This window comes from Candidatus Thiodictyon syntrophicum (genome assembly GCF_002813775.1).
Lineage (GTDB): Bacteria > Pseudomonadota > Gammaproteobacteria > Chromatiales > Chromatiaceae > Thiodictyon > Thiodictyon syntrophicum.
The window spans coordinates 1,127,099-1,241,406 of the sequence record NZ_CP020370.1; the positions used below are offsets into that span (position 1 = coordinate 1,127,099).

The window sequence follows — 114,308 nt, forward strand, 5'->3', positions numbered from 1 at the left end:
ACCGCGTCAGGATCTCGATGCTACCGGCCTGCGCAAGCTGGTAGGCCGCCTTCCCCTGCGGCGTGTTCGCCCAGGCCGCCGCCGCCGTCTCGTCCCGGGCCGCCGCGTACCCTCCACCAAGCCCGAGGCCCGGCCGACGCTCTCCATGTAGATCCCGAACCCCAGCGCGCACGCGATCAGCACCGCCATCGCCAGGGACAGACCCACCCCCCAGCGCAGTTCACGGGTGCCGGCCACCTGATCCGCGACCCGGTGAGCCGCCGTCGCGACCGCTGCGGCAAGGTCTGCCTTGGCCGCTTGCGCCACCGCCTTCGCCGTGGCTTCCGCGGTCGCCTTGAACCCCGTCAAGGTGTCCTTGGCCGCCTGTGCGATCTTCGCCGGGAACGGCTCTTGCTGCCCGGTGTTCCAGGGCCATCAAGACCTTCCACCGACTCGCGCAACTGCGAGGCGTTGTAAAGCCGGGAGTATGACCGAGGCTCAGGTCCGACTCAACCTCAACAACCCCAATTTTCAGGAAAGTTCCAGCCAAGAACCTGTGCGACTACATTAACCTGGGATCGACGCGACTCCGTCAGTGTCGCAATTGGTGCGCCACCAATTCCCCGAGGGCCTTGGCGCCCGTGAACTCCACGGTCTTGTCGGTGTAATAGTTGGCCCGGGTGTACTGGTTGATGCCGACGGCGCGGGCGTCTTCCACCGTTGCCAGGACATAGGCGGGTTCCTGGCGCCGGGCGGCGTCGAGCCAGATGATCTCGGCCTCCATCAGGCGTTGCGCCGAGGTGGCGGCAATGACGATCAGCGGGACCCGGGAGAGAAGATAGACATCCGCTCGCAGGCTTTGACTCTCGTCAACCGGTACATCGAACCGCGCCTCGACACCGAGCGACGCCGCGGCGGCTTGGACGACCTGGACCACACGTTCGCGGAAATCGGACATCGTCCGCGCCCGTCGCAGGCAGGCGAGTGCCATGACTTGGGACGAGGCCTCTGCGACCGCGAACGCCGCCTGCTCAAGGTGGGCGGCGCGCGTGGTCAGGGTCTCGCCGTCTTTCTCGACCTGGACCCCGAGGAGGATAGGGAAGGCGTCGAGCCGAGCCACTACGGCTGGCGACTCGGGGTCAACGCCGGCGGCTGCAAGGCGGAACAGGGCTTCCCCGTTGTCATCGGCGCGCCACTGCATTCCCTCGCGGTGCGCAAAGATGACCACTTGGTCGCCGTCGTCATAGCGCCATGGGGTAACGAGGCGCCCGTTGTCGTTGGTGCCGATCCAGTCGAAGCGCTTGCAGAGGTCGTTAGTATTCATAGGAGTTGCTCGTCGTCTGGGGCGATGCACGTCCCGCAACGGACGCAAAGGTCGTTGACCAGGTGCGGCCTTGATCATCGTACGGGCCAGCGGCCAGCTTCTGGAGTTTAAGGCTTCAGCCTTGGTCCCGTACATCCAAGGCTGAAGCCTTGGACTCCGGCCCGGGGCGGCCGGAGCGATGATCAAGGCCGCGATCTGTAACGCCCTTTCAGGGCTAAGACGATCTCTGCGGACGACCCAGGGCGTTGCCCTGGGCTGGTATGTGTGACCCCGTTGGGGTCAATGCTCCCGCCCGGACGCCTTGATCCCGCGCGGGGTGCCTGCGGCCGCCGCGACCCTTAAGCCCCGAAGGGGCGCGACATACCAGCCCTGGGCAACGCCCTGGGTGGTCGGTTGTAAAGGAGCCCAGCCCTGAAAGGGCGTGACATCCCCAGGCCGCAACGGGTTGCCGCTGAAGCCTTGGACTCCAGTCGCGGGTGCCGCGATGCCTCGCACGGTCGCGGAGCTTGGTGACGGGCGAACCGGGGGTCGGATGTCGGCGATCAAGCCGACACCGTCAGGAATCGAGGAGGCGGTTCAGCCTAAATCCGGGAATTGCTCACACAAAGACACAAAGAACACAAAGAAAAACAGATCATTGGAGGGGTTGGGCCGATCACCGTGCGGGTGACCTCCTCGACCCACATATCGCGTTGAAAATCTTTGTGATCTTTGTGTCTCTGTGTGAGAACTGCTCTTTCTGGGTTCAGAGGCTTAAACGGGATTTTCCCTCACGCGGGGCTTGCTTGCAGGCCGCCAGGTGCAGTGCTACCGTAAAGTCTTGACCCGGGAGGGCACTGTATGGCATACGACCTCATCGGTGATATCCACGGCCAGGCGGACAAGCTCGAGGCATTGCTCGCCCGCCTGGGGTACCGGCAATCGCACGGCCTCTGGCGCCACCCGTCACGCACCGTCATCTTCCTGGGCGACTTCATCGACCGCGGCCCTGATCAGGTGCGCACCGTCACCATCGCCCGCCGGATGGTCGAGTCCGGCGCGGCCCTGGCCGTGATGGGCAACCACGAACTCAATGCCATCGCCTGGGCCACGCCCGACCCGCGGGGCAACGGCGACTTCCTGCGGCCCCATTTCCACCCCCTGCGGGGCCTCAAGAACCGCCGCCAGCACGCCCGCTTCCTGGACGAACTCGAACCGCGCCCGACCCTCTACCGTGAACTGATCCAGTGGTTCATGACGCTCCCGCTCTGGCTCGACCTGCCCGGTCTGCGGGCGGTACACGCCTGCTGGCATCCGCCGTTCATGGCCTGGCTGGAGCCCCACCTGACCGCGGATCGGCAACTGCGCCCGGAGATCCTGGCCGCCGCCACCACCGAGCCGACGGACGAGCATGAGCGGGACAGCGCCCACCCCTCGCTCTTCAAGGCCGTCGAGGCACTCACCAAGGGCCTGGAGATCCCGCTGCCCCCGCGGCATTTCTTCGCGGATAAAGACCAATTCAAGCGCTATCGCGTCCGCGTGCGGTGGTGGGACCCCCAGGCCGACGATTATGCCAGCGCGGCGATGGTGGACGAGGCCACTCGGGAGCACCTGCCCCGCGACCCGCTCCCGGACCATGCGCGCATCGCCCCGCCAACCGATAAGCCGATCTTTTTCGGGCATTACTGGCTGACCGGTACGCCGCGGGTGCTGGCGCCGCACGCCGCCTGTCTGGACTACAGCGCCGGGACGGACGGGGCGCTGGTGGCCTATCGGTGGGATGGGGAGGAGCGGCTGACGGATGCGGGGTTTGTCAGCGTGCCGTAGCGCTAACGATGGGTTTCGCTGCGCTCTACCCATCCTACCCGTCGCTGACGCAGGCACCGCGGCGGTTATACTGCGCAGTCCCGCACCGAGCGGGTGCCCTGTCAAGAACCCAAGGCGGAATCCCCCATGCCAGCCCAGACCCAGTCCACCCTCGCCGACCTCCTGCGCGAACGTATCCTGATCCTCGACGGCGCCATGGGCACCATGATCCAGCGCTACCAACTCGGCGAGGCGGACTACCGCGGCGAGCGCTTCAAGGACTGGCCATCGGATCTGAAGGGCAACAATGACCTGCTGGTGCTGACCAAGCCCGCGGTCATCCGCGAGATCCATGAGCAATACCTGGAGGCCGGGGCCGATATCCTGGAGACCAACACCTTCAACGGCAACCGGCTGTCCCAGGCGGACTACGGCCTGCAGGACTATGCCGCGGAGATCGACACCGCCGCCGCCCTGCTCGCCCGCGACTGCGCGGACCGCTACACGGCGCTCACCCCGGATAAGCCGCGCTTCGTCGCCGGGGTCCTGGGCCCCACCAGCAAGACCGCGAGCATCTCCCCGGACGTGAATGACGCCGGTGCCCGCAACACCCACTTCGATGAACTGGTGACCATCTATGCCGAGGCGACCCGCGCCCTGATCGCCGGGCGGGTGGACGCCATCCTGATCGAGACCATCTTCGATACACTCAACGCCAAGGCGGCCGCCTTTGCCGTCGATCAGGTCTTCGAGGAGGACGCGGTGGTACTGCCGGTGATGATCTCCGGCACCATTACGGACGCCTCCGGGCGTACCCTCTCGGGCCAGACGGTGGAGGCCTTCTACAACAGCCTGCGCCACGTCCGCCCGCTCTCCATCGGGCTCAACTGCGCGCTCGGCCCCGATGCGCTGCGGCCCCATGTGGAGGACCTGGCGGGGGTCAGCGAGTTCTATACGTCATTCCACCCCAACGCCGGCTTGCCAAATGAGATGGGTGAATACGACATGAACCCGGAGCAGATGGCCGAGCACGTCGCCGAGTGGGCCCAGGCGGGCTTCGTCAACATTGTCGGCGGCTGCTGCGGCAGCACCCCGGCGCACATCCGCGCCATCGCCGCCGCGGTCGCCGGCCAGGCGCCGCGCCAACCCCGGGAGAACGACCACCGGCTGCGGCTGTCGGGGCTGGAGGCATTCAACGCGTAGGGTCCGCTGCGCGGACCAGCAACCTCGCAGGTCGCGGAATGGCTGAGATGATGATCAAAGCCGATGCGGTGCGAACCCACGCACCGCGAGTGCCAGTCGCCGGAGCGATGATCAACGCCTTAGACACACAGTGGAGTTGACTTGAATCCATGGCGGAACATAGCCCTTTGGCAAAAAGCGAACGAGACGAGGCATTATCCGCCTTGGAGCGAGTCTTGCCCCAAATCTCCAAGGCATACCGGGAATGCTATTTGACCCAAGGACGAGGGGCGCTTCTTTTTCATGCGCATTCAGCAATAGTTGGATGCATACCAACGGCACATGATTACAGGAGCAGGAAGGACCTTCTTGAAATATTTGACGACATAGACTCCATCGCCAATCTGACCGCGCTTGTGGACGAGTACGACCCGAGAAGAGAGGGGATATTGGTCCTGATGACCAGCGTCAACAATGAAACGTCATTTTTGACGGCGAAGCTGAAATCGCCCGTAAAGCACGCGTAGGGCGACGCTTTCGGGACCGCATTCCCAAGCGGAGCTTGGGTGCGAGTCAGGAATCCGGAGGACTCAGGTCCGCAGTGAATGCCCCGTGAGTTTGAGAAAGACATCCTCCAGGTTAGGCACGTCCACCCGCAGTCCGGTCAGGTCGGCGCCGCTGCGCCCCAAGTCCAGCAGGGCGGTAGCGACGTCCTCCACCGGCAGTTCGATCTTGGCCCCGCGGGTCTCGGCCGTCTCCGGCAGTGACACGCCGTCCGGCCAGGCCTCCACCGGCAGCCGGATGATGGCGGCAGGGAAGTGTTCCCGGATCAGTGCGAGCGGCGCGCCCTGGGCGACGATGCGTCCGTGGTCGACGATGGCGACCTGGTCGCACAGGCGTTGCGCCTCCTCCATGTAGTGGGTGGTCAGCACCACCGTCTTGCCCTGGCGGCGCACCGTTTCGATCAGATCCCAGAAGTTGCGCCGCGCCTGGGGGTCCAGGCCGGTGGTCGGCTCGTCGAGAAAGATCAGTTCCGGATCGCTGACCAGGGCGAGCGCAAGCAGCAGGCGCTGGCGCTGGCCGCCGGAGAGCACGCGCGTGTCGCGGTTCAGGATCTCGTCCAGGTTGCACAGGGCGATCAGCGCCGCCCGGTCCGCGTGGCGGCCGTAGAGGCTCGCGAAGGTCTGGAGACATTCCCCCACGGTCTGGAAGTCCTGGAGCGCGGTGGACTGGAACTGGACCCCGATCAGTTCCCGATACCCCTTGTCCAGGGGTCGGCCGCGAAACAGCACAAGGCCCGAGGTCGGCTGGTCGATCCCCTCCAGGATCTGGAGCGTCGTGGTCTTGCCGGCCCCGTTGGGACCGAGCAGGCCGAAACATTGGCCGGTCAAGACCTGGAAACTCAGGCCATCGACGGCCCGCACCCCGGGGAAGCTGCGCACCAGGGACTGGACGTCCAGGATTACGTTCAGATCAGGCGGCGTCGGCACCGAAACGGCGGAACCACTATCGCGTTCCGCCTGACCGTCCGGGGTTAACTTGTTGCGCATCGAATGAAAGCCTCAGAAGCGGCGCGCAAGCGCCCGATAGCGTAGATAGCACGTAGTCACGAGCAGGCCCAGGTAGCCCGCGGAGACGGCGAGCGCCAGCCCGGCGAGCGGCGCCAGACCGCGGCCGGGGGCCAGGGTGGCGGCGACCAGCAGGCCGAGCGCAATGAGGTGCAGGCCCCAGTGGATGCGGGCGCGGCGCTCCGGGATGAAGGCGTGCATGTGCGGGATGCGCAGGTCGAAGCGGCGGGCCGCGAGCTGGCGCTGTTGCAGGTGGAACCAGGACAGAAAGGGCATGATCTTGAACAACATGCCGCTCGGCAACCCGACGCCGACCCCGACCAGCAGCAGGACGCCGATGGTCTCGGCCCGGCCGCCGGTGAACCACAGCAGGACCGCCGCGAGCACACAGGCCATGGCCAGGCGCCAGTGGAGCAGGGTGGCGTCCAGGATGGGGCGCTCGCGGCGGCGCTGCCGGTCGAGCGTCGTGAGGGCAAAGACCGCGAAGCAGGCCGCGACCAGGCCCAGGCCCCAGGTCGCCCGCTCCGCCTGGCCGGCCAGGGTCAGGACCGTGGCCGCGACCAGGCCCCCGGCCGCCAGCGGGGCCGACCAGGACCGCAGCCAGCCGGGATAGGCCGGCGTGACATGGAACATGGGCACTACCTGATAGCCCACCCCCATCAGGATCAGCCCGGCCCAGCCCAGCAGCCCCCAGCCGAGGTGCAGGTCCACCCAGCCCGGGAGCCCGGGCAGGCGCAACCAGCCGAGCAGTGCCGCCGACAACATCAACCCCAGCACGACGGTAACGGCGAGGGCGCCCAGGCCGAGCCCCATGGCCCGGCGCGTGTCCACGCTGCCCCGGCCGCGGCTGAGCGCGACGGCGACCGCCCCGGCGAGCAGGGTGAGCCCGGCGGCGGCGCCCAGCGCGCCGACCCCCAATGCCAGACCCCAACCCAGCGCGAGCCCGGCGCACAGCAGCGCGGTGCCCGTCGCCAGCAGGGCCTGGGCGGCACGCCCCACCGGGACCACCCGCGGCACCGGCGCCCCGGCCAGGACCGGCGGCAGTTGCAGCAGGGCGCCGCACAGGATTTGGCTCAGAAAGCCCAGCGCGATCAGGTGGGCCAGGGCCAGGGCCGCCGGTGTCCAGCGCGCGGCGAGCGCGCCTTCCCCCTGCCAGGCAAGCAGGAGCCCAGCGGCCACCGCGAAGGGCGGGGCACCGAGGAAGAAGGCGAAGGGTACGGTCAGCGGCGGGGCCTGATCCAGACGCAGGCCCGCGGTATTCAGCATGGGGGGTTCCAGGACAGCTCGGCGCGGGTCGGCGGCGCCCCGCTGTCCCAGATCAGGATCTCGAAATGACCCTCCCGGCCCCGCACGCGCCAGGAATAGCCCATGGTCTGGAGCATGTCATAGAGTGGAAAGGGCTCCCGGCGGTGCAGGACCCAGAGCCGCCCGCCGTTCGGCAGGGCCGTCAGGGCGTCCAGGACCCGCTCCAGGGGTTCCGGCGGGGGCAGGGTGCGGACATCCAGGACCTGGGCCATGACGCGCTCAGTCCCCGGCCAGCAGGGCGGCAATGGCCGCACCGCGTTCGGGCAGCGCCCCGTCGGCCATGGGGTAGAGCACGCCCTCTTCCTTGTAGTTGTGCTGTTGCACCAGAAGGTGCAGCGTCTCCAGGACGCCGAGGGCGTCGGCCTGGGCGCGCTCCGCGGCCGCCTGGTGCAGGTCCGTCAGCAGTGCCCGCAGTTGGGCGTGCTCGGCGACCATGATCTCGATGGGGTTCTCGGCTACCCGGAAGACCTGCGCCAGTTCCGGAAACAGGATGCCCTCTTCCAGGGCGAAGTGGTGCTCCATGGCGGCCCCCAGGTCCGCGACCGCCGTCGCCGCGGCCGGCCAGTCGCCCGCGGCGACCCGGCGCTCGGCCTGCGCCAACAGGCGGTCGCAGCGGTGGTGGTCCTGCGTGAAGGAATCGGTGATGGCAGTTGTCATGGCTAAGCAGATTTGGGGTGGCTCGCGTCGGTTTCAATTGTGTGTGGCCCGGCCCGACGGCGCCTTGATCTGGATGACTGCGCTTTCTTGGATCGATGATCGGCCCGCCGTGGCTGGACCTCGGGCGCTGGACGGTCCGCGCAGCGGACCCTACGGGCGCAGCAGATGCTCGCGATAATGCCGCAGTTCCGCGATGGACTCACGGATGTCGTCGAGTGCCTGGTGCTTGGACGCCTTCTTGAAGCTCGCCGCCACCGTCGGCGCCCACCGCAGGGCCAGGATCTTGAGCGTGCTCACGTCGAGGTTGCGATAGTGGCAGTAGGCGTCCAACTCGGGCATGAAGCGGGCGAGGAAACGCCGGTCCTGGCAGATGCTGTTGCCGCACAGGGGCGAGGCCCCGGCCGGCACCCAGTCGGCCAGGAAGGCCAGGGTCGCGGCCTGCGCGGCGGCGGCGTCCGTCACCGAGGCACGCACCCGCGCGCTGAGACCCGAGTCGCCGTGGTGGGTGCGGTTCCACTCGTCCATCCCGGCCAGGACCGCGTCCGGCTGGTGGACGGCGAGCACCGGGCCCTCCGCCAGAATGGTCAGGTCCTGGTCGGTCACCACGGTGGCGATCTCCAGGATGTGGTCGGTGAAGGGGTCGAGGCCGGTCATTTCGAGATCCAGCCAGATCAGGTTCTGTTCGCTCTTGGGCATGTCGCGAGTCCATATCAGTCGCCGCGGTCGGCGGCAAATCGTCATCAGCCGCGCAGTCTAGCAGCCCAGCGCCGTGCAGCGCGCCCGGGCAGTCTCTACAATGCAGTGACACACCCACGGAATCCGACTCATGATCCAACCCCCGCTGCGCCTCGCCCTGTCCTTCGCGCCGGCCGGCACCCACGCCGCCCCCCTGGCCGCGGCGCCACCCGCCAGGGAGACACCGGACGCCCAGTCCCTCTGCCGCCATATCAAGCCCTGAGCGCCGATGACTAGGCGGCGCCTGTCCGAACGTCAGCTCGAGCGGATCCAGACCATCCAGGAGCGCCGCCGCCAACGCCTGGCGGACCGGGCGGAGAATGCGCTCGCGGCGCTCGATGAGGAGGAACCGGATGCACTCGGGCCCCAGGCCGGGCGGGTGGTGGTCCGCCACGGGGCCAACCTGGCGGTGGAGGACCCGCGCGGCCAGGTCCACCACTGCCTGGCGCGCCGACATATCGGGCACCCGGTGTGCGGTGACCAGGTGGTGTGGCAGGCCACGGCCGATGGGCAGGGGGTGGTCACCGCCATCCAACCCAGGGGGATGGTCCTGAGCCGCCCGGATTACAGCGGGCGCGACAAGCCGCTCGCGGCCAACCTCACCCGCCTGGTGGTCCTGATCGCCCCGGAACCGGACCCGAGCGGCTATCTGGTGGACCAATACCTGGCGGCGGCGGAGCTGATCGGGGTCCAGGCACTGATCGTCGCCAACAAGATGGACCTACTGGATACCGCGGGGGAGGCGGCCTTCCGGGCCCGGTTCGCCCACTACCCGGCGATCGGCTACGAAACTCTCTGGACCAGCCTGCGCCGCCCCGCGACCCTGGTCACCCTGATCGCCGCCCTGGCCGGTGAGACCAGCATCCTGGTCGGCCAGTCCGGGGTCGGCAAGTCGTCGCTGGTCAACACCCTGCTGCCGGACCTGGAGGTCCAGATCGGGCGCCTGTCCCGCGCCACCGGGCTGGGCCGTCACACCACCTCCACCGCCACCTGCTACCGCCTGATCGGCGGCGGCTCGCTGATCGACTCACCGGGGGTGCGCAGCTTCCGCCTGGGCGCCATCGACCGGGAGACGCTGCAACGCGGCTTCCGCGAATTCGGCCCCCACCTGGGTCACTGCCGCTTCGGCGACTGTCGGCACGACCGGGAGCCCGGCTGTGCCATTCGCGCGGCGGTCGACGCGGGGCAGATCGCGCCGGAGCGGCTTGCCAATTTTCATCATCTGGCGGCGGGGCTGGGGCCGACCTGGGGCTGAGTCATACCTGACGCTATAATAATGAAGAGTTCTCTCACGGGGACACGGAGAAAGAATTTCTCTCACGGAGACACAAAGACACGGAGAAAGAAGCAGGCCGTAGGGTCCGCTGTGCGGACCAGTGACCTCGCCGTTGGCTGATAGGTCGCGACTATGCTCAAGGCCAACGCCCGCTTTGACCGCGCCGTTGCAGAGGGCGTATCCGACCTGTTACCGGCATTGGTTCGCGCCTCTGACCTATGACCTGAAACGCAGTTGTCAGATGCCTTTTTTTCCGGTCTCCGTGCCTCCGCGTCGCCGTGAGAGGATTCAAGACTCGACTTTGGCCATTTTAGGCGCATCCGCTCATCGTGCCAGCCGCGACCGGCAATCGCGGGGCCAGGGTCCGCACGGCGGACCCTGGGGGACCACGGAGCCAACCCGTCAGGCCCGCTCCGCGGCCCCGGCGCGGCGGCGCGGCACGCCGCGCGACGCGGCTCAGGCGGTCGCGGCCAGTTGCGCGAGCACGCGCTCCCAGGCGGGGCGGGAAATTACCACCTGATCCTGATCCGCAAGCGAGTTGACGTAATTCCCCTCGGCCCAGATGGTGCGGCGCACCAGCGCCAGGCAATCGGAAAAGGTGGCCTGCGGCTTGAAGTACCAAGCGGTCGAGCGCGGCAAGGACGCCCAGTGCTCACGCAGCCGATGCACCATCAAGCAGACGATGGAAAACAGCGCCAGCAATGCCGGCGTGGTGCGGGCGATGGCCTTGGCGGCCCATTGGCGCTGGGTCTCGACGCCCAGGTGGCGACGGACCTCGGCGAAGGTGACTTCGATCGACCAGCGCAAGACGAACCATTCGATGACGCGTACCGACGGCACGGTCAGGTCAGTGGTGAAGAACGCCTCGGCGGCCAGCGGGTCGGCCGGATCGACGACCAATACCCAGCGGATCGGCAGGGGCGGCCACCCCGGGGTATGCCAGAGACAGACCCCGCTGAGCAGACGCAGCGTCTTGGTCTCGCCGCGATACCACTGAACCGTGGTCTCGGTGCCGTGCGTACGCGCCTCCTCCAGGCGTGTGGCCAACTTGGCCAGGGGTGGGCCTTTCTTCGGCTTGGGGCCACGCCGTCCCGGCGGCACCGGTGCGGGCGGCCCGAACAAGCGTGCATCCAGGCGCAGGCGCGAAATCAGGGCCGCCTGCGCGCTGAGGCACTCCCAGCCCAGGCGCACACAGGAGTAGCTGCCGTCCCCAACGAGGACCCAGCGGCGGCGCGTGAGCCCGCGCGCCACCAGCCGGACCATGACGAGGGTCCAGTCGATCACGGTCCGATGGGCCTTGCCAGCCGCGACGTTGGCCCGTTGCGAGGGCGCCAGCAACGTCAGGAACGGCAATGCCCAGGGCCGCCGACTCCACGGCAAGGGGACGATCAACGCCATGCAGATCCATTGCAGGCCCAGACAGGTCACCACGCGACTTTTGCTCGAGCGCACGGCATCGCGGTACATCCCCTTGGCAGCAATGCGCGCGCCCTTGCGCCGCTCCAGGGTCTCGTCCACGACGATCAGCAACGGCCAGCCGGGCGGCAGCAGCGCGATCAGCAGCCCCAGCAGGATCTGCGACCCCTGCACCCCCGACCAGCGCCCGCGACTCAGCACCCGGTGGTAACGCTCGAACCGGGGCGCGTGCCCCAGCCCCATGACCCGCAGGGCCGCGGCCACCGTGCGCGGGCCTTGGGCCAGCAACGTGCCGGTCAACAAGACCTGCACATGGCGCCAGGTCGGCGCGGTGAACAGCGGCGCAAAGGGCAGCAAAGTCGGTACAATCGAGGCGGGCAGGTGGGGCATCAGGAGGTACGTCCGGTGTCTTGGTCGACCTCGGAACATACACTGTTGGTGCCCCGCCTGCCTTCCCCCTGCGTGTCCCCGCGTGCCACGGCCACGGGCGGATGCTGGCTGGCCGCGACGATCGGCCGCCGCAGCCCCCGCTCAGCACACGCTTCGCCACCACCGCGGCGTCACGCGCGGGGCCGTCGCCCAACTGCAAAAATGGCCAAAGTCGAGTCAAGAGGCTCACACGGCAATACTCATCCAACCATCCGGGGCAACCATGGCCTACTGGCTCTTCAAGTCCGAACCGGACGCCTTCAGCATCGAGGATCTCAAGGCCAAAGGGGCCGCGGGTGAGCCCTGGGACGGGGTGCGCAACTATCAGGCGCGCAATATGATACGCGATCAGATGCGCATCGGTGACGGGGTGCTGTTCTATCACTCCAACTGTGCCGAGCCCGGGGTGGTGGGCTTGGCCGAAGTCGCAAGCCAGGCCTACCCGGACGCCACCGCCTTCGACCCGCAGGCGAAATACTGTGACCCCAAGAGCGACCCGGAACGGCCGCGCTGGTACCTGGTCGAGTTGCGCTATGTCCGTCACCTCAGGGGCCCCATCCCGCTGCGCGAGATCAAGCTACACGCGGACGGACCGCTCGCCGACATGCCCCTGGTGCGCCGGGGCAACCGGCTCTCGGTGATGCCGGTGACGCCGGCCCAGTGGGATTTTATCCTGGGGCTGGAGGCGGCTCAGTAATTGGGGTACGCGGCACAGAGGTCGGGAACCCTGCGTGAACGCCTGGAGGTGCTGGACTGCGCCGTCGCGCTGAACGACTGCAACCTGGGTCCGGTCCCCCTGTTCCGCCTCGATCCCGGGGGTGGACGCCACCGTCGCCTGCGAACGGGAAACCAACGACCGGCTACCGCACGGAACTGGACCGGCACAATGCCTACACTTGTCGCAGGAGTTGGAGGCCCGCCGACAGATCGCGGCCGACCAGTTGAATTCAGACACTTTGCCGTTCAGGATGGCCGATCATATGACTTACAGCATCGAGATTTTTCTGGCCGCCCATCAGGCCATGACCACGGGGGTGGACATGATCCCGCGCAGCGCCAACGACAAGGAGTATTTCGCGCAAGACTGGTTCGCCGCCCGCGTCGCCGCGCTCGGGTTGCCGCTGCACCCGCAGGGCCGCGTCGGCGATCCGGACCTCTGGGTCGGTGACGACACCCAGGCACCCGTCGAGGGCTACGAGATCAAGTCGATGGCCTTGAGGAATGGCCGACCCGCCCGCAAGGACTACGACTCCAGGAGCATCAACCCGGCGGAGCCCAAGGACGACCGGGACTGTTTCCTGGTCTTCCTCCTCTATACCGGCAGCGGCGGAAAACCGCGGCCGATCCATTCACTCTGCATCGCCCACCGGGACCTGATCAATACCGATCAGGGGGGCGCCGCCTCCCATATCGAAGAAAAAATCGAGGGCTTCGGCTCTTACGGGGACGGCGCCATTCGCAGCCGCAAGCAGCACCGTTTCCCTTCCCCCTTCACCCTGGACCCGACCGGCCTCGGGCGCTGCCGCCTCATTCTGCCGGCCGAATGGGCGCCGGCCGACGCCCGCCTGGTCCAGGTGGGAACCCTGGAGCGCAGCATCGCCTACACCAGGCTCGACGCCTACTCCATCGACCTGGGCGGCAATACCCGGCCGACGCCGCACGCCGCCCCCCGGCTCGATGCGGGCCAGGTGCGCCGGTTTCAGGTATTTGAACAGCCCTGAGGAACGGTTCACTAACAAGTAAAATAAGCTCCTTAGGGAATGCTCGTCGCGTCGTTGTCGTCGTTGTTGTCGTGATCGAGGTTATCGTAGCGCCCCGGATTCGCGTCTCGTTCCCACGCTCCTGCGTGGGAATGCCGGGCGGGCGCTCCGCGTCCGGTCTTGGCACTGAACGCGGAGCGCCCGCCCTTGCTCCCACGCAGGAGCGCGGGAGCCAGCGTGGCCTAACTCAACGGCATTGGGCTGGAGCCCTCACCGGCAATATTCAAGCAGCAGCGCATTGACCTCGTCGACCTCGAACGCCTGGGGGTCGAATTCGCCCCCGATCCATTCCTTGTACTCTTCGTGCTCCGGGTGTGTCGGATCGCCCAGTGCCGCAATGAATCCATAGTAACCGGGAATGCCCCCGACGTCTTCCGGCGGACAGGCGCCCTTGCCCTTGATGCAGCACGGCAGGGTTGCGGCCGGGTCGCCGGGCAGGATCTTCTCCAGCGATATTTTATGCTCCCAACTATCGCCGAAATCGTATTCGTAGATGATCGACTCTTTCTCGTTCCTGAGAAGCTGGTTAAGCTTATAGCGTCGCTCATCCAGGATTTCCATGAAATCAGAATGAGGGTCCGGCGTGCCATAGTAAACCCGGCCGACACGGAACTGATGTAAATGGGAGTCGGTCCACCCCATGACGATCTGGATGACCTGATGGAACTTCGGCAGCGGCACCGCGCCGTCGATGAGCACGCGGCGCCAGATCGGCGGCTTTGCGCCATCAAGGCCGATCTTGATCTGATAGATTGCTTGAGCGCTTTTTGCCATGTTTCTTGCTCCCGATGATGACTGAGTTGCGACCAATGTCAAACCGTTCTCTGGCTGCCGGGTTGGTAAGTCGCCGCGAACACGCTTTCCGACAGCCAGTCCCGGAATTGATCATCGTCCTGAAACCTCTTGAACAGATCCTGGTGGTCGGTGAACATCCCCAGGATCACCTGACGCAGGGCGGAATCGTGTTCGATCCGGGCCTTATCCCGGTTCGCGTGATGCATGGCGTTGCGGTAAGCGCTATTGCCTGCAACGTAGGCGGGTATTTCTTCCGCAATCACCTTTGCGATCCGGTCGCGGTCCACCCAGGCGATGTTACCCCAGCGCTCGTTGAACTCGCGCAGGATCCTGCTCAGCCGCTCTAATTCAGGCTCCGGCTTGCGGCCGCCGCCCCGCTCGTTATAGGGGTCCAGGGTCCCGTCGATGTCTTCAAGCCGCAGCGATAAGGTGGCCTGCTTTTCGGAGCGATAACTGTCCATGTCCACCGCCGCCAGGATCTCTGTCCCTTGGTCGTCATCACGCGGAGCCGGCAGCCGCGGCACCAGCAGGTGCAGGAAGATGGAGAGCTTCTCCCAAGAGGCGCGACTGAAGGGCAGGATGGCCGAGAGGAAGCCGTAGGTCCGCAGAAACGCCTTGGCCTTGCCCTTGAAGTCGATTTGGGCATCGGCGTCCAGGTCCACTTGGTAGCGCGCGCGACAGCGATCCAGGATGGGGTCCAGCCGGTCGCGCCGGGCATTCGCCAGATAGCGTGTCACCAGTTCATCGATCTCATCCTGGGTGTAGACCTGATGGCGGTCCAGGTCCGCCTGGAGGTCGTGCAGCCGATTCGGGTCCGTGCCCCCACTCAGGATGGTGGTGCGGTAATAGGGCTGGAAGGCGGCCTGGATGGTATCGGCGTCGTTGTAGAAGTCCAGGACACCGGTGTTGAGCTTGCCCGGGCAGGCGCGATTGAGGCGCGAGAGTGTCTGCACCGCCTTGATACCCGCCAGTTCCTTGTCGACATACATGGTGTGCAGCAGCGGCTCATCGTAGCCGGTCTGGAACTTCTCGGCGACGATCAGAAACCGATAGGGATGCTCCCGTACCTTGAAGCGTATCTGGTTGGACGGAAAACCGTTGATACCTGACTCCGTGACCTTTTTTTCCTGGTATTGGGGCTCCCCGGAAAAGGCCAGGATCGCCTTATAGGGGCTCCTGCGGTCGATCAGATAGGCGCTCACGGCATAGTAATAGTCGATGGCCCGGGCGATCCCGGCCGTGACGATCATGGCCCGCGCCTTCCCGCCGAGTTTGCGTCGCGCAATGACCTGATCGAGGAAGTGATCGACCATGATCTCCGCCTTGATGCGGATGGCGTGGTCATGGCCTTCCACATAGCGCCGGAGCTTCTTCAGTGCCTCCTTCTTGTCGAAGAGCGGGTCTTCCTCCAGGGTGGCGGCCAGCCGGTAGAAGCTCGGCACCGGGGTATAGTTCGCCAGCACGTCCATGATAAAGCGCTCCTCAATGGCCTGCTTCATCGTGTAGCTGTGGAAGGGCTCGAAGCATTCCTTGCCGTCCCTCATCACGCGCTTACCGAAGACCTGGGCGGTCTTGGGTTTGGGCGTGGCGGTGAATGCGAAATAGCTCGCATTCGCCAGCATCTTGCCCGACTCCATCAGGCGGTTGATGGCGTCCTCCATGGTCTCGCCCGCGACCTCCTCCCCGTCGGGGGACAGCGCCATGTTCATCTGTGTCGCCGCCCGCCCACCCTGACTGGAATGGGCCTCGTCGATCAGGATGGCGAAGCGTCGGCCGCGGTGTTCGGCGCCGAGCTCGGCCACGATGACCGGAAACTTCTGCACCGTGCTGACGATGATCCGCTTGCCGCTCGCGATGAAGCGCCGCAGGTCCCCGCCGTGCCGCGCGTGTCCGAGGATCGACGACACCTGAGTGAATTGCCGGAGCGTATCCCGGATCTGCCGGTCCAAGAGGGTCCGGTCCGTCACCACCACCACCGAATCGAACAGCGGCGCGCCCTCGACCTCCAACTCGCTGAGCTGGTGGGCCGCCCAGGCGATGGAGTTGGACTTGCCGCTGCCGCGCGAGTGCTGGACCAGATAGCGATGCCCCACCCCCCGGGTGCGCACATCCGCGAGCAGTGCGCGGACCACGGTAAGCTGTTGATAGCGTGGGAATATCTGCTTGCGGTGCCACTTGCCCGTCCGTTCGTCCTCCTCCTCCACGATCTGGGCATAGTGTTCCAGGATGTCGGTCAGGCTGGCCCGGGTCAGCACGTTCCGCCACAGATAGTCGGTCTTGATCCCCAGGGGATTGGGCGGGTTGCCCGCACCGTCCTGCCAACCCTTGTTGAAGGGCAGGAACCAGGAGTCCTTGCCCTTCAGTTCGGTGCAGAATTGCACGTCTTGGTCGTCCACCGCCAGGTGCACCAGGCAGCGGCCGAACTGGAACAGCCGCTCCGCCGGGTCCCGCCGGGTCTGGTATTGCTCGACCGCGTCCGCCGTGTTCTGTTTGGTGAGGCTGTTCTTCAACTCGAAGGTCACCAACGGCAGGCCGTTGATGAAGAGCACCAGATCCAGGGCCAGACGGATGGCATTGGTGCTGTAGCGCAGTTGCCGGGTGACGGTGAAGCGGTTGGCCGCGAACCGGGCGACCGCCTGCGTGTTGTCCGGCGATGGCGTCACGAAGTAAAGCTCCACCTTCTGGGATTTGTGATGGATGCCCCGGCGCAGGATATCCACGACGCCACGCTTGGCGATCTCCCCGGTGAGCCACGCAAGAAATTGGACCCGCTCCGGACCCGGGGCGGCGATACCCAGTTGCGCGAGCACCTTGGGTTGGGTCTCGGACAGGAAGGCCAGCAGTTGCCTGAGGTCGAGTGCGTGCTCGCGGTCGAAGTCAGCGGCATCGCCCAGCAGGTAGCCGCCTCCGCCGTAGGTGCCGCGGACATCCTGGGCGTCCCGGGAACTGGGTTGCTGCCCGGTCAGGAACTCGACGATGAGCGACTCGAGACCTCGTTCAGTGGTGTCCGTCGCCATGGTGCCCCCTCCGGTCTACCCGTGATTATGTACACATCAAATGCCGATCGGCCTGGCGTTCAGGCATAACAGCTTATGTCAGTTGATTTTTTCCCCGACGGAAAATCAGTTTTCGGCGGCCCGGGAGCGTTGCGTCAAATACCCGTCAAATGTGGATGCGCTGCCCCTGCCGCGTCGAAACGGGGCGCCAGCCACTGATAATACTCGGTTGCTCGTTCCCAAACTCTGAGGCTGGTCAAGTAGTCCCGGATCTGAAAACCCTGGGTTGGACCGACTGGCTGACAGCACACAAGCGTGTCTACAATAGGGTACCTAAATTTACCCCGGAGTAGGCCATGGACTTTGTAACCGTACGCGAGTTGCGGTCCGCGTCCGCCAAGGTGTGGGAACGGCTCGAGGCGGGCCAGGACCTGATCGTGACCCGTAACGGCCGGCCCTTTGCCCTCTTGGTGCATACGGCACCCGCGGAAATCGACGCAAAGCTCGCGGCTTTGCGGCCAGTCGGTCAGGCTGATGGGGCACGCTGCCGCGGCAGTTTTTCGCTGGCACTGCTGGCCCCGGACCTGGAGTGTGACGATGCGCTGTTCGCTCGCGACTGACCATGCGGATCGTTCTGGACACCTCGGTCTTGGTCGCTGCGGCGCGCTCGCGGCAGGGTGCGAGCTATGCCCTCGTGTCGTCCATTCCCAGTCCGCGTTTCGAGATTTGCCTGTCGGTGAGCCTTTACCTGGAATGGCAAGCCGTGCTGACGCGACCGCAACACCTGCCTCCCGGAATGACATCAGGTGACGCCATGGGACTGCTCCGTTATCTGGCCGCTCAAGCCCACCTGCAGGACATTCATTTCCTCTGGCGGCCCTGTTTGCGTGACCCGGACGACGACATGGTTCTCGAACTCGCCGTCGCGGCCCGTTGTCCCTATATTGTCACCCATAACATCGCTGACTTTCGCAACGCTGCCAACTTCGGGGTTGCGCCAATCAGGCCCGGCGATTTCCTCCACCTGCTAAGGAGCGCATCATGACCTCCCTCACGATCAGCATCCCTGACTCCTTGCACAAGAGCATACAAGCAATGGCCCTCAAGGAGGGGATTTCAGTCAATCAATTCATTGCCAGCGCGGCCGGTGAGAAAATGGCATCGCTGTTGACGCTCGATTATCTGCGTCAAGAGGCGGCAGTCGGCCGGCGCGATGACTTCGAGCGTTTTCTTGCGGCGGTTCCGGACCGAGCAGCGGACCCTGGTGATGAACTCGGAACGGCATTGCCCAAGAGTGTTGGGGCCACGCCCGACTAGGCCCTGATCATCGTTTCGGCCGCCCCGGGCCGGAGTCCAAGGCTTCAGCCTTGGATGTATAGAACCAAGGCTGAAGCCTTGGACTCCAGAAGGTGGCCGCGCCGGAACGATGATCAAAGCCTCCGAGTAGCCGCTCCGCCGGTATGAAGGGCGGTTTCACGGTCTGCTCCCGGACGATGGGTCTTGCGTCCCGACCCCAACGGGGTCACACATACCAGCCCAGGGCCGCGCCCTGGGTATAGGCGTAACGGCGGCTAGCCCTGAAAGGGCGTGACATCAGGACATCCGCCGTTATGTCACGCCCTTTCAGGGCTAGGCCGATTAAAAAGCGCGGTCCCAGGGTGTTGCGCATTAAGCTGGTATGTCACGCCCCTTCGGGGCTTGGGCGGGTCACACCAAGAAAGCTTGGCACCTTCGCGTGACAACTGCGCTTTCTAGGCTAATCGTGCAAGAAAAACTCATTTCACGCAAAGACGCAAAGACGCAAAGATATCCAATGCTATATGTCTGACGAACGGCCTACCTGCCGGGTTGCGGGATCATCGCTTTCAACGTTCTTTCTTCTTTGCGTTCTTTGCGTTCTTGGCGTCTTTGCGTGACCAATAGCCGGATTCAGGTCAATCCTGGCCGTCATCGTCCAGGGACTCGGCGGCCTCCAGCAGATCGGCGTCGTCGGCATCGTCCAGCCCCGCCTCCGGGTCCTCGGCATCCGCGTCCGGCAGGGGCGGGAGCGAGACGCCGCGCACGTCGAGTTGACCGGTGACCACGTCCGCGACCAGGCGGGTGCGGTATTCGCGCAGGAGGGAGATTTCCCTGTCGGCACGGGCCTTTGCTTCGTCGAGTGGCGCAACTGCATCGGTAATGGCGGAAACGATCGCCAACTGTTCGTCACGCGGGGGAAGGGCAAGGACATAGTTCTTGATGGTCGAGACGTTCACATGAGGCGCCGTGGCACCGATCATGTCCGCTGCCGCTTGAGAATAGACCTCCGGACAGTTGAGTAGCCACATGACATAGCCGCTCGAATGCTCCGGTACGATGCGAAAGACCATCATTCGTTGCGATATACAAAGCTCCACGTCTTCGGGAACCAGCGCGGCAATACCGTAGCGTTCACCTTCGCGACTATACAGGATATCGCCGGCTCTCGGCACCAGCCGGGCTGTCCAAAGTCGATATTGGGCTTCCGAGATGCGCCGCGCTGATGCCATTCTTACGCGCCCCGGCTCGATATCCGCCGTGCGAATCGCGGCATAGGGCGCGCCGTCCACATACACAGGGGTTGCATGAAGGCAGTCAACGATATCCGAAGCCACGAACTTGAGCCGCGATAACTGCCAATGCCTTGGCACCTCCCCAAGCCAATGGAATCCCGATGGCTTGAGACGGACGCCTGGGTCGAGACCGCGGGTCACGGTGCGGTGGATGATGGCCTGTTTCTGCTCTTCCATCAGCCCAATAAGCCGCCGCTTGCTGCGAATAGCACGATTGATCCTGCGGTCGAAATCAGTTAGGAACGCGCCGATTTGCCGCTGCTCGGCGACCGGCGGGATAAGCGCCGGTATACGCTTCATTCCTGAAATGGAAAGATCCCATTGACCTATTCTAACGCCATCTGAAGCGCGCCCAAAGAAAGACACATAGGGCCTACTTCGCAGTAGCCGACTGGAAAAATCTCGCTCCTGTATGTCGAGTGTAAAAACAAAATACGCGGGACTAACGATACCGTGCCATTGGGAAATTCCCATCGACCCCTGCCACGCTTTCATCTTGTTTATTACCAGATCACCGGGTTGGACAACTTTGTAACTGGAAAGGTCTTCGGGAATGAAGTTGTGGTTTTCATGCTCGCGCAATTGTGAGCGAAGCACGACGCCTTTTTCACGCAAGACAGACAGCAACGGTAACCCTGGCTGATTGCGTTCTGCCCGTACTCTCGTAATAGAGCCAAGGCTTCGGACATCCCAATGAGCAGGAACCCGGCCAAGCCGGACTACACTAGCGTATCGGGGATAGCGCCCCAGCCGAGCCCTCATTGCTGAGACTCCCAGTCATCCTCATCCACCAGGATTTCGTCGAGCAACCCCACCGTCCGCCGCTCCTCCGCCTCAATATCCGCCCGAATCTCAGCCAGCGTCCGCAACGCCTTCGGCCGATAAAAATACCGGGTAAAACTGATCTCATAGCCGATCCGCGTCGCGGGCCCGTCCAGCCAGGCGTCCGGGCAGTGGGGCAGGACCTCGCGCTGGAAGAAGGTCTTGATGCTGCACTCGGCCCAGTCGCCCGGGGCAGTCTCTTCGAGAAAAGGCACCTGCTCGGTGTCGCGCAGGTCCGGGTCCGGCTCGTATTCGACGATCGCCGGCCGGGCGGCGCCGGGTGCGCCGGTCTCGACCACGTAGAGCCCGTGCAGCGGATCGGCGACCGCCCGACCCGGCTTGTAGATGGTCTTGATGACCGGCGGGGCCTCCTCGTCGCGCCAGCTCAGGGCGGCGATGAGGCGCTTCTTGTCGGCGGCGCCGAGCTTGATGCCCAGCCGGGCGATGGCAGTGTCCAAGCGGTCCCGAAAGAGGTTGTGGTCCGGGTACAGGTCGTCGCCCATGGCCTCGTGGAGCTTGCGCACGGTCCGCAGCAGTTCCCGGTCCCGCGCCCAGGTCTTGGGATCCAGAAGCCGCTTGCGGCGTGGCTCGGGGACGGCGGGCCGGCGGTTGGTGCCGGGCGACTCGGCGTCCTCGTCGGCGTCGGCGCCGTCCGCGGTCTCACCGATCAGCGCGGCTTCCACCTGATCCCGAACCTTCGGCCAGTCGTCGTAGAGGTCGGCACCGAAGCGGGCGTAAAGGGTCCGGCGCCACTCCTCGTCGCCGCCGGCATAGCGCAGGGCCTCGACCGCGGCGCGGGTGAAACGGCTGCGCAGGCGTAGCGGGCGCTCGACCCGGACCTTCCAGTAGCCGAAGGCGCGGTTTGGGAAGACCTTGCTCTCGGCGGCGTTGGTGAAGGCTTGGTAGGTTTCGATGACGCGGGCGATGTCCTGCGGCCCCAGTTCGCACCCCTTCTTGCCCAGGTTCTTGCGCAGCGGGCGGTACCAGCCGGTGGCGTCGATGAGTTGGACCCGGCCGCGGCGGTGCTCGGCCTTGCGGTTGGACAGGACCCAGATGTAGGTGGCGATGCCGGTGTTGTAGAAGAGGCTCAGCGGCAGGGCGACGATGGCCTCCAGCCAGTCGTTCTCGATCGCCCAGCGGCGGATGTTGCTCTCGCCGGAGCCGGCGTCGCCGGTGAAGAGGCTGGAGCCGTTGTGGACCTCGGCGATGCGGCTGCCGAGCGGGGTGTCGTCGACCATCTTGGCGAGCTTGTTGGCGAGGAACATCAACTGGCCGTCGCTGGAGCGGGTGACCAGGCTGTAGTCGGGCTCGCCCGCGTGTTCGATGATGAAGCGCGGGTCCTGCAACTCGGCCTTGCCGCCGAGCCGCTCCAGGTCGGTCTTCCAGCTCTTACCATAGGGCGGGTTGGCGAGCATGAAGTCGAAGCGCTTGCCGCGGAAGGCGTCGCTGGACAAGGTGGAGCCCAAGACGATCTGGTCGGCCTGCTCGCCCTCGCCCTTGAGCAGCAGGTCGGCGGTGGTGATGGCGTAGGTCTCGGGGTTGACCTCCTGGCCGTAGAGCCGGATCGAGACCTGCTTGCCCTGGGCGCGGGCGAGCCCCAGCAGCCGGTCTTCCGCGACGGTCAACATGCCGCCGGTGCCGCAGGCATCGTCCAGGACCAGGTAGGTGCTGGACTCGATCCGGTCGGCGATCGGCGCGAAGATCAACTCGGACATCAGGCCGACCACGTCGCGCGGGGTGAAGTGCTCGCCGGCCTCCTCGTTGTTCTCCTCGTTGAAGCGGCGCAGCAGTTCCTCGAACACCGTGCTCATGCCGTGGTTGTCGAGCGCGGGGAGGCGTTCACGCCCGTCGGCGTCCAGCACCGGGCTGGAACTCAGGTTGATGTCCGGGTCCAGGAATTTATCGATCAGGGCGCCCAGGATGCCGGCCTCGACCAGGGTGGGGATCTGGTTGCGGAATTTGAAATATTTTAGTATTTGCTGGACGTTGGGCGAGAAACCGTCCAGATAGCGCTCGAAATCCGCCTTGAGTCGCTGCGGACTGTCGCGTCGCGGGATGTCGTCGAGGCGGAAGGGGGAGGCGTTATAGAAGGCCTGGCCCGCGACCTCCCTGAGTTTGGCCGACTGATTGGCGACGCCGGCCTCGTCCAGTTGCCGATGCATCGCGAGCACCGCCGCCTTGGTCGGGCCGAGCACGACGTCGAGCCGCCGGATGACGACCATCGGCAGGATGCAGTCGCGGTACTTGCCGCGCTGGTAGACATCGCGCAGGACGTCGTCGGCGATGCCCCAGATGAAGCTGACGAGTCGATTGTGTTGGGCGTGGTCCATGAACCGAGGTTTCCTGCGATGGCATAGGGAGTATTCGGCGTATCGGCGGCGGCGAGTCTCTCGCGGATGGCGTCGCGCACGAACTCGGACAGGGGCACGCCGCGGTTCAGGACTTGTCGGCGCAGGGCCGCCTCGGTTGCGGGGTCCAGGCGAACGGAGATGGTCACACCAGGAGACTCGTGTTATAGGATCGTTCTACAGTTTACCGTGAATGTCCGGCCGGAACCCTGTGGGAGCGGCTTGCAGCCGCGATGCGGGGCCGCGGTAAGCCGCGACGCCCCGGCAGTCTGCGACGCCCCGTCGCGGCTGAAGCCGCTCCCACAGCGTCGCTGCGCGACTTTCACGGTAAAGCCTCGACCTCCAGTCGCCGGAACGGCGATCAAGGTCGGCGGGGGCGTCCCGCCCCCGCCGGCGAAGGTTTCGGGGCGGGACGCCCCGACTCCCGTCACTTGGGATTATAGATCTGGTCAAACAGCCCGCCATCGGCAAAGTGCTTCTTCTGCGCCGCGGCCCAGCCGCCCAGGTCGCCGATGTTCACGAGCTTGATCTGGGGGAAGCGGTCCTTGAACTGGGCGGCGACGGCCGGATCGGTCGGGCGGTAGAAGTTCTCGGCGGCGACTAGCTGGCCCTCGGGGGTGTAGAGAAACTCCAGATAGGCGGTCGCGGCCTTGCGGGTGCCCTTGCGGTCGACGTTCTTGTCGACCACGGCGACCGGGGGCTCGGCGAGGATGGAGAGGGAGGGCGCAACGATCTCGAACTTGTCGGCGTCGAACTCTTTCAGGGCCAGGAAGGCCTCGTTCTCCCAGGACAGCAGCACGTCACCCAGACCGCGCTGGACGAAGGTGGTGGTGGAGCCGCGGGCGCCGGAGTCGAGGACCGGCACGTTCTGGTAGAGGCTCACGATGTAGTCCTTGACCTTGGCCTCGTCACCACCGAAGTGCTTTTCCGCCCAGGCCCAGGCCGCCAGGTAGTTCCAGCGCGCCCCGCCGGAGGTCTTGGGGTTGGGGGTGATGACGCTCACCCCGGCCTTGGTCAGGTCGCCCCAGTCCTTGATTCCTTTGGGATTGCCCTTGCGCACCAGGAAGACGATGGTGGAGGTGTAGGGTGAGCTGTTGTGGGGCAGGCGCCGCTGCCAGTCCTTGTCCAGCAGGCCCTTCCCGGCGATGGCGTCGATGTCGTAGGCCAGGGCCAGGGTCACGACGTCCGCGTCCAGCCCGTCGATGACTGCCCGCGCCTGCTTGCCGGAGCCGCCATGGGATTGCCGGATGGTCAGTGCCTCGCCCGCCTTGGCCTGCCACGCCTCGATGAAGGCCGGGTTGACGGCCTGGTAGAGTTCCCGGGTCGGGTCGTAGGAGACGTTCAGCAGCGTGGCCCCGGCCGCCGCGCCGCACAGGGGGGCGAGCCCCAGGACGGTGCCGAGGATCAGGGACCGCAGTTGGATGGGGCCGATCATGTGGATAGTGCTCCGGGGTTGATGGACCTGCATTGGAAGGCGCCGCGACGCGGAGCTGAACCAACAAATGATGCGAACTTTAGCGGATTTCTGCGGTTCCAGTTGGTTTCGCGCTTCGCTAAGCTAGGCTTAGACTGACCGCCCCTCATCCAGCCCGAGGCCCTCTGCATGATTCCCTCAAGACCCCTGTCGGTGCTGCACCGATGAGCGCCGCCGTCAGCTTTTTCAACCCGACCGGCCAGACCCGGGTCCTGCCGGGCTTCGGCCTGTCGCTGGGTTACACCCTGATCTATCTGTCCCTGATGGTCCTGCTGCCGCTGGCGGCGGTCTTCATCCAGACCGCCTCGCTCACCTGGGCCGAGTTCTGGGCCATCGTCACGGCCCCGCGGGTGGTGGCCACTTACAAACTCTCGTTCGGCGCGGCGCTGCTGGCCGCGGGGATCAATGTCGTCTTCGGGCTGATGCTGGCCTGGTCGCTCGTGCGCTACAGCTTCCCCGGCAAGAAACTGGTGGATGCCCTGATCGATTTGCCCTTTGCGCTGCCCACCGCCGTGGCGGGGATCTCGCTCAGCGCGCTCTGGGCCGGCAACGGCTGGCTCGGCGGGCTCGTCGCACCCTTCGGGATCAAGGTCGCCTTCACGCCGCTCGGGGTGCTGGTGGCCCTGATCTTCATCGGGGTGCCCTTCGTGGTGCGCACGGTGCAGCCCGTGCTGGAGGACCTGGAGACCGAACTGGAGGAGGCGGCGGCGAGCCTGGGGGCACAGCGGCGCCAGACCTTTACCCGGGTGCTGCTGCCGGTGTTGACACCGGCGCTGCTGACCGGCTTCGCGCTCGCCTTCGCCCGCGGCGTGGGCGAGTACGGGTCGGTGATCTTCATCGCCGGCAACATCCCGATGGTCTCGGAGATCACGCCGCTGATCATCATCACCAAGCTGGAGCAGTACGACACCTCGGGGGCCACCGCGGTCGCCGTGGTGATGCTGCTGTTTTCCTTCATGATGCTGCTGGCCATCAATCTGTTGCAGGCCTGGAGCGGCAAGCGCACCGGGAGGAACCGCTGATGGCCGTCGCCGCGACCCTGCACGGCGCCAGTGCGGTCGGGATCGGCGCCCACCGCTACGAGGACAATGCCGCCACCCGGGAGCAACCCTGGGTGCGGCGGCTGATCCTGGGCGTCTCTTTAACCTTTTTCATCCTGTTCGTCTTCATGCCGCTGGTGGTGGTCTTCCATCAGGCCTTAAGCAAGGGCTGGGGGACCGCGCTGCGTGCCGTGACCGACCCCGATGCCCTGGCCGCGGTGCGCCTAACCCTGCTGGCGGCGGGCATCGCGGTGCCGCTCAATCTGGTCTTCGGGGTGGCTGCGGCCTGGGCGATTGCCCGCTTCGAGTTCCGCGGCAAGGAGCTCCTGGGCACCCTGATCGACCTGCCGTTCTCGGTCTCGCCGGTGATTGCGGGGCTGATCTGGGTGCTGATCTTCGGCGCCCAGGGGTGGTTCGGCCACTGGTTCATTGAACACGACATCAAGATCGTCTTTGCGGTGCCGGGCATCGTGCTGGCGACGGTCTTCGTCACCTTCCCCTTCGTCGCCCGGGAGTTGATCCCGCTGATGCAGGCGCAGGGCCGCGACGACGAGGAGGCGGCCACGGTGCTGGGCGCAAGCGGACTGCAGACCTTCTGGCGGGTGACCCTGCCCAACATCAAGTGGGGCCTGCTCTACGGGACCATCCTGTGCAATGCCCGGGCCATGGGCGAGTTCGGGGCGGTGAGCGTGGTCTCGGGGCACATCCGCGGTCAGACCAATACCATGCCGCTGCATGTGGAGATCCTCTACAACGAATACAACTTCGCTGCCGCCTTCGCCGTCGCCTCGCTGCTGGCCATGCTGGCCCTGGTGACGCTGGCGCTCAAGTCCTGGGTGGAATGGCAGGCCAATCGCCCGGCCCCGGCACCACTTGGTAACGTGTCAAGAAGAAGTTAAACACAATCGTTGTCGTTGTCGTTGTCGTTGTCGAAATCGGATAAGCGATAAAATCCGGCGTGCGAGAGCATCCGGGGCGCTACGATAACCTCGATTTCGATTTCGATTTCGATTACGACAACGACAACGACAACGTCTCCGCGCGAAATCGTTCAACAGTTGGGTGAGGATCGACCCTCGTCCACTCCCGCGCCGCGGCGTGAGTCATTTCAGGAATATCCTAATGAGCATCCAGGTCGAAGAGATCACCAAGACCTTCGCCGGCGTCACCGTGCTGGACCGGGTGTCGCTCGACTTTCCCACCGGTCAACTGGTGGCCCTGCTGGGCCCCTCCGGCTGCGGCAAGACCACCCTGTTGCGGGTCATCGCGGGGCTGGAGACGGCCGACGCGGGCCGCGTCATCCTGGAAGGGGAGGACGCCTCCGGCACCCATGTGCGTCAGCGCCAGGTGGGCTTCGTTTTCCAGCACTATGCGCTGTTCCGCCACATGACGGTCTTTGAAAACGTCGCCTTCGGCCTGCGGGTGCAGCCGCGCCGCAGCCGCCCCAAGGAGCCGGAGATTCGCCGCCGCGTCCTGCGCCTGCTCGATCTGGTGCAGATGGAATGGCTCGCCGACCGCTTCCCGTCGCAACTCTCCGGCGGTCAGCGCCAGCGCATCGCGCTCGCCCGGGCGCTCGCGGTCGAGCCCCGGGTGCTGCTGCTCGACGAGCCCTTCGGCGCCCTGGATGCCCAGGTGCGCAAGGAACTGCGGCGCTGGCTGCGCGACCTGCACGACGACCTGCACGTCACCTCCATCTTCGTCACCCATGACCAGGAGGAGGCCCTGGAGGTCGCCGACCGGGTGGTGCTGATGAACCGCGGGCGGGTCGAGCAGGTCGGCAGCCCCGACCAGGTCTACGAGCACCCGGCCAGCCCCTTTGTTTACGGCTTCTTGGGCACGGCCAACGTCTTCCACGGCCGGGTGGACGGTGCCCACGTCCGGGTCGGCGAATCGAGCCTGACCCACGATGGGAGCAACGCCGTCCAGGGGACGGACGTGGTCGGTTTCGCCCGCCCCCACGAACTGGACATCGTCACCGATCTCGACACCCCCAATGGGCTGGATGCCCTGGTGCGGCGGGTCCTGGCTTTCGGCGGCAGTGCCCGGGTGGAACTGGACGGGGTCGAGGAGGCCGCGGCGGGGACCGAGCCGCGACACTATGAAGTCCTCCTGCCGCGCGAACGGGCGAGCGGCCTGACCCAGGGTCAGCGGGTGCGCCTGGTGCCCGCACCGCTGCGGGTGTTCCGTCACGAGTCGGCCTGAGATGAACTTCCAAATGTGGAACTCGGCCTGGGGGTCGGCATCATCGCCGCCATGGCCTTCCATCCGGCGCGCGATGCCGGCCTGCGGCTGCTCCCCGCCGGCGGGCTCTTTGCCGCCAATACCACCCGCATTGCCCTGCGCCGCGGCCACTATCTGCGTGACTATGCCATCCGCTTCGTCACCTGCTGCGCCCCGTCACTGACCGCGGAACAGGTCCGGGAGGCGGTGTTTCCCAAGACCGTCGGCGAATAAACACGATGCCATTGTCCGGTCGGCGCGATCAGGTCGTGGCGCCGTGGGCGGCATATTTCGGCAACCGCCGCCGTCGCGGCCTGGGGGCCGCTCCTACGGCGTAGGAGCGGCCCCCAGGCCGCGACGGGTTGTCGCAAGGGCGCGTGGCCGGAGTTATGATCAAGGCCACCCGGGCCCGGCGAGTATGCCGCGCCGCCACTCAACCATCCGGAGAAACGAGAGTATGACTGACGAGAACTCGCTGGTGCTGCGCCAAGACGACGCCGGTGTCACGACCCTGACGCTGAACCGGCCTCAGGCGCGCAACGCCCTGTCGCGCGCCATGCTGAAGGCCCTGCACCGAGCCTTCGACGACATCGCCACCGATCAGGCCGTGCGCGTCGTGATCCTGGCCGGAGCCGGCCCGGGCTTCTGCGCCGGTCATGACCTGAAGGAGGTCCGTGCCAACCAGGAGGATCAGACCTATGCCGAAGCGCTGTTCGCGGAGTGCGCCGAGCTGATGTTGGCCATCGTGCGGTTGCCCAAACCGGTGATCGCCCGGGTGCATGGCATTGCCACCGCGGCCGGTTGCCAGTTGGTGGCGACCTGCGACCTGGCGATCACCGCGGACGACGCCCGTTTTGCCACGCCGGGGGTGAATATCGGGCTTTTCTGTTCGACACCCATGGTCGCCCTGTCGCGCAACGTCACCCCCAAGCAGGCGATGCAGATGCTGCTGACGGGCGACCCGATCGACGCCGCGACGGCGTTGCGCTTCGGCCTGGTCAACGAGATCGTGCCGGCGGCCGGGCTCGAGGCCCGGACCGCAGCCCTGGCCAGCCAGTTGGCGGGCAAGTCACCACTGACGCTCGCGATCGGCAAGGCGGCCTTCTATCACCAGCTTGAATTACCCCTGGCCGAGGCCTACGACTACAGTCGCCAAGCCATGGTACGCAATCTGCAAACGCTGGATGCGCAGGAGGGCATTGCCGCGTTTATCGATAAGCGCCCGCCGCGGTGGTGTGGACACTAGCCCTTGGTCGCTGATGTCTTGAACACCAGCCGCGGCGCTCGCCGCCGGGCCACTGGTCCAGCCGGCAAGCCCCACCCGAAGCAGAAGATTTGCGTATCTGCCGCGGGCGTTGAGGTCGGCCGGATCGCTGGGTAGACTGTCGATGTGCGGCCCCCGCCGCCCGCCCCCCGTGCCAGGCTTTCACCCAGGCAATTCCCCCCAAGCAAGGCCCATCGCTATGTGCCCAACCGCCGCGACCCTTCGCACACCGGCGCACCAGCCCCCGCCCCCCGCCATCGCCCGCCCGCCCGGGTTCTCGCCCGAGGTCGCCGGCGAGCCCCGCTGCGCGGACGGCCTGCTGGTCTCGGAGGAGACCTACTGGACGGAGTATTACCTGGAATCGGACATCCATTACGAGTGGAACAACGGTCGTCTGGAGGAAAAGCCGGTGTCCGACTACGGGACCTTTCTGGTTTACGCCTGGTTCATCAGGCTTTTGCAATACTTTCTCGACACCCGCCCGATCGCCCGGATGGTGGCCCTGGAGATGGGCTTCCGCCTGAAGCTGCCGACCGGGACCGTGATCCGCAAGCCCGATTTCGGGGTCGTGTGCAACACCAACCCCCAGCCGCTGCTGCCCTTGGATGCCTCTTACCACGGTGTCTTCGACCTGTGCATCGAGGCCCTGTCGGACCTGGAGCGCCGCGGCAGCGAGCGCGATACGGTCACCAAGAAGGCCGAATATGCCGCCGGGGGGGTGCCCGAGTACTACATCCTGCACCGGGAGCCCGAGCGTCAGGCATTCTTCACCCGCACGGCCGCGGGTCTCTATATCCCCATCGCACCGGACGACGGCATCATCCGCTCGCGCGTCCTGCCGGGGCTGCAATTCCGGTTGACCGACCTGCTCACAAAGCCCGAGCCCAAGGCGATGGTCCACGACCCGGTCTATGCCGATTTCGTGCTCCCCGAGTGGCGGGAGGCCGAGCAGCACGCCGCGGCGCAAACGCGGGCCAGACAGGAAGCCGAGGCGCGCGCCGAGACGCAGGCACAGCGCGCCGAGACGCAGGCACAGCGCGCCGAGGCCGAAGCGGGCGCCAGACGCGAGGCCGAGCGACGCGCCGAAACCGAGGCGCAGGCGCGCCGACAGGCCGAACAGGAATTGGCGCAACTGCGGGCGCAGTTGGCGGAGCGACGGCCGCCGCCCTGACGCGGATCCCTCGCGCAGGCGCCGGGCTGCTTGCGCGGTCGCGTCGCGGCTGAAGCCGCTCCCACCGGGTCCCGGCCTGACTTTCACGGTAAGTAACGAGTCTGGAATAAGTTAAACACAAACACGTTCGTTGTCGTTGTCGTTGTCGTAATCGTAATCGAAGAAGCGACGCAATTTGGCGTGCGAGAGAATCCGGGGCGCTACGATAGCCTCGATTACGACAACGACAACGACAACGACGCGGCAAGCATTCCCTAATGAACTTGTTTAACTTATCAGTGAACCGTTCCTACGGGCGCCGTGGTCTGAGGTTCAGACGGGCTCCAGGTCCACCTTGTCATAGATCTCCGCCAGGGTCAGGGTGCAGCCGACGCTGGCCAGGGTCACGGTTGCATCGAGGGCAGTGAACTCACTGAGGGTCCAGCGGTCGTCCGCCCCCCGGCTGAACAGTTCCACCGCGACCCGGTACTGGGAGACCAGCAGATATTCCGTGAGGCTCGGAATCCGGCGATAGATCGCAAACTTGCCCCCTCGGTCATAGGCCTCGGTGGAGTTGGACAGGACTTCGACGATCAGGGACGGGTTGAGCAGCAGGTCACGCCGCTCGTCGAGGAACTCGTGCTCGCCACACAGGGCGACCAGGTCCGGATAGGTGCCGGCATTGGCGGTGCGGATGCGGACCTTCATGTCATTGGCATAGATACGGCAGGGACGGCCCTTCATCTGCGGGTGCAACTCGCCGATCAGATTGGTCACGATCAGGTTGTGCTGTTCCCGTGCCCCGGTCATGGCGAAGACCTCGCCGTCGATGTACTCGCTGCGCTCCTCGATCGCCGCGCGCTCGGTCGCCAGCCAATCGTCGAAGGTCAGGATGGGTTTTGGTTGCGGTAACATGGGGCTACTCCAGGGTAAGGAATGGTTAACTGATAAGTTAGCCAAGCGCATTAGCGTATACTCTTGGCGTCGTTGTCGTTGTCGTTGTCGTTGTCGTTTTCGTAATCCAGGTTATCGTAGTGCCCCGGATTTTCTCGCACCCCGAATCGCATCGCTTCTCCGATTACGACCACGATTACGACAACGACAACGATTGTATTTGACTTGTTCGTGACTCGTCACTCAGGCGGTCAAGCTGGAAAAAGCAGTCCTCACGCCATCCCGCGACATCAGTCGCGATAGCGCTCCAGCCAATGTGCATAGGGTGCCGGGAGCACCCAGGCCGGGCGATCGATCCCGAGTGTGCGGGCGGCATAATAGGGCCAATGCGGATCGGCCAGGTGCGCCCGGCCCACCATTACCAGATCGAGCTGGCCATCCCGCACCACACCCTCGGCCAGTTCCGGCGTATCGATCCCCCAGGCCGACGCCACCGGCAGTCCCGCCTCGCGGCGCACGCGCTGCGCAATCGGCGCCAGGAAGGCGGGCGCCCAGGGGATGTTCGCGGTCGGCGTCGAGAAGCCCACGCTGACGCTCAGCAGGTCCAGCCCTTCAGCCTTGAACCCTCTTGCCAGCTCGATGGCCTCGGCCAGCGTCTCCTCATCGCGCCCGTCATACTCGATGACGCCGAAGGCGATCGCCGAGGGGGCGATGGTCGGCCAGCCGCGCGGGTCCCCCGCGGCGAGATGGTCGTCACCCTCCCAGGGCCGGTTCGCGCTCGCCTTGCGCCCGGCATGGGCGATCTGGATGCCCGGCACCGCGCCCGCCGCCTTGATCGACGCGACCACGGGTGCGAAGGCCTGCGCCAGCGTATCGTTCCAGATCCCGGCGCACCCCGGGGTGATCCGGCCCTTCGGGGACACCGCCGTCGCCTCCGTGATGACCAGCCCGGCACCGCCGCGCGCCAGCCCCGCCAGATGGACCCGGTGCCATTCGTTGATCAGTCCGTCGACCGCCATGTACTGGCACATCGGCGGCACGGCGATACGGTTGCGCAGGGTCACGCCCTTGAGCGTGAAGGGTTCGAATAATGCGGACATCGGAAGGCTCCGTTGCAAAGGCCGGTGCGCCGGATTCTATACCATCGGGTCCGCAATCCGCCGCGCGCCCTGGTCATGCTTTCGACCACGCGGCAGCGTCGGGTGGACAAGCGCAGCGCAGCCCACCAGCGGCAGCGCGTGCTGCGGTGGACTGCGCCGCAGCCCGCCCGCATTGCGTTGCCCGCCGCCGCCCGGTAGCCTTGCGCGCGCGACCTCGGTATCTGAGCAACGACGACGGATCATCAGCATGTGCGAGCCGGTGCGACTCCTCCACCTCTCCGATCTGCACTTTCGCGGCCGGACCCACTGGGACTCGGACCCGGTCCTGCGGGCACTGACCGGTTACATCGCCGCGGAGGTGCGCGGCGGACTGGCACCGGACCTGGTGGTCATCACCGGGGACCTGGCCTTCGCCGGCGGCAAGGATGAGTACGCGGCGGCGCGCATCTGGCTGGAACGGGAGCTATGGCCCGCCCTCACCCGGGACCCGGCCGCGCCGCTGGACCGCGACCGGCTGCTGCTGGTCCCCGGCAATCACGACGCGGATCGGGGCCTGGTCGGCAAGGGCGTGCGCTTCATGCAGGACGGCTTGCTCGAGGAGCGATCACAGGAGGCAGTCGCCGACCTGCTGCGCGACGACCACGGGCGTGCGGGTCTACTGCGGCGCCACGACGCCTATCTCGTCTTCTACTCGGAGTGGCTGGGCGCCGATCAGCCCCTGCCCTGGTGGCAAAGTACCTTCCAGATCCGCGGCCAGCGCCTACACGCGGCCGGGCTCGGCTCCGCCTGGATGGCCTGCGGCGATACCGACCGCGGACGCCTGCTCCTTGGCCGCTACCAGATCAACCAGACCGTTTTGCACCCGGACGGCGAAGGGGCGCACTGGCGCCTGGCCCTGCTGCACCACCCCTGGGACTACCTGGCCGAGTTCGACACCCACGAGGCGCGCCAGTTGATCCACCTGCATCGGGATCTCGTGCTGCGCGGGCACCTGCACGAGGGCGAGGCGGCCCTGGTCCGCCCCGCGGACCCGGCCCGCGCCTATCTGGAACTGGCCGCCGGCTGCGTCTACGACGGCAGCCGGTACCCCAATGCCTTCCAGTGGATCGAACTCTCGCCGCAACCCCGGCGGGTGCGGGTGAAGTTCCGCACCTGGAACAAGGGCGCCTGGCAGGTCGACCGCAACCAGCCCGGTTGCCCCGACGGCCAGGCCGATTTCCCCCCGGACCCCACACCGCCCCCAAGCCTGGCCACCCCCGCCGACGCTCTCATCCTTCATCCCTCATCCCTCATCCCTCATCCTTCCCCCTTCACCCCCCGCCGCCTATCTCCACTGGTTGCGCCGCCAGTACGAAGCAGTCGAACTCCTGGGTCTGGAGGCCCAGACGCAACACCCCACCCAGCTCAGCCAGGTCTATGTCCCCGCCATCACGCCCGCCCGGCACGCCGCGGCGGCGCCGAACCCGAGCGCGCCGGACGGGCGGCCGGATGACCGGCCGCAACACGAACTGCTGCTGCACCGCCTGGGCGAGGAGTCGCTCTATTGCCCCGGTGACCCCGGCGCCGGCAAGTCCACCTTCTGCCGCTGGCTCGCCCTGGTCACGGCCGGCGGCGCCTTGCCCGCCCACCCCATCGCCGAGCCGGACGCCTACCGCGAGACCTTCCCCGCCCCACTGCGCGAGCGCCTGCCGGTCCTGGTCCCGCTGCGGGACTTCTGGCCCGCGCTGCCCCTCACGCCCGGCGGCCACCACCTGAGCCCGGCCGCCTTGAGCGCCGCGCTGGGTCAGTGGCTTGCCGAATGGTCCGGCGGGCGCCTGGACGCGGCGACCTTCACCACGCTGCTCGGCGCCGGCCGCTGCCTGCTCATCCTGGACGGGATCGACGAGGTCCCGATCGTCCACGGCGAGGGCGAGCGGCGGACCTGCCCGCGCGCCTGTCTGCTCGCCGCGCTCGCGCACGGGCTGGACGATTGGATGCGGGCCGGCAACCGTCTGCTGCTCACCAGCCGCCCCTACGGCCTGACGCCGGCGGACCTGCACCGTCTGCACCTGCCCGAGGCACCGCTGGCCGCGCTGGACCAAGACCTCCAGGCGCTCTTCATCCGCCGCTGGTACGCCGCCGCCGACCCGCCGCAGGGCGAGGCCAAGGCCCGCGGCCTGATCGACCACCTGGCCGACCGCCCGGACCTGCAAGACTTGAAGCGCAACCCCATGCTCCTGACCGCCCTGTGCGTGCGCTACGGCGAGGGCCGCCGACTGCCCCAGGACCGTCACGACCTCTACGACAAGCTGGTCAACAACGTACTCTTCAACCGCTACCGGGACGCGGACAACGAGCGTGCCGCCGTGCGCGGGCGCCTGGGCGCCATCGCGCTCGGGATGCACACCGGGGCCGCGATCCAGTTGCAGCGCGTGACGCCGGAGGCGGCCGTGAGCCTGGAGGAGGTGGAGCGCATCCTGACCGACTATGCCGGCGTCAACCCGGCCACCGAGGCGGGCACCACCGCCGCCTTTGAGCGCCGCGACGAACTGCTCGCCCGCTCCGGCCTGTTGCTCGATCGCGGGACCGGCAAGGCCGGCTTCTATCACCTGAGCTTCCAGGAGTTCCTGGCCGCCGAGCACCTGGCGCGCACCCGCCGTGAGCCCGACTGGTTCACGGCCGTCGTCGCCGCGCGCGCCCCGGTCCCCGAGTGGCGGCCCACGCTGAGCTTCCTGTTCGGCCGGATGCTGGAGCGCAACGGCGAGCAATGGGCACTGGAGGCCGCCGCCGCACTGCTGGCCACCCAGGAGCGCGCCGCGGTCCGCGCCAACCCCGCCCCTGCGGTGGTCTGCGCCGACTGGATCGAGATGCTGAAGCGCAAGGGCCTCAACCTGCTGGGTCTCCAAGACCGCTATGCGGACCTGGCACTCGGGGTCATCGCCGATGAGATTGCAGTCAAGGACCGGTTCCGGCTGGGGATGGTCCTGGGACTGGTCGGCGACCCGCGTCTTGGCGACCCGCGCGACCCGGCCTGGCAGGGGCAGGGTTTCGTCCTGGTCCCGGCCGGCCGCTATGCCTGGCAGGAAGGTCAGCGGGAGATCAAAGAGCCCTTCCGGATCGGCCGTTACCCGGTGACCAACGGCCAGTATGGGATCTTCATCGCGGACGGCGGCTACCGGGAGGCGCGCTGGTGGTCCACGGACGGATGGGCCTGGCGTGAGGCCGGGTCCGTGGACCTGCCCCCGTATTGGCAGGACAGTCGCTTCAACACCGCCAACCAGCCGGTGGTGGGTGTCTCCTTCTGGGAGGCCGACGCCTTCTGCCGCTGGGCCGGCGGGCGGCTGCCCCGCGAGCGGGAATGGGAGGCCGCTGCCCGTGGACCGCAGGGTTATGAATACCCCTGGGGCGGCAAGTGGGAGGACGGGATCTGCAACAGCGACGCGGCGGGTCTTGGGGTGACCTCCCCGGTCGGGCTCTTCCCTCGGTCGGCGCAGGTACCGCTTGGTCTGGAGGACCTGGCCGGCAACTGCTGGGAGTGGTGCGACGATTTCTATGCTGAGGGCAAACGGGAAGTCGGGTCGTCGCGCGTGCTGCGCGGCGGTGCTTTCGTCTTCAGGGCCAGGTTCCTGCGCTCCTCGGACCGGAACTGGGTCGTGCCCAGGGTCCGGGTCCGGACCATCGGGTTCCGCTGCGTCCTGGCCGCGCCCCGCCAGCCTTGACCCTTCGATCCTTCGACCCTTTCTTCTTCTTCCAACGGACCGCGGAGCGGTCCGTTTGCGTTTGACACTGACTGACATTTTGTCAGTGTCAGTGTGAATGACACTGACAACGCCTCCCGCCGCTGTGCACCCGGCGTAGGGTCCGCTGTGCGGACCGGGGACCCGCGCGACCAACCGGAGCCGCGGAATCCGCCGTGGCGCCGTGGCGCCGTGGCGCTGGGGCGCTGCGGGCGGCGGGCCGCGCAGCGGACCCTACGGTCAGCCGCCCAAGGCGCCCCACATGCCGCGAAACGCCAACAGGCTGCGCGCCAAGTGCGCGGGGTCCAGGCCGTCGGCCTGGCGTAACCGGCGCCGCAGTCGGCGTACGGCCTTGGGCCCAGGACCCATGCCGGCCCGGCTGATGCGAAAGCCCAGGAAGACCGCGGGCAGCCGGTTGTCCAGCGGCTCCGCCCCCGGGTCCTTGAGCCTCAGCCCCCGTTCGCACTCCAGCCAGTCGGCGATCAGGTCCCGCATCCGCACGAGTTCTTCGGCGCGGTCGCCGAACAGCCCGCGTAGGGCGGAACGCCGCAGGCGGTTCCGGCGTTTTGGCGGACGACGTCAGGTCAAACCCGCGTAGGCCCAACCGCCAGTGGCGGAACCGCCTGCGGCGTTCCGCCCTACCGTCCTACGCTCCTGCGGCCCTAAGACGCGGCGCGTAACATGAAATCCACATGCACCGCATCGAAGGGAAACTCGATCGCCCCCGCGGCGGTCTTCTCCAGCAGCCCGGCGTTCAGCAATACCTGCACATCGGCATGGACCGCCTTCACCTCACGGCCGACCCGGTGCGCGGCCTCGCGCACGCTGACCGGCCCGGCGCCGGCCAGCGCCGACAGGAGCGCCCAGCGTTTCGGCGTCAGGGTCCGCCACAGATCGGCGACGCTCGCGAAGGTACGCCAGGCGCCTTGCGGCTCGCCGGCCATGGCGCGCAGGAAGCGGGCGTTGGTCTCGTCACGGCTGGACACGCCAATGGTGACCGCGTTCATCTCAGTTCCCGCTCGTTCAGCAGTTCTTGCGCCTTCATGGGGGGTAAGGATCAACAGCGCCGCGGGCCTTGTCAAGGAATGCCGCCGGAACTCCGAGGATTGGACCTAAGGCTCAACCGGATTCCTCGTCGCCCGGCATCCGGTTTGCCGGCCCCGCCGCCGCATAGATCGTCAACAGCAATTCCATATCCTCCAGGTTCTCGTACACCGGCCGCCGGCCGGATAGTGCCTCGCTGCGCTCCAGGATCATACGCACGCCGGAGCCGCGTCGGTCCATCAACTGGTGTTTGCCGAACAGAGGCTCCTCCACCGGGTAATAGCGGGCGAACAGGCTGGCAATCACCTCGTTCCTGGGTGCCGAGATGGCGCTCATGGAGGCGATGGTCATGGAGTTGGGGAGCGCGCCCGGGGTATAGATCTCCAGCCGGTCAGCGAACAGGAAGAGCCGGATGCGCTGCGCGTGGCGCGAGTAGTCGCGGTGGGCGACGGCGTTGACGATGGCCTCGAAGACCGCGGCCAGGTCGTACTGGGGGTAGTCGATGCGGCCCAGCGGCTTGCGGGCGGGGGTGCGCATGTTGCGGCGCACGAAGTGAATGGCGTCCCAGATTTGCCGATCGAGCGGCCCCTGGATCTCCTGGGCGTCCACCTGCTCATTGGGGTCGTTGACGAGGCCGGCATGGGCCACTGCGATAATCTCGGCATTGCGCAGCCGGCGCTGCGGGTCCAGGGTGCAGAGCAGCACGCCGGCGACGGTGGGGCGCGGCCCCTCGTCGGACTCCTTCACCAGGTGCAATCGCTGAAGCTGAAGCGCGGCGTCTCCTTGGCCGTCGATCATGAAGCGATTGACCAACAACGGATCGAGGTCCTTAAAGTCGATGGCCGGCACCTCCTGCTCCTCGAAACGGATCAGGCGCGCCTGGCTGCGTTGTTGGAACAATCGCGCCAATACATCCGGGGTGAGCTTGCGCTTGGCGTGGCCGACGCGCCGGAAATAGCCGTTGGCGCTCTCGTGTACCCAGAGGCTGCGCGGCACCTCGGCGACGATCACCGCCCGCGGCTGCCCGGCAGGGCCGGGCAGTTCCAGGTGATGGGTGACGACCTCCAGCGGCGGCCTGATGCGGTCGGTGCAGATGGCCGTCAGCCAGGCCTCGACCCCGTCCAGATGCTCCAGCGGGATGCCGCTGACCTCTTTGGTCTGGTCATCGACCCCGAGGACCAGGGTGCCGCCATGCGCATTGCCCAGGGCGGCCAGTTCATCGGAGAGGCCATCGGCATGGGGCTCGATCGTCTTGCCGCCGGCCCGCAGCCTGACCTGTTTCAACTCCAGGGTGGAGTCCTCACCCAGACGAATACGCTGCAACAGACGCTCGATGTTCATGCGATGGCCTGCGTTGTGCGAGATGGGTTTCGCTGCGCTCTACCCATCCTACGCGCCTACCCGCCGCGGACCATCTCTACCGCCATGGCAATCGCCGCCCGCAGGCTCCCCAGGTCGGCCCGGTCGGTCCCGGCGAGGTCGAGCGCGGTGCCGTGGTCCACGGAGGTGCGGATGATCGGCAGCCCGAGGGTGACGTTGACGGCCTGGCCGAAGCCCAGGTGTTTGAGTACCGGCAGGCCCTGGTCGTGGTACATGGCGAGCACCGCGTCCGCGCCGGTCAGGCGCTCCGGGACGAAGGCGGTGTCGGCGGGCAGCGGGCCTTGCAGGTCCCAGCCGCGCCCGCGCAGGGTCTCGAGCACTGGGGTGATGACCTCGATCTCTTCGTGCCCCAGGTGTCCGCCCTCGCCCGCGTGGGGGTTGAGTCCGCAGACCAGGATGCGCGGCGCGGGGATACCGAAACGCGCGACCAGGTCACGGTGGAGGATCTCGATGACCTGGGTCAGCAGGGGGGCGGTGATCGCCGCGGCGACCTGACTCAGGGGCAGATGGGTGGTGACCAGGGCGACGCGCAGACCGGGCGTGGCGAGCAACATCACCGGTTGCGCCGCGCACTGCTGCGCCAGGAACTCGGTGTGGCCGGTGAAGGGGATGCCGGCGTCGTTGATGATGCCCTTGTGGACGGGCCCGGTGACCAGGGCGTCCAGGGCGCCGGTGAGACAGAGGTCACAGGCGACCCGGAGCGTCGCGAGCACATAGGGGGCGTTGGCGGGATCGAGTCGGCCAGGTTTCACGGCCGCGGCCAGCGGGACCGGGCGCACCCACAGGGTCCCCGGCGGGCTGGGTTCGCGGGGGCTGTCGGGCTCATACTCCAGACAGGTGAGCGGCAGCCCGAGCGCCCGGGCGCGCCCGGTGAGCAGCGCCGGGTCGGCGACCGCGACCAACTGGGCGGGCTGGGGCGTCTGGATCAGGCGGACCAGGAGATCCGGGCCGATCCCGGCTGGCTCCCCCGGGGTCAGCGCGAGCCGCGGCAGGACCGGTGCCGTGCGCCCGGGCGGGCGCCGTTCAGGGCTTGACGCGGGCGCCATCTTGACGCACCTCCACATAGGCCTCGTCGCGCAGCCGTTTCAGCCAGGCATCCGTCGCCTCATCCCCCTTGCGCCGCTGGATCGCCTCCCGCGCCTTGATCCGCAGCAACTCCTCGGTGGTGTCCTGGGTGCGGCGTTCCTGCACCTGCATCAGGTGCCAACCGAAGGGGCTCTTGAACGGCTCACTCACCTCACCGATGGCCAGGGCGCTCATGGCCTTCTCGAATTCCGGCACCGTGTCACCCGGGCTGACCCAGCCCAGCTCGCCGCCCTTGAGCGCGGAGCCCGTGTCATCGGAGTGGGCACGGGCGAGGTTCGCGAAGTCGTCGCCGCCGACGATGCGGCTGCGCAACTGCCCGAGGCGGGTCTTGGCGTCCGCATCGGAGACCATCTCGCTGGTGCGCACCAGGATGTGGCGCGCCTTGGACTGGGTGACGTTGCCCGGGAGCCCGCCCTTGATGTCCGCCATGCGGATGATGTTGAAGCCGGTGGGGGTGCGGATCGGGTCGGTGATGTCGCCCTTGGCCATGGTCTGGGCGCGATCGGCCACCAGGCTCGGGACGGCCGCCATCTCGAACCACCCGAGATCCCCGCCCTCCAGGGCGGTGCGTCCCTCGGAACTGGCCGCCGCCACCGCGGCGAAGTCGGCCCCGCCGCGCAGTTTGGCCACCAGTTGTTTGGCCTTGGTCTGGGCCGCTTCGACCTGGGCGGGGCTGGGCTGATCCGGCAGGGCGATCAGGATGTGCTGGAGCCGCACCTGCTCGCGCGGCATCAGTTTACCCTTCTCCTTTTCCAGGAAGCGCGCGATCTCCTGGTCGGTGACCTGGATACTGCTCATGACCTCCTGGCTTTGCAGCCGGGCGGTGATGATCTGCATCCGTGTGTCCTCACGGAAGTCCTCGAAGCGGACCTGGCCGCTCTCCAGCGTCGCCTTGAGCTCCTCGATGGTGAGTCCGTTACGGCTCGCGATCCCCTGGATGGCCGTGGTCAGGGCGGCATCGTCCACCTTGATGCCGAGTTGCCTGGCGCGCTGCTGCTGGAGCCGCTTGAGGATCAGTCGCTCCAGGACCTGCTTGCGCAATTGCTCCGGCGGCGGCACCGGGGTCCCCTGCTGCTGGAGTTGGGGCACCGTCACGCTGATCTCATGGGTCAGCTCGCTCTGCACCACCACGTCGTTGTTGACGACGGCGACGATCGAGTCCAGCGGCTCGCCCGCCGTCGCGCGCGACCCGGCAGCGCCCAAGCCCAGGCCGAGCAGTCCGGCGACCACCCACGTCAGCACCGTCGCGGCGCCGGGAAGCGGTCCCGGCCGGGCACTGTGTTCAGTCCGAGTCATAGCCATAGCCATAGATTCTTTGTTCCAGGAGTTTATCGATCTTGTCGCCGAAGGAGCCCAAACCTGCAAGCTCCAGTTCCAACATGACGCTGGTATTGCCGACGCTGGTCGCGCTGGTCTTTAAGTGACGCCCGAGGAGCCGTACCCGCCAGCAACAACGACCGAACTCGATGCCGGCGAAGGCCTCCACGGTATCGTCCTGCAGCAGCGAATAGAGCCAGCGCCCGACCACCCCGACCCGCGGGGTCAGCGGCAGGCGGAAGGAGAGGTCGGCATTCTCGTAGCGCTCGGGCTCGCTCGCGCCCAGGCTGTAGCGATAGGACAGGTTGACCACGCGATCATCGCCCGGGGCATAGCGCAACTGCAACACGCGCTGCTCCCACTGGTTCTGCGCGAGGTGCGGGTCCCACTGAAAGCTGGCGCGGGCGAGCCAGCCCGCGGCCGGATTCACCGACAGTTCACCGGCCACCGAGGAACTGGAGTTCTCCTGCGCCGTCACCCCGGTGAGTTGCACCCGGCGCGGGGCAAAATAAAGGATCTGACCCAGGCTGGCCCGGAACCACTCGCGGCCGTCCTCCCCGCCCAGGGTCCGGGAGGTCAGGCCGATGGTGAGTCGGTTTTCATCGCCGATACGATCATACCCGGTGAAGCGATTGGGCCGGAACAGGCTGGCGTAACTGAAGGTCAGCAAGGTGGTGTCGAACAGCGGGGTGTCGGACTGATCGGCGTAGGGCGTCAGGACATAGTACAGGCGCGGCTCCAGTGTCTGCAGCACCGACTTGCCGAACCAGTTGGTGTCGCGCTCGAAGATCAGCCCGGTATCCAGGTTCAGGCTCGGGATCACGAAGGATTGCTGGGCCGGCGTCCCCGGCGCCTCGTTGTCCAAGGCGTAGCCGGTGGCGTAGAGACGCAACTGCGGGATCACGTAACCGAAGCTGCGGCGCAGGGGCAGGCGCAATGAGGACAGCAGCACATTGCGGCTTCCATAGACCTTGGCGGGGTTGTAAAAGTAGTCGTATTGGTCTTGAAAGGTAAACTCCGCAGGCCCCCAACGCAGCGGCGTCAAGTCCAACTGGACATGGGGGCGTTGCTCATAGGGGCGGTTGATGGGCAGGACCCCCGGGGCGACCGTCTGGAAGTTCTGGACCCAGCCGGATACGCTGTAACCCTTGGCGGCATAAGTGATAGAGCCGCGCTGCACCAGGTTGACCAGGCTCGTGATGTCCAGATTGTTGCCGAAGTCCGTGAGAAATTCGTCGTCGGACACCGCGCTGTAATCGATATTGGTCGACCAGCGACCGCCGAACACGGCGGACTCGGTCAGCCGCTGGCCCCAGCGCACGCCGGCCTGTGGGTTCTCGTCATCGTGGGGCAACACCTCGCCGGTGTACTCGGCGCTCCCGAACTTCGTCAGGCCCCGTATCTGGGCGCCGAGCATCAGGCCCCGGGTGCTCATGTACCGCGGGTAGAGGGTCGCGTCCAGATTGGGGGCGATGTTCCAGTAATAAGGCAGGATGATATCAGTGCCGGTGTTGTTGCCGGACCCGACTTGGGGGATCAGGAAGCCGCTGCGCCGCCGGTTATCGATCGGGAAGCGCAGGTAAGGGGTGTAGATCAATGGCAGGTCACCGAGCTGCAGCCGGGCGTGACGGGCGGTACCCATACCCTCCACCTGATTGAGTTCCAGGTCGCGGGCACGGATAGACCAATCGGAATACCCTGGGGGACAGGTGGTGTAGACCACATCCCGATAGCGACTGATCTCCCCGGGCAGGAGGTTCGCCGTGGCGGCGGTGCCGCGCACGTTGATGGCACCCGAGAGGCGGTAATGGACGTCGTCGAGCTGACCCTGCTTGGTTTGCAGGTTGTAGTTGGCGGTGTCGGCCTGCAGGCGCGCCCCCGGGTAGTCGAGATAGACCTTGCCGGCCGCGTTCGCCACGCCGCTCTTGCGGTCATAGCTGGAGTGGTCCGCCTCCAGGCGTTGGTCGCCCTGGATGATCACGACCCCGCCCTGCAGTTGGACGACCTCGCGGTCGCGGTCATAGTCGGCCCGGTCGGCGACGACCTCGACCGGGACCTGGGCGTCGGCCGCCGGTTTGGCGCCCTTGCCGACGCCCAGGCCCCACTTGCCGCCGGGGCGCTTGCCGGCGACGCGCAGCCCGCACTGATCCCAGGGCAGCCCGGCATAGAGCCGCTCGTAGTCGTCGCGCGGGGCCGCCACCGGCAAGGCACCGAGCGCCGCGTCCACCCGCGGCGTATCAGCCGCCGGCGGGCTGGCCCGGTCCAACGGCGGCAACACCCAGGGCGAGGGGCCGCTATAGTCCTGCCGCGCCGGGTCCACGACCACGGGGATGGGCAGGGTCAGGTGCGTGGACTCCGGCTCCTCGCCCGGGGGCCAGGCGGGCGGGCGGGGCGGCTCCACCGGCGGCGGGGGCGTCGGCGGCTGGGCGGGGATCGGGTCGGCCGCGACCGCGGGGGTGCCGCCGGGGGGCGTCCCGCCGAGCGCACCGGCGGGTGGGGGCACCTCGGTATCCGGGCGCGGCAGGGGCTCGTCACCCGGGACTGTATCGGGCTCGGTATTGGGTTCAGTCTTGCTTTGCGGGGCGGCTGGTACCGGGCCGGGGACCGCGGCGGCGCCGTCCGGGTTCCCGTCCGCGCCGTCCGCGGGTCCCGCGCCGGGTAGCGCCGCTGACCCCGCGGCGGGCGGCCCGGCGGCGGCCACCCCCACGAGGGTCTCCGCGGCCCGGCAATCCCAGGTCTTGCCCCCGCCCGCGACGATCCCGGCCGCGCCGACGGGTCCGGCGCAGTCCCACGGGCTGTCCGGGGGACCCGCGGCACGGGACCCGCTGAACGCGGCAAGGAGGAGGGTGAGCGCGACGGCTAGGGGACGCACGATAATAGGGTTGTCGGCGCGGATCGGTTCCCGCGGGGCTACCATGGTACCCGGTTCCGCGGCGCCGTCGTCACACAAAGCGCCGACCGGCTCCTTGGGGGTTGGGATTTAGCCGCAACCGTGTCACATTGCGCCGGGATCGGCAATCGGGGGGTCTGATCAGAACTGATGTGTTAACTTACATATCGTAGGGTACGCATCGCGTACCCTACAACTACCGGACGTTCTCACGGACCGGGCGTCGTTGTCGTTGTCGTAATCGAATAATCCGACCACGATTACGACAACGACAACGACAACGACAACGACAACGACAGCGTACCCGGGCTCTCGCCCACCACCACCAGGAGTTCAGTTTGAGCGAACGGCACGACTTGTTGAGACAATGGCTGGTCGCGGTCCTGGGCCGGGACGACTTCACGCTGGAAGCGGCCAGCGCCGATGCGAGCTTTCGCCGCTACTGGCGGGCGCGTTACCCGGGCCACACCCTGGTCCTGATGGACGCCCCGCCGGCCCAGGAGGATTGCGGCCGTTTCGTGGACCTGGCGCGGCGCCTGCGTGCCATCGGTCTGCACACCCCCGAGATCTTTGCCGAGGACCGGGCCCGCGGCTTCCTTGCCCTCTCGGACCTGGGCGACCGACTCTACCTGGCGGAACTCGACGCCCAGAACGCCGACCGGCTCTACGCCGACGCGCTCGCCGCCCTGGCGGTCATCCAGGCGCGCGGCCCCCAAGAGGGCCTGCCGGTCTATGACGCGCCCTTCCTGCTGCGCGAGCTTGAGATCTGCCGCGAATGGTTTCTCGGCCGCCACCTGGGGCTCGCACTCTCACCGGGAGACCAGGCCGACTGGGACGGGGCCTGTGAATCCCTGGTCGCCGCCGCCCTGGAACAGCCCCGGGTCTGCGTCCATCGCGACTATCACTCCCGCAACCTGATGATCACGCAGGCGCCGGGCCCGGGCATCCTCGACTTCCAGGACGCCGTGGTCGGACCCGTCACCTATGACTTGGTGTCCCTGCTCAAGGACTGCTACATCCAGTGGCCCGCCGCCCGGGTCACCGGCTGGGCCCTGGGCTATCTGGACGGCGCCGTCGCCTCCGGCCTGCTCCCGGCGCTGGACCCCGACCGGTTCATGCGCTGGTTCGACCTCATGGGCGCCCAACGGCACCTGAAGGCCTGCGGTATCTTCGCGCGCCTGCATCACCGCGACGGCAAACCCGGCTACCTGAACGATATCCCGCGCACCCTGGGCTATGTCCGGGAGGTCGCCGCCCGCTACCCGGAGCTGGCCGACCTCGACCGGCTGCTGACCGGGCGGGTGGTTCCGGTGCTGTAGCGGTTTGAATCATGCGGCCGAAGCATCGGGAGCACCACCGCACCGCACGTATCGCCTGGCTGCGCGCCGCGGTCCTGGGTGCCAACGACGGGATCGTCTCCACCGGCAGCCTGTTGCTGGGGGTGGCCGCCGCCCATGCGGCCCCGGAAACCCTGCTCGCCACCGGGATCGCGGGCCTGGTGGCCGGGGCCATGTCCATGGCGGCCGGGGAGTACGTCTCGGTGCACTCGCAGGCCGACAGCGAGGCGGCCGAACTGGAACAGGAGCGCCGGGAACTCGCCGCCGACCGCGGCGGCGAGGACCGCGAACTCGCGGCTATCTATGTCGGGCGCGGGCTTGAGCCGGCCCTGGCAAAACAGGTGGCGGAACAGCTCATGGCGCATGACGCACTGGGGGCCCACGCCCGGGACGAACTCGGCATCACCGACACCTTCAGCGCCCGCCCGATCCAGGCCGCCCTGGCGTCCGCCGCGAGCTTTGCGGTCGGCGCGGCCCAGCCGCTCCTGGTCACCGTGCTTGCGCCCGGCGCCTACCTGATCCCCGCGCTGGCCGGTACCTCGCTCGTCTTCCTCGCGGTGCTGGGCGCCTTGGCCGCCCGCGCCGGCGGGGCCGGGATGGCGGTCGGCGCCCTGCGCGTCACCTTTTGGGGGGCCCTGGCGATGGCGGTCACGGCCGGGGTCGGCGCGCTCTGGGGGACGACGGTGGCCTGAACGGGCCGGCACCCGAATGCCCCGTCCCGCCCCGGGGCTCAGGCCTCGTCGTCCAACTCCTGGGCGAAGCCCTTGGGCGGCGGGGTCCAGCCCCGCTCGGTGCGGTCGTGCAGGTCCCGGCGGTCGGCGTTCAGGGCGTCCTGCAGCGAGCCGACATAGGCGCGGATGTGTGCCTGCAGGGCCAGATTGCGGGCGATGTCCGGGTCCTGGTCCCACAGGTCGTACATGCCGTCCAGGCCCTCGGACTGATGGCGGCGGAAGGCCCGGGTCATCCGCTCCACCTTGTAGGGGTGGAACCCCAGCCGCCGCAGGGCCGCGGCGCCCAGGCTGAGAGAACCATGGTAGACCTCCCGCAGCGCCACGTCGGCCCCCGCCTTCTTGAGCAGATACATGTGCCCGACGTCATAGGCACGGGCCAGGATGCGGACCTGCGGATAGGTCCGCCGGACATACTCGACCATCTCCACCGCCCGGTCCTGGTCGTCGATGGCGACGATGAAGAGCCGCGCCTGCGCGATCCCGGCCGCGTGCAGCAGGTCCGGGCGGGAGGCGTCCCCGTAATAGCTCTTGATGTCGAGCTTGCGCAGCAGGTCGATCTGCTCGGCCCGGTGGTCCAGTACCACGGTGCGCACCCCGGCCGCCACCAGCAGGCTGTTGACGACCTGGCCGAAGCGGCCGATCCCGGCGATGACCACCGCCCCCTGCTCATCGATGGTGTCCGGCGCCGGCTCGTCTGCGTCGGTGCGCAGCCGCGGGGCGATCAGGCGCTCGTAGAGGATGAAGAGCGCCGGGGTCAGGAGCATGGACAGCGCCACCACCAGCGACAGGGTCCGCGCGAGCGCCGTCGGGATCACGGCGTTCTGCACGCAGAAGGCCAGGAGCACGAAGCCGAACTCACCGGCCTGGGCCAGGCTCAGGGCCACCAGCCAGCCGTCCCCCGCCGGCAGCCGGAACAGCCGCGCCAGTCCCAGCAGCACCGCCGCCTTGAGCCCCATGACCCCGAACGTCAGGCCGAGCACGGTGGCATAGTCGGCGAACAGGATGCCGAAATCGATCCCGGCCCCGACGGTGATGAAGAAGATCCCCATCAGCAGGCCCTTGAAGGGCTCGATGGCGGATTGCAGTTCGTGGCGGAACTCGCTGTTGGCCAGCACCACCCCGGCCAGGAAGGCGCCGAGCGCCGGTGAGAGGCCCACCAGCGTCATCAGGAGCGCGGTACCGATGACCAGCAGCAGGGCGCTGGCGGTGAAGACCTCGCGCAGCCGCGAGTCGGCGATGAAACGGAACAGGGGCCGCGACAGGTAGTGACCGCCGAGCACCACGGCCGCGATCGCCCCCAGCACCACCAGGGCATAGCCCCAGTCCGGCAGGCCGGCCACCAGCGTGGCGGTACCGTGGGCGGCCGGCGCCGCCCCCGCGGCCGCGTGGCCGGCGGCGTCCCGCCAGCCGCCCGGCCGGGCCAGCAGCGGGATCAGGGCCAGTACGGCGATGACCGCGATATCCTGGAACAGCAGGACGGCAAAGCACGCGCGCCCGCCTTCGGTCTTGGTCAGGCCCTTTTCGCTCAAGGTCTGGAGGACGATGGCGGTGGACGACATGGCGAAGACCAGCCCAATGGCCAGCGCCAGGCCCCAGTAGCGCCCCAGCGCCACGGCGCCCGCGGCGATCAGGAGCGCGGTCAGGCCGACCTGGAGACCGCCGAGCCCCAGCAAGCGCAGCCGCATCTCCCACAGGCGCTGGGGCTCCAGTTCCAGGCCCACCAGAAACAGCATCATCACCACCCCGAACTCGGCGACCTGCTGCACGTCCTGGGTCTCCCGACCCACCAGACCCAGGCCCAGCCCGGGACCGATCAGGATGCCGGCGATCAGATAGCCCAGCACCGAGCCCAGCCCCAGCCGGTTGGCCACCGGGACCGCCAGCACCGCGGCGGCGAGATAGACGAAGGCGATGAACCAGATACCGTCCATGCTCAGGCACCCCGCAGCAGCGTCGCCAGGTCCGCGTTGAGCGTGGTCCGGGAGACCGCCGCCGCCAGGTCGAGCCGATCCTCACGCAGGGCGGTGAGCACCCGCACCCAGTCGGCCACATGGCCCGGCATCCGCCCCTCATCGACCGCGGTGCGGGCACCGAAGAGTGCAAAGGGCGGCAGGTAGACCATGCCGCACAGGCGCGCCATCTGCTCCAGGGGGTGGAGCAGTTCGCGGATGGTGAAGTGGTTGTAGCCGGCGGCGCAGTAGGCGGCCTCCGGACCGCCGGCGGTCAGGGCATTGAAAAACAGCTTGCCATTCAGGGCGCCGGCCCCGATACCGTAGGCAAAGCCGTGTTCCAGGACCAGGTCCTGCCACTCCTTCAGGATGGCCGGGGTCGAGTACCAGTAGAGCGGGTGCATGAAGCAGATGACCTCATGGCTCAACAGACGCGCCTGTTCCCGATCCACGTTGATCTCGAAGGTCGGGTACTCGGCATAGAGGTCCACCAGGGTCACCCCCTCCAGCGAGGCGGTCGCCGCGGCCAGGGGCCGATTGGCCTCGGAGCGATCCAGCGACGGATGGGCGAACAGGATCAGGATGCGGCGCCCGGCGAGCGCCCCGTCCCCCCTGGATAAAACCGGCGCCTGCGACGGCATGGTGCCCCCCCGGACAAGTGACTGTGTGACTCAGGGTACAGGATACCCAAGGCGGGCGGTCGGGAAAAGCGCGTTGAGCCGCGTCCAGGTGCGGCCCAACGTCGTTGCGGGCAAGCAAGGCGCGCGGCCTCTGCCAGGCTCAGGAGTATCCCCGCGGCACTGCGGCGGGGTGCAAGCCCGGCGAAACCTATCATGCGCCCGCGGACAGGGTCACCGCCATTGAGTTACGCCTCACGTCCGGTCCGGTCTGGGAGCGCCGCACCCCAGTGCGGCGCGATCTCGCAGCCAACCCCGGCGGTACGGCTTGAGCGGAGACCACGCCGCACTGGGGTGCGGCGCTCCCAGTAGCCGTTGCGGATTGACCAAATGGCAGTGAGGCTGCAGGATTGGGTAGAGCGCAGCGAAACCCGTCATGCGCCCAACGGGCAGGGTGGATAAGACGCGCGGCACCGAGCCGGAAGGGTCCGGGCCCGGTGCGCGCCGCATCCACTCGCCGAGAGGTCGGCGGTCCGCACAGCGGACCCTACGGGCAGCATGGCACGGCGATCCCCATGCCGCCGGGCGGGGGCGAGCGTCGCACTACGGTTTTGTATTACAACACGATTGTAGCGCCGCTGGCGGGAATGACGATCCAGGCCGTACGACGCATGCTCGCCCCACCGCCGTCTTGAGCCCCGAAGGGGCGCCACATACCAGCCCAGGGCAAAGCCCTGGGTCAGATGGATGGGGGATTCAGCCCTGAAAGGGCGTGACAGAGGACCGCAGGCGATGTTTGTCCGATCGCGAATCGGCGCCATGAGACCCAAGGCGTTCCACTATCGCACCGGCCGCTCTGGAGCTGATCGCCGCCACCCGCGAAGTCCGCGGCCATGCGCTCACCCTGACGCTGCTCGGCGGCTACCTCGCCCACGCGCACTGGGGCGACTGCCGCCAACGCGACCTCGTGGATCTGGCCGACGCCGACGAGACCCAGGGCGGCCACGCCTTCCGGGTCATGGCTGCCTACGAGACCTGCTTCGGACGCGCGGGCGGGCAAGGCGCCCGGGAACTGGCCGCCCTGCGCCTGCTCGGGTTCTTCGACCGCCCGGCCGCGGCCGGCTGCCTGGCCGCACTGCGGCAGGCGCCGCCCATGGCCGGGTTGACCGAGCCACTGTTCGTTGGCTCCAAGCGCTTTCTCGGTCTGGGGACCAAATACACCCCGATGACCGAGACCGACTGGAATCTGACCCTGAGTCGACTCAGCGACGGCGGACTGATCGAGCCGCCCCCCGCGGACCGGACGGGGCGCGAGGCCCCCGCCATCGACGCCCACCCGCTGGTGCGCGAGTACCTGGGCAAGCGCCTGCACGAGGCGCACCCGGACGCCTGGCGTGAGGGGCACCGGCGGCTCTATGAATATCTGAAGGCGGGTGTCCCCGAGCGCCCGGACGGGATGGCCGGGCTCCAGCCGCTCTACCAGGCGGTCGCGCACGGGTGCCTGGCGGGGTTGCAGCAGCAGGCGTGCGAGGAGGTCTATCATGAGCGCATCGGCCAGCGCACGAACTTGGCCAATGCACTGCAGCAGCAGGGCGAACGGGGGCCGGCACTCGGGTGCTTCCGCGAGGCCGAGACCATGCAGACGGAGCATCAGCCCCAGTACCCGCAGATCTACTCGCTCCCGGGCTACCGGTATTGCGACCTGTTGCTGGCCGGACCCGAGCGCACCACCTGGCGAGCCTTGCGCGCCTTGTGGGAGCGGCTTCAGCCGCGACGCGAGGTCGCGGCAACCGGTGAGGCCCAGTCGCGGCCGCAGCCCGCTCCCACAGGGCCTCGGCATCAGGTTGCCGGTCAAGGGGCGGCGTCGCGATGATCGGGTCTCGCTGCAGGCTGCGGGCCAGGACCTCACTGAGGTCGATATTGAAACGCCAATGCAGGGCGGGGTATTCATCGAGATCAACCTGTGGGAGCGCAAGGCGCTGCCGGAGACCAAGACGGTCGAGTCGGACCGGAACGGCTGGCTCGCCCGAGTCGGCGGCGGCGGTCGCCGTCTGTCTGCGCTATTTCGACGCGCGCTAAGCGCCGCCCGGGGGTTGACTGGCGTGCGTTCAGGTGTTATCGAGGGAAAGATCCCAGCCGGAGCCACCGCGAATGAGCAACCGACAATCGAACCCTGAACAGGGTCCCTTCCGCGCCGATCAACTGCGCGACGGCGACCGTTACGAGCTGACCAATGGCCACCCGATCTACTGCGCCCCGTCCGGGCGCGACCACGCGGGCCCGAACGCGACCGGTGCCGCGCTGCTCGACAGCGACCCGGACGTGCAGTGGACCGGGGTCGATGCCGGCTATTCCCCGGACCCCGGGACCCTGCGCGCACCCGATGTGTCGGTCGCGGGCCTCACGGGGGTACCGGGCGGGGACGGCGGCTGGATCCCCGAGGCCCCGCCGCTCGCCCTGGAATACGCCGCCCGCGGACAGGATGAGGCGGACCTGCGGACCAAGATCGTCGACCTGCTCGCCCACGGCACCCGCCTGGTGTGGGTGGTGCGCCTGATCGGCCCGCGCCGGGTCGAGGTCCATGCCCCGGGGCAGCCGATGCAGACCCGCGGGGTGGGGGAGCAGCTCTTGGCCCCGGGTATCCTGCGCAATCCGGTCCCGGTCGCCGCCCTGTTCGATCGTGCCGCCGCCCAGGACCTTATCCTGCGCAACCTCTTGCAGCGCCGAGGCTATGCGGACCTGGACGCTATCCATAAGGCAGGGCGGGAGGAAGGATGGGAGGAGGGAAGGAAGGAGGGACGGAAGGAGGGACTGGAAGAAGGACGGGAGGAAGGACGGGAGGAAGGTCTGGCCGACGCAATCCTGACCCTCCTCGCCGCCCGCGGCTTGGCGGTCGACGACACCACCCGCGAGCGCCTGCGCAGCACCCGCGACCCCGAGCGCCTGCGCGCCTGGCTGCTCGCCGCAGCCCGGGCCGACACCCTGGCCGGGCTGTTCGACGCCTGAGCGAGGTTATTGCCATGACTGACGACGTGCTCCGTTCCGAGCCCAACACCGCCCTGTGGATGGCAGCGGTCATTGATCGATGTGGCCGGTTTCGCGCTCCTGCGCGATGGGCTCGCGTGAGGACCCAGTGTTCGGCCGGGAAGCCGAGCAAATATCTCACGCCACGCTGACGCCGAAATGACCGCAGAGGGCCCGCAACCCACCCGCGAAACCCTGTCCCACGGCCCTGAACTTCCATTCGCCGCCGCGCCTGTAGATCTCCCCGAGGATCATCGCCGTCTCGGTGCCCTGATCATCCGGAAGGTCAAAGCGCACAAGCTCCACCCCGGTCTTCATGTCCGTGAGACACACAGAGGCCCCGCGGACCTGGCCGAAATCCTGTCGACGCGCATCATCCTCATAAATGGTGACGCCGATCACCAGGTGCTGGATCGCCGTCGGGACCAGGTCTAGACTGACCGAAAACGCCTCGCCCGGCCCTTGTTTGCCGTCAAATGAAACGGACCGGCACGCCGAGGCCACCTGATTGTAAAAGATCAAATCCTCGTCGCCCCGCACCTTAGCGTTGTCCGTCGTCATAAAGACGATGCCATCCAGTTCGATCGCGTCGCCCGCCGCCGTCCGCTCATTCCATCCCAGGCCGATCCGTAGGCGCTCGACACCGGGGTAGGTCCTGGACAGGGACAGATTCATTCCCTTGGTCAGTGCGACCACCAGTGGCGCCGCCTTCGCCGCAGGCGCCGGCCGCGGCCGTTCCACCACTACCGCCGGGTCGGGCTTCCCACAAAAGGGACAGAACCGGGTCGCCCAACCCAGCGATTCGTTGCAGAATCTGCAGGCCAACATCGATCAGGTCCCCGGTGGTGCATCCAGCGGCGTCACCGGCCCCGGGACCGCCCCGGGAATCGGCGGTGGGGTGGCCGGAACCGGCGGCGGGGTGACCGTCGGCAGGGTGGCAAGCTCGGGAATCTGCCCGATCGGCAGCCATCCCGCGAGGCCTTCACGCCAGGCAAGCGTCGCAAACTCCAGTTGCCGGGCCGCGAGCAACTGCTGCAACTGGAGAAAGGGATAGGGACCCTGCTGCTGACCATTGAGCACGACGAAATACAGGTACTGCGGTACCACGGGGAGTACGCCAAGCGGCGGCGGCAACGAAGAAGCAAAGGCCGGCGGGGTCGGCGCGGTAGCTGGTCCAGGCGAGGCCGTTGCTCCAGTCACCACGCTGGTCGCCGATTGTGCCGCAGGCCCCAACAGGCCGACCAATCCCCCGGCCTCGAAAAAGACCGGGAGCACGACGCGCTTCATCCGCGGTTGCTCACTTTCCTGAACCTCCCAAGCATAGGCGTCCGCGTTGGAGTTCTCGACGGTAAGGCTCCACGCATCGATCTTGCCAAGCGCCTGCCGCTGGTACCCCGCGCTATCCGCGTCGCTCACCCCCTTACGCCGTGCCTTCTCACGTAGATCCCGCCCCAACTCCTCCGCGATGGCGGCCGGAAAGCCCTTCACGGGCCTTTGACTGCCCATTTCATCCGCCACCAGGCAGGGCGTGTAGACTTCCTTTGCGTAATAGTCCGACAGGACGGCCAGACACGCTAACTGCACGCCATCGAGACCGCCGAGCCTGTCATTGACATCGCCGATGATCTGTTCACGATAGGTTTCCGGCAAACCATTCAAGCGGAATGCCCGTTCATTGCCGATACGCCGACTGTCACCCCGGCTGACGGAAAAGACATACTGCCCGGGCGGAACCGTCTCCGTCCTGGTGTCCCGGACCACGACCCCGAGCATGACCCCCAGCAAATACTGATAAAAGTCGTCGGCCAAGCGATTGAGCTCGGTCGTCGACGGGGCCAGGGGATGGGTGAACTGGGTGGAGTCGCGGTGGGTGTGGAGCGGGATCTTCTCCGACTCCTTGCGATAGCTGGTCCGCCACGCCTCCATACCGCGCAGGGTGGTCAAAGGTATCCCGGACAACTCACAATAGCAGACGGCGCGGCCGGGGACGCCGGTATCGACAAAGGCCACCTGCTGCGGTGAAATCCCTACGCCGGCGGGCACCTGCGACACCAGTTCCTCCCGGAAGCGCTGCTCGTAGTCGGCCGCGTTGGCTACCCCGATATAGCACTTAAACTGATCCGGTTTAGGCTCGAAGTCCTTTCCCCAGCTTGCATCGATCCAGGGCATCGCGCGGGTGATCAACTCCGCGAACCGCCGTTGCCGCTCGATCGGACGCATGGCCTCGAGCGCGAGCAGGAGCGGATCGCTCTCGTCGGGCAACTGATGTGACAGCGCGGCGATCTGCTGTTCCGCCTTGACCCGCAACAGACCAATCAATCGTTCACGCTCTTTCGGCTCCGCGAGCATCGGAAACAGGGTCCGGGAGCCGCCGATATCGATGAAGACCTCATCGGCCCATGAGCGCAATTCCCGCATCGGCGGCAAGGGCGCATTTTCTTCCGGCGTGTCGACGAGGATATAGGTCGCATGATCCTTGCGGGTATCCTCGAGCAAGAGCTCCACCTTGCCTTCGACCGAGTCGATCATGGCCAGCACGGAGGTTCGGCCAGCCTGGAACTCTCCGACCAGCCCGCTCCAGGAGGCATCACCGCGCTCATCGATACCCTGGCGCTCGCCCAACCACTGCGAAATCCTCTTCAACAGTGCCGAGGCGTGCGAGGCAGCCGTTGCGCGCAGATGAAATTTCAGGAAATTAGAGATCTCCTGCTTGATTTGGTTCAGGATCAGGCGCGCCTGCTCCTCCTTGTTGCCGAAGCCGAACAGCCCGCTGCCCTTGGTCTGCTCCAGGTTGGTCAAGAGGCGATCGTATTCGCAACTGCGGACCACGTCGCGCAGCTCACCATAGCGCCGGGCATTGTCGGCCAAGGCCGCGATCAGGCCGGTGCCGGGATTCTCCAGGCGATCCTTGATCTGCTCGACCAACGACAGCACGTATTCCAGCCCGCCATAGTCTTTGTTGTCGAGATAGACATAGAGCTGGTCGCGAATCCTCTGCGTCGTTTCCTTGAACAACTGCGCCGCGTCATGGGTGACGCGATCCTCCGTGGTATCCGCGGTCGAGTCCTGGTCGCGAACCACGTCATGTTCCAGTTGCTTCACCGCCTCCCTGATGCACGAGCCCCAGTCATCCTTCTTGTTGGCGGAGGCGATCCGCTCGATACTCGCGGCGACCTTCTGCAGCATCCCATCGATCAATGATCCCTGCCGATCGGTCAGCAGGGTTTCGGTCATCTGATAATCGGTAAATTCCCCCCGGTTGAGCTTGGCCCGGGGGTCGCTGATCTCGGGAAAATCGGTGAATGCCCGCGGCACCAGTTGAATATACTGCGCCATGAAATCGTCGCGTTGCTTGTCGGTCGCCCGCCGCGCGCCCAGGTCCGCCATGGCGACGCCGAAAAACGCCTTGAGCATCTCCGCCGTCCAGTGGTAGGCGCGCATGTCGCGCCGGACGCCGCGCTGGGTATCCAATACCGACTGCCCGAAGGCGGAATAACCCTGGAAATAAGACAGCCGCATGTCGCCATAACGGCCGCCGGGTACGGGCGGGGTAAAGGGAAGGATCTTGTGCTGGCGCTGATTGACCGCAACGGAGCGCTTCTTGTTGGCGAAATCGATCGAGGCGAAATCCTCGAACAGCGCGTCCGCCACCATGTCATAAATGTCCTTCTGGTTGCTGGTATGCAACTGCGCGAGATTGCCCGAGTCGATCAGATACACCTCGTCGTAGGGCTTGACGCTCAGCTCCGGGCGGTCATAGGCATCCCAGCGCGTGACGAAACGCGAACCGCCCCGCATACAGGTCTCCAGTTCCATGAACGAGGCATAGCCATTGGCCTCCGTACGCTCCTTGTTGGCGCTTTGATAGCCGGTCGGCAGGAACACCATCATTTCGACATCCGCCGCGCTCACGGTGTCTCTGGCAATCCATTTGGCCAGCCAGCCCATATCCAGAAAGGAGCCGGCGCCGGTGCCCCCGGCCACTGACCCGATGACGATGATGCGGAACTTGCTCTGATCCAGATCGAGCCCCAGGGCCTTGAGTTGCGCGTCGTTGGACAGGCCGCTCTTCAGCCACACCAGCTTGGTGCGGATCTTGTCCTTTATCTTTGAATACTTATCGAAGAAATAGAGTCGCGCAATGGCGCGAATCTGACCGGCGCCCTTGGCGGGATCGATGCCCATCTCACGGATCTTCTTGGGCGTGAGCGGGGACCAATTCTCGATATAGGGATACTTCGCCAAGTCGTCATCGCTGCGACTGTAGCGCTCGATCTCGAACGCCTCCACCAGCCGGTCCTCGTCGGACAGCTTGACGGCGTCGGCGAGTGGATCGGTCCGCTGCGACTTGCCCGACTCGACCAAGGCGCCGTGGTCGAGATCGAAATGGATGAATTGGGCGACCGGAAATTCCGCCAGGGTCGAAATGCGCATCGGATGCTGTGGTGGTCCCCAGACCGCGGTGAGGATCCGGCGGCGCACCCGCAAGATGACCTCCATGCCCGTCCCGCCCACCCCGATATACAGCGTCGGGCGCAGTTTGACGATTTGCTCCGCCCGTCTGGCGCGCGCCACATTCTCTTGCTCTGCCATGCTCGCCCTCCAATTCGTCGGGATGTTTCGCTCAACCTAAAATCCACAGATGGACACAGATGAACACAGATTTTCTTCGAATTGTTATGCGCTTACCGCTATTGTCGCAATCACCGGCGAGGCGGTCCCCGGCCAAGCGTAAGTCAATGAATTATCTGTGATAATCTGTGTTTATCTGTGGATGAATGCTCTTGCTAGGCTCAAGTTCTTACCGGCGTCCGGTCATCAGCATCAAGATCAAGGCCAACAAGGCGACGCCCACAAAGCCCGCGATGTAGATCGGCGCCAGAAAGCGCTCCTGATCGACGACCGCCAGGACGCCGCCGGTCGCGAGGCTTGTCAGCAGTATAAACAGCCACCAACCCGAGGCATTGGCCGAGCGCGGTGCGACCCGCTTGCCTACCAGCATATTGGCATAACCGGTCTTGGCAAAGAAAAAGGCAATGACCAGCACCAGCCAAACACCGCCGCCGATCGCCAGATCGCGCGGCCCGGTATCGGCCTTGACCCCACCGGATGGATTGATCGCGGGGACCGTGGTCAGGGTCGCGGCGGTGGGCGCCGCCTGGCTGGCCCCCGGCAGGGCCGTTGTCGTTGCAGCCGATAGGGCCGGCGGCTGGGTGTTGGGATCGGGCAGTTTGAAGCCCTTCGAGTCCGGTCTGGCCGCCGTGTTGGCCGTTGCCGGTTTCGCGGCCTGCCCTTGATGGCCGGCGCCGCCTTCAGGTGTCGTCGATTTTTCCGCCATGGTCGTTCCCCTTATGGATAAAGAGACGGCAGCGAGAATTCCGGAAAGCCGGGAAGCCGCGCGATCCGTCTTGCACGTCAGGGTGCCTAGTATAAGGCCATCGGTCGAGACTCCGGGAAGCTCCCGCTCGTCAGGTAGATGGGTGGGCCTTGGGGCCTCGATCATTGTCCCGGCCAAGGTGCCAACCGCAAGGTCTCCGGTCCGCACAGCGGACCCTAGGGTCCCGCTCCCATAGGGTCCGCTGTGCGGACCGATCGCCCGCGAGCGTGCCTATGATCAAGGCGCGATCCTTATTGGGTCACCTCAACACGGTGCCCTTCCTTGGGGTCGAGAATCTCGACACCGGTGAGGCCGCGCCGGACCCCGGCAACGCGGTCCCCCGCGGCGCAATACAATTCCTGTCGTTGGAACGGCTTGAGCCGGCAGGTCTGCACCTGGCCGTCGACCCTGATGTGATAGTCTCGCGGCCTGGTGAAGAAGCCCAGCGCGAACAGGATCAACCCCAGGCCCAGGAGCAAGGCGGCCCCGATGATGATCAGGGGGTAAAGCGGATAGTTGATGCGAATCAGCAAGGGAATGCTGACCCGCGATGCGAGGGTGTCTTGAGGCGGCACGAATACCTCGGAGATCGGATCGCCGGGAAAGAGTGCGTTCAGGTCTTGCCGAAACGTATCAGATAACGCGAGGCGTTGATTGTTGAGCGTGATCTCGACCGTACCCTCCATCTGGATGCGCTTTCCCAAGGAACTCATGGCTTTGGCTGACCAGATAGAGGGTATCTGGGCCAGCGGAATGGGCAGCGAGACCCTGACCACCTCTTGAGCCCCGGGTTGCAGCCGGCTGACGGCGGGCGGGTCGACGGACAACGGGCCCTGCCAGGACCCGACCGTAAATCGCGCCGCGATGTCAGCGGCTTCGATAATATACGGATAAAACAGGTTCTCCAGCGAGGCGACGATCTCGACGCGGGGCTGTTCCCGGGAGGCAACCACGTCCAAGAGCACCGTTGCCTGATCGGCGGCCATCCCGACAGTGATTGCGGATTCGTTCCTGATTTCCCGCGGCAGCAGGCGGACCGAGTCCCGGTCCAACGGCTTGAGCCGCGCCGGTTGCTCGGTAAAGACCTTGGCCGTCCGGCCGCTCTGAATCAAGTGGCGCAGGGCCGCGTCGGCCTCCTGCCCATAGGCCAGCGCATAGACCATGAGCCCGCCGGCCTGATAGACCCGCCCCTTGACTGCCATCCCCAATGGGAACACGACGGTCCTGGCGATCGTCGGCTCAATATGCACCAATTCGTAAAACTCGCGATTGCGCGCGAGCGTTTCAGGGTCATTGTGCGGGCTGTTCCTGTTGTTGGTGAAGATCCAGATAATTCCTGGTCGCCCCAGGAATTGCTCAACGATGGTCTTGGTCACTGCCTCCTGAAAATCGGTATCGGTCAAGGCACCGGATTTCGGCTTCTTTGCGACTGTGACGGCGGCGATGACATCCTCCAGGGGCGGTCCGGCAGCGCCGCTGGAAAAGATCAGCTCCGGTGACTGGTGGTCGCCGAACGATTGGTTGAATACCGACACAAAGACCTTCTCGTCCGGACTGGTCACGGCATGAAAGACGGCCAGCACCAGGGGCTTGAACTGGGACCTGGGATCGGTATAAAAAGGCTCCATCCATCCCGAATTCTGGATAAGAAATGCCTGCTGCATCGGCGCTGCGGCCGGGGCCTGCGAGCCGAGCATGGCCAACAGGAGCAGCAGGCCCAGGGGCAGGGTCTTGGCCTTTTGCTTTGGCGTCAGCAAGACAGGAGCTCCCAGCCGGGAATCGATTGATCGAAATCCGGGTGATAAAGGTAAAGATGCCGGTGATAAACGAAGGCGCGCATCCGCCAGGGGTGCGTCAGCTTTCTCATGAAAAAGCTCACGTCTGCATCCTGCATAATGAGCGCAAACTCGGCGGCATGTTTCGCGTTGCTGTTGAAAAGGCTCTCGGCCCCCTGATTCCAAGGGATGCGGACGCAGAATGCCGACTTGTTGGGGGACTCCAGGAGCGGCGCCACAATATGACGGGACCCGGGGTCTGCGACATTCTCAGGATCGAGCCATGGATGGCTGCGCAGTTGCGTTTCGAGCGCAAAGTTGATCGTGCCCGAACCGAAGCGGGGGCTGGCGGTCTCCTGGCGCTCGGGTTGAGCGCTCGCCAGGGTCATGTAGAGATAACGCCCCTGTTGCTGATCAAAACCGAGCTGCCACAAGACCCCGTCGCGGGCGCGATAGGGGCTGCCGAACTGAAAACAGGGCTGGAATCCCGCGGGCCAAGGCAGAAAAGACATGGTCGGCTTGCCGGTGATATCGGCGAATTTGAGGATCAGTTGACCAAGACGGCTGAGCCAGATCACCTGGCGGCGATCAACCAGCGCGGTAGTGAATGGCTCAGCGAGCGATTCGCGCGGCAGGTCCAGTTGCTCGACACGGGAGGGGTTTGCGGTATCGATGCGCAGCAGCCCACCCTTGTCCTCGCCTAGTGTGATGGGGACAAATACGTTCTTGCCTTGGAAACACACCGGGGGGCCGACGCAGCGTCCCGGGTACAGGCGCAGGTCATAGGTGAAGTCGAGGATGTCGAGGTCGAGCGCCGCCAGTCCATAATCGGTGGGGAGAAAAAACGCCTGCTTGCCGGGGTCCGGGCAGGCCAGACCCCAGTGGCCGGTCTTCAGGGAGGACTCGGGCAGCAATTGATGCTTGGCTCGCAGTTCCACCCACTGCTGCTGCGGGTCGCGGAAGATATACAAGAGTCCTCGCCGCGGCTCGATGGCCAACAATGAAGGACGACAGGAGGACAGGTTGCCGACGAGAAAATGGTAGTCGCCCGGGGGCGGCAAAGGGAGCGAAACACTCGGGTCCTGCTGGGACCTCAGGGTCTTGGGCAAGGCCAGATCGACGTGGGTTTGGCGCAGCCCGGGCATCCCCATGAAGTCCGGCGTCTGTCCGCCGCCGAACGGGGGCAACCAGCTTTCCTGGTGCGCCCGCGTGGGTTCGGGCAGGGGCGCGCCCGTGAGCGGGGAGTAACGGAACATCCCGGGGTAGAGGACCGTTGCGTTTGCCTCCCGGCACAGACGCGCGCCGACGAGTTCGGCCGTCTCGGGCGTGCTGTACTGGTCCTGTGTCGGCCCTAAGCCATTGTACTGGGCCAGCCTGAATGCGCCGGTGCCCGGGTCTTTGGTCCAGGTTTCGCTGTGGCCATCAGGGTAGTCAAGGTCCCATGTTTCCATTTCTCAACATTCACTCTGATGGTGTAGCCGAATCGCCCAGACCCAGGTCCTCAGCACCGGCGCCGGTTCCGCGGGGGCCTGGAAGGGAAAAGGCACTATGCCGAGATAGTTAAAGTATTCGGTGGACTGGATTTCGTCAAGCGGGCTTAGGGGCTCGGGTGCGATCCAAACTGATGTGGTCGCGCAGACGACGGGTGGATAAGCGCAGCGCATCCACCAGCGCCGCCGAAGCCTTGGCCGGTGGATGTTGCCCGCCCAAGCGCGGTGCCCGGCCCGCGGGGCCTTGATCGTCGTTGCGGCCGGCAGCGGCAGGAAGGAGGTCTTACGGGGGCGGCCCCGAACCGCACAATGAGCGCGAAACCAAGACATTTTGACAAGATTAACAAGATTTACAAGATGTTATTTGTCTTCAATCTTGTAAATCTTGTTAGTCTTGTCAAGAAATTCCGCAATCGCTCAGGGTCGCGGCCAGCACCATGATCAAGGCCGCCCGCGGCACGGCCTTGATCATCATTGTCGACCAGCGGCGTTCGGTCCGCACAGCGGACCCTACGGGCTCACATGCAGCACCGGACCAAGAGACGGGCGGGCGCGCCTGCCGCGGCAAGCGGGGAGGGGGACGCGGGGCGCGACGCCAACCGCCGCGGGCCCTCCCGAGCGCTCGCGGCGCAGAGCGCCCGACACAGGGGTGACACCGCTGGAGCGGTGTCACCAGAAGCGGGGGGTTGCACATCCCCGGCCCCCCGCGGTGCCTGACCGCCCGCGCCTCCCGCTCGCTACCGCTCGCTCCTTGCGCGGGCAGTCCGGCCCCGCTACCTACCGGCTTGCCTTCTCCCGGCCGGGGTGGGGACCTAGGGCAAGCCGGAAACCGAAGTAGCGGGAGCGGCGGCCGGGGTCGTGGCGGTTGCGGTACGCAGAGCGCAGGAGCAGCGCCTCGCCGGCCCAACAGCCGCCGCGCAGCACACGCCTCACGCCTGTGGTATCTACCCAGGGGCGACCGTCCATGGGGGCGCCTTGATAGTCCTTGTGCAAATTGTCCTGCACCCACTCGTAGACGTTTCCGTGCATATCGTATAGGCCCCAGGGGTTGGCCCGCTTTTCGCCGACCGGGTGGGTCTTATCTCCAGCGTTTCCACCAAACCAGGCGTAGTCGCCCGTGGCCTTCTCATCATCGCCGAATGACCAAGGGGTTTGGGTACCGGCGCGGGCGGCATATTTCCATTCGGCCTCGCTGGGCAGCCGATAGGGCTTGGCGGTCTTGCGGCTGAGCCAGGTCACATAGTGCTGGGCGTCGTCCCAGGAGACATTGATGACCGGGCGTCGGCCCCGGCCCCAGCCCTCGTCGCCGGGTTTCTGGGTGCAACCGCCGTCGGCGGCACAGGCGTCCCATTCGTCAAAGGTCACTTCGTATTTGCCCAATTCAAACGCGGCGACCTGAACCCAATGGGCCGGTTTCTCGTTGGCCTCGCAGCCCTGCTCGCCCTCCTGGCAGCCCATCGAGAAGCGGCCGGCGGGGATCGGGACCATGGTCGGGGTGGGCGTCGGTTGCGCGCTGATGGTGTCCGGCATGTAGTGGTAGGTGACGAGGACCAGTAGGATCAGGCCAGTCACGAGCGCCGTCGGCCAGAACCCAGGGCTCCGTCGAGTTCACCCGTAGCCCCTTGAGCTTGTGACCGATGTTCGCAGAACTGGATTTTCGGCCCGAAATGTCTTACAACAGTCGGCATGGCCGAAATTCCTTGCCAGTCCTGCCGCCCCGCGTCGGAGTTACTCCGGCGTCTGGAGGTCCGCCTGATCCTGCCCGGGGAGCGGGACGCGTGGGATGCGCTGGTCGAGGCGCATCATTACCTGGGCCTACGCTCGTTATTCGGCAAGACCTTACGCTACGTTGCCACGCTTGATGGGTGCTGGCTGGCGCTGCTCGGCTGGCAGGCGGCGGCGCTCAAGTGCGCGGCCCGCGATGCCTGGATCGGTTGGCCGCGGGTGCTGCACTATCAACGCCTGCATCTGCTGGCCAACAACGCCCGGTTCTTGATCCTCCCCGCCACCGGGCGCGTCCCTAATCTGGCCTCGCGCATCCTGGCGCTGAACCTGCGGCGCCTGTCCGACGATTGGCTGCGCGTCCATGGTCACCGCCTGTTGCTGGCCGAGACCTTCGTCGATCCAACGCGTTTTACCGGTGCCTGTTACCGCGCCGCCAACTGGCAGGTGGTCGGCACCACGCGCGGCTTTGCGCGCTGCAACGGCCGCTATACCCCCCATGGCGAACCCAAGCAGGCACTCGTCTATCCGTTGCACCCACGCGCCCGGGCGCTGTTGTGCGCCCCCGTGCTACCCGCCCCTTGGAGCACGCCAATGCAATCCGTCACCCTGACCACGGCCCAGATGCAGGACCTGCAGCAGCGTCTGCGCGCGCTGCCCGATCGGCGCCGTCCGCGCGGTAAACGCCATCCCCAGGCCACGGTGTTGAGCATCGGCCTCGCCGCCGTACTCGCCGGCAACCGCGGCTATACCGCGCTCGCCGAGTGGGCAGCGCGCCTGACCCAGGCCCAACTCAAGCGTCTACACGCCCGCTACAATCCCCGCACCGAGCGCTTCGAGCCACCCTCCGAGCCGACCTTGCGCCGCGTCCTGCAAGCCAGCGACGTTGCCGCCATTGATGCCACCTTGAGTGACTGGCTGCTCGGCCTCGTCGCTGCCGACGATGCCGTGGCCGTCGATGGTAAGGCCCTGCGCGGGGCGGTGCGCCCCGACGGCACCCAGGTGCATCTGCTCAGCGCGTTCCTCCAAGATCAGGGCGTGACCGTGGCGCAGCGCGAGATCCCGGCCAAGACCAACGAGATCCCGGAGCTCAAACCGCTGCTCGCACCCTTGGACCTCACGGGACGGGTGGTCACCGCCGATGCGCTGCATACCCAACGCGAGACCGCGCGCTTCCTGGTCGAGGAGAAACAGGCCCACTATTTTTTCACGGTCAAAGAAAATCAGCCCACCCTCTATGCCGACCTCAGCGCCCTGACCGAGGCGCATTTCCCCCCTCTGCACCACGACCCTCGATAAGGGCCATGGGCGCCTGGAGCAGCGCCGCTTGATGGCCTCCACGGCCCTCAACGACTACGTCAACTTCCCCCACGTCGCCCAGGTCTGTCGCATCGAACGCGCCGTCACCGAACTCACGTCGGGCAAGCAACGCGACGAGACGGTGTTCGCCGTGACCAGCCTGCCACCGCAGTTGGCCGACCCGCCGCGACTCCTGCAACTCAACCGCGGCCACTGGGGCATCGAGAACCGCTCCCATTATGTCCGCGACGTCACCTTCGACGAGGATCGCTCGCGCGTGCGCGTCGGCCACGGACCGGCCATCATGGCCAGCCTGCGCAACTTCGCCATCGCCTTGGCTCGTCTGCACGGCTTTACCAATATCGCCAGCGCCCTGCGCGCCTTCGCTCACCAACCGCGCCGGGCCCTGGCCGCCATCGGCGTCTGACACCCGACGCCGCTGACGCTGACGCACGGCCGCTCCGGCGGAGGCTGGCGCTCGCCTGCGCCCGCGCACTTCCCCTTCGCGCGCCTCGCCCAACCCCGCGATCGTCTTCGCCAGATCTACCGCCCGACCGTCACCCGCGCGCTTCGCATCGCCCGAGGCCCCCGCCGCTACGTCAAGCCCCCGGACTTTGACGGGACCCTGGGCCAGAACCAGTGCCGCTGGACTTTTTCATCAGTCCGGCCAGATCCCGCCTCGTATTCGTCGCGGCCGGGGGCCGCTCCTACGGCGTAGGAGCGGCCCCCAGCCGCGACGGGTTGCCGCATCGCAGCGACGCCGGCCAATGCGGTTCGGGCGCCGTCGGGTACGGGTCGGGGTGTGGCGACCGGCTTTGGCCTTGGCACGGGGTTGCGCGGGCGCGGGAGCTGGGGCTCAGGGATGACCGGCGCGACACTTGGGTCGATCATCCGCCCTGCCAGTATTTCTTCCAGCCGGCTTGCGATCCGATCAACCGGCTTGGGCGCGGCCCGGATCGGTACCGTCTCCGGCGCAGGCATCGACGCCCGCGCTGCCATGGCAGCAAGCGATTGCGCCTTGCCGCAGAACGGACAGTACTCGGTCGCCCAACCCAGGGGCTGGCTGCAATATCGGCATACCAACATCAGTTCAATCCCTGCCGTACTGGGAGCGCCGCACCCCAGTGCGGCGCGCGCTCACAGGCGACCGCGGCGTTGCGCGTTGCCGATAGACCGGGCCGCACTGGGGTGCGGCGCTCCCAGTGGAGGGTCAGCCCCCGGCGGCGTTCGCCTTCGCCCGATAGCGAATGGACGAGACCAGGGCGAGCAGGATGAAGCCGACGCCGATCAACCCGGTGATCACCTCGGAGACGTGGTAGACGATCCCGGCCAGCATGATGGCCGCGAGCGCGCCGATGGCGTAGTGGGCACCGTGCTCGAGGAAGACGTATTCATCCAGGGTGCCTTTGCGCACCAGGTGTACGGTGAGTGAGCGCACGAACATGGCGCCGATGGCCAAGCCGAGCATGATGACGACGACATCGCGGGTGATGGCGAAGGCACCGATGACCCCATCGAAGGAGAAGGATGCGTCGAGCACTTCGAGGTAAAGGAAGCCGGCTACACCGTTGCGCTTGGCGACCGCCACCGCGGCGTCACCGGCCTCCTCGCTTTCGAAGAGGCCGTCGATGCTGCTGACGGCGATAAAGAGGATGACGCCGCCGACGCCGGCCACTAGCATGGTCAGGCGGGCCATGGCATCGAGGGGGAGCAGGTATTGCAGGACGAAGAGCATCAGCAGTGCCGTCATCACCGCAATGGCGTCGAGCTTGCCGAGCCGGGACAGGCGCTCTTCCACCCAGCCGAGCCAGTGCAGTTCCCGGCTCTCGTCGAAGATGAAGGAGAGGAAGACCAGCATCAGGAACATGCCGCCGAAGGCGGCGATGCCGACATGGCTCTCCTGCAGGTGGCGGGCATATTCGTCGGGGCTCTTGAGGGCCATCGTGGCGACATCGATCACGCCGAGTCCGGTGGCGATGGTCACGATCAGGAGCGGAAACAGGAGCCGCATTCCGAAGACGGCAATGAGTATGCCGACGGTAAGAAAGATCTGTTGCCACTTTTCTTCCATGTCCTTCAGCACGCCGGCATTCACCACCGCGTTATCGAAGGAGAGGCTGACTTCCATGACGCCGAGGATGGCGGTGAGGAGGACGGCGGCGACCAGGCCTTGTCCGGACTCGAGGCCCCAGTAGCCGGCCAGCGCGAGGCATACAAGGGTGACGACGAAGGAGATACGAAAATCTTTCATTAAACCATCCTGAGTGTTTTTTTGGGGGCGGTTCACAAATAAGTGGAACAATCCCATTAGGGACTGCCTATAGCGCTATCTTCGTTGTCGTTGTCGTTGTCGTTGTCGTAATCGAGGCTATCGTAGCGCCCCGGACTCTCTCGCACCCCAAAGTGCATCGCTTCTCCGATTACGACAACGACAACGACGCCCAGCCCCAGAAGTTGCCGCGGCTCGGCGGGTACGCGATGCGTACCCTACGGGATCGGCGTCAACACATCAGTTCTGATGCTAGACCCCGTAATCGCGAGCGAGACCGGCCAGACCGTCCGCGTAGCCGGCCCCTACGGCCTTGAACTTCCATTCGGCCTCACGGCGGTAGAGTTCGCCGAAGACCAGCGCGGTCTCGGTGGAGAAGTCCTCGCTCAGATCGAAGCGCATCAGCTCGGCACCGCTCGCCTCGTCCACCGCGCGGATGTAGGCGTTGGCGACCTGGCCGAAGTTCTGCTTGCGGGTATCGGCATCGTAGATGGTGGCGGCAAAGACGATCTTGGCCGCCTCGGCCGGCAGTTTGACGAGATCGACCTCGATCACCTCGTCGTCCCCCTCGCCGGCACCGCTGCGGTTGTCGCCGCGGTGGATCACGGCCTTCTCCGGTGTCTCCAGGTTGTTGAAGAAGACAAAGTACGGCTGGGAGAGGACCTTGCCGCTCTCGCCGACGACCGCCGCGACCGCGTCCAGATCGAAGGCGGCGCCGTCGGTGCTGCGGGCGTCCCAGCCCAGGCCGAAGCGGATCTTGCTGATCCCCGGGGCCTCTTTGGTCAGTGAAACGTTGCCGCCCTTGGTCAGATTGACTGGCATGTGTGCGATCTCCATTGGTTCGACCGCGGTGCGGTCGTGGTTGATTGAACTCAGAAAAAGGAGTTTTAGCCGCAAATGAACGCAAATTGACGCAAATAATCAGAGACTTGGCGTTTGCTGCATGTTCGCCGTCCGGGTGACGCCCGCGACAATGCCAATCAGCAGGTCTATTTGCGCTTATTTGCGTTCATTTGCGGCCAAATACTCTTCTTAGGTCAAATGGCCCGCCACGATCGGTCGGGCCGGAAAAAGGACGTCGGCAGCGTCTCCGCGGGTCCGCGGCCTGCACCGTCAGACCGTGACGCCGTACTGCCGTGCCATGGGTGCCAGACCGCCGGCATAGCCTTGGCCGATGGCATTGAACTTCCATTCGGCGCCGTTGCGATAGAGTTCGGCGAACACCATCGCGGTCTCGGTCGAGTATTCCTCCCCGAGATCGAAGCGCACGACCTCGGCGCCGGTGTCCTTGTTGACGAGCCGGATATAGGCGTTGCCCACCTGACCGAAGTTCTGCTTGCGGGCGTCCGCCTCATGGATGGTGACGGTGAAGACGATCTTCGCGACGTCCGCGGGCACCCGGTCGAGGTAGACATAGACCACCTCGTCATCACCGTCGCCGGCCCCGGAGCGGTTGTCGCCGGTATGCTCGACCGAGCCGCAGGTGGACTTCAACTGGTTATAGAAGATGAAATCGGTGTCACCGCGGACCTTCCCCGACGCGGCGACCAGGAAGGCCGAGGCGTCCAGGTCGAACTCGGCACCGTCGGTCGCACGCGGGTCCCAGCCCAGCCCCACATGGACACTCTTGAGTCCGGGCGCGGCCTTGTCCAGCGAGACCCGCCCACCCTTTTGCAGTGAAACGGCCATGATCGGTTGCTCCTCTAACGCGAATGAAGAATGTTCGACGCCGGCGCGCCGGTTTGGTTCAGCCTGTTTGCCCTACCGGCCTATTTGCTGCCGGCCTTCCACTGGAAGCCGAAACGGTAGGCCTCGTCGACCTGCTGGTGTCCGGCGAAATACTCCACCAGTTTGGTCACGCGAATCCGTCCGCCATCGTTCTCGAGCAGCGCAATCGCGCACATGCCCTTGCCGGTCGCGTGCTCATCGAGCGCAACCACCAGCTCGGGCGATCCGGGTGCCTTGAGCGTCACGACCGCGTTGGCGGCGGCCCAGTTCGGGGCGCCCTCGTAGATGTAGGCGTAGATGAGGACGCGTTTGAGATCGCTCCACCGCTCGCCGTTGATCAACAGGGTCTCGCCGGAGTCGGATTCGCCGGTGCGATCGTCCCCGAGCAGCTTCGCAAAGGGTGCCGCGTCGAGGCGACCGAAGCGCTTGCCAAGGGCCTGAATCACGTCCTTGTCGCCGTTGGCCTGCTCGACCATGCACCCCAGGTCCAGGTCGATACCGCCGCTGCTGCCCCCGAAGAACCCGCGCTTGACCTGACCGCGGGTCCAGTTGAGGTTGACATCGATCTGCCCGAACCCCTTGGCGGGCTTCTCCAGTGAGATCGGCTCACGCTTCTTCAGGTTGATGCGCGAGGGCGCGGCAGCCGCGGCCGGGGGCGCCGCCGCGGGCGGACGCGCCGCCGGTGGTGGTGCGGGCGGTGGCGCCGCCTCGCTCACATCGACGCCATAGTTGCGGGCGAGCGGGGCCAGTCCGCCGGCGAACCCCTGACCCAAGGCACGCAGTTTCCAGGCACCGTTGCGCAGATACAGTTCCCCCATGATCAGCGCGCTCTCGGCCATGCCTCCGGTCGCGACCGGGAACTGCAGGTCGACCCCCTGACCCGTCAGGGTCAGGCGCAGCGCCCGAAACTGCGCGAAGGCGTGCAGCCCGGCCACGCCCTGATCGATGCTCAATGCGACCACGACCCGCTCGATCCCGCCCGGCAGTCGGCCGGGCTCGATCTGGAAGCTGGCGGCGACCGGATCGAGCCGCACGGCACCGGCGGGATCGCTCGGGCTGCCGTAGAAGACGAAGCCGCCGTCCCCCGACACCCGGCCCGCGGCATCGAGCAGAAAGGCGCTGACATCCAGGCTCGCGGCCTGGTTGGGCGGGTCACAGGTCAGGGCCAGACGCAACGCGCCCGTGCCGACGGGCGCGTTCTGGCCGGATTGAAGCTCCATTGGGGTCACCTCAGAGGTAGCGGCCGATCAACGGCATCAGATCATTGAAGGTGCGGCCCGCGCCCTTCTCGCCGATCGCCTGCAGGTTCCAGGCGCCGTTTTCGCGGTATAGTTTGGCCATCACCATGCCGGTGTGATCGGCCCCGTCGAGCGACAGGTCGAAGCGGGCCAGTTCCTTGTTTCCGGCGGCGTCCAACAGGCGGCAGCGGGCGTTGGGAATGCCCTCGAAGCTGTCGTTGAGGAATGAATTCACGGTGAAGATCAACACATCGACGGCGGCCGGGAGCTTGCCCAAGTCGACGCTGATCCGTTCGTTGTCGTCGCTACCGCCGCCCGCGCGGTCATCGCCGGTGTGACGGACGGCCCCACACTGACTCTGCAATTGCCGGAACCATACGTTGTCGGTCAGCACTCTGGCCGCGAACAGCAGGCAGGAGGCGTCGAGATCGACCTCGACCTCCGATGATCCGAAGAATCCCTTCTTCTTGCGCTTGCCCCATCCCAGACCCAGCACGACGCGCGCCAAGCCGGGGCCGCCGGTCTTCTCCAACGAGATCCGCTCACCCTTTGAGAGATTCAGTGCCACGATGATACCCGCCTCTGTGTTGGTTGATGATGAAGGCCGCCGCGGTCGCGCCGACCGCTAGTCCGTCCCGGCCAGTTGCACGAGCGCCAGGCGCCCGCCCGACTCCCGTGACAGGAGCAACTGCAGTCCATCGCGCAGCGCCACGCGCTCGCCCACCGCGATCTCGCGCCCGGCGCTGAGATCGCGGCAATGGGGCAGTCGCTCGTTGACGAACCACCAGGCCCCGTGGTGGAACACGAAATAGCCGACCCGCGTCTTCTGTGCCTCGGTCAGCCGTTCGTTGGGGGCCACATGGCGATTGACATGCCACTCGAACAGCGACTGATTGGTATACACCAGCAACCGCTGGTCATCCGGGCGGAAGCTGTCGCCCTGCCGGCTCGAATAGAAATTCAGGACCGGGAGCTGCCCGGGGTAGGGGGTGCCGCAGAACGGGCAACGCGGGGCCCGCCGATTGTCGAAGACGAACCACCCCTGGGGGCAATCGCGATTGGCGCACGGCTGGATCAAGTCGGCGGTGCGCACCAACGCGAACTCCCAATCCTCGGCGCTGGGGCGACTGCCGGGGTCGTGCAGGCCGGCGGTGAAGGCGCGCTCGAAGAGCGGTGTCAGATAGGGGCCGGTCAGCGTGTATGGCATGCGCTCGGTATCGACCCACGGCAGTTCGGTCGGACGCGCGTCGGCGACCCGGATGCGATTGCTCAGATCCTTGGCGTGTTCGACGAACAGCGCCCGCTCGCCCATCGACAGGGTCTCGTCGCGGATCGGATCCGGGTCATGGACCTTGCCCCCGCGCAGCGGATGGCGGTAGAGCAGGTACATATAGATCAGGACCGCCAGGGCGTGGCGGTCCGTCGCGATGCAGGGCAGCCGGCGATCCGCGCTGTCACGGGGCAGGTGCGCCGTCATGACGACCTCCGGCGCGATGAAATCGGGGGTGCCGACGACCTCCGGCGGGTACTTCCCAGGGACCACCAGGCCGTCGAGATCGATGATACAGGCGTTGCCGGTGCAGGGGTCGACCAGCACATTCTTATAGGAAAGGTCGCTATGGGCCAGGCCGGCGGCGTGCAGGCGCCGCACCGCCCGGGCGATGCGAATGCAGATGCGCAGGTAGTTGAGCCAATGCCCGCGCTCACGCGGGTCCAGGAAGCGCGCCTGATTGTTTGCGCTCGCGAACCACTTGCCTTCCTTCTCCCGGCCCTTGATGCCGAGCATATCGTTGTTGGCGGAGCCGTGCGTGAAGAAGAAGTGCGGCGCATAGGCGGGGACCACGACCCCGACGCGCCCCTCGCACTCGACGACACCGCAAGGGTGCGGTCGTCGTGGTTGCCGCGGCTCCAGAAATTGAGCCAGTCGAGTGTGCGCGCATCCGCGTCGGGTGCGGCGAGCAGCGGCGCCAGTTCCGCCCACAGGGCGGCCCAGGCCGCGGATTCCCGCAGGGTTGCATCCGACGGGAACCATGGGTCGCTCACCCCGTCGGTCATCAACAGCAGGGCGGTGAACTCCTTGACCAGCCGGACGTTCAGACGCCGCATGATCTGGTCCCCGTCAGCGAACACCGAGCGGTCCAGGAACCGGGTCTGACCGGCATAGTCCCCGCCTTCCGGCATCCCCAGCAGTTCGACCCCATGCCCGGTGCTGTAGAGTGCAATGGCGCCATCGCCGACCCAATAGGTTGCCACCAGGTCGCCCACCGGTGTGCGGGTGTGGGCGGCGAGCAACAGGGTGGTCGCATAGTCACGCGGTTCGCCCCCCTGGGCGCGCGCCTTGGCCTCGATGGCCTTGGTCGCCTCGAAGGCGGCGGCACCCAAGGTGTTGTAGGCGGCGATCCGGGCCTGCCCGGGGTCGGCGTTCTCTGTGGCCAGGTCCTGGAGCCGCGGCCCCGGCTGGTCATCGAGCAGCCGTTGGCGGGCGACCTCGACGGCCGTTGCGGCGGCGATGCGCGACCCGATGCGTGAATGCCTGGCGCTGCCTGCACCATCGGCGACCGCAATCAGGTTCCACCCATCGGCCGCGGTGACACACCAGGCATAATCGTCGTCGCGCATGGTCCCGATATGGGCGTGCGAGCGTCCTCTGCGACTGGCGAGCAGGATCTGCCGATCATGGGCGCCGGGCAGCCGCACCGCGGCGGTATCCGGCTTCCATCCCGTTGCGTCCCGGTCCGACGCCAGGTCCTTCCAGAGGGCGCGCGGGTCGGCGTTCACGACCAGGAGCGCGACCGCCCGGCAGGTCGGCGCGGCGGGATCATCCGGGTCTTGACAGGTCACCGCCAGCCGATGCTCGCCGGGCTGATGGGCGATCCCGGTCAAGAGTCCCGCCGCATAGGTGAGCCCGAGGGCCTCCGGGACCTCGCACGCGACGACCTGCATGGGCCGCCCGTCGCTCGCCCGTACCTGCAGGCGCGCCTGGAAGGGCTCACCGGCGCGGGCGTTGGATTCGATCTCGGCGATGATCTGGGGTTGGACCGGCGCGCTCCTCGGCAGCAGGGTGTCGGGGATGTTCCCGGGGTGCTGATCGGGGTCGATCGGCGCCGACCTGCCGATCGGGTACGCCATGGCCGGCGCTGGAGCGACTGACGGCGCATCCTGGCCTACGGCCGCGTCGGTCGGGGAGGAGGATGGCGAGGCGACCAGGTCGATCAGTCCCCCGGCCGCCGCCACCGCCTGATCGTAAACCGGGCCGCTCGGCCAGCGGTTATGATCCGCGACCTGCCCGCGGAGCCAGTCGAGCAGATTCAAGGACAGGGCGGTGCGGGTCTCCAGGTCCATGGGCTAGCCCTGGCGGCGCTCGACGTCGAAGCCTTGGTCGGCACTGGGCGCGAACCGCAGATCCTCGCGACACCAGGGACAGGTCGCCTCGCCCGGTCCGCGCAGGCACATCAGCTTGCCGCAGCCGCACAGTGCCACCGTGATCGGGTTGCCGCAATGGGGGCACGCGGCCCCGCCCATGAGATCGGCGGTATTGGCACTGCCCCCCGCACCGCCCGCTCCGCTCCAGCGGAAATAGTCCTCGGTCAGCGGATAACACCCGGCGATCCGGTAGCCGCTGAGTTCGATCGAAAAGGCGTCGGTCGCGATCGGCAGGGTCTCGCGGTCGTATTTGAGCAGATAGGGGCGGGCGGTGCCCTGGCAACGCCCCACGAGCACCACGCAATCCTGGTCGCTACCGGGCACCAAGGCACCCGCCGTGGTGAGGGGCTGCATCACGTTCGGGTCCGCCTTCGCCAGGGACAGGCGCCCGCTGCCGGGCTCTCCGATCCTTTGGCTCTGCACCGACACCGATTCGGTGAGCCAGCGCACGAAGACCTCGAACCCCCCGGGGGCGGTATCGTCGAAGAGCAGGACGTGCTCGGTCAGGGAGCGCAGGGTCGCCTGATCGGCATAGCGTCCGATCGCGACGGCGACCAGGTCCGCGCGCGTCGCATAGTGGTCATGCCAGCGCGACCGTGCCGCGGCGACTTGGTCGGTCGGCTTGCCGTCGGTGAAGAGATAGACGATGGGGCGCCAGTCGCCCTTGCGGTCGCGGCCGGGCGTCGCCACCTGGCGATCGATCTCGTTCATGACGTGGTCGAGTGCCAGCCCCAGGCAGGTACCGCCGCCCATCGGCAGGGCCGGGGCGCGAAATGCGGCCAGGTCCTGGAGGTCGACCAGGGTCTCGGCGATCCCGGCAAACGCAATGACCGAGAGCCAGACGGTGTCCAGGGCCTGGGGGTTGGTGCGCAAGGTGGAGACGATGGTGCCGATGCCCTCTTCCAGGCGGAACAGGTTGTCGCCGGCCATGGATTCGGACACATCGAGTACCAGGAAGACGGGGAGACGCCGCATGATGTTGTCCCTAGATCGCGATGCGCAACTCGCTCGGCAGCGGCGGCAGGGTGTCGCCCGCGGTGCGTCCGCTGCGCCCGCCGGCCGCGATGCTGCCGGACACCCATTGAAAGAACTGGGCGAACAGCGAGCCGTCCAGCGTGTCGAGCGATACCACCGTGTCGGTGAGTTCGCGCAGGACATCGACCCGCGCCTTGGGTCCGGCCGCGCAGGCCACGATGCGGGCAAAGTTGCGCTGCTTGACCGCCGCCGTGGCCTCCTTGTAGGCCTGGGTATCCGAGGGCGCGCCGTCGGTCATCACAAAAACCATGGGGCGCCAGTCCCCGTGCTGGGTTTCACTGCCGCGGCGCAGGTCCCGGTCGACCCGCTGGACCAACAGATTCAGGGCGGCGCCGAGAAAGGTGGCGCCCGAACCCGGAACCTCGATCTCGGGGATGCGCACCGCATCGAGCGGGGTTAGAGGGAAGACCTCACGCGCCTGCAGATCGAAGGTGATAAGCGACAGATAGACCGTGTCCAGCGCGAAGGGGTCCCGTCGCAGTGCCTGTTCCATGGCCTTGAGTCCGACATTGAGGGCGTGGATCGGCTCCCCGCGCATCGACCCCGAGGTATCGACCAGGATATAGACGGGTAGTCGGCGCTCGCTCATCGGGTCAGACACCGGCGACATTGATCTGCGGGGGCGGCGGGGGCAGGTCCCCCAGGCCCCCGATGTCCTACTTGGTCGGGAGAAACTCGCTCGGCTCCAGCCCGAGTTCGTGGCAAATCCGCGTCACCGCACCACGTTCGTCCTCGTCGAAATTACCGTCGGCCGCCGCGATCACGCAGCAGGCGCGTACCAGCAGGCGGGCCTCGGCGGGCTTCGACTTGATGCCGGAGACCACCCGCAGCGCCTCGGCCTCGCCGATCTGGGGATCGAACTCGTACTTGGCGCAGTGGGCCTCGAAGCCCTTGATTACCTCGCCGGAGTCGTAGAGCGACAGGACGTCGGAACTGTTCATGAACGCCATCATCTTGCGCTTCTCGTCCGGGCTCACGACCCCATCGGCATTCGCGATGATCGCACAGCCGGCCGTGCAGGCGTTCATGAACGACTTGTTACGCAGGCGGGCCGCGTCATCCTTGAGGTTGGACCCCATTTCTTTCAGCTTATCCAACATACCTTGAAGCATGGGTGACACCATAGTTAACAAATGATTAACCCGGATTAATCTAATCAGGGTTCGGCGCGACGGTCAAAGTAGTCCGTCCCCAGGGGCTCGTCAAGCCTGGGCATATGACAATTGTGTCACCTCCTCGCCGTTGCAACCGCGACATCTTCGTGTATCGTCGTGCCGGCGCCGAAGCCACTAGTGAGACCATCAGTCGCCCGATCCGATCCCAAGACGCCATCAACCATCTGACTGTCGGCCCGAGGGGCCCGCTCGATGCAATACGCCTTCACGATCCCCGGCGGTACCCTGCGCATCGCGACCGAACGCGAGGAGTTGCCCCTGCGGCAGTTGCTCGGCTTCGCCGCCCGGGCCAACCCGCGCCGCCCCTTCCTCTTCGTATCCAAGGTGTTGGGGCGCCATATTCCGTGCCGGCCGGCAACGATGCGTGACACCTATCGGCGCCTCGCCGCCCCGCTGCTGGATGTCCCAGGCCCGGTGTGGGTCATCGGTTTGGCGGAGACGGCGACCGGGCTTGGCGCCGGGATCGCCGACAGCCTGGCCCGCGGGAGCGGGCGCCACGACATCGGCTTCCAGCACACCACGCGGCTGCCGCTCGCCGCGGCGCCCATGCTAACCTTTGAGGAGGCCCACTCCCACGCCCCGACCCACCTGCTGCATCATCCCATGCCCGCGCTGGCGGACCACTTCGCCACCGCGCGCACCCTGGTGATCGTCGATGACGAGATCTCGACCGGGCAGTCGGTCCGCCGACTTGCCGAACAGGTCCGACCTTGGATGCCCAGGCTGTCTCTGATCGTGCTGGTCAGCCTGGTCAACTGGCTGGATGCCCCGGCACGGGAGCGGATTGCAGGCGCCCTCGCCGCCCCGTCAGGGTCTCGCCGGGTCGTGTGGTGCAGTCTCCTGGACGGGCAATTCGTCTTCACGCCGACGCCGGGGACCAGGCCCGCCGCGCTGCCGGCCGACGTGGCGGCACGCCGGCCCGGGTGGGCGGCCCGCGCGGACCAGGGACGCCGCGGTTTGCTGATGCCGGCCGGCGGGTCGCGTCCCCCGACCCTGGCGCTCCCTCCGGCGGCCGCCTCGCGCGCCCTGGCCGTCATCGGGACCGGGGAGTGCGCCTTCGCGCCCTTTCTGGCTGCCGAGGGGCTGGAACTGGCCGGCCTGGACGTCACCTTTCAAACGACCTCCCGGTCACCGGTCTTGCCGGGCGGCGCGGTCGTTGATTCCGTCGCCTGCCCCGATCCCTATGGCGAAGGCGTCGGTTATTACCTCCACAATCCACCCGGGGCGCAGCGGCTCGCCATCGCACTCTACGAAGACCCGCTGGCCTGCGCGGACCCGCACCCGGGGCTGGACTGGCTGCGTTACCCGATCCCAGAGGTCCGCCATGGTCCGGCGGGGATCCCATGACCCGGGCCATCACCGTCTTCACCGACCTGGACGACACCCTGTTTCAGACCGCGGCGAAGGCGCGCGCCCTGGCCGGGCGTCACGGCGGCGGCGCGGCGGCCCTGACGGCGGCTGCCCATGACCGGGCCGGTGCGCCGCTCTCCTTTCACACCCCGGCCCAGTTGGCCCTGCTGGACCTGCTGCTCGGTTGCGAGGTCATTCCGGTGACCGGGCGCAATCGCAGCGCCTTGGATCGCGTCACCAGCCCGGTCTTTCGCGACTGTCGCATCACCAGCCACGGCGCCGTCCTCTATGGTCCGGACGGTGAGGTCTTGCCGTCCTGGCGGGAACGGTTGGCGGCCGGCACCGCCGCCAGCGGGCCGGCGATGCAGGCCCTGGCCGCGACGGTGGCGGCCCTGATCGACGGCGCCGGGCTCGCGCTGCGGGTGCGCGTCATCGAGGACGCGGGGGTCCCCGTCTATGTCTCGATCAAAGGGGATGGACCGGCCCTGGATCGGGCGGAGACCCTGGTACGCGAGCGCGGCGGCGAGCGATGGCGGCTGCACCGCAACGGCCGCAACCTCGCCGCCTTGCCCCCCTTTGCCGACAAGCGGGCGGCGGTGGCGCACCTCATGGACATCAAGCGGACGCTCGATCCAACCCGGACCTTCCTGGGGATCGGCGACAGTGTCTCGGACCTGGGCTTCATGACCCTCTGCGACTTTGCCATGGTGCCGTGTCGCACCCAAATCCATGACGCGTGCTGGCCATGACCCCGGACCGCGCCGAAGGCCTCGCGTGCGCCCCGTTCAGCGGCAGCTATGCGCCGGCGGACTGCGAGTTCCTGCTCAAGCCGATCCGGCTCGCGCCCACCCCGGTGGCCCTGAAGGAACGGATGATCCAAGGCGCCATCCGCCATTACTCGGAGATGTTGGCCCCCGAGTCACTGCCGCCGCCCGCCTATCTGGAACTGTTTCGCGCCCTCACCCAGACCCACGCCGAGCGCCTGGGCCGCGAAATCCTGTCGCTGGCCGCCTACATCGCCCGCACCCGCGTCGCCCCGCTCACGGTGGTCTCGCTCGCCCGGGCCGGGACCCCGATCGGCGCCCTGTTGACCCGGGCCCTGGGCGCGCGCCTGGGCATTGCGGCCCGCCATTACTCGATCTCGATCATCCGCGACCGCGGGATCGACACCAACGCCCTGCGTTATCTGCTGCGGGTCGCCGCCCGCCCGGCCGCCGGCCTGGTGTTCGTCGACGGCTGGACCGCCAAAGGGGTCATCACCCGGGAGCTCAAGGCCGCCGTGGCGCGGTGGAACCGCACCGAGCCCGAGCACCTGGACGACCGGCTCTATGTCCTGAGTGACCTCAGCGGGACGGCCGACGTGGCGGCCGGCTACGACGACTATGCGATTCCATCCGGTATCCTGAACGCGACCGTCTCCGGACTGGTGTCGCGCTCGGTGCTGAACCACCAGCTCGGGGCGGGCGATTTCCATGGTTGTGTCTTCTACGACCAGTTCGCCGCGGCGGACCACTCGACCTGGTTCCTCGACCAGGTCGCCGCGACCTTCGATGCGGCTAAGATCCAGGACCTCACGCTCGAGGCGCGGGCGGCGCGGGGCCGCCAGACCCGGGAATGGCTGCGCGCCTGCATGGCGCGCACCGGCATCGCCGATCAGAACCTGATCAAGCCCGGGGTCGCCGAGGCGACCCGGGTGCTCTTGCGCCGGGTCCCGGAACGACTGCTGCTGCGCGATCCCGGCGACGCCGAGGTGCGCCACCTGGTCGAGCTGGCAGAGGCGCGCGGGGTGCCCATCAGCCTGGAGCCGACGATGCCGTTGCGGGCCGCCGCCATCATCCATTCACACGGTGACGCCACTGGCCGCACCGCTTCCGCCAGGAGCAACGAACCATGAATCGCGCCTTAGACCCCAGGGCGGCGCCCGAGCGCCGCGACGCCCAACCGTCCTATCTCAGACTCGGGGCCTCGCTCTACATGCCGGCCACCCGGGCGGACCTGCCGGCACTGCTCAACGGACACAAACTGTTCGGCCTGCGCTCACTTGTGGTCTGTACCGAGGACGCCGTGCACGCCCGCGACCTGGGGCGCGCCCTGGCCAACCTGCGCGAGGCACTGCCCCGGTTGGAGTCACAGGGACCCTTGCGTTTTCTGCGCCCCCGTAACCCGGAGATCCTGGCCGAGATGGTCGCGATGCACGGGATCGAGCGGATGGATGGGGTGTGCCTCCCCAAGGTCGACGAGCACAACCTGGGTGACTATCTGGAGGCCCTAACCCCGGCCGGGCACCTCGCGATCATGCCGATCGTCGAAACGGAGGTCGCCTTCTGCCGTGACCGCCTGCGTCGACTGCGGGTGCGACTGGACGCCGTCCGCGAGCGCGTGGTCTGCGTACGCATCGGCGGCAACGACCTGCTCCACCTGCTCGGCATCCGGCGACCCAAGGACTTGACCGCTTACGACACGCCCCTGCGGCGGGTGATCGATGACCTGATCATCGAGTTTCGCGGGCATGGTTACGACCTGTCGGCGCCGGTCTTCGAGCACCTGGATCGCCCCCAGGTGCTGGCCCGCGAGCTGGAATTGGACCTGGTCCACGGGTTGATCGCGAAAACGGCGATCCACCCGACACAGGTCGGCCCGATCGAGGCCGCCTATGCGGTGCCGCCGGGAGAGACCGCGCTGGCGCGCGCCGTCCTCGCGCCGGAGGCGGTCGGCGTGTTTCGTCTGAACGGCCAGATGGCCGAGCCGACCACCCACAGCCGGTGGGCGGCCCGCACGCTCGCCCGGTTCGGTGCCTACGGGTTGCGGCCAAACCCGGGGGACGCTTGAGTCCCGGTCTGTCGGACACCGGGCGTGCAGTGGTTCGCCTGGTGGTGTCCCGGCGGTTTGCGTTACCCAAGAAAGAGTGGTTTAGCCGCAAATGGACACAAATAATCAGAGACCTGGCTTTCGCTGCATGTTCACCGTCCGGGTAACGACCGCGACGATGCTAACCAGCAGAGTTATTCGCGCTGATTTGCGTTCATTTGCGGCCAAATATTCTTTTCCGGTGTACTGGTGCCGGGAAACGCCGCCCGCTCCGCAGGGCGCGGGAGGCCCTGATTTCCTGCTTCCCGCCGCGCCCCTGAGGAGGCCGGCTCAGCGGTCCTTCAACTCGGCGATCCGGTCTTCATAGGCGCCGACGATGCAGCCGCGCGCATCGCTGGACTTCCAGCAGTCATCGCGTCCCTTGACCCAGCCCCGCTGCTCGGCCTTGAGCACCCGCTGCTCCCGCGCCGGGGTGTTCTTGAGGACCAGGGTATAAAGTTGGCTCAGGCTCCGGTCCAGGCTGGCCAGTTCGGCATCCTTGCAGATGAGTTTCTCGGCCTCGTGGGTGGCCTTGGCACAGTTGAAGCTTGGGCTCGCGGCGAGCGCGGACTGGCCGGTGAAGACGGCCGCGACGAGGATGGGAACGAGCGTCAGACGCATGGTGGCACTCCTGGTGGCTTACAGTGGTTGGGGTTGGAGAACATGCCGATCTTGAACTGCGGCGGGTACTTGATCAACTCCTCCAGATGCCGGCCCGCCGCGGCGCCGACCGGAACCGCCGGTTCCGGCCACCGCAGTGCCCTCTGTATCGGGTGATCTGTCTGAACGGCCGGGGAAGGAGCGCGGCATCGAGGTCAAGGGCCGGGTCGGCACCGACGCGATCGAGTTGACCCCCAACGCACGGGCGCGCGCCTGCAACCTGCGCGGGCGCTACTGGCTCTCTGCCGTCCTCGACTGCGGCAGCGCCCGCCCGCGGCTCTTTCGCGTCCAGGACCCCTTCGGCCAACTCCTCGCCCGCGCCCAGGGCGGCGTCCTGATCAACTACGGCGACATCGTTCGCTGTGCCGACAGTGGGTGAGAGGAGTCGGGGCGTCCCGTCCCGACGCCATCGTCTCCGGGGTGTGGCGCCCGCCCATGTCACGCCCCTTCAGGGCTAAACAGGGTTCTACGGATGACCCAGGGCGTTGCCCTGGGCTGGTATGTCGCGCCCCTTCGGGGCTGAGGGCTCGTTTCCGCCATGGGCATCGGATCAGCCGGGATTCGATGCCAACCAGGGGCCATCTTGACCCCAACGGGGTCACACATACCAGCACAGGGCAACGCCCTGGGGGTGCGGATTAGAGTCTCCAGCCCTGAAAGGGCGTGACATAGGGCCGCGCCCGAAACGCCCGGGTCCTGAGTCTCCGGACACGAAACGACAGACGATTTTGTTGATGTCGACGAAATGGTCGATGCGAACACAGCGCTGCGGCTCCTTGCCGGCCGCCGGACAGGGTGCTAACGTGCCGAAGATAATAGTGAAGACCTGAGACAGCCATGGTTCCAACATCACACTCATCAGCCGTCAAAGTGGTCGGTGCCAAGGGCCAGATCTCGCTCGGCAGGCAGTACGCGGGCCGCCAGGTGCTGGTCGAGGAGCAGGAGCCCGGCGTCTGGCTGGTACGCACCGTCACGGTCATACCGGACAATGAACGCTGGCTGCATCAGTCCCAGGCCGCGGCAGACCTGGAGCGGGCCTTGGCCTGGGCTGCCGTCAATCCGCCGGACGATGCCAATACCGAGCAGTTGTTGAAAGAGTTCCAAGAGCGCTAGGTCAAGCTAGCCCTGGAAGTGGTAAGTCCCGAAATACTCATAAGGGAGATGACATGAATACCGTAACAAGATCTCAGAACGAAGGTACCGTAAAGAGGGGTCAGATCGAAAGTGCTAAGGTCCTTGTTCGTGATGTTTTTTCGCGATTCTGGTTCTTGATTCCATACTATCAACGAGCCTACGTCTGGGGTAGGGACGAGATCTCTGAACTGATCGACGACGTGAGCTATGCGGCTGAACATAGCCCGGAGGGACAATATTTTCTCGGCTCGATGGTGCTAGTGAAGAAATCGCGAATGCAGGACGGCGTAAGCTTCGAGGAGTATGAGCTTCTAGATGGTCAGCAGCGTTTAACAACGCTGATGCTAATATTTGCCTGTGTGCGTTGACCGTGTGGACGACGATGACCTTAAGAAAACCTGCCGGGAAATGTTATATCAAAGGGAAAACAGGTGGCAGAACATTCCGGGTCGCACTCGTTTGGTTTACAAAATCCGCGACAACGTCAGCAATTTTCTCGAGCAGTACGTAAAACCCGACGGCGGTTCGCAAGATCAAAATCTGGCGAGTATAGCTGTTGGCAATAATCTTTCTCTGGCTAATATGGCTGCTGGGATGCGTATTATTCACGCATGCTTTGACGATGTGAAACGATTTCCCAATGCCGATAGTTTCGATCGTTTTGCAGTCTACTTGCTCAATAATGCACTTTTTATCTACGTCGCCACCGAAGATCTGGACGATGCCTTCCGGCTGTTTACCATCCTCAACGACAGGGGGATTCCGCTTTCCAACAGCGACATTCTCAAGGCAAAGAACCTCGGCGAGATCAGCAGCGACAAGGAGTGCAGCAAATGGGCTACCTACTGGGAGGAAGTGGAAGGTGAGCTTGGGCGCGACGAATTTGATCGCTTCCTCTCGCTCGTCCGTACGATCTACGTTAAAGATAAAGCTCGCGAAGGGCTACTCAAGGAGTTCGATGAACGTATCTACGGTGCCAAGCCTCGGCCATTGCTTGCGCTTGGAACTGCGACTTTTGAGGCAGTGAAGGCGTACAAGGATGCCTTTGATACGTCGATCTTGTTCGATAATTTGCCCGTTAGTGTTGGCAATGCCTATCGTAATCGCATCAATGTGATGCGCCGTGGGTTACCTTCGACGGACTGGGTGCCGCCGGTGCTGGCCTGGTATCGCAAGTTCGGCGTGACGAAGCTGCTGGAGTTCGTGGAGCGTGTCGACAATAAATTTTCCGCCGACTGGATCATGCAGCTCACGCCTACTCAGCGCATTAGCAACATGAATGAGGTGCTCAAGAGCATCGACTTGGCGCAGCAGCCGGATCAGTTGTTTACGAGCCAGGTGTTCGACTTCGACGCGACGCAGCTCATGACGTTGCTCAACGGCGACATTTATGGACGACGCTTTGCCAAGTATGTGTTACTTCGACTTGAGTATCTGCTTTCCGCCCATACAGCACAACTCAATCTGCCGGATGACATTAGCGTGGAGCACATTTTGCCGCAAACGCCCGCTGACACGAGTCAATGGGTTCGGAAGTTCACCCAATCGGAGCGTGAAATCTGGCGACACCGGTTGGGCAACCTCATGCTCCTGTCGCGCCGCAAGAACGCATCCTTGGGTAACCTTGATTTTGCGGCAAAGAAAACCCGTTACTTTGAAGATCGGGTAGAGAGCCTTCCGAACTCGCAAAGAGTATTGATACTTAACCGCTTTGCATCGGCGGAATTGCAGGCGCGTCATCAAGACTTAATCGGGCGCCTTCAGTTATCCTACTAATTGCCTCGGCGTAGGCCCTTGCCTCTGGCTGGTCTGCCGCAAGCGCGAGCCCGGCATCAAACCCGGCTGGGACAACCAGGTCTTGAAGGGCATGCAGATCAGCATCACGCTGCGCCTGCGCGCCCTCTGGGGCGCGGGCATCCGCGGGCCGGACTTCGTGTGGGCGGCCACCGGGCCAGCCCTGGAGTCCTACTCGGGTTGCTGGAGCGTACCCTGGCCTCCGCCCCCTGGCCCTGCGATCTGGGCGGCGCGCCGGGGGTGCGGCTGCGGGTGGCCCCGCAGTCTGTCACGCGGCCTCCGCAGATCGCCAATCCAGGCGGCCTCAGGCGGGCGGTGGCCGCGCTGGAGACCCATGAGGTCGTGGACCTGGCCGAGGCGATGGATGAGCTGATCAAGGCCGCCGTGGGCCACACCCTGCGCCTGTCCATGACGGTAGACCTGGACCGGGAGGGCGGGGTCTCGGAAGAGGCGTTGGCCGGGGTCAACGCGGTCTTGGGGAAGGTCAAGGCGGGGTGGGTGTTGCGCTAGCCTGGCTCGCGCCCTGCGAAGCGCGCGCCGCCGGCCGCATTGGTGAACACGACCCTGGGCGAGTTCATCTATGATGCCGCAACCTTCAAATAGGGGCGTAGCGCTAACGGAAACAACGGATCCTTGGTAATATCCAGAGTCGCCGGCTTGCCTCTGATCTTACCGTAATGTGAATTCAGGCCGGCGATACATAACATCCTGCCGGAAACGGTCCCGGAGATCCCCCCGGTGCCGGCGGCCACCGGACTGACCACGCCATCTTGTACCAAGGGGATGGCGGGGTTTTTTTGCGAGGCGATTTTCTGGTATTGCTTGATGTACTTGATTGTTTGCGGACCGCACATCCCGTCCATTGCCAGCGGTTGTTCACCCGGCGGCACATACTCGGCACTGCCTTCTCCGCATTCGGCCCGCACCCTCAGCAGAAACTGTACCAGCAACACATCGTCACGTTGATTCGGGGAGCCGACACCCACCGGACGTTCCACTGAATAAAAAAGGTGGCTGCGCGGGTTGTCATCGATCAGATACACTCGGGCCATCGGTTTCTCCACTGGGATTGGTGGTGGTCACGCCCTGCGCGGCGGACATTCACAGCGTCGCCGACGCCGACAGCTTACCCCAAGCGTCCTGCGAATGACAGGCTCGGTGGTCCGGCCTTCTCTATCCGGCCGAGGCCCACGCCGAACTGATCGGCGGCCGGTGACGGCGCGATTCCTGATCGGGGCCCTGGCCTCCGGGCATGAAGCGAAGCTTGGGGACGAGTAACCTTCGGCCGGCCTTGATCATAACTCCGGCCACACGCCCTTGCGCCAACCCGTCGCGGCCTGGGGGCCGCTCCTACGCCGTAGGAGCGGCCCCCAGGCCGCGACGGATGTCACCCGCGAGGTGGCCGGAATAATGATCAAGGCCCTGCCTGGTCTATTCAGTACCGAATGCGATCGAGGTCAGCCACATAATCCTGCGCGACCGCGAACGCCTCATCTCTGAGCAATTGCGTTTCCGGGACTTGTCGATCCTGGATCGGTTTGGAAATCTGTTGGTAAAACACGCGGTCGTCGAAGCCGACGGCGGCGGCGTCGGCGATGCTGAACCCATAGAAAACGCGATCGATGCCGGCCCAGTAGATGGCGCACAGGCACATGGGGCAGGGTTCGCCGGTGGTGTAGATGTCACAGCCCTTGAGGTCGAAGGTCCGCAATCGCCGACCGGCGTCGCGAATGGCCGTGATTTCACCATGTGCGGTCGGGTCGCAGCCGGAAAGGACCTGGTTCCACCCCTCCCCGACGATGACCCCGTCCTTGACGACCACGGCGCCGAAGGGCCCGCCATCGCCGGCCTTGACGCCTTGTCGGCTGAGTTCGATCGCCCGGCGCATGAAGGCTTCCGGCGACGCATGATGATCGGTGTTCGTCATTGCAGTCTTCCTCTGGTTGCGTGATCGATCGACACTCGGCTCCCTGGTTAATACCGCCAGGCGGCTCTGCTCGGACCATTGGCCTTGGGGTGCGCCGCCTGTACCTTGAGCGGCGGCGGTTGAACGAAGCGGCCTGAGCCTTGGCCACCGCCGCGGTGCGCGCGGCGCACCCTACGCGCACCGGGTCGGCCAATGATACAGGGGCCGAAATGTCGGGTTACGCTGCGCTAACCCGACCTGCGCCTGCGCCGCTAGCCGCGCCCGTGCGTTGCTGTCAGTGCATAGACCGCGTCGGGCCAGCGTACCGCGGTGACTCCTTGCAGGCCGGCCAGGATGCGCTCGGTCAGGGCGCTATCGACTTGGTGTCCGTTTCCGGGGGTGGGGGCGGCCGCAACCGGCGTCCGCAGGTTCCGGGCGATGGCCGTGAGGCCGTCTGAGACCCCGCGGGATTGGGCCAGGGCCTCATAAAGCGCGTCCTGGGAGAGGCAGTGGAGGAAGGCCGCCACCACTGCGCCCTCCGCGTCGGTCCCGCGATGACCGGGCGCGATGACCAGTTCAAGCCAATCCAGCACCGCGGTGCCCAGACCGATGCTGTGCAGGTCGGCGAAGGTCCGCGGCCAGCGCGCCCGGGGGGTGCGGCGCAACCAGGTGCAGAGGGCGAGCGGTGTCAGCCCCGGGGCTTCGTCGGCCGCTGCGGCACGGCTTGGGAGTGGGGAGGCCAGCGGGGGTGGGGGGGCTACCGGATCGTAGGGGGCTGACGGAGTCTCGGGGATCTCCAGATAGTCCAAATCGCCTTTTTCCACGTAGGGCGCTGCCCCCTGGGGGGCGGGCGACGACTCGGCGACGCTGAAACAGATGGCCTCATCGGGAGGCGGGGGGGCGCTCAGGTCGGCTTGTCGGCGCAGGAAGGCGGGGATGTCCACATAGGCCAGGTCGGACGACGGCTCGCAAAGGACCGTTGCACCCTCATCGACGCGGTCTCCCGCGCTTGGACGCGCCCAGCCGCTCCCCATCACCGATCCCGTTCCCCCCCAGCCGGCCGGGAGCATCTGTGTGACCTGGTGAAGCTCCGGCATCTGCGTCGGCGCCTCCCCCGCGGCCCGCGCCTGGACCAGCAGGAAATTGGTGCGGTCCGTGACCAATTGGTAGGCGACGGCCAACGCGATGGCCTGCGTCGCGGTCGTATCCGCCGCCGCCAGGGCCTGGATACGCGCCGCGGCGGCGACCCGCGCCAGGTCGGCGCCCGCGCCCGGTTGAGGTTCCTCGGGGGCCGGTCCCGCCGCAAAATCGGCGCGTGCGATCTCGGTCAGCGCGGCACCGGGTGCCGGTGCACCGAGCAGGCGGACCGCACCGACCGGTACCTGTCCCAGCCAGGCGAAGGCGTCGACGGTGTCTCCATCGAAGACGGCCGTCCCCAGGGGCGAAACCCACCCGGGCGTCACGCCCTCCGGCCAGACCAGGGTCAGGTCGGTCAGGCGCGGCGAGCGCAGGCGCGCGAACATCCGCAGCACGGCGGGCTCCACCGCCTCACCCGGGGCCACGAAGTCGCAGGCGCCGGCGGTCGCCTCGGCCAGGCGGCGCAGGTGGCCGGCCGCCGGGCTGGCGCCGATCCCGACGGCAAAGACCCGGTGGCCGGTCCCGCGGACCGCGGCGATGGTGTGCTCGATCGCCTCGATCTCCCCATCCGTGACCAGCAGCAGGTCGCTCGCCCCGCCGTGGGCCAGGGCGCAGGTGGACTCCAGGGCGCGCGCCATCTCGGTGCCGCCCAGGTCCGCCTCCAGGGCGCCGATCCAGCGTTGGGCCGCGAGGCGGGTCGTCTCGGTCAGGGTCCACAGGCCGCGGGAGCGATGCTCGACCTGGCTGCCGAAGCGCGACAGGCAGAAGCGGTCGGCCGCCCCCAACTGACCCAGGACCGCCTGCAGGGCGCGCCGGGCGGCGGCGATGCTGTCGCCCGCCATAGACCCGGAGCAGTCCACCAGGACCTTCACGGCCAGGGCGGTGCGGGCCGGCAGGCGCGGACAGAAGCTCGCCAGCACGACGACGGGGTCGTCCGCCGCCGGGTCCGGCGCCATCACCACGACGCCGGCCTGCGCGAGGCGGTCGACCACCAGCACGAAGTCCCGGTCCAGGGCGCCCTGCCGGGCCAGCGTGACGGTCAAGACCTCGCCCCCGGCGGTCCGGTCCAGGCCCACGGCGATCGGGTGGCTGGGGGAGGCGACCCGGGCGCGCGCCAGTTCGCCATGCAGACACAGGCGCAGGTCGAAGGGGTAGGCGGCCAGCGGGTCGAACGCCAAGGCCTGATGGGGCTGCAGGCCGCCGTCGCGTACCGGGTCCCCATAGCGCGGGGCGATCAGGGTCGGGATCAGCAGGCGCAGACCGCCCTGCTCGAAGGCAAGGACCTGCGCATAGCGCAGCGTCACCAGACAGGTCTCCCCGGCCAGCAGGTTGCCCAGGTTCAGGCTGTAGCTCCCGTCCGGGTTGCGCTCCAGCATGATCGCGGCCTGGCCGGCGCACAGGGCCTCCTCGTAGCGCGCCTCCGCCTGGCGCTTCTCGACCACGGACCCGGTCAGGCGCTGCCCGCCGAGGATGACCTCGACCCCCAGAAGGACGGCGCCGCAGGGCAGCGGGAAGCGGTAGACGACCTCGCTGTTGGTCGCGGCCGTATTGCGGAAGCGTTGCTCAACCGTCAGCGTCAGCAGCAGGCCCCGCAGGTCGCCGGCGGCGCGCACGCCCTCCAGCATCGCCGGCTCCCCGCCCCTGGTCTCCAAACGCGCGCACTGGTGCTGTTGCATCGTCTGCCTCTGCCTTACGGTTGTCGTTCTGTTTGCGGTGCCGCCCCCGGCGGCGGCGCGCTGACGGCGGCGAAGGCCGCCATTGCGCCCTTGACGAAGGCGCGCACCTGTTCGGGTGTCAGACCCACCCGAGCCGGGTCTATCACCACCTCGATCCCATCGGTAACGGCCAGGTGGCTGCATACCGTGACCGACCCCAGGCTCCGGGGCCGGGGCGGCACGGGCGGCGGCTCGCCGTGCAACAGGGCGCCGATCCGTTCCAGCGACACCCCCGCCGCCGTCCACTTCTTGAGCTGTCTCCCCGGCAAAGCCGGGGGATTTGCCGGATTGGTTAAGTGTGAGTTTGATCGGGGTCGGCTCACCGGTGACCCCATCGCCGTGCGCGGACCTTGAGCCCGACGGCAAACGCCAGCAGCGAGACGAGCCAAGGCTCGGGCTCCGGGACCAGGGTCAAGTTTTGTGTGGTGAGGGCGATGGGACCGGTGTCGCCGCCCAGATTGCCGATGCCGTTGAAGAGGCCCAGGTCGTTTGGGTCCAGCCCGAACCCCGGGGTGAAGGCGATGCTGTCGCCGTTCCTGGTGCCGCCGAGTTCCAGCCCGGCGAACAGGTCCGGCTCCGGGGTCAGGTTATCCCCATAGAACCAGGCCCCTTGCCCGGTGACATCGGCCAGGGTGAAGTTGGTGCCGTCGAAGCTGAAGTTGAAGGCGGTAAAGTCGGCGAGCCCGACAACGCCGCCATCCGCGTGGTCGCCGGTGCCCCAGACGACGGCGGCGGCATCGAAGGTGGCGCTGCCGCTGCCGTAAGGCCCGACGGCGATGGCGTAGGTCAGGAGCCGCGCCTGCGCCGGGCTGGCCAGGAGGGCGGACAGGGCGAGCGCGGCGACGAGGCGGTGGTGGTTCTGGGTGCGCATGGATCTGGTCTCCGGTGAAGGTGGGGTTGGCCCGGGTGAGGCGGACACGCACAGCCCCCGCGGTCCCGCGACCCGCGGGGGCTGATCGGTTGCGGCCTCAGAAGTGGAAGTTGGCCGGGACGCACAGGGTTGCGGCAGTGACCCCCGGGCCCTTCACCAGGGCATAGATGCCGGCGGCCAGACCCCCTGGGCCGTCCTTGTCCAGGAACAGGTAGGCCCCGCCGGTCACGCCCTGGCAGAGGATGCGGCCGGCCCCCAGCGGGTCGCTGCCAGTGTAGCCCAGGGACGAGAGGACTTGGTGCAGGTCCAACCGGTCTTCGCCCGGCGTGAAGTCATTGATCACGTCGCTGTCGGGATAGTAGCCCCAGACCACCGTATCCCGTCCGGGCCCCAGGGTGATGACCTGGCGCCCGGGGCTGGAGACGATGGTGTCGTCCCCGGCCCCGGCCTGGACGCTCAGGTTGTTGCGCTGGGTGACGATCCAGTCGGCCCCGCCGTCGCCGGTCACGGCCGCCGCGGCGGCGAGCGTCTGCTCGTAGGCCCCGATATCCACCGTGCCCTGCTGGACGCGCTGGTTGCCGCCGAGGTCGGTGGTCAGCCCGGCCGCCGCCGCGGCGGCATTGCTGCCGGCGTTGAGCGCGGCGGAGGCGGCGCTGCCCAGGTGCAGGTCACCATTGCCGGGGTCGACGAAGAGTGGGTCGGCGTCCCGATTGCCGCCGCCGTCGATCCCGGCGCTGCCGTTCCAGCCTGAGCCACCTGAACCGCGCACCAGGCTGTTGGCGAAGGAGACCCTGGCGCCAATGATATCGGCGAGCCGGACCTCGCTTGGCACGTTGCCCCAGAGGACGGAGTTGACCACCAGGACGTTGCCCTGCGCGTACAGCGCACCTCCGCTGTCGCTGGCGCTGTTGGCCCCGAGGCTGATGTGGGTCGCCCGAATGTTGCCGCCGGTCTGGAACAGGGCGCCGCCCCAACGAGCGGCATTGCCGGCAAAGACGCTGTTCCTCATCTGGAGGTCGCCCAGGGCATAAAGCGCTCCGCCAAACGAGGCGGCGCGGTTGCCAAGGAAGCGCATGTTGGACAACACCGGGGCGCCACCCGCGTCGGCAAGCCAACCGCCGCCTTCGCTGTCCGGGCCGAACTGATAACCCTCTATCACCATGCCTCTGGTCGCGTCGCCCCCGGTGATGACGAAGCCGTCCACCACCGTATGGTCGCTGACCGCCCAGGTCAGGACGACGTGGGTGCTGTTGGTCCCGACGATCTGATCGGCGCGCTCGTCGATCCAATTCCCATCGGTGTTGATGTCATCCTGCCCGATATCCCCGCTCAGGACCGTGCGGTTGCGATTCCAGTTGCGTTGCCCGAGCGCGGTCTCGTGACCGGCAAAGCCGCCCCAGACCTGGACCGCGGAGGGGATCTCGAAGGTTGCCGCCGGGTCGCCGGTGTCCGCGCCGCCGCGTTGGTCCGGGTAATAGACCCCCTTCGCCACCCACAGGTCATCCCCGGCCCGGGCGCTGTCGAGCGCGTCGCCGAGGCTTGCGAAGGCGTTGGCCCAATCGCTGCCGTCGCCGACACCGCCGCTCACGGCGGCATTCACATAGAGGCGCCGCTCGCAGACATCGCCGACCCGGTCGCCGTCGCTGTCGAGTTGATCCGGGTTGAAGATCGCCGGGCAGTTGTCCGTGGCGTCGGCGATTCCATCGTTGTCGTCGTCCAGGTCGGCGTGGTCGCCGATCCCGTCGCCGTCGGCGTCCGTCTGCTCGGTCGCATCGAACGGGAAGGCATCCTGGGCATCCGGCATGCCGTCGTTGTCGTCGTCCGGATCGCAGGCGTCGCCGTTCGCGTCCGTGTCATGGTTGGCCTGGTCCGCGTTGGGGTCGGTCGGGCAGTTGTCGATTGAATCGGCGACGCCGTCGCCGTCGCCATCGACCAATGGCTCGATCACCAGGGTGTAATCGCCCTCCGTCATGAGCGGGTAGGGCGGCGCGTCGGTCGCGCGAATGCGGAAGGTGTAGGTTCCCGCGGCGGTTGGCGTGCCCCTGAGCGCCCCGTCGCTCCCGAGTGTCAGGCCAGGGGGCAGGTCGCCGGCCATGACCGCGAAGGCGAGCGGCAACTGACGCCAGTAGTTCAACCGGAAGTCGAGCGCATAGGGCACCTGAGCCATCCCGGCCGGCAGGCAGCAGGCGGGGTCGATCACGAGCGGACGTCTATTGTTGCCCCAGCAGGCCAGGAAACCGTCGGTGCGGATGGCGCAACTGAAATTATCCTCATTGGCGCTGGCCTGGATGAAGGTGCCGGTGGGCGGTGTGGACTCGCCGTTGGCGTTGCTGCCCCAGCAGGCGAGGGTGCCGTCCGCGCGCACCCCGCAGGCATGCCAGACGCCCGAACTCGCCTGGCTGAAGGCGTCGGGTGGGGGCGTCGCCTGACCGTACTGGTTGACGCCCCAACAGGTGAGGGTGCCATCGGCACGCGCACCGCATCTGCCCCCCTGACCCACTTGGCTATAGATGCCGGCCGGGGGGGTCGACTCACCGTTAAAATTTTCTCCCCAGCAGGCCAGGGTCCCGTCCGTGCGCACCGCGCAGGTATGTCCGTCCCCCGCGCTCACCTGGCGGAAGGTACCGGCAGGGGGCGAGACCCTGCCGTAATTGCCGCTCCCCCAACAGGCGAGAGTCCAATCGGTGCGCACCGCGCAGGTGTGCCAAAAGCCCGCGCTGACCTGGCGGAAGGTGCCGGCAGGGGGCGAGGCCTCGCCGTAAAAATTCCTTCCCCAGCAGGCGAGGCTGCCGTCCGTACGCACCCCGCACCCGTGGTAGGCGCCCGTCGCGACCTGACGGAAGGTGCCGGTGGGGAATTGCATTTCGCCGAATATGTCTGTTCCGCCCCAGCAGCCAAGGGTGCCGTCGGGATTTGTCGCGCAATAGTACCGCCAGCGCGCATCGAGCAAGGCCGTCGCGATCTGCGGTACGCTCGGGTCGAGCGGGAAGGCGTCGACGCTGTCGTCGAAGCCGTCGTCGTCGTCGTCGAGGTCGGCCACGTTGCCGATGTCGTCATGGTCGGTGTCCACCTGCTCGGCGGGGTCGAGCGGCAAGGCATCCTCCGTATCGGGCGTGCCGTCGTTGTCGTCGTCGAGATCGGCGTGGTTACCGATGCCGTCGTGGTCGGTGTCCACCTGCTCGGCCGGGTCGAGCGGGAAGGCATCCTCGGCATCGGGGGTGCCGTCGCCGTCGTCGTCCAGGTCGGCGTGGTTACCGATGCCGTCGTGGTCGGTGTCCACCTGCTCGCCGGGGTCGAAGGGGAATGCATCCGCGACGTCTGGCGTGCCGTCGTTGTCGTCATCCGCGTCGCAGGCGTCGCCCTGGCCGTCGAAGTCGAAATCGGCCTGGTCGGGGTTCTGATCGGACGGACAGTTGTCGCTGATATCGGGAATGCCATCGCCGTCGCTGTCGTGGTCGATGACCAGGGTGTAGTCCACATCGGCCGCCAGCGGATAGGGCCGGAGGGCATCGCGAACGCGTACGGTAAAGGGATAGGTCCCCAACTCGTCGGCCACGCCGCTGAGCGCGCCGCCGTCCCTGAGCGTCACGCCCGGCGGCAAGGCGCCGGCGAGCATCGCGAAGGTATAGGGGCCGGTGCCGCCCATGACATCCAAGCGGACTTGGTAGGGGGCCTCGGCCACCCCGGCAGGCAGGCAACAAGCGGGAGGGGCGGCCACCAGGCGGGGAACCGGGGCAGGAGGACCGCCCCAGCAAAGCGGGAAGCTGTCGCTACGCAGGCCGCAGGTGGAATCCAAGCCCGCGCTCACCTCGCGGAAGATCCCGGTGGGTGGGTCAGCCTTGCCGTCGCCGTTGCGGTTCAGGCCCCAACACGCGAGCGTTCCATCGGTGCGCACCGCGCAGGTGTGGTGGGTGGCCGTGCTCACCTGGCTGAAGGTGCCCGCCGGGGGCGTGGCCTGACCATATCGCTTGTCGCCCCAGCAGACGATGGTTCCATCCACCCGCACCGCGCAGGTGTATATGGAGCCCGCGCTGACCTGGCGGAAGGTACCGCCGGGGGGCGTGGCCTCACCATAACTGTTGCCGCCCCAGCAGGCGAGGGTCCCGTCCGCGCGCAACCCGCAGGTGTGCGCAAGGCCCGCGCTTACCTGTCGGAAGATACCTGCGGGCGGGGTGGACTGGCCGACACGATTTTCTCCCCAGCAGGCGACAGTCCCATCCGTACGCAACGCGCAGGAGTGTATCCTGTTCGCGCTGACCTGGCTGAAGGTCCCGGGCGTGGGCGCGGGCGTGGGCTGTCCATCGGCGTTCAATCCCCAGCATGCGAGGGTCCCATCCGTGCGGACCGCGCAGGTGTGCGTGAAACCCGCGCTGACCTGGCGGAAGGTACCGGCGGGCGGTGTCGCCTGACCAAATCTGTTGTCGCCCCAGCAGACGAGGACGCCGTCGATGCGCACCGTGCAGGTGTGCATGTAGCCCGTGCTGAGTTGGCGGAAGATACCGGCAGGCGGGGATCCGGAACGGCTGCCTTGATCTCCCCAGCAGCCGAGTGTGCCATCGGAGCGCAGGGCACAGTTATGCCCATCGCTCGCGCTGACCTGGACGAAGGTGCCGGCCGGGGGCGTGGCCTGACCGTATTGGTTGTCTCCCCAACAGGCCAGGGTCCCGTCCGTGCGCAGCGCGCAGCTATGATCGCCGCCCGCGCTCACCTGGCGGAAGCTGCCCGTCGGGGGTGTGGCCTTGTCCGACCCGTTGTCGCCCCAGCACGTCAGACTCCCATCGGTGCTGACGGCACAGGCATGGGCGCTGCCGGCGCTCAACTGGCTGAAGGTCCCTGCCGGGGGTGTGGTCTGGCCCGAGCTGTCCGATCCCCAGCAGGCGAGGGTCCCATCGGTACGCACCGCGCAGGCATAGTCCAGGCCCGCGCTCACCTGGCTGAAGGTGCCCACGGGCGGTGCGGTCTGCCCCAGATCATTGTTTCCCCAGCAGGAGATGGTCCCGTCCATGCGCACCGCGCAGCTGTGCTGGAACCCCGCACTCACCTGGCTGAAGGAACCAACGGGGGGCGTGGCCTCGCCGGAATAGTTGAATCCCCAACAGGCGAGGGTCCCGTCGGTCGCTACCGCGCAGGTATGCCGAACGCCCGCGGACACCTGGCGGAAGCTGCCGACGGGGGCGGCGGGGGCCTGACCGTAGCTGTTCGATCCCCAGCACGCGAGGGTCCCGTCCGGACCCAGGGCACAGGTGTGAGTGGAGCCCGTCTCGATGAAGGTGCCTTCCACCTCGGGGGCCGCGGCGACCGCACCAGGGGCCAGCAGCAGACTGAACAGGAGCAGGCGTGCCATGGCACGCGGCAGCCGGTTCCCCACTGCCTGACTTGGCAGGGGGACCGAGGCGCCATCCCGACGGTCGCGGGGACTAGCCCCACCGCGGCCGTCGAACGACCGCCAGGCACTTGGCGCTCGGGAGACCTTGGCCCGCCCGGACCTGACCGGAGGCGCAACAACGTCTGTCAGAGATCGGCTGTTCATGTGCTCACCCCTGTCCTTTCGGTGACTGGCGGCTGCCGTGCTTTCCGCCTTCCCCTGGTCGCGCGCACGCAGTCGTGGCGTCACGACGCGCATTGGATCAGGACGTTGGTCCGGTCCTGGAGACCCGCCCAACTATCTACTGTATAAGGATAGTCCCGTCCGCATGGGAGTGCTAGGGTCCCTGCTTTCGGGGTCTCGAGCGCCCCTGCGGCTTGGACATCGCGGCCGACCGCGGCGCGCCAGCCAGTGCAACGTCCGTGCGGCATCCTGCCGGAATGACGAACGACTTGCCGAGTCCCGGCGCGGTGGCCTGACCGGGATCATGAGCAGGGCCCGCCTTGGCGCTACGGCTCATGTCGCCTCCTCGCCCGTCGGTCCGCTCAGGCGGCCGGCCGAAGGATCACCCGGTCCTGCGAGCGCGGGGGCCGCCGGCTTGCCGAGGCATTGCCCCAGCACCGCCCGCGAGCGCTGCGCGATGAAGTCCGGCGTCAGGCGCCGCTCGCTGAACAACAGGTTCTCGTGGGCCTCGGTATCCAGATACAACACATCGGCCGGTGCCGGGCTGAAGGGCCGGCGGGTGATGCGGGCGATGCGCCCGAGGTTTACGCCGCGACCGTCGTCGAGCAGGATCAGGTGCGGGGTGAGGCCGCGGACCGGGTCCGGGCGCGGGAATTCGATGATGCCGAGCAGCACGAAGGGGCGGTCGGTCAAGCGCACGGCCAACTGGACCTCGCTGTCGGCCAGCTCCGCGAGATAGATGGTCTCGCCGATGGCGGCGCGCAGCCGCTCGACCTGGCGGCTGTAGGCGGGGGAGGGCCAGAGTTCGTCGTTCACCGTGCCCCTCCGCCGGAGATGCGCCGCAGCACCCAGTCCAGGGCCCGGGTGCCGAGCACGCGGCGCAGGACGCCGAACAGGTGGGTGGGGAAGGTCACGTAATAGCGCGGGTGGGGGCGCCGGCTCTCCAGGGCGTGAATGAGCCGCTTCAGCACCGCCTCCGGCGGCAGGGTGAAGGGCAGGGCCGCGCCCTCCTTGGTGAGCCGCGCCTCGGCCTGGCGGTAGGCGTCCCGATGGACGCTGTGCTCGGTGTCGATGTGGGCCTTGAAGGCACGGTGGGCATTCTCCCGGAAGCGCGAGAGGATGGGGCCGGGTTCGATCAGGCAAACCGCGATGCCGCTGCCGGCCAGTTCCAGGCGTAGGGTGTCGGTCAGTCCCTCCAGCGCGAACTTGCTCGCCACATAGGCGCCCCGGTAGGGTAGGGCCATCAGGCCCAGGATGGAGCTGTTCTGGACGATGCGCCCGTACCCCTGACGGCGCATGATGGGGATGACCCGACAGGTGAGGTCGTGCCAGCCGAGCACGTTGGTCTCCAGTTGGGCGCGCAGGGCCGCCCGGGTCAGGTCCTCGACCGCGCCCGGCAGGCCGAAGGCGGCGTTGTTGAAGAGCGCGTCCAGGGTCCCGCCGGTGAGGTCGAGGGTCTGCGCCAGGGCCTGGGCGATCGAGTCCGGGTCGTCCAGATCCAGCCGCACCGCCGTCAGTCCCTCGCCCTGGAGCCGCATCACGTCTTCAGTCCGGCGGGCGGAGGCGATGACCCGCCAGCCGCGCCGGGCGAGCCCGTGGGCGCAGGTGTAGCCGATGCCGCTGGAGCAGCCGGTGATGAGCACCGAGCGCTCGGTGCCTGGGCGGAAATCGGCTTGGGGATCAGGCGGCGTCATGGGGTCCTCCGGTTGGCGGCGGGGCTGTTTCGCTGCATTTGGGCCCAAGGGCCGCGCCGGTGCAAGGGCGGGCCGGGGATCCGGGTGCGATCAGAACTGATGTGTTAACGTACATCTCGTAGGGTACGCGATGCGTACCCTACAGCTACCGAACGTTCCCACGGACCGGGCGTCGTTGTCGTGATCGTGGTCGGATCGTTCGATTACGACAACGACAACGACAGCGTACCCGGGATCTCGGTCACCACATCAGTTCTGATCGCACCCCCTGGGATCCCGAGAATTTGACTTCGGGGCGGAAATCCCTATAACTCCCGCCCGATCGAACACTGAGGAAGTTGCTATGCCCATCTACGAATACCGCTGCGAGCGTTGCGGCCACGAACTGGAGAAGCTCCAGAAGCTCGCCGATGACCCCCTGACCGAGTGCCCGGCCTGCGGCGAGCCGACCCTGAAAAAACTGATCTCCGCCGCCGGCTTCCGGCTCAAGGGCGGAGGCTGGTACGAGACCGATTTCAAGACCGGCGGGAAGAAGAACCTCCACGGCGACGGCGAGAAGGCCGGCGGCGGGGAGAAGTCCGGCGGCGGCACCGAGAAAAAGACGGAGACCGCCAAGCCGGCCGAAACCGCGGCCAAGCCGGCGGAGAAGAAGCCCGCCGCCAAACCGGACGCCGCCTGAGCGCCGGTAGGGGCGGCGGGCGTTGATCGCAGTTCCGGTCACCGGCGAACTTTTCGAGCCCACTCGGGGCAACCGGCAGGCAGTGGAGATGCCTGATGGAAATGGACAGGATTAACAGGATTTTTCAGGATTTACAGGATAGAACGCGATGTCGGACGGCATTCCGAGATCCTGTTAATCCTGCGAAATCCTGTTAATCCTGTCCAATTTCTCTCGGTTGGCGGCGGTCGTGGCCGGAACTGTGATCAAGGCCGGAGCGGCGCCCCGCCGCGACGATCCCCGCGCCGAGGTCCAGCCGCGGGGGCATACCACTTCCACGGGGTTTCGCTGGTTGATTGCTGCATCGCAACTTGCGCGACCCCCGGTAGCCCAGTATCTTGAACCGTTTTATCCGGTGCGCAGCAGCGCCCCGGAGCGGCCAACAAGGCGATCGGCTCATGCGTACGCACTACTGCGGTGAATTGAACAGCGCCCTGATCGGACAGGATGTGGTCCTGTGCGGTTGGGTGCATCGGCGGCGGGACCATGGCGGGGTCATCTTCGTCGACCTGCGCGACCGCGAGGGGCTGGTCCAGGTGGTCCTGGACCCGGACCGGGCGGAGGTCTTCGCCCTCGCCGAACAGGCGCGCAGCGAGTATGTGCTGCGCGTCGAGGGTCGGGTGCGCCCGCGGCCCGAGGGCACCGTCAACCCGGACCTGCCCACCGGTGAGGTGGAGGTCCTGGGCACGGGGCTGACGATCCTCAACGCGGCCGAGACCCCGCCCTTCCAGCTCGACACCCACTCCGCCGACACCTCCGAGGAGGTGCGCCTGCGCTATCGCTATATCGATCTGCGCCGCCCGGAGATGCAGGAGCGCCTGCGGGTGCGCAGCCGCGTCACGCGGGTCATGCGCAACTACCTGGACGATCATGGTTTTCTGGACATCGAGACGCCCATCCTCACCAAGTCGACCCCCGAGGGCGCGCGGGACTATCTGGTCCCCAGCCGCACCCACCCGGGTGAGTTCTTCGCGCTGCCCCAGTCGCCGCAGTTGTTCAAGCAGTTACTGATGATGTCGGGGATGGACCGCTACTACCAGGTCGCCCGCTGCTTCCGCGACGAGGACCTGCGGGCGGACCGCCAGCCGGAGTTCACCCAGCTCGATATCGAGGTCTCCTTCATGACCGAGGACGAGCTGATGGGCCTCATGGAAGAGATGATCCGGCGCCTCTTCAAGGAGGTCCTGGACACCGACCTGCCCGACCCCTTCCCGCGCCTGACCTATCAGGAGGCGATGCGCCGTTACGGCTCGGACAAGCCGGACCTGCGCATCCCGCTGGAACTGGTCGACGTGGGCGACCTGATGGTCGGGGTCGACTTCAAGGTCTTCGCCGGCCCGGCCCAGGACCCCAAGGGCCGGGTGGTGGCCCTGTGCCTGCCCAAGGGGTGCGACCTGTCGCGCAAGGAGATCGACGACTACACCAAGTTCGTCGGCATCTATGGGGCCAGGGGCCTGGCCTACATCAAGGTCAACGACTGGTCGACCAAGGGCGCCGAGGGGTTGCAGTCGCCGATCCTCAAGAACCTCAACGCCGCCGCCATCGACGGCATCATGGCCCGCACCGGGGCGGTGGACGGGGACCTGATCTTCTTCGGCGCCGACCAGGCGAGCGTGGTCAACGAGGCCATCGGAGCGCTCCGGGTGCGCCTGGGGCAGGATCGCGGGCTCATGGCGTCCGGCTGGCGGCCCCTGTGGGTGGTCGATTTCCCCATGTTCGAGCACGACGCGGCCAATAACCGCTGGGCGGCACTGCACCACCCCTTCACGGCCCCCAAGGAGGACCAGCTTGGACTCCTGGAGACGGACCCCGGCGCCTGCCTGTCGCGCGCCTATGACATGGTGCTCAACGGCAGCGAGATCGGCGGCGGCTCCATCCGTATCCATCGCGATGCGGTCCAGCGCCAGGTCTTCAGCCTGCTGAACATCTCCGAGCAGCAGGCGGAGGACCGCTTCGGCTTCCTGCTGCGCGCCCTGCGCTTCGGCTGCCCGCCCCACGGCGGGGTCGCCTTCGGGCTCGACCGGCTGGTGATGCTGATGACCGGGGCGGCCTCCATCCGCGACGTCATGGCCTTCCCCAAGACCCAGACCGCCGCCTGTCTGATGACCAGCGCCCCGTCCCCGGTGGACGAGGCCCAGCTCAAAGAGCTGGGGCTGCGCATCCGGGCGCGGGTCTGAGGGGGCGACCATGGCGCTGGAGATCGAGACGCGGGCGGACGGGCCGCCGGAGTCCCAACCGCAGCCCCCGGCGGGGGCCGCGGCGGACCCGGTGGCCGGGCTGGTGGACCCGGTCACCGCCGGGGCGGCCGAGCCCGGTGCCCGCACCCGCTTCAAACGCCCACAATCCGTCCTGGTGGTGATCTGCACCAGGGGCGGCGAGTTCCTGATGCTGCGGCGCACCCGCCCCGGCCAGTTTTGGCAATCGGTCACCGGCAGTCTCGGCCCGGGGGAGAGCCCGCGCCTGGCGGCGCTGCGCGAGATCCGCGAGGAGACCGGCCTCTGGGCCGGCTCCGCCCTGGTCGACCTGCGCCGCTCGGTCCTCTTCCCGATCATGCGCGCCTGGCGCGAGCGTTACGCCCCCAATGTGCGCTTCAACCGTGAATACTGGTTCGCCCTGGTGCTGGAGACGCGGCGCATCATCCGGCTCAATCCCGCCGAACACCTGGAGTACCGCTGGCTGCCGGGGCTGCGCGCCGCCAACCTGGCCAGCTCTTGGACCAATCGGGATGCCATCCTGGCGCTCTCCGGCGGGTGAGGTCCGCTGGGGATCGAGGGTCGTGTCGGCCTGATGAAAATTCGACAGGATTAACAGAATTTTTCAGGATTAACAGGATAATGAAGTCGCTTTTCAGCCTGTCTAAAATCCTGTTAATCCTGCGAAATCCTGTTAATCCTGTCCATTTCTTATTCCCCCGTGTCTGACCTGGTGAACGCCGATGGTTGATCACTGCCTTGCGGACGAATATCCCGATATCGTGATCGCCGGCTTCCCTAAGGCCGGCACCACGGCGCTCGCCACCCTGCTCTCCGGGCACCGCCAGGTCTCGCTGATGGAGCCCAAGGAGCCCCATCGCTTCTCCTGGGGGCTGGACCCGGACATCCCGGCGCGCGCCCGTGCCAATGGTCTGAACGCCGCGGACTACGGGGCCGCCATCGCCGCCGCCCGCCGCCGCGGGCGCCTGGTGATCGACGCCAGCACCAGCTACTGCCACCCCGCGGTCATCGCGGGTACGGCGCGCCGGTTGAAGGAGGCCAACCCGGGGCTCAAGGTCTTCCTGATGGTGCGCGACCCGGTGAAGCGTCTGGTCTCCGACTGGCGGATGCGCCGTGCCGAGGGCTGGGCGCGCCTGCGCCTGAGCGAGGAGGTGCGTGACAACCTCAAAGCCTTGGCTATTGCCGTCGGCGCCGCCGCTGACGATGATCTGGTCGAGCGCATGCAGTCCAGTCGCGACTGGCTGGGACCGGACCGCCCGCCCGATCGGGGCTCCATCAGCCTGATCGCCTGCGGCTTCTACGACCCCCTGGTCGAGGTCTATGCCCGCGAGTTCGGCGAGTCCCTGCTGGTTATCCCCCAAGAATCCCTACGTTCTGACCAGGGGCTGGTGCTAGGGCGCTGCTTCGCCTACCTGGGTCTCGCCCCCGAGCCGGTCGCCGGGGGGTCGGACGAGTTCAACGTCGGGGACCATCGCCTCGAGACCGGCGTTTCACGGCTGCTACGGCGCACCGGCATCGCCGGTTTGGCCCAGCGTCTGCTGCCCCATTCCCTGGTCGCCCGCGTCCGGCACGCCCTGACCCGCAAATCGGAACCGGGCCTCGACGACCTGGCGGGCAGCCCCGAGGGTGCGGTCATGGAGCGACTCTATGGTGTCCTGAGTGCCGCGACCGCGGCCCGCATGGAGCGCGAGTACGGCGTGCGCTGGGGCCCGCGCCGCCCGACCTGAAGTGTGGGGGCGGCATCCCGCGGCGACGGTGCCCCGGGAGAGGTCAGTTCGTGGTCGCGGCCGGCCTCCGCGGGCGGTTCGCCATCGGCTAGACTCCCTCCAGTCACCATCGGGAGATCACCCATGCAACCACAAACCGCCGAGATTGAACGGGTCATCGATGGCCTGGACCGCCGCGAGAAGCTCTACCTCATCGAGGTCCTGACCCGCGGCCTTCAGCGGGACCGGAGCGCGGCCACAACCGCCGAGCGCAAGGCGCAACTGGACGGCTTGCTGCAGGAACTGGATGCCCTGCCCAGTGAGGGCGCGGACGATGGCCTCTCCAACCGTGACCACGACGCCCTGCTCTACGGTCGGCGGCCGTGATCTTTGTCGACACCGGCGCCTGGTTCGCCGCCTTTGTGCCCAAGGACGCGGATCACTCGGCCGCGCGGGCCTGGCTGGCCGGCAATGAGGCGCCGCTCCTCACAACCGATTACGTCTTGGATGAGCTATTGACCCTGCTGCGTATGCGCGGCAAGTCTGATCCAACCCGGGCACCATGACGAAGCGGACACGGCATTCGAGGAGATAGTCGCGAGGCGCTCGGAACGCGGGGCGGATCTGTTGCGGGGTATTCGAGCTATCGTCAAGGACAATTTCGGTGCTGCCGTTGAGTCATTCGCGGCAGCCCTTTCCAGCGACCAAATGGGCGAGTTTCTGATTTACCGCGGGCGGGTTCTGCTTTTCCTGCGCCAAACCGCACGGCGGGGCCACGGAGACCGCCTGCTCAGGGCACTGACCGACCTCGGCATCGCCGGCACCCACTGGCCCCTGCAAGTCGCCTTCGACGCCTACCTGCACGGCGAGGCCCGGTTGAAGGATGTCAATCCGGAGGTCCGCGGGGCCGCCCGGCGCATCTATGATTGGCTCGACGCACCCAGGCGACAGGGGCGCGAGGCGCAGTAGGCGGCGCGGGTCTTGCTCATCGTCAAGGCGAGCGGCGCGCGGTCCGCACAGCGGACCCTACGGGAGCTGCCCCGTCGGGTCCGCTGTGCGAACCAATGAACTCGCTGTTTGGCGCATGGCCGAGACGGTGGTCAAGGCCGTGGTTCGCGATAGGTGCGCCGCGCCGCGCGCATTATCCACCCTGCCCGTTGGGCGCATGACGGGTTTCGCTGCGCTCTGCCATTTGGTCAAGCCGCAACGGCTACTGGGAGCGCCGCCTAGTGCGGCGCGGTCTCCGCTCAAGCCGCACCGCCGGGGTTGGCTGCGAGATCGCGCCGCACTGGGGTGCGGCGCTCCCAGGCCGGACCGGACGTGAGGCGTAACTCAATGGCAGTGCCGCTGTCCGCGGGCGCCTGCTAGGTTTCGCGGGGCTTGCACCCCGCCGCAGTGCCGCGGGGATACTCCTGAGCCTGGCGGAGGCCGCGCGCCTTGCTGCCCCGACCGGCGTCGGGCCGCACCGCGGCGCGGATCGACGCCCTTTTCCCGACTGCCCGCCTTGGGTATCCTGCACCCTGGTTGCAGTCCGGGCTCCAGGTGCTTGTAGGGGCGGCTCCGCTCGAACAGGTGGAGCGCCAGGTAGACCAGCAGGTCGGCGCGACGTGCGGCCTCGCTGGTCATTCCGGCCGACGGTGCTGCAACTCTGCTCTAATACGCAAACGTCGTGCTGCAGCGCACCCGGCATTCGGCACGGTCCTGGACCTTGTACCTGTTGAAAGACCTGCTGATCGCCTATCTGAACATCGACGAGGTGGCCTGATGCAAGACCTCAGATCGCTGAACCATACCGAGTTCGCACGCTGTCTGAACCAGACCTTTACCCTCGATCCGGGTGTCCCGGACGAGGTCCGGGCGATCCCGCTCGTGCTCATCGAGGTGACAGAATACGGCTCAGGTGCCGCGGGGCCGCACCGACGGCAGCCCTTCTGCGTCCTCTTCCGCGGTCCGGCGCTGCCCGTTCTGCCGCAGCGGACCTATGTCATTGACCACGAGAGCCTTGGCCGCCTGGAACTGTTTCTCGTCCCAGTTGGGCCGGACGGGCAAGGGATGCGCTATGAGGCCGTCTTCACCTGAGGCAGTCGGCGCATGAACTCGTAGGGGATGGCCTCGCCCGCGGCCACGAATCCGAGGCGCTCATAGAGCCGCCGGGCGGGATTGTGCCCCTCCACGTAGAGGGTCACCGGCAGCGCCGACTGGTCCGCCGCGCGCACCAGGTCCGCGAGCAGGGCGGTGCCGATACCCTGGCCGCGCGCCGCGGCGAGCAGCGCGATGTCCATCAGCCGCAGTTCCCCGGGGAGGCGGCAAGTGTAGAGGCGCCCGATCGGCTGCCCGTCGCGCAGGATCAGGTCGAAGTGCGCGTCCGGATAGTGCTGGTGGTAATGGGTGTGCTGGGCCTCGAACTGGGAACGCAGGAAGGCCGCCTTCTGCGCCTCGTCCCAGGCGGCGACCAGGGCCATCTCCGGCGCCCGGGAATCGGCATAGACCTGGTACAGGAACGCGAGATCCGCGGCCGTCGCCGGGCGCCGGGTGACAGGGGGTACCGAGCTCATGCTCAGGAGCGCGGCGGGAAGATCCCGGTGAGGGCGATGATGAAATTCATCGCAAGGTTTGGCTGCATGTTGTTGTGGGGACTGGGGGTGCCGCTGCCGGTCTGGCCGACGGCCGGCGCCGCCAGCGGCACCAGGGCGCCCGGGGTCTGGTACATGGGGGCATTCCCCAGGCCATGGCCGCTGTCCGGGTTGGCCTGGTTGGCGCTCGGTACCCCCTGCATCGCGTGGGCGTGCCCGGCCAGTTCGGCGGCCGTCAGGGTCACGGTCTCGACCCCGCCCGTTTCACCCAGGTCCCGTGCCGTGAGGCCGGGACCGGTGCCCGGGTGCATGGGGGCGCGGCCCTGCAGGTTCGGCAGCGCGAAGTTGGTGCGTCCGTCGCCCCCGTAGGTGGTGCCCAGGAGCGAGAACAGGGCCGTATTCGGGGCGATCGGCAGGATCTGGCCGTTGCACAGGGCCCAGCCGCGGGGGGCGAAGTTGCCCGCGAAGATGCGGATTTCAGCGATGAATGGATCGGACATGGGCGGCTCCTCAGGTGCGCGGCGGGAAGACCCCGAACAGGGAAATGATGAAGTTCAGGCACAGGTAGGGCATGAGATTCTGATGCGGCAGGGAACCGCCGGCCTGGGTCGTCGCTTGTCCGCTCATGGGTATGCTGGGCGCCCCCGCCCCGTAGATGTTGGTGCCGCTCGCGGTCGCCGTGACGTTGCCGGACGGGCTGGTCGACGCGGCCGGGCTCGTGGAAGCGAACAGCGTATGCCGATGGGCGGGCAACTGGGCCGCGGTCAGGACCACGCCCTCGGCGCCGCCGAGCTCCCCGAGCGTGCGCGGCGACAGCCCGGGGCCGGCGCCCTGGTGAATGGGCAGGCGCCCGCGCAGGTCCGGCAGGGCGAAGGTGCTCTGCCCGTCGCCGCCGTAGGTGGTGCCGATCAGGGCGAACAGGGCTTCAGATTCGGCGATGGACAGCAACTGCCCATCGCAGAAGGCCCAGCCCTCGGGGGCGAAGTTGCCTGCGAACAGACGGATCTCGCCAATGTAGGAATCGGACATGGATCAAGCTCCTCCAAAAGGCGGGGAAGGGATCAGTCGCGCACGGGGAAGACCCCAGTAAGCGCAATGCAGAAATTGACGGTCAGGAAGGGCTGCATGGTGGTGTGCCCCTGATTGGCCCCGGCGTTCGCGATCGAGTCGGGGTGCAGCGGTGTGAGGCCGCTCGCCGGTCCATAGGGGGTGATGGGGCGCCGCCCGCCCTCGACCGCGCACAGCAGGGTGTTCGTCTGGGTGGTGTCGCCCGGGGTGGCGCTGGTCCCTTGGCCGCCATGCCCGTGGGCGGGCAGCTGCGCGAGTGTCAGCGTATCGTTCTCTTTACCGGCCGCTTGCCCGAGCGGATGGTTCGATCCGCCCTGACTGGTCCCCACATGAATGGGGGTGCGCCCGCGCAGGTCCGGCAGGGCGAAGGTCTGGGACCCGTTGCCGCCGTAGGTGGTGCCGAGGACGGCGAACAGTGCCTGGTGCTGGGCGATGGGCAACACTTGCCCATCACAGGTCGCCCAGCCGCGCGGGGCGAAGTCGAAGCTGAAGAGCTTCACTTCCGCGATAAAGGGGTCTGACATCGGGGGCCTCCAGTTCAGTGTCGTGTCGGGTACCCGCCGCTGGACGGGCCTGGCGGGTCGTCGTGCGCGGTCGGCGCGCGGGTCAATGGAAACTGATTCCGGCGGGACGCTGGGTACTGCGCCGCCGCCGTGAGAGCCCCACCAGCGCGACGGTCCCGATGGCGAACAGCGCCAGACTCGCCGGCTCCGGGGTCTGGGTCAGTTCAAAGCCTTCGACGCTGAACTGGAAGTCGCTGGCCCTTGGTGCGAGGGTTCCGCCGCTGGCCAGGATCGCCCGATCCGAGACCCGGACATCGAAGGTATGAGTGCCGGCGCCGAAGGTGTTGAACAGGGTCGCGGCATCGACGAGCTGACTGCCATTCTGAATCAGGTTGCCGAAGAAGCCGGTGAAGTCCGTCAGGCCCACCAGTATTTTCACGGTCAGCTGCTCGAAGTTCGGGATCAGGTTGTTGACCGCCAGATCGGGGTCGGCGAAGGCGAGTTGGAACAGCAGATCATTGACCTGGGCCGTCGCCTTCGCGGTCGCGATGCTGGGCAGGGCGTTGAGGTACCTGACGGTCACCGAGTCCGCATCGGTGAGTCCCGTCATGGCCTCGGTGACCGTGAGCCCGAAGGTCTTGGTGTCCACCGTCGTCAGCAGGCCCGAGTCCTCGATCGCCACCGTGCGGTTGACGTCGTCCACCGTGCGCGTGCCGCTATTGGCGAAGGCGGAGGGTGCCCCAGCGGCCCCGACGACGGTACGGTTGAGGCGGGTCCCGCTCAGGTTGCCGGCCAGTTGGCTGCCGTTCACCGTCCAGACATAGCTCAGGAAGTCCTCCCGGTCCGTGCGCCCGGCGCCCAGGTCGTTGTCCGCCTGGCGCGTCAGGGCGTCGAGGCTGCTGGGCGCGGTGCGCACCTGGCCGGCGACGATGGGCTGCACCGTGTCGGTCACGAGCGCGGTGCCGCCGTTGGTGGTGACGCTCAACTGGCTGGCGCTGTAGACCAGCGCCGTGCCGCCCGCGTTGGCGACGACGGGGTTCGCCGGGGCGAAGAAGACCCCGGGATTGACCAGGCCGCCGGCGGGCTGGTTGCTCTGACTGCGCACGTCCAGGGTGCCGGCGTTCGTTACCACCGTGGCCAGCGACTGATTCAACAAGTTGACCTGATGGCTGGTCACCGCGGTGCCGCTGAGGCTGGAGTCCGCGGTGTACTGCTCGAACACCAAATCAGTGGCGGCCGGGGTCGTCCCACTGTTGGTGCGCAGGAAGTTGCTCTCGAACTCGAAGCCGCGGAACTGGGCGGCACAGGTGGCCGCGTCGGTGCAGGTGTTGAAGAACTGGATCTGGGCGGTCTGGGCGGTGCTCCCATTGATGACGAAGTGGTCGAGTCCGGTCTGGGTCAGGGTGCCGTAGCCCTGGGTCGGCAGGAAGAGTTGATAGGTATTGGTCGCGCCGGACCCACCCGGCACCTGGTTGAGCGGCGCCACAAAGGTGTTTTGGTTGATGCCGATCTGGCCGGTCGCCGCGGTGACGAGTTGCAGCGTGCTGGTGTCGAAGGAACTCTTGACGACGTACTTGCCCCCGCGTGTCACGCCCGAGGGGTCGTTCGCGATTGCGAAGTTGCTGGAGAAGGTCCCGACGTAGGTGCTGGTGATCACCGTGGCCGCGGCCGGCCCCGTCAGCAGGCCCAGGACCAGGCCGCTCGTCAAGAACGCGGAAGACTTGAAGTTGCGCATAGTGAGACCTCTGGCGCGAAGGTTGTCAGGGCATCGGCGTACCTGTCGCGCGCCGAATTGGTGGCTCGACGTCGGATGAACGTCGCTCACTATGCAATGAAGCAATAAATTCGCCAAAAAAAAATAATTCTACTAATCAGGACGATAGCGTAGGGTACCTGAAATAACAAAGTAAAAGTGTAAAGTATTCTGACAGTCAGTTACAGTCGGGCGTGCCGGTCGCCTCCAGGGCTCAAAGCGCGGCGGCGGCGATCACCCGCGGCACCAGCCGCCCGCCCGCCGTCGGGACCATCCGCACCACCTGGCGGCTGTGGTCCGGGCCGTAACTGACATGGACCGGCAGTTGCGGGCCGTAGAAATAGAGCCGGTCGAAGGGGGTGTTCTCCGCCACCCAGCGGGCGACCTCGGCCATGTCCTCATGCTCCACGATGAAGTCCGCCGCCGCCCCTTGGCGCGAACACACGGGGTTGCCCAGGCGGTTGACCTCGTGCGCGGCGTGCTGGTCCAGCCGGGGGTCGATACGCCCGGGGATCGCGCGCGCCAACTCCGGAGAACAGAAGCCGTAGGTCAGACGGATCATCCCGAACCAGTCGATGACAGGGTCCAGGACCCGCTCGGCCAGGTCTTGCAGGGCGTTCCAGCTTGCAAGTTGGCGGGGGTGGTTGGGCAGCCCGGTGCGTCCCTGGGTCTCGCCGCATTCGATCAGTTGCCGGAAGGTGAGGAAACGCCCGCAGGGGTCGTCCAGGTCCGGGCAGGTGTCCGGCCGGCACAGGCGAAAGCCGTCGATCACCCAGCGGTGCCGCGCCATGGTCTGGCTGAAGACCTCCGCGGCCGGGCCGTAGCCGGACAGGTCGAAGAGCCCCAGGTTCTCCAGGGCCTGCTCGAAGGCGAGCTGCTCCGGGTAGTTCGGGAACTCCTCGTTGATGTAGCGGGACTTGCGGAACAGCCAGGGCGGGGTGAAGGGCTCGCCGTACAGGAAGCAGTCGTAGTCCTGATCGCGCAGCCGGACCTTCACGCGCTCCTGCAGCCGGGGCAGGGGCTGCCCCAGGAAATCGTCATAGCGCATGAGGCTCAGCTTGCCGGAGCCGATGTGGACCTTGATCAGGTCCAGCTCCCGATAGTCGCCATAGAGGCTGGCGGCCGCGCCCACATAGACCCGCAACAGCGGCGGCAACTGCTCGACCAGGCTCGAATGCAGTTGCAGCGACTTGCCGGGTATGAGCCAGCCCAGGCCGCGTTGCGCCGCCTCCCGGCAGGCGTCGGCGATCGCCTGGGTGTCGCGGATGCTGAAGAGTAGCTCCCGCGCTTGGGCCTGGGCCCTGGTGTAGTCACCGAACAGGGCCTTGAGGGTGCGTTGCAGCCCGGGCTCCAGTTGCCTGTAGGGTCGGCGCCGCTCGAACAGGTCGAGCGCCAGGTAGACCAGCAGGTCGGCGCGCCGCGCCGCTTCGGCCTCGGCCAGGACCCGCGGGTCCTGTTGTTCGCGCAGAAAGCGCAGGGCCCGGGCGAGGGTGCCGAAGCCCGCGGTGAGTGCGGGCAGGTCCGCGGCGACCTCGTCGGGCTCCGGCGGGCGGGCCAGGGCGAGCCAGTGCCCCCAGAGACGCGCCAGCGGCTCGCGGTAGGCGTCGTCGCACGGCGCGGCGTGCCCCTGATGTTGACGCGGTGCGCGCTCGCGGGTCGCCCGCGCCCGGGGGCTGGCTGGGCGCGGGACCAGGGCCGGACGGCGACTGCGGTAGCGCTCCGCCAGAAAGCGCTGCTCGGCCTCCTTGTCCCGGAACACGTAGAGCACCCCCGGGGCTACCGCGATCGGCTCCTCGTCCAGGGCCTCGGACACATAGGCGCGGATCTCGCCCTGGGTGAAATAGCGCTGGAAGGTCCCGCGCCGGGTCAGGACCCCGTCGTTGAAGTCAGTCCCCCGCGGGGCGCCCTGATTGGCGAGCATCACCGAGACCACCAGCAGGGTCTGCGCCAGGGACCAGGCGCGGGTGAGTGCCGCCAGGCGCTCATCCCGGTCCTCGATCACGTTGATCACGAAGCCCAGATTGACGATGGGCGCCGGGTGAAGCGGGTTCTGCGGGGCGTAGAAGGGGTCCCAGCCGGCGGCCGGGAGGCCCAGTTCGAGGAGTCCGCGCACATCGTCGCCGCGTCCGCAGCCGTAGTCGAAAAGGGTCAGGTCGCCGCCCTCGCGTCCCTGAAGCAGCCCATGCCGGGCCAGTGTCTGCACCGGCGCGGAGAGACCGTAGCGCACCAGGGCGGTGAGTTGGCGGGCGGCCTGCCACTGGGCCGCGGGGCCGGCGGGGGCTTGGGCCGCGTCGGGGGTCGGTGCCGCGTCCTCCTCGTCGGCCTCCTCGTTGCCCAGGGGGACCAGGGCCTGACCCGCGATGCGGTAGCCGCGCGCGTGCACCAGGTCCAGCCATTGGCGCCGATAGCCGATGCGGGTCGGCTCATCGAAGAGCCCGACGGACTCGCACGCCTGGGTCAGGGCCGCGAAGGGCGCCCGGCGCGGGTCATCCGCGGCCAGCAGCAGCTCCTTGCGGTGCAGGATGGGCGGGTTGTGCGACTGTGCGTAGGTCCGGTAGCCGACCTCCCCGGACGCCAGTTCCACCCGCCAACTCGCGTCCAGGGCCGGAAAGGGGTCCTCGAAGAAACCCGGGTACTGGAGCAGTGCCACCTGGGCCCCCGCCGGGTCGAAGCGCACGACGTTGAATGCCTCCCCCCGGCGCACGCCGGCCAGTTCCTCGGCCGCCGCCACCGCCGCCGTCAGCGCGGGCGGCGCCGCGTCCAGGCCGCTCACATGCAGGTAGGTCCGCTGGGCCACCGTCTTGCCGGTCATCGTCTTTGCTTTTTCATCAGTTGGGGAACAGGGCCGGCGGTTCCAATTTCCTTAGGGCGAGCCTGCCGCCTGCTCCCGGTAATCGATCGGTTGCGTAGCGCCTGGGGATTTTTATCATAACTCAGGCCGGGCGCCCTTGCGGTAACCCGTCGCGGCGGGGGGGCCGCTCCTGCGCCGCTCGAGAACACCGGGGAGGGCGGGTTAGGAGCGCGCGGCAAGGGCGAGTTCTTGGGCTCTAATGGGTTGGCGCGCTCCGTAACCCGACGCGGCCCCGTCGGAGGGCATCGGGCAGGTCGCGCCAGGCGCACGCCGCCAGGCCGATCGTCTAGACTTCATGGGTTGGCGCGTGCCCTGACCCGACGCGGCACTGTCCCCGGACTTTCCCGGAACTTCCGAACTGAAATCGAGCGTTTGGCCGGACGCGCAAGCGCGGTCGCAAACGCGAGGCCCGAGCGACCCCGCCGGGCGGAGCCCGAACTTATGAAGCTCACACAGGTCGAGATTGAGAACTTCCGCTGCTTCGAGCACCTGCGCGTGTCACTGGAAGACGACGTCACCGCGGTGATCGGGGTCAACGGCGCCGGCAAGACGGCATTGTTGGACGCCATTGCACTGTCCTCGTTGCCTCTGTTCCAGGATATAGCGCGTCGGCAGCCGAACGCCGCGACCTTGGACTTTCCCACCTTCTACCGGCATTTTACGGGCACGGCAATTATGCCGGCGGACATTCGCCTCAACGCCCCGGGGCGGGCGGACCGCGACGGCGAACAGGTCTTGACCTTAAGCACCGAGGCCCGTTACCAGCAGGGCTCAGCCGAGCCGCCTCTCGTTCTGAAGTGGCAGCAGGAAGCCGGAGTCATCCGGTCCCTTAACGCTAGCCGCTTTTCCCAACGCTGGGTGGCTCCGGAGGGTCTCGACGTAGCGAACCAAGGTCTCTATTGCCCGGGAGTATCCGCCAGCGATACGAGACATATCGCCACACCTGCGCTCGCCTATTATCGCGATACCCGCGATGCGCAAATCCTCAAGTCTTCAGGCGAGGTTAACGGAAGGTCCAGCGACCCGGATTCCGCACGGCATATGGCGCTAGATGCCGCCGCGAGCTTTTCGGAGGCACAGCGCTGGTTCTATGTGCGGGAAAACAAAGAACTGCGCGACCCCAAAAGGAGCGATGATTTCTCTTGGCAAGACCCGGTCCTCCGAGCCGTTCGTGATGCTGTCGGCAAGATGCTCGGCGGCATCGAACGGGTCTACGCGGACGATGACCCCCCACGGATGAAAGCCGTTCAGAAGGACGCGAATGGCCTGTCCATGGTACTGGACTTCTCGCAGCTCAGCGCCGGGCAACGAAACCTGATGGCCCTGACCATCGATTTCGCGCGCCGGCTGGCATTGACCTACTCGGGCTGGGACAACCCCCTGGAAGCGCCAGGCATTCTGCTGATCGACGAGATCGAACTGAACATGCACCCAAGATGGCAACAGACGGTGATTCCCCATCTGCGAAAGGTATTCCCGGATACGCAGATCGTCGTCGCGACCCATAGCCCACTGGTGCTCTCGACCCTGCACGCCCGCCAGATTCGTATCCTGCGGGGCCAGCAAATCTTCGTCCCCTCCGTTGAGACCTACGGGACCGCAAGCGACCGTGTTCAGCGCCAGGTCATGGATACGGACACCACGCCGCCGGAGAACGCGTTCGCGCAGGATGTGGCCCAGCTATACGCTCAGATCGACGGCGACGATCTCGGTGCTGCCGAGGTCCTACTGGCGCGCCTGGAGGATGAAAGGGGCACGGCCGAACCGACCCTGATCAGGGCACGAATGCTGGTCGCGAATCGTCGTTGGGAAGGGGAGCTTGGGTTGTGAAACATTGCAGTTCCGATATCGTTTCAGGGAACAAGAGAGGCGCGCCAGTATCGAGGTGGACGAAGCCGGATGCAACGAGGCGGGTATCGATCTCGGACTCGCCGAGCGCACGATCGCAGAGCTGAATCTGAATTGCCGTCGACTTGCGGAAGCCCGTTTTGCTGTTTACCTCGAGCTGGAGGAACAGAAGCAGAGGCTTCGGGAGACCGGTAACTTGGAAGCGGGGCGCGCCGGGATCAGGCGGCTGGCGGCACAGTGCCTCGATCCGGATTCGCAAGGGCGGCGGCTGGCGTTCTTCACGTTGATTCGAGAACGTCTTGGTCGTGCGGCCGAGGAGCACCTTGAAGCAACCGGATATAGCGGCTAGCCGGGGTAGTCGGGCCACAAGGGGCTGAAAGGCAGAAACCTGGGACGGGAATAAAGGGTCGGTGCGGCTTGGCAATGTCGCGTAGTCTCGTGAGTGCGAGTCCGTGCTGGGTAATCGCTGGCTTTAATCCCCGTGGTCTGTCCCGGGTATCCCGAGGTATTATGAGCTTCAACGACTTATACAAGACATGGCGGAATAGAGCGCGAAGATATACCAGAAGATCAATACTTCACATGGCGCTAGATACGTTGCAACTGCCCGCTGCCAATGCTTTGCAGCACACGATGCGCGCTCCATGGATTACTCTTTTGATGATCAAGTGGGTATTTCAGGACGACTATTTTGACAGAGTCGGCGGACCAAGAATCGACGGCCCTCAATTTGATGAATTGCGGGACAAGCTCTGGAACTTGGGAGATGGATCTATTGAAGGAATCAGAGACACCCTGCCAGGGACTTTGTTTGCTCGTCGGCTTCTTAATCCCCAAGTCCATTTTCGTGCGCCCCTCGGTGCAGGGTTCGTGCGCGACGCAGCCCTTCTGGACACGCTTGGGAAGAAACATCCGTTGACGGCAATGTTTGAGCAGCGAACGGGCTTGAATGTGCAGGAGTTCATGGATCTTGCCATTGCAGCCTACGGACCTATTAGCGAGGGCCGGCTCTATTTCGATGCTGCCTGGTTTTCTCCTCTTCGAGCAATGTACTCCAATAAGGTAATCGATTCATTCATCACGTTGGTTTCCCGTGACGAATCGGAACTTGCCCGATTCGTTAGACTCCTTCCGGGTCAAGACAAGAAGGAGAAGCTCGTTTCAGAGCTATTTGAGTTCACCCCGTTGCGGCGTTATCCGTTTTTTCGCGAGGGTCGGACGCTTCGATCCTGGGATCCGCAGGTTTTCGCCCGCGGTATGGAAGGAATTGTACATTCCGTGCTCAGTGAAAATGGCAACGCTTACATGGATACCTTCAGCAAGGTTTTCGAGAAGCATGTGGTTACCGAGGCGCGGCGGATTCCATCTGACTTCTACGGGGAAACCGACCTCAGGCACATATTAGGAAGCGATTCAAGAGTTCCCGACGGCATGCTCTCTTTCAAAGACTGTAACGTGTTTCTGGAGTCTAAAGCGGGTCTGTTCGCGGAATCGGTAATGTCCGTAGGCCACAGCAGAATATTTGCTCATGGAACGGGGGGCATACGCAAGGCGATCAACCAAGCCCGGGAGGCATCGCTCGGGATGCGCAGCAGTGACCGCGCCCCGACTTCGGCGAGGCACGCGCCGCGTGACTATCTCATCGTAGTCACCAACAAAGAAATAAGCGCAAGTCGCGGCCCGAACTTTGCCGCGATGTTGCCGCAAGGAGCGCTCGACTATCCCAGCGAAGAGGCTCAGACCCTCCTACCGCTGGAACATATTTACATTATTTCCATTAGTGATTTTGAGCGTGTTGTCGCCAATGTCGCGGTGACAGACTGCAGTCTTCCGGACCTTCTTCGGGAATGCGTGGCGCGCGATGCGGACCCCACAACATCGTGTTTTTATTTTTCGATGCATCTTGACCGCATGGAATTGCGGGGCGGACTGTCGCCTATGGTAAATAATGCGTTTGATGCGGCCATGGACCGGCTGACGGCGGCGCTCGGCGGCAAAGCAGCCCGCGGAACGCGCAGCGGTTCCCCCGTCCAGCGGCTCGGGTAATGGCGGATCGCCCTGCGGGCATCCACCCTACGCGCTACGCGCTACGCACTGTTCTGCAACTTCGCGCGGGATCGTCACCGTGCCGAAGCGTCGGGGCAAGACCGCAACGCAGTCGATCAAGGCCAGATAGCAAAGTACCGAGGTGTCGCAGACGATCGTCATGGCAGGCGAGTATTGTGCAGGCTCGCGATATCGGAGATCACTTCTTCGAGGGTCGGCGCGGGCCAGGCATGATGCTCAGCGAGGAATGCCTGCGTATCCCAACTCGACGTATGTCCGAGCAGGTCGCCAATTTCGGCTCGAGAGAGCGTTCCGGTCCGATACGATTCGACCGCGAAGCCTTCCAGTACCGCGCGCGGCACGTCGGTACACAGCGATTGGAGACGCCTTAGCACGGGATCGGGAATATTCAGGGTCAGGGTCATAACCGCGAGCGCGAAACCAAGACATTTAGACGGGATTGACAAGAATTACAAGATGTTATTCGTTGTCAATCTTGTAAATCTTGTTAATCCTGTCAAAAAATTTCGGAACCGGTCAGGGTCGCGGCCGGAACCATGTGACGGTAATGGTTTTCATTCGTGGCAGTGCTCCGACGCACCGGGATACAGTACAGGATAACCGCCATTGCGCGAAAGGCAAGCGGGTCGAAGACGCAAGATTCATCGAGCCCAGCCTCAACGAGAAGACGCGCGGGTGGTCGCGCTTCGGGCCCTTGATCATAACTCAGGCGACGCGCCTTTACGGTAACCCGTCGCGGCCGGGGGCCGCTCCTACGGCGTCGGAGCGGCCTCCCGGCCGCGACGGATATTACCCCTGATCCGTTTAGGCTAGATCTGGTAAACGGAGAAACCGGGCTTATCTCCGACGGGCATCGTCGGTCACTGGATGGCCCTGGGGGAATGGGATCTTTGGTGGCGAAGTAGAGTGACAATCTGTCACGGCATATCCTTGATGAAGGAAACTCGTGAGCACGGCCGCGCCCACCCGCGCGACTACGACACTGCCGCGAACCAGCGCGGGGCTTGGTGGGCGCGACGGCAACTGTCGGCCCTGGAACCGCATCCCCCCTTCTTTTTCCGTACGCCGGTTGCGCTATGAAAACCCTGTCCGCGTCCCTTCTCAGTCTCGGTATCCTCCTCGCCGCTGCCGCCCTGCCCGGTCGCCCCCCCGTGGGCACGGCCGCCGCCGCCGTGCCGGTCTCCGCGGCACACGACCACGCGGCGCTCGTCTATCAGTGCCCCATGCACCCATGGATTACGTCGGACAAGCCGGGGCAGCGCTGCACCATCTGCGGCATGGATTTGGTCGCGGTCGTCGGCGCCGCGGCGGCGGCGCTCGACCCGGGCCTCGTCACGCTCAATGCCGCGCAGGCCGCGGTGACCGGGGTGGCGGTGAGCGAGGTCAGGCGGGGGGCCCTGACCCGCACGCTGCGGGTCAGCGGTGTTATCGAGGACGACGATACCCGTCATCGCATCCTGGCCGCCCGGGTGCCGGGCCGGGTCGAGAAGCTCCAGGTCAATTATGTGGGGGCCGAGGTGGCGGCGGGGGCGCCGCTCGCGACCGTGTTCAGCCCCGAGATGCTCACGGCCCAGCGCCAGTATGTCGAGCGGGTCAAGGCCGGTGCCGTCGCCACCTCCCTGTCCGAGCGCGCCGCGGCCCGCGAGCGCCTGCTGGAACTGGGCCTGACCGAGGAGGAGATCCGCATCCTGGAGGGCACGCTGAAACCCACCGCGATGGTCAATATCCGCGCCCCGATGTCCGGTACCGTCGTCTCGCGCGCGGTCTACGAGGGTCAGTATGTCAAGACCAATGATCCGCTGTTCGAGATCGGCGACTTTTCCCGCATGTGGTTCGTCTTCGACGCCTATGAACCGGACCTGGCCTGGCTGCGCCTGGGGCAGACGGTGGACCTGTCGGTCCCGTCCCAGCCCGGCCGGGTCCTGAGCGCCCCCATCAGTTTCATCGAGCCCAGCCTCAACGAGAAGACGCGCACGGCGCGGGTGCGGGTGACCCTGGAAAACGCCGAGCGGCGCTTGCACCATCGCGAAACCGCCCAGGCCCTGGTCGCCCTCACGGGGCCGGAGGCCCTGCTGGTGCCGCGCGCCGCCGTCCTCCAGCACGGCGGGCGGGCGGTCGTCTATGTCGATCAGGGCGGTCAAGGTTATCGGGCGCGCGAGGTCCGGCTCGGCCGCGTGGGCGACAGCGACGCCGAGGTCCTGGGCGGTCTCAGCGCCGGCGAGCGGGTGGTCACCCAGGCCGCCCTGATCCTCGACTCCCAGGCGCAACTGGCCCATGCCGCGGTCGAGGTCGCGGCGGCCGGACCGGTGCCGGTGCTGCCCGCCAAGGTCCCCGCCGGCACCCCACCCCATAGCGAGGGCGCCTACGCCCAGTTGCGCACCCTGGTCTTCGCCGCCGCCGACGCTGCCGCCGCGCTGGGGGCCGACGACCTGCCCGGCTACCGCAAGGGCCTGCCCGCCCTGCGCGCGGCGCTCGCCGCTTATCTCGCGGGCTATGCCCCGGCCGCCCATGGTGACCTGGCCGCCTTCACCGGCAAGCTGCCCGACCCGCCCGACCTCGACGCCGCCCGCCGCGCCTTCGAGCCCTTCAGCACGGCCGTGGCGGACCTGGCCCGCGCCGA

The 114,308-nt window shown here is 66.6% G+C and carries 99 protein-coding genes and 2 pseudogenes (1 of these 101 cut by a window edge); 45 read left to right on the forward strand and 56 right to left on the reverse strand.

Translation table 11 applies throughout. The annotated features are described in order from the left end of the window. Positions 1 to 571: 571 nt before the first annotated feature. Positions 572 to 1,303, reverse strand: a complete 732-nt coding sequence (locus THSYN_RS04975; RefSeq protein ID WP_157817462.1) for a DUF1828 domain-containing protein — start codon at positions 1,301 to 1,303, stop codon at positions 572 to 574. Positions 1,304 to 2,143: 840 nt separating this feature from the next. Between THSYN_RS04975 and THSYN_RS04980 the strand changes: the two genes are divergently transcribed. Beyond that, positions 2,144 to 3,109, forward strand: a complete 966-nt coding sequence (locus THSYN_RS04980; protein WP_100918160.1) for a metallophosphoesterase — start codon at positions 2,144 to 2,146, stop codon at positions 3,107 to 3,109. A gap of 126 nt (positions 3,110 to 3,235) precedes the next feature. Further along, complete coding sequence (locus THSYN_RS04985) at positions 3,236 to 4,291, forward strand: homocysteine S-methyltransferase family protein (RefSeq protein WP_100918161.1); 1,056 nt, start codon at positions 3,236 to 3,238, stop codon at positions 4,289 to 4,291. A gap of 569 nt (positions 4,292 to 4,860) precedes the next feature. Here the strand turns inward: THSYN_RS04985 and THSYN_RS04990 are convergent. The 5 genes from THSYN_RS04990 to orn all read right to left on the reverse strand — a co-directional run bounded on the left by THSYN_RS04990 (position 4,861) and on the right by orn (position 8,496). Next, positions 4,861 to 5,742 (reverse strand): ABC transporter ATP-binding protein, encoded by an 882-nt coding sequence (locus THSYN_RS04990; protein WP_100922302.1) that lies wholly within the window; start codon positions 5,740 to 5,742, stop codon positions 4,861 to 4,863. Positions 5,743 to 5,832: 90 nt separating this feature from the next. Continuing rightward, entirely contained in the window at positions 5,833 to 7,104 is a 1,272-nt protein-coding gene (locus tag THSYN_RS04995) for a hypothetical protein (RefSeq protein WP_100918162.1), read from the reverse strand. Beyond that, the gene (locus tag THSYN_RS05000; protein WP_100918163.1) at positions 7,098 to 7,355 is read right to left on the reverse strand and encodes a DUF2249 domain-containing protein; all 258 of its coding nucleotides are present in this window, start codon (positions 7,353 to 7,355) and stop codon (positions 7,098 to 7,100) included. Before THSYN_RS05000 ends, THSYN_RS04995 begins: the two co-directional genes overlap by 7 nt. A 7-nt stretch (positions 7,356 to 7,362) precedes the next feature. Continuing rightward, positions 7,363 to 7,800, reverse strand: coding sequence for a hemerythrin domain-containing protein (locus THSYN_RS05005; protein ID WP_100918164.1), 438 nt, complete (start codon positions 7,798 to 7,800; stop codon positions 7,363 to 7,365). A gap of 150 nt (positions 7,801 to 7,950) precedes the next feature. Beyond that, on the reverse strand, positions 7,951 to 8,496 hold the full coding sequence (gene orn, locus THSYN_RS05010) for an oligoribonuclease (protein WP_100918165.1): 546 nt from the start codon (positions 8,494 to 8,496) through the stop codon (positions 7,951 to 7,953). A 130-nt stretch (positions 8,497 to 8,626) separates the two neighbouring features. Here orn and THSYN_RS36620 point away from each other — a divergent pair, with 130 nt between their 5' ends. Together THSYN_RS36620 and rsgA are read left to right on the forward strand one after the other, a co-directional pair. Beyond that, entirely contained in the window at positions 8,627 to 8,758 is a 132-nt protein-coding gene (locus tag THSYN_RS36620; RefSeq protein ID WP_257791227.1) for a hypothetical protein, read from the forward strand. A gap of 6 nt (positions 8,759 to 8,764) precedes the next feature. Then, complete coding sequence (gene rsgA / locus THSYN_RS05015; protein ID WP_100918166.1) at positions 8,765 to 9,790, forward strand: ribosome small subunit-dependent GTPase A; 1,026 nt, start codon at positions 8,765 to 8,767, stop codon at positions 9,788 to 9,790. Between the two features lie 477 nt (positions 9,791 to 10,267). On the opposite strand, the gene THSYN_RS05020 is transcribed toward rsgA, so the two are convergent. Next, positions 10,268 to 11,617: an IS701 family transposase gene (locus tag THSYN_RS05020; RefSeq protein ID WP_157817463.1), complete on the reverse strand. Its 1,350-nt coding sequence runs from the start codon at positions 11,615 to 11,617 to the stop codon at positions 10,268 to 10,270. Positions 11,618 to 11,879: 262 nt separating this feature from the next. Here THSYN_RS05020 and THSYN_RS05025 point away from each other — a divergent pair, with 262 nt between their 5' ends. Both THSYN_RS05025 and THSYN_RS05030 read left to right on the forward strand, forming a co-directional pair. Further along, complete coding sequence (locus tag THSYN_RS05025) at positions 11,880 to 12,353, forward strand: EVE domain-containing protein (RefSeq protein WP_100918168.1); 474 nt, start codon at positions 11,880 to 11,882, stop codon at positions 12,351 to 12,353. Positions 12,354 to 12,636: 283 nt separating this feature from the next. Continuing rightward, positions 12,637 to 13,377, forward strand: a complete 741-nt coding sequence (locus THSYN_RS05030) for a hypothetical protein (RefSeq protein WP_100922303.1) — start codon at positions 12,637 to 12,639, stop codon at positions 13,375 to 13,377. 249 nt (positions 13,378 to 13,626) lie between these two features. Here the strand turns inward: THSYN_RS05030 and THSYN_RS05035 are convergent, their stop codons facing one another. Together THSYN_RS05035 and THSYN_RS05040 are read right to left on the reverse strand one after the other, a co-directional pair. Next, entirely contained in the window at positions 13,627 to 14,190 is a 564-nt protein-coding gene (locus tag THSYN_RS05035) for a plasmid pRiA4b ORF-3 family protein (RefSeq protein ID WP_100918169.1), read from the reverse strand. A 38-nt stretch (positions 14,191 to 14,228) separates the two neighbouring features. After that, entirely contained in the window at positions 14,229 to 17,228 is a 3,000-nt protein-coding gene (locus tag THSYN_RS05040; RefSeq protein WP_100918170.1) for a type I restriction endonuclease subunit R, read from the reverse strand. 335 nt (positions 17,229 to 17,563) lie between these two features. On the opposite strand from THSYN_RS05040, the gene THSYN_RS05045 reads away from it, so the two are divergent. The 3 genes from THSYN_RS05045 to THSYN_RS05055 are packed head-to-tail and all read left to right on the forward strand — an operon-like array spanning position 17,564 to position 18,524. After that, complete coding sequence (locus THSYN_RS05045) at positions 17,564 to 17,827, forward strand: type II toxin-antitoxin system Phd/YefM family antitoxin (RefSeq protein WP_100918171.1); 264 nt, start codon at positions 17,564 to 17,566, stop codon at positions 17,825 to 17,827. Between the two features lie 2 nt (positions 17,828 to 17,829). Further along, entirely contained in the window at positions 17,830 to 18,252 is a 423-nt protein-coding gene (locus tag THSYN_RS05050) for a putative toxin-antitoxin system toxin component, PIN family (protein WP_100918172.1), read from the forward strand. Beyond that, positions 18,249 to 18,524: a toxin-antitoxin system HicB family antitoxin gene (locus tag THSYN_RS05055; protein WP_100918173.1), complete on the forward strand. Its 276-nt coding sequence runs from the start codon at positions 18,249 to 18,251 to the stop codon at positions 18,522 to 18,524. Before THSYN_RS05050 ends, THSYN_RS05055 begins: the two co-directional genes overlap by 4 nt. A gap of 617 nt (positions 18,525 to 19,141) precedes the next feature. On the opposite strand, the gene THSYN_RS05060 is transcribed toward THSYN_RS05055, so the two are convergent. From THSYN_RS05060 to THSYN_RS05075, 4 genes and pseudogenes are all read right to left on the reverse strand, one after another. Beyond that, positions 19,142 to 20,413, reverse strand: a complete 1,272-nt coding sequence (locus THSYN_RS05060; RefSeq protein WP_172965231.1) for a restriction endonuclease subunit S — start codon at positions 20,411 to 20,413, stop codon at positions 19,142 to 19,144. Positions 20,414 to 20,556: 143 nt separating this feature from the next. Then, positions 20,557 to 22,950: a type I restriction-modification system subunit M gene (locus tag THSYN_RS05065; RefSeq protein WP_100918175.1), complete on the reverse strand. Its 2,394-nt coding sequence runs from the start codon at positions 22,948 to 22,950 to the stop codon at positions 20,557 to 20,559. A 104-nt stretch (positions 22,951 to 23,054) separates the two neighbouring features. After that, positions 23,055 to 23,117: pseudogene (locus tag THSYN_RS37195) on the reverse strand (hypothetical protein); the annotation flags it as partial. A 278-nt stretch (positions 23,118 to 23,395) separates the two neighbouring features. Beyond that, on the reverse strand, positions 23,396 to 24,403 hold the full coding sequence (locus tag THSYN_RS05075; protein ID WP_100918176.1) for a sulfate ABC transporter substrate-binding protein: 1,008 nt from the start codon (positions 24,401 to 24,403) through the stop codon (positions 23,396 to 23,398). A gap of 203 nt (positions 24,404 to 24,606) precedes the next feature. Between THSYN_RS05075 and cysT the strand changes: the two genes are divergently transcribed. The 6 genes from cysT (at position 24,607) to THSYN_RS05105 (ending at position 30,137) form a co-directional block, all read left to right on the forward strand. Then, positions 24,607 to 25,464: a sulfate ABC transporter permease subunit CysT gene (cysT, locus tag THSYN_RS05080; RefSeq protein ID WP_100918177.1), complete on the forward strand. Its 858-nt coding sequence runs from the start codon at positions 24,607 to 24,609 to the stop codon at positions 25,462 to 25,464. Continuing rightward, positions 25,464 to 26,381, forward strand: coding sequence for a sulfate ABC transporter permease subunit CysW (cysW, locus tag THSYN_RS05085; RefSeq protein WP_100918178.1), 918 nt, complete (start codon positions 25,464 to 25,466; stop codon positions 26,379 to 26,381). The genes cysT and cysW overlap by 1 nt, the downstream gene beginning before the upstream one ends. Before the next feature lie 223 nt (positions 26,382 to 26,604). Further along, a complete protein-coding gene (locus THSYN_RS05090; protein WP_100918179.1) occupies positions 26,605 to 27,684 on the forward strand; it encodes a sulfate/molybdate ABC transporter ATP-binding protein in 1,080 nt (359 codons plus the stop codon). A gap of 15 nt (positions 27,685 to 27,699) precedes the next feature. Further along, the gene (locus THSYN_RS05095) at positions 27,700 to 27,936 is read left to right on the forward strand and encodes a type 2 periplasmic-binding domain-containing protein (protein ID WP_216644679.1); all 237 of its coding nucleotides are present in this window, start codon (positions 27,700 to 27,702) and stop codon (positions 27,934 to 27,936) included. Between the two features lie 223 nt (positions 27,937 to 28,159). After that, positions 28,160 to 28,948: an enoyl-CoA hydratase gene (locus THSYN_RS05100; protein WP_100918180.1), complete on the forward strand. Its 789-nt coding sequence runs from the start codon at positions 28,160 to 28,162 to the stop codon at positions 28,946 to 28,948. Positions 28,949 to 29,165: 217 nt separating this feature from the next. Next, positions 29,166 to 30,137: a Uma2 family endonuclease gene (locus THSYN_RS05105; protein WP_100918181.1), complete on the forward strand. Its 972-nt coding sequence runs from the start codon at positions 29,166 to 29,168 to the stop codon at positions 30,135 to 30,137. Between the two features lie 312 nt (positions 30,138 to 30,449). On the opposite strand, the gene THSYN_RS05110 is transcribed toward THSYN_RS05105, so the two are convergent. Together THSYN_RS05110 and THSYN_RS05115 are read right to left on the reverse strand one after the other, a co-directional pair. After that, positions 30,450 to 31,031 carry a Uma2 family endonuclease gene (locus tag THSYN_RS05110; protein WP_100918182.1) on the reverse strand — a complete coding sequence of 194 codons (582 nt, stop codon included), beginning with the start codon at positions 31,029 to 31,031 and terminating at the stop codon, positions 30,450 to 30,452. 269 nt (positions 31,032 to 31,300) lie between these two features. Continuing rightward, positions 31,301 to 32,110 (reverse strand): oxidoreductase, encoded by an 810-nt coding sequence (locus THSYN_RS05115; protein WP_100918183.1) that lies wholly within the window; start codon positions 32,108 to 32,110, stop codon positions 31,301 to 31,303. Positions 32,111 to 32,357: 247 nt separating this feature from the next. On the opposite strand from THSYN_RS05115, the gene THSYN_RS05120 reads away from it, so the two are divergent. Beyond that, complete coding sequence (locus tag THSYN_RS05120; protein ID WP_157817465.1) at positions 32,358 to 33,602, forward strand: metallophosphoesterase family protein; 1,245 nt, start codon at positions 32,358 to 32,360, stop codon at positions 33,600 to 33,602. Between the two features lie 1,465 nt (positions 33,603 to 35,067). Then, complete coding sequence (locus THSYN_RS35695; RefSeq protein ID WP_236848917.1) at positions 35,068 to 35,808, forward strand: formylglycine-generating enzyme family protein; 741 nt, start codon at positions 35,068 to 35,070, stop codon at positions 35,806 to 35,808. 258 nt (positions 35,809 to 36,066) lie between these two features. Here THSYN_RS35695 and THSYN_RS05130 read toward each other — a convergent pair whose 3' ends face one another. From THSYN_RS05130 to THSYN_RS05155, 6 genes are all read right to left on the reverse strand, one after another. Next, positions 36,067 to 36,321: a hypothetical protein gene (locus THSYN_RS05130; RefSeq protein WP_100918184.1), complete on the reverse strand. Its 255-nt coding sequence runs from the start codon at positions 36,319 to 36,321 to the stop codon at positions 36,067 to 36,069. Positions 36,322 to 36,488: 167 nt separating this feature from the next. Further along, positions 36,489 to 36,833, reverse strand: a complete 345-nt coding sequence (locus THSYN_RS05135; RefSeq protein ID WP_100918185.1) for an HVO_A0114 family putative DNA-binding protein — start codon at positions 36,831 to 36,833, stop codon at positions 36,489 to 36,491. Between the two features lie 112 nt (positions 36,834 to 36,945). Continuing rightward, positions 36,946 to 38,211 (reverse strand): ATP-binding protein, encoded by a 1,266-nt coding sequence (locus THSYN_RS05140; RefSeq protein ID WP_100918186.1) that lies wholly within the window; start codon positions 38,209 to 38,211, stop codon positions 36,946 to 36,948. 56 nt (positions 38,212 to 38,267) lie between these two features. Next, positions 38,268 to 39,296 (reverse strand): 4-hydroxythreonine-4-phosphate dehydrogenase PdxA, encoded by a 1,029-nt coding sequence (gene pdxA, locus THSYN_RS05145; RefSeq protein WP_100918187.1) that lies wholly within the window; start codon positions 39,294 to 39,296, stop codon positions 38,268 to 38,270. Next, on the reverse strand, positions 39,274 to 40,632 hold the full coding sequence (locus tag THSYN_RS05150) for a peptidylprolyl isomerase (protein ID WP_100918188.1): 1,359 nt from the start codon (positions 40,630 to 40,632) through the stop codon (positions 39,274 to 39,276). The genes pdxA and THSYN_RS05150 overlap by 23 nt, the downstream gene beginning before the upstream one ends. Beyond that, on the reverse strand, positions 40,619 to 43,525 hold the full coding sequence (locus THSYN_RS05155) for an LPS assembly protein LptD (protein ID WP_236848798.1): 2,907 nt from the start codon (positions 43,523 to 43,525) through the stop codon (positions 40,619 to 40,621). Before THSYN_RS05155 ends, THSYN_RS05150 begins: the two co-directional genes overlap by 14 nt. 356 nt (positions 43,526 to 43,881) lie before the next feature. On the opposite strand from THSYN_RS05155, the gene THSYN_RS05160 reads away from it, so the two are divergent. Continuing rightward, positions 43,882 to 44,862, forward strand: coding sequence for an aminoglycoside phosphotransferase family protein (locus tag THSYN_RS05160; RefSeq protein ID WP_100918189.1), 981 nt, complete (start codon positions 43,882 to 43,884; stop codon positions 44,860 to 44,862). Between the two features lie 11 nt (positions 44,863 to 44,873). After that, on the forward strand, positions 44,874 to 45,572 hold the full coding sequence (locus THSYN_RS05165; protein WP_100918190.1) for a VIT1/CCC1 transporter family protein: 699 nt from the start codon (positions 44,874 to 44,876) through the stop codon (positions 45,570 to 45,572). Between the two features lie 38 nt (positions 45,573 to 45,610). On the opposite strand, the gene THSYN_RS05170 is transcribed toward THSYN_RS05165, so the two are convergent. Both THSYN_RS05170 and THSYN_RS05175 read right to left on the reverse strand, forming a co-directional pair. Next, positions 45,611 to 47,542: a monovalent cation:proton antiporter-2 (CPA2) family protein gene (locus THSYN_RS05170; protein WP_100918191.1), complete on the reverse strand. Its 1,932-nt coding sequence runs from the start codon at positions 47,540 to 47,542 to the stop codon at positions 45,611 to 45,613. Positions 47,543 to 47,544: 2 nt separating this feature from the next. After that, on the reverse strand, positions 47,545 to 48,201 hold the full coding sequence (locus tag THSYN_RS05175) for an NAD(P)H-dependent oxidoreductase (protein ID WP_100918192.1): 657 nt from the start codon (positions 48,199 to 48,201) through the stop codon (positions 47,545 to 47,547). 943 nt (positions 48,202 to 49,144) lie between these two features. Between THSYN_RS05175 and THSYN_RS05180 the strand changes: the two genes are divergently transcribed. Genes THSYN_RS05180 through THSYN_RS05185 form a run of 3 tightly spaced genes read left to right on the forward strand, consistent with a single transcriptional unit; the run spans position 49,145 to position 51,183 of the window. Then, positions 49,145 to 50,050: a hypothetical protein gene (locus tag THSYN_RS05180; protein ID WP_100918193.1), complete on the forward strand. Its 906-nt coding sequence runs from the start codon at positions 49,145 to 49,147 to the stop codon at positions 50,048 to 50,050. Continuing rightward, positions 50,022 to 50,354, forward strand: a complete 333-nt coding sequence (locus tag THSYN_RS33450) for a hypothetical protein (protein ID WP_157817466.1) — start codon at positions 50,022 to 50,024, stop codon at positions 50,352 to 50,354. The genes THSYN_RS05180 and THSYN_RS33450 overlap by 29 nt, the downstream gene beginning before the upstream one ends. Next, positions 50,329 to 51,183: a Uma2 family endonuclease gene (locus tag THSYN_RS05185; protein ID WP_100918194.1), complete on the forward strand. Its 855-nt coding sequence runs from the start codon at positions 50,329 to 50,331 to the stop codon at positions 51,181 to 51,183. Before THSYN_RS33450 ends, THSYN_RS05185 begins: the two co-directional genes overlap by 26 nt. A 156-nt stretch (positions 51,184 to 51,339) precedes the next feature. Here THSYN_RS05185 and THSYN_RS05190 read toward each other — a convergent pair whose 3' ends face one another. The 6 genes from THSYN_RS05190 to THSYN_RS05215 form a co-directional block, all read right to left on the reverse strand. Continuing rightward, positions 51,340 to 51,876, reverse strand: coding sequence for a TerD family protein (locus tag THSYN_RS05190; RefSeq protein WP_236848799.1), 537 nt, complete (start codon positions 51,874 to 51,876; stop codon positions 51,340 to 51,342). A 156-nt stretch (positions 51,877 to 52,032) separates the two neighbouring features. Next, positions 52,033 to 55,794, reverse strand: coding sequence for a tubulin-like doman-containing protein (locus tag THSYN_RS05195; protein ID WP_100918195.1), 3,762 nt, complete (start codon positions 55,792 to 55,794; stop codon positions 52,033 to 52,035). Positions 55,795 to 56,002: 208 nt separating this feature from the next. Next, entirely contained in the window at positions 56,003 to 56,704 is a 702-nt protein-coding gene (locus tag THSYN_RS05200; protein WP_157817467.1) for a hypothetical protein, read from the reverse strand. Between the two features lie 125 nt (positions 56,705 to 56,829). Next, positions 56,830 to 58,335 carry a hypothetical protein gene (locus THSYN_RS05205; RefSeq protein ID WP_100918197.1) on the reverse strand — a complete coding sequence of 502 codons (1,506 nt, stop codon included), beginning with the start codon at positions 58,333 to 58,335 and terminating at the stop codon, positions 56,830 to 56,832. Beyond that, positions 58,329 to 59,804, reverse strand: coding sequence for a hypothetical protein (locus THSYN_RS05210; protein WP_100918198.1), 1,476 nt, complete (start codon positions 59,802 to 59,804; stop codon positions 58,329 to 58,331). Before THSYN_RS05210 ends, THSYN_RS05205 begins: the two co-directional genes overlap by 7 nt. An 816-nt stretch (positions 59,805 to 60,620) precedes the next feature. After that, entirely contained in the window at positions 60,621 to 61,415 is a 795-nt protein-coding gene (locus THSYN_RS05215) for a formylglycine-generating enzyme family protein (protein ID WP_100918199.1), read from the reverse strand. Between the two features lie 114 nt (positions 61,416 to 61,529). Here THSYN_RS05215 and THSYN_RS05220 point away from each other — a divergent pair, with 114 nt between their 5' ends. Both THSYN_RS05220 and THSYN_RS36555 read left to right on the forward strand, forming a co-directional pair. After that, positions 61,530 to 62,864 (forward strand): ISAs1 family transposase, encoded by a 1,335-nt coding sequence (locus THSYN_RS05220; RefSeq protein WP_216644545.1) that lies wholly within the window; start codon positions 61,530 to 61,532, stop codon positions 62,862 to 62,864. A gap of 31 nt (positions 62,865 to 62,895) precedes the next feature. Beyond that, a complete protein-coding gene (locus THSYN_RS36555) occupies positions 62,896 to 63,291 on the forward strand; it encodes a hypothetical protein (protein WP_100917962.1) in 396 nt (131 codons plus the stop codon). A 783-nt stretch (positions 63,292 to 64,074) separates the two neighbouring features. Here the strand turns inward: THSYN_RS36555 and THSYN_RS05230 are convergent. From THSYN_RS05230 to THSYN_RS05275, 10 genes and pseudogenes are all read right to left on the reverse strand, one after another. Further along, the gene (locus tag THSYN_RS05230; protein ID WP_100918200.1) at positions 64,075 to 65,115 is read right to left on the reverse strand and encodes a DUF475 domain-containing protein; all 1,041 of its coding nucleotides are present in this window, start codon (positions 65,113 to 65,115) and stop codon (positions 64,075 to 64,077) included. A 270-nt stretch (positions 65,116 to 65,385) separates the two neighbouring features. After that, a complete protein-coding gene (locus THSYN_RS05235; protein WP_100922307.1) occupies positions 65,386 to 65,955 on the reverse strand; it encodes a TerD family protein in 570 nt (189 codons plus the stop codon). A gap of 291 nt (positions 65,956 to 66,246) precedes the next feature. Next, entirely contained in the window at positions 66,247 to 66,822 is a 576-nt protein-coding gene (locus tag THSYN_RS05240; RefSeq protein WP_100918201.1) for a TerD family protein, read from the reverse strand. Between the two features lie 80 nt (positions 66,823 to 66,902). Further along, a complete protein-coding gene (locus THSYN_RS05245) occupies positions 66,903 to 68,081 on the reverse strand; it encodes a TerD family protein (protein WP_100918202.1) in 1,179 nt (392 codons plus the stop codon). Positions 68,082 to 68,091: 10 nt separating this feature from the next. Continuing rightward, positions 68,092 to 68,631 carry a TerD family protein gene (locus THSYN_RS05250; protein ID WP_236848800.1) on the reverse strand — a complete coding sequence of 180 codons (540 nt, stop codon included), beginning with the start codon at positions 68,629 to 68,631 and terminating at the stop codon, positions 68,092 to 68,094. A 93-nt stretch (positions 68,632 to 68,724) separates the two neighbouring features. Continuing rightward, positions 68,725 to 70,131 carry a helix-hairpin-helix domain-containing protein gene (locus tag THSYN_RS05255; protein ID WP_157817468.1) on the reverse strand — a complete coding sequence of 469 codons (1,407 nt, stop codon included), beginning with the start codon at positions 70,129 to 70,131 and terminating at the stop codon, positions 68,725 to 68,727. Beyond that, positions 70,077 to 71,441, reverse strand: a pseudogene (locus THSYN_RS36625) (PP2C family serine/threonine-protein phosphatase); the annotation flags it as partial. The pseudogene THSYN_RS36625 and the gene THSYN_RS05255, both read right to left, overlap by 55 nt. Before the next feature lie 3 nt (positions 71,442 to 71,444). After that, a complete protein-coding gene (locus tag THSYN_RS05265) occupies positions 71,445 to 72,497 on the reverse strand; it encodes a TerY-C metal binding domain-containing protein (RefSeq protein WP_100918206.1) in 1,053 nt (350 codons plus the stop codon). 10 nt (positions 72,498 to 72,507) lie between these two features. Next, positions 72,508 to 73,146 carry a vWA domain-containing protein gene (locus THSYN_RS05270; RefSeq protein ID WP_100918207.1) on the reverse strand — a complete coding sequence of 213 codons (639 nt, stop codon included), beginning with the start codon at positions 73,144 to 73,146 and terminating at the stop codon, positions 72,508 to 72,510. A gap of 67 nt (positions 73,147 to 73,213) precedes the next feature. Beyond that, positions 73,214 to 73,669, reverse strand: coding sequence for a tellurite resistance TerB family protein (locus tag THSYN_RS05275; protein ID WP_100922308.1), 456 nt, complete (start codon positions 73,667 to 73,669; stop codon positions 73,214 to 73,216). A 255-nt stretch (positions 73,670 to 73,924) separates the two neighbouring features. Here THSYN_RS05275 and THSYN_RS05280 point away from each other — a divergent pair, with 255 nt between their 5' ends. From THSYN_RS05280 to THSYN_RS05295, 4 genes are read left to right on the forward strand one after another with little or no spacing between them, the layout of a single operon-like run. Then, positions 73,925 to 75,079, forward strand: coding sequence for a phosphoribosyltransferase domain-containing protein (locus tag THSYN_RS05280; RefSeq protein WP_100918208.1), 1,155 nt, complete (start codon positions 73,925 to 73,927; stop codon positions 75,077 to 75,079). Then, positions 75,076 to 75,831, forward strand: a complete 756-nt coding sequence (locus THSYN_RS05285) for an HAD family hydrolase (RefSeq protein ID WP_100918209.1) — start codon at positions 75,076 to 75,078, stop codon at positions 75,829 to 75,831. Before THSYN_RS05280 ends, THSYN_RS05285 begins: the two co-directional genes overlap by 4 nt. Beyond that, positions 75,828 to 76,976 carry a cysteine protease StiP family protein gene (locus THSYN_RS05290; RefSeq protein ID WP_100918210.1) on the forward strand — a complete coding sequence of 383 codons (1,149 nt, stop codon included), beginning with the start codon at positions 75,828 to 75,830 and terminating at the stop codon, positions 76,974 to 76,976. Before THSYN_RS05285 ends, THSYN_RS05290 begins: the two co-directional genes overlap by 4 nt. Next, complete coding sequence (locus THSYN_RS05295) at positions 76,973 to 77,911, forward strand: HpcH/HpaI aldolase/citrate lyase family protein (protein ID WP_100918211.1); 939 nt, start codon at positions 76,973 to 76,975, stop codon at positions 77,909 to 77,911. The genes THSYN_RS05290 and THSYN_RS05295 overlap by 4 nt, the downstream gene beginning before the upstream one ends. Before the next feature lie 309 nt (positions 77,912 to 78,220). Here THSYN_RS05295 and THSYN_RS05300 read toward each other — a convergent pair whose 3' ends face one another. Next, on the reverse strand, positions 78,221 to 78,550 hold the full coding sequence (locus THSYN_RS05300) for a lysozyme inhibitor LprI family protein (protein WP_100918212.1): 330 nt from the start codon (positions 78,548 to 78,550) through the stop codon (positions 78,221 to 78,223). A 136-nt stretch (positions 78,551 to 78,686) separates the two neighbouring features. Here THSYN_RS05300 and THSYN_RS05305 point away from each other — a divergent pair, with 136 nt between their 5' ends. From THSYN_RS05305 to THSYN_RS05320, 5 genes are all read left to right on the forward strand, one after another. Then, entirely contained in the window at positions 78,687 to 78,968 is a 282-nt protein-coding gene (locus THSYN_RS05305) for a protein NO VEIN domain-containing protein (RefSeq protein ID WP_100918213.1), read from the forward strand. 458 nt (positions 78,969 to 79,426) lie between these two features. Beyond that, positions 79,427 to 79,702: a hypothetical protein gene (locus tag THSYN_RS05310; RefSeq protein ID WP_172965234.1), complete on the forward strand. Its 276-nt coding sequence runs from the start codon at positions 79,427 to 79,429 to the stop codon at positions 79,700 to 79,702. Between the two features lie 53 nt (positions 79,703 to 79,755). Next, a complete protein-coding gene (locus tag THSYN_RS34775) occupies positions 79,756 to 80,091 on the forward strand; it encodes a DUF262 domain-containing protein (RefSeq protein ID WP_172965235.1) in 336 nt (111 codons plus the stop codon). Between the two features lie 4 nt (positions 80,092 to 80,095). Continuing rightward, on the forward strand, positions 80,096 to 81,499 hold the full coding sequence (locus THSYN_RS05315; protein WP_172965236.1) for an HNH endonuclease family protein: 1,404 nt from the start codon (positions 80,096 to 80,098) through the stop codon (positions 81,497 to 81,499). A 198-nt stretch (positions 81,500 to 81,697) separates the two neighbouring features. Then, positions 81,698 to 82,027, forward strand: a complete 330-nt coding sequence (locus tag THSYN_RS05320) for a hypothetical protein (RefSeq protein WP_100918215.1) — start codon at positions 81,698 to 81,700, stop codon at positions 82,025 to 82,027. Positions 82,028 to 82,095: 68 nt separating this feature from the next. Here THSYN_RS05320 and THSYN_RS05325 read toward each other — a convergent pair whose 3' ends face one another. The 8 genes from THSYN_RS05325 to THSYN_RS05360 all read right to left on the reverse strand — a co-directional run bounded on the left by THSYN_RS05325 (position 82,096) and on the right by THSYN_RS05360 (position 94,388). Beyond that, entirely contained in the window at positions 82,096 to 82,560 is a 465-nt protein-coding gene (locus THSYN_RS05325; protein WP_157817469.1) for a hypothetical protein, read from the reverse strand. A gap of 392 nt (positions 82,561 to 82,952) precedes the next feature. Further along, a complete protein-coding gene (locus THSYN_RS05330; protein WP_100918217.1) occupies positions 82,953 to 83,444 on the reverse strand; it encodes a nucleoside deaminase in 492 nt (163 codons plus the stop codon). A 251-nt stretch (positions 83,445 to 83,695) separates the two neighbouring features. Continuing rightward, complete coding sequence (locus tag THSYN_RS05335) at positions 83,696 to 86,236, reverse strand: VIT domain-containing protein (protein ID WP_100918218.1); 2,541 nt, start codon at positions 86,234 to 86,236, stop codon at positions 83,696 to 83,698. Between the two features lie 14 nt (positions 86,237 to 86,250). Then, positions 86,251 to 86,544 carry a hypothetical protein gene (locus tag THSYN_RS05340; protein ID WP_216644681.1) on the reverse strand — a complete coding sequence of 98 codons (294 nt, stop codon included), beginning with the start codon at positions 86,542 to 86,544 and terminating at the stop codon, positions 86,251 to 86,253. Positions 86,545 to 86,594: 50 nt separating this feature from the next. Further along, positions 86,595 to 87,146, reverse strand: coding sequence for a hypothetical protein (locus THSYN_RS05345; protein ID WP_100918219.1), 552 nt, complete (start codon positions 87,144 to 87,146; stop codon positions 86,595 to 86,597). 97 nt (positions 87,147 to 87,243) lie between these two features. After that, positions 87,244 to 92,490, reverse strand: a complete 5,247-nt coding sequence (locus THSYN_RS35180; RefSeq protein WP_216644682.1) for a thrombospondin type 3 repeat-containing protein — start codon at positions 92,488 to 92,490, stop codon at positions 87,244 to 87,246. 537 nt (positions 92,491 to 93,027) lie between these two features. Next, on the reverse strand, positions 93,028 to 93,510 hold the full coding sequence (locus THSYN_RS05355) for a hypothetical protein (RefSeq protein ID WP_100918221.1): 483 nt from the start codon (positions 93,508 to 93,510) through the stop codon (positions 93,028 to 93,030). Then, positions 93,507 to 94,388, reverse strand: a complete 882-nt coding sequence (locus THSYN_RS05360) for an SDR family oxidoreductase (protein WP_100918222.1) — start codon at positions 94,386 to 94,388, stop codon at positions 93,507 to 93,509. The genes THSYN_RS05355 and THSYN_RS05360 overlap by 4 nt, the downstream gene beginning before the upstream one ends. 343 nt (positions 94,389 to 94,731) lie before the next feature. Between THSYN_RS05360 and THSYN_RS05365 the strand changes: the two genes are divergently transcribed. From THSYN_RS05365 to THSYN_RS05400, 8 genes are all read left to right on the forward strand, one after another. Next, positions 94,732 to 95,067 (forward strand): FmdB family zinc ribbon protein, encoded by a 336-nt coding sequence (locus THSYN_RS05365; protein WP_100918223.1) that lies wholly within the window; start codon positions 94,732 to 94,734, stop codon positions 95,065 to 95,067. 437 nt (positions 95,068 to 95,504) lie between these two features. Further along, positions 95,505 to 97,283 (forward strand): aspartate--tRNA ligase, encoded by a 1,779-nt coding sequence (gene aspS / locus THSYN_RS05370; protein ID WP_100918224.1) that lies wholly within the window; start codon positions 95,505 to 95,507, stop codon positions 97,281 to 97,283. A gap of 10 nt (positions 97,284 to 97,293) precedes the next feature. Further along, complete coding sequence (nudB, locus tag THSYN_RS05375) at positions 97,294 to 97,860, forward strand: dihydroneopterin triphosphate diphosphatase (protein WP_100918225.1); 567 nt, start codon at positions 97,294 to 97,296, stop codon at positions 97,858 to 97,860. Positions 97,861 to 98,041: 181 nt separating this feature from the next. Beyond that, positions 98,042 to 99,046 (forward strand): sulfotransferase domain-containing protein, encoded by a 1,005-nt coding sequence (locus THSYN_RS05380; protein WP_100918226.1) that lies wholly within the window; start codon positions 98,042 to 98,044, stop codon positions 99,044 to 99,046. Positions 99,047 to 99,169: 123 nt separating this feature from the next. Beyond that, on the forward strand, positions 99,170 to 99,412 hold the full coding sequence (locus THSYN_RS05385) for a hypothetical protein (RefSeq protein ID WP_100918227.1): 243 nt from the start codon (positions 99,170 to 99,172) through the stop codon (positions 99,410 to 99,412). Continuing rightward, on the forward strand, positions 99,409 to 99,591 hold the full coding sequence (locus tag THSYN_RS05390) for a PIN domain-containing protein (RefSeq protein ID WP_100918228.1): 183 nt from the start codon (positions 99,409 to 99,411) through the stop codon (positions 99,589 to 99,591). The genes THSYN_RS05385 and THSYN_RS05390 overlap by 4 nt, the downstream gene beginning before the upstream one ends. Positions 99,592 to 99,733: 142 nt before the next feature. Further along, positions 99,734 to 99,994 carry a hypothetical protein gene (locus THSYN_RS05395; RefSeq protein WP_100918229.1) on the forward strand — a complete coding sequence of 87 codons (261 nt, stop codon included), beginning with the start codon at positions 99,734 to 99,736 and terminating at the stop codon, positions 99,992 to 99,994. A gap of 795 nt (positions 99,995 to 100,789) precedes the next feature. Continuing rightward, positions 100,790 to 101,104, forward strand: coding sequence for a DUF6916 family protein (locus THSYN_RS05400; RefSeq protein WP_100918230.1), 315 nt, complete (start codon positions 100,790 to 100,792; stop codon positions 101,102 to 101,104). Here THSYN_RS05400 and THSYN_RS05405 read toward each other — a convergent pair. From THSYN_RS05405 to THSYN_RS05430, 6 genes are all read right to left on the reverse strand, one after another. After that, entirely contained in the window at positions 101,083 to 101,580 is a 498-nt protein-coding gene (locus THSYN_RS05405) for a GNAT family N-acetyltransferase (RefSeq protein WP_100918231.1), read from the reverse strand. The two genes, THSYN_RS05400 and THSYN_RS05405, sit on opposite strands and share 22 nt — an antisense overlap. Before the next feature lie 2 nt (positions 101,581 to 101,582). Next, the gene (locus tag THSYN_RS05410; RefSeq protein ID WP_100918232.1) at positions 101,583 to 102,098 is read right to left on the reverse strand and encodes a phage tail protein; all 516 of its coding nucleotides are present in this window, start codon (positions 102,096 to 102,098) and stop codon (positions 101,583 to 101,585) included. Positions 102,099 to 102,108: 10 nt separating this feature from the next. Beyond that, on the reverse strand, positions 102,109 to 102,627 hold the full coding sequence (locus THSYN_RS05415; RefSeq protein WP_100918233.1) for a phage tail protein: 519 nt from the start codon (positions 102,625 to 102,627) through the stop codon (positions 102,109 to 102,111). Positions 102,628 to 102,659: 32 nt separating this feature from the next. Further along, a complete protein-coding gene (locus THSYN_RS05420) occupies positions 102,660 to 103,190 on the reverse strand; it encodes a phage tail protein (RefSeq protein WP_100918234.1) in 531 nt (176 codons plus the stop codon). Between the two features lie 82 nt (positions 103,191 to 103,272). After that, entirely contained in the window at positions 103,273 to 104,904 is a 1,632-nt protein-coding gene (locus THSYN_RS05425) for a PEP-CTERM sorting domain-containing protein (RefSeq protein ID WP_100918235.1), read from the reverse strand. Positions 104,905 to 105,136: 232 nt separating this feature from the next. After that, the gene (locus tag THSYN_RS05430; protein WP_100918236.1) at positions 105,137 to 107,734 is read right to left on the reverse strand and encodes a DNA phosphorothioation-associated putative methyltransferase; all 2,598 of its coding nucleotides are present in this window, start codon (positions 107,732 to 107,734) and stop codon (positions 105,137 to 105,139) included. A gap of 480 nt (positions 107,735 to 108,214) precedes the next feature. Here THSYN_RS05430 and THSYN_RS05435 point away from each other — a divergent pair, with 480 nt between their 5' ends. From THSYN_RS05435 to gapS1, 3 genes are all read left to right on the forward strand, one after another. Continuing rightward, positions 108,215 to 109,603, forward strand: coding sequence for an AAA family ATPase (locus tag THSYN_RS05435; protein ID WP_100918237.1), 1,389 nt, complete (start codon positions 108,215 to 108,217; stop codon positions 109,601 to 109,603). A 55-nt stretch (positions 109,604 to 109,658) separates the two neighbouring features. Continuing rightward, positions 109,659 to 109,970, forward strand: coding sequence for a hypothetical protein (locus THSYN_RS05440; protein WP_157817470.1), 312 nt, complete (start codon positions 109,659 to 109,661; stop codon positions 109,968 to 109,970). 233 nt (positions 109,971 to 110,203) lie between these two features. Next, entirely contained in the window at positions 110,204 to 111,667 is a 1,464-nt protein-coding gene (gene gapS1, locus THSYN_RS05445; protein WP_100918239.1) for a GapS1 family protein, read from the forward strand. A gap of 27 nt (positions 111,668 to 111,694) precedes the next feature. Here gapS1 and THSYN_RS37575 read toward each other — a convergent pair whose 3' ends face one another. Together THSYN_RS37575 and THSYN_RS33455 are read right to left on the reverse strand one after the other, a co-directional pair. Further along, a complete protein-coding gene (locus THSYN_RS37575; protein ID WP_472297473.1) occupies positions 111,695 to 111,829 on the reverse strand; it encodes a PIN domain-containing protein in 135 nt (44 codons plus the stop codon). Then, positions 111,826 to 112,092, reverse strand: a complete 267-nt coding sequence (locus THSYN_RS33455; protein WP_157817471.1) for a UPF0175 family protein — start codon at positions 112,090 to 112,092, stop codon at positions 111,826 to 111,828. The genes THSYN_RS37575 and THSYN_RS33455 overlap by 4 nt, the downstream gene beginning before the upstream one ends. A 672-nt stretch (positions 112,093 to 112,764) precedes the next feature. On the opposite strand from THSYN_RS33455, the gene THSYN_RS05450 reads away from it, so the two are divergent. Next, positions 112,765 to 114,308: the 5' portion of an efflux RND transporter periplasmic adaptor subunit gene (locus THSYN_RS05450; RefSeq protein ID WP_100918240.1), read on the forward strand. Its footprint extends 148 nt past the window's final position; the window shows 1,544 of its 1,692 coding nt (coding positions 1–1,544); its start codon is at positions 112,765 to 112,767; its stop codon lies off the right edge, out of view.

Excerpts from the sequence above, each read along its gene's own strand:
- THSYN_RS04975 (WP_157817462.1), bottom strand. The coding sequence starts at position 1,303 with ATGAATACTAACGACCTCTGCAAGCGCTTCGACTGGATCGGCACCAAC.
- THSYN_RS04980 (WP_100918160.1), top strand. The coding sequence starts at position 2,144 with ATGGCATACGACCTCATCGGTGATATCCACGGCCAGGCGGACAAGCTC.
- THSYN_RS04985 (WP_100918161.1), top strand. The coding sequence starts at position 3,236 with ATGCCAGCCCAGACCCAGTCCACCCTCGCCGACCTCCTGCGCGAACGT.
- THSYN_RS04995 (WP_100918162.1), bottom strand. The coding sequence starts at position 7,104 with ATGCTGAATACCGCGGGCCTGCGTCTGGATCAGGCCCCGCCGCTGACC.
- THSYN_RS05000 (WP_100918163.1), bottom strand. The coding sequence starts at position 7,355 with ATGGCCCAGGTCCTGGATGTCCGCACCCTGCCCCCGCCGGAACCCCTG.
- THSYN_RS05005 (WP_100918164.1), bottom strand. The coding sequence starts at position 7,800 with ATGACAACTGCCATCACCGATTCCTTCACGCAGGACCACCACCGCTGC.
- orn (WP_100918165.1), bottom strand. The coding sequence starts at position 8,496 with ATGCCCAAGAGCGAACAGAACCTGATCTGGCTGGATCTCGAAATGACC.
- THSYN_RS36620 (WP_257791227.1), top strand. The coding sequence starts at position 8,627 with ATGATCCAACCCCCGCTGCGCCTCGCCCTGTCCTTCGCGCCGGCCGGC.
- rsgA (WP_100918166.1), top strand. The coding sequence starts at position 8,765 with ATGACTAGGCGGCGCCTGTCCGAACGTCAGCTCGAGCGGATCCAGACC.
- THSYN_RS05020 (WP_157817463.1), bottom strand. The coding sequence starts at position 11,617 with ATGCCCCACCTGCCCGCCTCGATTGTACCGACTTTGCTGCCCTTTGCG.
- THSYN_RS05025 (WP_100918168.1), top strand. The coding sequence starts at position 11,880 with ATGGCCTACTGGCTCTTCAAGTCCGAACCGGACGCCTTCAGCATCGAG.
- THSYN_RS05030 (WP_100922303.1), top strand. The coding sequence starts at position 12,637 with ATGACTTACAGCATCGAGATTTTTCTGGCCGCCCATCAGGCCATGACC.
- THSYN_RS05035 (WP_100918169.1), bottom strand. The coding sequence starts at position 14,190 with ATGGCAAAAAGCGCTCAAGCAATCTATCAGATCAAGATCGGCCTTGAT.
- THSYN_RS05040 (WP_100918170.1), bottom strand. The coding sequence starts at position 17,228 with ATGGCGACGGACACCACTGAACGAGGTCTCGAGTCGCTCATCGTCGAG.
- THSYN_RS05045 (WP_100918171.1), top strand. The coding sequence starts at position 17,564 with ATGGACTTTGTAACCGTACGCGAGTTGCGGTCCGCGTCCGCCAAGGTG.
- THSYN_RS05050 (WP_100918172.1), top strand. The coding sequence starts at position 17,830 with ATGCGGATCGTTCTGGACACCTCGGTCTTGGTCGCTGCGGCGCGCTCG.
- THSYN_RS05055 (WP_100918173.1), top strand. The coding sequence starts at position 18,249 with ATGACCTCCCTCACGATCAGCATCCCTGACTCCTTGCACAAGAGCATA.
- THSYN_RS05065 (WP_100918175.1), bottom strand. The coding sequence starts at position 22,950 with ATGGACCACGCCCAACACAATCGACTCGTCAGCTTCATCTGGGGCATC.
- THSYN_RS05075 (WP_100918176.1), bottom strand. The coding sequence starts at position 24,403 with ATGATCGGCCCCATCCAACTGCGGTCCCTGATCCTCGGCACCGTCCTG.
- cysT (WP_100918177.1), top strand. The coding sequence starts at position 24,607 with ATGAGCGCCGCCGTCAGCTTTTTCAACCCGACCGGCCAGACCCGGGTC.
- cysW (WP_100918178.1), top strand. The coding sequence starts at position 25,464 with ATGGCCGTCGCCGCGACCCTGCACGGCGCCAGTGCGGTCGGGATCGGC.
- THSYN_RS05090 (WP_100918179.1), top strand. The coding sequence starts at position 26,605 with ATGAGCATCCAGGTCGAAGAGATCACCAAGACCTTCGCCGGCGTCACC.
- THSYN_RS05100 (WP_100918180.1), top strand. The coding sequence starts at position 28,160 with ATGACTGACGAGAACTCGCTGGTGCTGCGCCAAGACGACGCCGGTGTC.
- THSYN_RS05105 (WP_100918181.1), top strand. The coding sequence starts at position 29,166 with ATGTGCCCAACCGCCGCGACCCTTCGCACACCGGCGCACCAGCCCCCG.
- THSYN_RS05110 (WP_100918182.1), bottom strand. The coding sequence starts at position 31,031 with ATGTTACCGCAACCAAAACCCATCCTGACCTTCGACGATTGGCTGGCG.
- THSYN_RS05115 (WP_100918183.1), bottom strand. The coding sequence starts at position 32,110 with ATGTCCGCATTATTCGAACCCTTCACGCTCAAGGGCGTGACCCTGCGC.
- THSYN_RS05120 (WP_157817465.1), top strand. The coding sequence starts at position 32,358 with ATGTGCGAGCCGGTGCGACTCCTCCACCTCTCCGATCTGCACTTTCGC.
- THSYN_RS35695 (WP_236848917.1), top strand. The coding sequence starts at position 35,068 with ATGGTCCTGGGACTGGTCGGCGACCCGCGTCTTGGCGACCCGCGCGAC.
- THSYN_RS05130 (WP_100918184.1), bottom strand. The coding sequence starts at position 36,321 with ATGCGGGACCTGATCGCCGACTGGCTGGAGTGCGAACGGGGGCTGAGG.
- THSYN_RS05135 (WP_100918185.1), bottom strand. The coding sequence starts at position 36,833 with ATGAACGCGGTCACCATTGGCGTGTCCAGCCGTGACGAGACCAACGCC.
- THSYN_RS05140 (WP_100918186.1), bottom strand. The coding sequence starts at position 38,211 with ATGAACATCGAGCGTCTGTTGCAGCGTATTCGTCTGGGTGAGGACTCC.
- pdxA (WP_100918187.1), bottom strand. The coding sequence starts at position 39,296 with ATGGCGCCCGCGTCAAGCCCTGAACGGCGCCCGCCCGGGCGCACGGCA.
- THSYN_RS05150 (WP_100918188.1), bottom strand. The coding sequence starts at position 40,632 with ATGACTCGGACTGAACACAGTGCCCGGCCGGGACCGCTTCCCGGCGCC.
- THSYN_RS05165 (WP_100918190.1), top strand. The coding sequence starts at position 44,874 with ATGCGGCCGAAGCATCGGGAGCACCACCGCACCGCACGTATCGCCTGG.
- THSYN_RS05170 (WP_100918191.1), bottom strand. The coding sequence starts at position 47,542 with ATGGACGGTATCTGGTTCATCGCCTTCGTCTATCTCGCCGCCGCGGTG.
- THSYN_RS05175 (WP_100918192.1), bottom strand. The coding sequence starts at position 48,201 with ATGCCGTCGCAGGCGCCGGTTTTATCCAGGGGGGACGGGGCGCTCGCC.
- THSYN_RS05185 (WP_100918194.1), top strand. The coding sequence starts at position 50,329 with ATGAGCAACCGACAATCGAACCCTGAACAGGGTCCCTTCCGCGCCGAT.
- THSYN_RS05190 (WP_236848799.1), bottom strand. The coding sequence starts at position 51,876 with ATGAATCTGTCCCTGTCCAGGACCTACCCCGGTGTCGAGCGCCTACGG.
- THSYN_RS05195 (WP_100918195.1), bottom strand. The coding sequence starts at position 55,794 with ATGGCAGAGCAAGAGAATGTGGCGCGCGCCAGACGGGCGGAGCAAATC.
- THSYN_RS05200 (WP_157817467.1), bottom strand. The coding sequence starts at position 56,704 with ATGATCGAGGCCCCAAGGCCCACCCATCTACCTGACGAGCGGGAGCTT.
- THSYN_RS05210 (WP_100918198.1), bottom strand. The coding sequence starts at position 59,804 with ATGGAAACATGGGACCTTGACTACCCTGATGGCCACAGCGAAACCTGG.
- THSYN_RS05220 (WP_216644545.1), top strand. The coding sequence starts at position 61,530 with ATGGCCGAAATTCCTTGCCAGTCCTGCCGCCCCGCGTCGGAGTTACTC.
- THSYN_RS36555 (WP_100917962.1), top strand. The coding sequence starts at position 62,896 with ATGGCCTCCACGGCCCTCAACGACTACGTCAACTTCCCCCACGTCGCC.
- THSYN_RS05230 (WP_100918200.1), bottom strand. The coding sequence starts at position 65,115 with ATGAAAGATTTTCGTATCTCCTTCGTCGTCACCCTTGTATGCCTCGCG.
- THSYN_RS05235 (WP_100922307.1), bottom strand. The coding sequence starts at position 65,955 with ATGCCAGTCAATCTGACCAAGGGCGGCAACGTTTCACTGACCAAAGAG.
- THSYN_RS05240 (WP_100918201.1), bottom strand. The coding sequence starts at position 66,822 with ATGGCCGTTTCACTGCAAAAGGGTGGGCGGGTCTCGCTGGACAAGGCC.
- THSYN_RS05245 (WP_100918202.1), bottom strand. The coding sequence starts at position 68,081 with ATGGAGCTTCAATCCGGCCAGAACGCGCCCGTCGGCACGGGCGCGTTG.
- THSYN_RS05255 (WP_157817468.1), bottom strand. The coding sequence starts at position 70,131 with ATGGTTCCCGTCGGATGCAACCCTGCGGGAATCCGCGGCCTGGGCCGC.
- THSYN_RS05265 (WP_100918206.1), bottom strand. The coding sequence starts at position 72,497 with ATGCGGCGTCTCCCCGTCTTCCTGGTACTCGATGTGTCCGAATCCATG.
- THSYN_RS05270 (WP_100918207.1), bottom strand. The coding sequence starts at position 73,146 with ATGAGCGAGCGCCGACTACCCGTCTATATCCTGGTCGATACCTCGGGG.
- THSYN_RS05275 (WP_100922308.1), bottom strand. The coding sequence starts at position 73,669 with ATGCTTCAAGGTATGTTGGATAAGCTGAAAGAAATGGGGTCCAACCTC.
- THSYN_RS05280 (WP_100918208.1), top strand. The coding sequence starts at position 73,925 with ATGCAATACGCCTTCACGATCCCCGGCGGTACCCTGCGCATCGCGACC.
- THSYN_RS05285 (WP_100918209.1), top strand. The coding sequence starts at position 75,076 with ATGACCCGGGCCATCACCGTCTTCACCGACCTGGACGACACCCTGTTT.
- THSYN_RS05290 (WP_100918210.1), top strand. The coding sequence starts at position 75,828 with ATGACCCCGGACCGCGCCGAAGGCCTCGCGTGCGCCCCGTTCAGCGGC.
- THSYN_RS05295 (WP_100918211.1), top strand. The coding sequence starts at position 76,973 with ATGAATCGCGCCTTAGACCCCAGGGCGGCGCCCGAGCGCCGCGACGCC.
- THSYN_RS05300 (WP_100918212.1), bottom strand. The coding sequence starts at position 78,550 with ATGCGTCTGACGCTCGTTCCCATCCTCGTCGCGGCCGTCTTCACCGGC.
- THSYN_RS05310 (WP_172965234.1), top strand. The coding sequence starts at position 79,427 with ATGGTTCCAACATCACACTCATCAGCCGTCAAAGTGGTCGGTGCCAAG.
- THSYN_RS34775 (WP_172965235.1), top strand. The coding sequence starts at position 79,756 with ATGAATACCGTAACAAGATCTCAGAACGAAGGTACCGTAAAGAGGGGT.
- THSYN_RS05330 (WP_100918217.1), bottom strand. The coding sequence starts at position 83,444 with ATGACGAACACCGATCATCATGCGTCGCCGGAAGCCTTCATGCGCCGG.
- THSYN_RS05335 (WP_100918218.1), bottom strand. The coding sequence starts at position 86,236 with ATGCAACAGCACCAGTGCGCGCGTTTGGAGACCAGGGGCGGGGAGCCG.
- THSYN_RS05345 (WP_100918219.1), bottom strand. The coding sequence starts at position 87,146 with ATGCGCACCCAGAACCACCACCGCCTCGTCGCCGCGCTCGCCCTGTCC.
- THSYN_RS35180 (WP_216644682.1), bottom strand. The coding sequence starts at position 92,490 with ATGGCACGCCTGCTCCTGTTCAGTCTGCTGCTGGCCCCTGGTGCGGTC.
- THSYN_RS05360 (WP_100918222.1), bottom strand. The coding sequence starts at position 94,388 with ATGACGCCGCCTGATCCCCAAGCCGATTTCCGCCCAGGCACCGAGCGC.
- THSYN_RS05365 (WP_100918223.1), top strand. The coding sequence starts at position 94,732 with ATGCCCATCTACGAATACCGCTGCGAGCGTTGCGGCCACGAACTGGAG.
- aspS (WP_100918224.1), top strand. The coding sequence starts at position 95,505 with ATGCGTACGCACTACTGCGGTGAATTGAACAGCGCCCTGATCGGACAG.
- nudB (WP_100918225.1), top strand. The coding sequence starts at position 97,294 with ATGGCGCTGGAGATCGAGACGCGGGCGGACGGGCCGCCGGAGTCCCAA.
- THSYN_RS05380 (WP_100918226.1), top strand. The coding sequence starts at position 98,042 with ATGGTTGATCACTGCCTTGCGGACGAATATCCCGATATCGTGATCGCC.
- THSYN_RS05385 (WP_100918227.1), top strand. The coding sequence starts at position 99,170 with ATGCAACCACAAACCGCCGAGATTGAACGGGTCATCGATGGCCTGGAC.
- THSYN_RS05395 (WP_100918229.1), top strand. The coding sequence starts at position 99,734 with ATGGGCGAGTTTCTGATTTACCGCGGGCGGGTTCTGCTTTTCCTGCGC.
- THSYN_RS05400 (WP_100918230.1), top strand. The coding sequence starts at position 100,790 with ATGCAAGACCTCAGATCGCTGAACCATACCGAGTTCGCACGCTGTCTG.
- THSYN_RS05405 (WP_100918231.1), bottom strand. The coding sequence starts at position 101,580 with ATGAGCTCGGTACCCCCTGTCACCCGGCGCCCGGCGACGGCCGCGGAT.
- THSYN_RS05410 (WP_100918232.1), bottom strand. The coding sequence starts at position 102,098 with ATGTCCGATCCATTCATCGCTGAAATCCGCATCTTCGCGGGCAACTTC.
- THSYN_RS05415 (WP_100918233.1), bottom strand. The coding sequence starts at position 102,627 with ATGTCCGATTCCTACATTGGCGAGATCCGTCTGTTCGCAGGCAACTTC.
- THSYN_RS05420 (WP_100918234.1), bottom strand. The coding sequence starts at position 103,190 with ATGTCAGACCCCTTTATCGCGGAAGTGAAGCTCTTCAGCTTCGACTTC.
- THSYN_RS05425 (WP_100918235.1), bottom strand. The coding sequence starts at position 104,904 with ATGCGCAACTTCAAGTCTTCCGCGTTCTTGACGAGCGGCCTGGTCCTG.
- THSYN_RS05430 (WP_100918236.1), bottom strand. The coding sequence starts at position 107,734 with ATGACCGGCAAGACGGTGGCCCAGCGGACCTACCTGCATGTGAGCGGC.
- THSYN_RS05435 (WP_100918237.1), top strand. The coding sequence starts at position 108,215 with ATGAAGCTCACACAGGTCGAGATTGAGAACTTCCGCTGCTTCGAGCAC.
- gapS1 (WP_100918239.1), top strand. The coding sequence starts at position 110,204 with ATGGCGCTAGATACGTTGCAACTGCCCGCTGCCAATGCTTTGCAGCAC.
- THSYN_RS37575 (WP_472297473.1), bottom strand. The coding sequence starts at position 111,829 with ATGACGATCGTCTGCGACACCTCGGTACTTTGCTATCTGGCCTTGATC.
- THSYN_RS33455 (WP_157817471.1), bottom strand. The coding sequence starts at position 112,092 with ATGACCCTGACCCTGAATATTCCCGATCCCGTGCTAAGGCGTCTCCAA.